Genomic DNA, 115,343 nt, shown 5'->3' with positions numbered 1-115,343 from the left:
GAAGAACACCACCACCAAGACCTTCATCACCACCCACTCCGCCTTCGGCTACCTCGCCGAGCGGTACGGCCTGGACCAGGAGGGCATCTCCGGCATGGACCCCGAGTCCGAGCCGAGCCCCGCCCGGATCAAGGAACTCCAGGACATCGCGAAGAAGGACAAGGTCACCACCGTCTTCTTCGAGACCCTCGCCAGCGACAAGACCGCCAGGACCCTCGCCAAGGACACCGGCCTCAAGACCGACGTCCTGGACCCGCTGGAGGGAATCACCAAGCAGTCCAAGGGCGCTGACTACATCGAGGTCATGGAGTCCAACCTCGCCGCGCTGAAGAAGGCCCTCGGCGCCAAGTGAACGACCCTCACGCAACGGAGGCAGCGACGTGAGCAGCACCGAGCCCGCCATATCGGCCAGGTCCGAACCGGTCATATCCGTCCGCTCGGCCACCGCCTCGCTCGGCTCGCGCCCCGTGCTGCGTGGCATCGACCTCACCGTGCACCACGGTGAGGTCGTCGCGCTGCTCGGCGCCAACGGCTCCGGCAAGTCCACCGCCGTCCGGTCCGTGATCGGCCAGGTCCCGCTCAGCGGCGGGACCGTCTCCCTGTTCGGTACGGAGCTGAGGCGGTTCCGCGACTGGGCGCGCGTCGGCTACGTACCGCAGCGCACCACCGCCGCCAGCGGCGTGCCCGCCACGGTCCGCGAGGTCGTCTCCTCCGGCCGCCTGTCCCGTACGAGGCTGAGGTGGCCCTCCAGGGCCGACAAGGCGGCCGTGGAGCGGGCCATCGAGCTCGTCGGGCTCGCCGACCGCGCCAAGGACTCCGTGAGCGCCCTCTCCGGCGGCCAGCACCAGCGGGTGCTGATCGCCCGGGCGCTCGCCGCCGACCCCGAGCTGCTGATCATGGACGAGCCGATGGCGGGCGTCGACCTGACCAGCCAGGAGATCCTCGCCGCCACCCTCCGCGCAAAGGTCGCCGACGGGGCGACCGTACTGCTGGTCCTGCACGAGCTGGGCCCGCTGGAGCCGCTGATCGACCGCGCGGTCGTGCTGCGCGACGGCTGCGTCGTCCACGACGGGCCGCCGCCCGAGGCCGTCGGCCAGCACGCGCTGCCCGGCCACGACCACGTACATCCGCACGCGGCCGACGAGCCGCTCCGCACGGGACTGCTGACCTGACATGGAAATCCTCCAGCTCGCCTTCATGCAGCGCGCGCTGCTCGCGGCCGTCCTCGTCGGCATCACCGCACCCGCCGTCGGCATCTACCTGGTCCAGCGCCGGCAGGCCCTGATGGGCGACGGCATCGGCCACGTCGCGATGACCGGCGTCGGCCTGGGCTTCCTGATGTCCACCAACCCCGTGTGGATGGCCGCGGTCGTCTCCATCGCCGGCGCGATCACCATGGAGCTGATCCGCGCGTACGGCCGCACCCGCGGCGACATCGCGCTCGCGCTGCTCTTCTACGGCGGTATGGCGGGCGGCGTCATGCTGATCAACCTGTCGCCGACCGGCTCGAACGCCAACCTCAACTCGTACCTCTTCGGCTCCCTGTCCACGGTGTCGGAAGAGGACGTCACCGCCATCTGCATCCTGGCCGCGTTCGTGATCCTCGTCACGCTCGGGCTGCGGCGGCAGCTGTTCGCCGTCAGCCAGGACGAGGAGTTCGCAGGGGTCACCGGCCTGCCCGTACGGGCGCTGAACCTGCTGATCGCGGTCACCGCCGCCGTGACCGTCACGGTCGCCATGCGGGTCGTCGGGCTGCTGCTGGTCAGCGCCCTGATGGTGGTGCCCGTCGCGGCGGCGCAGCAGCTGGCGCGGAGCTTCCGCATGACGTTCGCCCTGGCCGTGCTGATCGGTACGGGCGTGACGCTGGCCGGGACGGCGACCTCCTACTACCAGGATGTGCCGCCCGGCGCGACGATTGTCCTGCTGGCCATCGCGGTGTTCGTACTGCTGACCGCCCTGGCCACACCCCTGGCCCGGCGCCGCGCCAGGGCCACCGAGCCGGCGGCCGTGGACGGCTGCGACGTGGACGTCACGGTCACCCCGCGTGGCCCGGCGGACGACGTCACGGCCGGAAAGCTCTGACGGGCCCGCTGCGGCGGCCTGGCAGAATGGCCCGACGTATGTGTGAGCGGGCCGAGTGTTGAGGAGGCACCTGTGGCGATGGCTGGAACCCCCGGCGTGCGCGGCCGGTCGACCCGGCAGCGAGCTGCCGTGTCGGCGGCGCTGAACGAGGTGGACGAGTTCCGCAGCGCGCAGGAGCTGCACGACATGCTCAAGCACCGCGGCGACTCGGTGGGCCTGACGACGGTCTACCGCACCCTGCAGTCCCTCGCCGACGCCGGCGAGGTCGACGTGCTGCGCACCAGCGACGGCGAGGCGGTCTACCGCCGCTGCTCCACGGGCGAGCACCACCACCACCTGGTGTGCCGCATGTGCGGCAAGGCGGTGGAGGTCGAGGGCCCGGCGGTGGAGCAGTGGGCCGAGACGATCGCGGGCGAGCACGGCTTCGTGAACGTGGCGCACACGGTGGAGATCTTCGGTACGTGCGCGGAGTGCGCCGCCAAGTAGGACGGCGGAGGGGCCCGCACCGGACGTTCGTCCGGTGCGGGCCCCTTCACGTGCGCGCCGTCACATACGGGTGATGTTGCGGTCCAGGATCGCCCGCAGCCGGTCGACGCCGTCCGGATCGGCGATGCCCCGCTTGGGGAGGATGACCACGCCCACGCCGTGCCGGTCGCCCGTGAGCAGGACGAACAGCTCGCCAGTCTCCGTGTACCGGGGCAGCGCGCCCCAGCGGTAGGTCATGTCCAGGTCCCGCGAGAACTGCCGTACGCCGTCGTCGCCCACGACGGCACGGAACTCGGGCTGCGTGGCGTACATCCGGTGCACCTGCCGTCCCATGAGCCTGGGCACCAGCACGTACAGCCCGATGATGAAGGCCAGGAACACGCCGTAGACCACCACCGACCCGAGGGTGTGCCCCTTCGGGCCGAAGAAGCCCATACCGAAGGAGCCGGTGACGAGGAGCCCGCTCGCCAGCAGGATCCCGTTCTGCAACCGTCCCGAAGGGGTGGCCCGCGACCGTGCGCGGATCGCCCCCACCGCGTCGGCAACGACGGGCTGATACGTCAGCTCCACGGCGTCCAACGTCGTAGCGGACTGCTCTTCGGCCACGGCCCCTCCCCAGGTATCGGTGACGAGCCGTGATCGTAGCGGCCGGGTCAGACAACCGGATGATCGCCCTCCGGCCGGCCCTGCATGGCCAGCAGTTCCTCGTTCGGGATCGCCCCGCCGAAGCGCCGGTCGCGCTGCGCGAACTCCAGGCACGCCCGCCACAGGTCACGGCGGTCGAAGTCGGGCCACAGCACGTCCTGGAAGACCATCTCGGCGTACGCGCTCTGCCAGATCAGGTAGTTGGACGTGCGCTGCTCACCGCTGGGCCGCAGGAACAGGTCCACATCCGGCATGTCCGGGTAGTACAGGTACTTCTGGATCGTCTTCTCGCTGACCTTCGACGGGTCGAGCTTGCCCGCCCTCACGTCCTCGGCGATGGCCTGCATCGCGTCCGCCAGCTCCGCACGCCCGCCGTAGTTCATGCAGAAGTACAGCGTCAGCCGGTCGTTGCCCTTGGTCTGCTCCTGGGCGATCTGGAGCTCCTTGGCCACCGACTTCCACAGCTTGGGCATCCGGCCCACCCAGCGCACCCGGATGCCGAGCTCGTCGAGCTGGTCGCGGGTCTTGCGGATGAAGTCGCGGTTGAAGTTCATCAGGAAGCGCACCTCGTCGGGCGAACGCTTCCAGTTCTCGGTGGAGAAGGCGTACAGGGAGATGGCCCCGACGCCCATCTCGATGCCGCCCTGCAACACGTCCAGGACGCGCTCGGCACCGACCTTGTGCCCCTCGGTACGCGGCAGGCCCCGGTCCTTCGCCCAGCGGCCGTTGCCGTCCATGACGATCGCCACATGGTTCGGCACCAGCTCGCCCGGGATCTTCGGCGGTCGCGCGCCGGACGGGTGCGGCTCGACGTCCTTGTAGTCGCGGCGGGACCGGCCCAGGAATCCGCGTCGTGCCATGCGGCTCACACTCTCCTCAATCTGCTTCAGCTTCTACAGCTTCTACTTCTCGACGTACCGAAGGGAGCGCAGCCCTCGCTCCAGATGCCAGTGCAGATACGCGGACACCAGTCCGCTCCCCTCCCTGACGTGGCGCGGCTCGCACGCGTCCGCCGTCTCCCAGTCGCCGGTCAGCAGCGCGCTGAGCAGACCGACGGCCTCCGCAGAGGGTACGACGCTCCCCGGCACCCGGCAGTCGCCGCAGACGACCCCGCCCGCCGCCACGGAGAAGAACCGGTTCGGCCCGTGGATCCCGCACCGCGCGCAGTCCTCGAACGACGGCGCGTAGCCGTTCACGGCCAGGGAGCGGAGCAGGAACGCGTCCAGGATCAGGTTCGGGGCGTGCTCCCCCCGCGACAGGGTCCGAAGCGCCCCGATGAGCAGCAGGTACTGCTGCACGGCCGGCTCGCCCTCGTGGTCCGTGAACCGCTCGGCGGTCTCCAGCATGGCCGTCCCGGCGGTGTACCGCGCGTAGTCGGTGACGATCCCGCTCCCGTACGGGGCGATCGTCTCGCTCTGCGTACACAGCGGCAGCCCTCGGCCGATGAGCTCGCTGCCCCGCGCGAAGAACTGCACGTCCATGTGGGAGAACGGCTCCAGCCGGGCTCCGAACTTCGACTTGGTGCGCCTGACGCCCCGCGCGACGGCCCGCACGCGCCCGTGCCCGCGCGTGAGGATCGTGATGATGCGGTCCGCCTCACCCAGCTTCTGGGTGCGCAGCACGATGCCGTCGTCGCGGAACAGGGTCATGGGGCCATTGTCCCGTACGGGGGAGGCGGTGCGGGGCCGGGGCGCAGGGGCAGGGGCCGATCACTCGTGCCGGTGACGTGGCAGGGCTTGCCCCTGCGACAGGGGTGGGGCCGGCAACGCTGTGCGCATGAGTCTCGATGTGCGAGCGGCGAAGATCGCGGAGGGCGTGGCAGCGGCCGATGAGGTGCTGGCGGTCCTCGGCACGCCAACGGCGGAGGCACAGGCTTGGGTCGACGTCGACTCCGTCATGGCCCTGGTCGTCACACCGCCGTTCCTGAAGGCCGATGGGCCGGTAGCGTACGAACCCTCGGACACACCCGTACCGGAGGCCCCTGTGAGTGCCCAGCCCGACGGCCCTTACGGCCCGCTGATCCCCATGCCCGAACTGACTCCCGATGGTCTGCGGGCGGCGGTCGCCCGTATCGCCCCCAGCCGGATCCCCGCGCTCACCCGACACCTGTTCGAGGCGACCACCAACGCCCAGCAGGCGGGGAGCCTCGCACCCCTGCGTGCGTTTGTCCATTCGTGGGCGGTGTTTGTCGCCATCGAGCGCTATCCCGAGCGAGCCGCCCGCCTGCGTGAACTGGAGCGGATCGTCGACGCGGGCGATCAGGATCCCACCGAAGCCATCTCAGAGATCCGCAGCATTCACGAAGCGGCGGCCGCAGAGGCCGGGCTGTGACCGATTGGACCTGGGACTACAACCCGAGCCAGGAATACCTCACCGACGGCCTGCCGCCCGGCGTGGTGGCGGAGGTGGAGCGCCTCGCCACGGAACTCGCCGCGCTCGGGGACGAGGCGACCAGGGTCGGTCGCCCGATCGATCGCGAGGGTGGCCTGCGAGAATTCGACATCCTCAGTGGACGGGGATTCATCAGTTTTCTCGCCGTCCCCCGGCACGCGTGTGTCTACCTATGCAACATCACCTGGTACGGGTGACATCACGGCACCTCGCCCCGGCTCCGCGCGTTCACGTACGCCGTCGCCGCGCTGATCCGCTCCGCGTCCGTCGCCGGCCGCAGCCCCTCCGGCGGGCAGTCCCACTCCCGCCCCCCGCCGATGGGTCTCAGCTGTACGTACGGCCCCACGTGCCCCATCACGCGGCCCACGCGCCCGTTACGGACATCGACGACGTACGACCCGACCGGCAGGCTCATCCTCGTCCACCTTCCCCCGGCAGAGCGGCGGCCAGCCGGCGCGCCGTCTCCACCGTGCAACGTCCCAGTTCGACGAGCGGCCGAGGGGGCTCGGCGGCCCACGTGACGGGGTCCAGCCCCAGCGAGGGCAGCCTGATTCCCGCCCTTTCCAGCGCCGCACGCAATTCCGCCACGGCCTCCTTCGCGTCCTCTACGGTCCCCATCTGCTGTCGCTCGGTTTCTTCCTTCACCAACGCCGCCCTTTCCGAATCCATTTCCCGCTTACTGCCCCCAGGATGGACCCGCACCCCTAGCATTGGCAGGTGCGACAGCGCTACAACTGCGCGGCAGGACAGGGGTGTTAAGCCATGGCCAACGCATGCTCGTCGAGGCAGGCCGCCTGGGAGTTCTTCGGCACGGAGCTCAAGAACCGGCGCGAGGCCGCGAATATGACGCAGCAGGAACTGGGGCGGAGGGTCTTCGTATCGGGCGGGTACATCGGCCAATTCGAACAGGCGATTAGGAAGCCGCAGTTGGACGTGGCGGCGAGGATCGACGAGGTGCTGCAAACCGGCGGTATTTTCGAGCGGATGTGCCGTACGCTCATCAACACGTCGCCGTATGCGGAGTATTTCGCGGCAGCAGCGGAGCTGGAGGCGCTGGCCATCAAGCTGTGCGACTTCGCCCCGACTCTGGTACCCGGCCTGCTGCAGACAGCTCCGTACGCCCGTGCGGTCACGTTGGCGATGAACCCGTTTGCCTCGGAAGAGGACGTCGAGGGCAAGGTCGCCGCCCGAATGGACCGAGCCCGCATCCTCAAGAAGCCTATCTCGCCGGTGTATTGGGCGATCTTGCACGAGAACGTGCTGCGCACACCCGTGGGAGGCCCGGCCACCATGGCTGAGCAGTTGGACCACATCGCGGTCCTGGCACGCGAGCGGACCGTTCTGCCATTGGTGATCCCGTACGAGGCCGGCGCATACGCCCTCCTGACCGGCATGGTCACGCTCATGGAGTTCGATGACGCGCCACCAACGGCCTATACAGAGGCCGTGTATGCGGGGAACTTGCTGGACGATCCGGCCCTGGTGAAGCAGGTACAGGCGGCCTACGATCTACTCAGGGCCAGCGCACTCCCCCCGGAGCCGTCTCTGACCCTGCTCGAATCAGCGGCGGAGGACCACAGACGATGCGCGCGTACGACCTGAGTACCGCCCGATGGCGTAAGAGCACCTACAGCGACGGCAACGGCGGAAGCTGCGTGGAAGTCGCGTACGACTTCCCCGGCGCCGCCCGGTGGCGCAAGAGCACGTACAGCGACGGCCACGGCGGCGACTGCGTCGAGGTCCTCGACGACGCCCCCGGCGGCGTCGTCCCCGTCCGGGACAGCAAGAACCCCGCCGGTCCCGTCCTGGTGGTCACCGCCCCGGCCTGGCGGGCCTTTGTGGCGGGCCTGGCTCGATAGGGCGCCGTTCCGGGCCGCCCTCCCTTCCGAGAGTCGCGGGCTCCGGCGCCCTGTCAAGGGCGCTTCGCGTCGGCTTCGCCGATGGGCTTCGCCCACCCTTGACAGGCCGCCTCCGCCCGCGCGTTTTCTCTCGGAGGGCGGCCCCGGGGAGCAGGCATCCGGGGGGCCAGCCGCAAGAGTCGGGCTCGTGGCCGAAGCCGACCCAGCCCGGGCAGGCGCAGCAGAGGAATGGGGCGGTAGCGCTGGGCTAAGCGACTGCGGCCCGTCTCCCGGTTGCGGCACAAGACCTCGCTCCGGTCGGTGGTGGGTGCGCCCCAGTGCAATGGGGCATCCGGGGACGGCTCGGCGACTGCGGACCGGCGTGGTGCTGGGGTACAGGCACGTGGCTGGGTTGGGTGCGGGGCTGGGGCGGGGCGAAGCCCTGCTCGGCCGGGAGCCGGGAGGGAACGCCCCTCCAGCCACACCCGTATCGGCTCACCGGAGTTGTGGGCGGGATGGGACACCTCCCTGCCATGGTCACCGGGCCCCTGGGTGTCCCACACCGCCCACAACTCGCCTGCCCAGGTGCCGGTGTGGCGAAGGGGGCAGGTGGGGCATCCCCGTGAGGCGGGCGGTGCGGGTGAGGACAGGCGGGAGCAGCAGGGGGCAGCGGGCGGCGGCGCAGCTCACCGGACCAGCACGACGCCCGACCGCATGCCCGGCCCAGACCCGGCCCCGCCCCCGATCAGTGCGCGGCCCCGGGCGCGGGGGCCGGGCGGGAGTCAGCCCCCGCCCGCAGCAGCCAGCCCGACGCCCCGCCCTTCCCAGCCTGGCTCCCCGCTCAGTGGCCCCACACGCCCCACCGGCCAGCCTCTTCGCCCCCTCCAGCCACACCCGTACCGCCGCACCGGAGTTGTGGGCGGTGTGGGACACCCAGAGCCCGGACACCACGGCGGGGAGGTGTCCCATCCCGCCCACAACTCCCCGATCCCGGTGCTGGTGGGACCAAGGAGACGGGTGGGGCCTCCCCTGTGGGGCAGGCGGGGCCGGTGAGGTGCCCGGGCGCAGCCACGGACGGCAGGGGCCCCGCCCGGACCCGGGAGCCAGCCGCCCACCCACACCCACGCCTCCACCCCGGCCGCCGGGCAGGGCAACACCCCGGCCCAACCACCACCCCACACCAGCCACCTGCCTGAACCCCAACCCGCTGCCGGACCGCAGCCGCCGGGCCGACCCCGGATGCCCCATCGCACTGCCGCGCACCCACCACCCACCGAAGCGAGGTCCTGTACCGCAGCCCACAGACGGCCGCCCGCCGCCGAGCCGACAGTGAGCACCCCATTCCACTGCCGCGCCTCCTGCGGCGCCCGCCTCCCGGCCACGAACGGCACGGGACAGGAGCGCCCCCCGTGGACCCGTTCCCCCGGGCCGCCCTCCGAGTGGGAAAAGGCGGGCGGAGGCGGCCGGTCAAGGGTGGGCGAAGCCCATCGGCGAAGCCGACGCGACCGAAGGGAGCGCCCTTGAGGGGACGCCGCAGCCCGCCACACTCGGAGAGAGGGCGGCCGCACGGTGACCGTGACCGGCGCGCTCACCCCCGGGGCGCCAGTCGGCCACCCGGCGCGGCCCCACCCGGCATCGCGGCTCGCCCCGCGCGGCCCTCGCCCCGCGCGGCCCTCGCCCGGCGCGGGGGTCGGCGCGTCACTTCAGGTCCCGGCCGCCTTCCTGTTCCTCGATCACCACGTCCTTGCGCAGTGCCCGCGCGAGGACCACACCCACGACCATCAGGCCGACCGCGAACCAGCGGGGCGCGGCGTCGAGGAGGAGGACGAGCACGCCCATGGGGATGAGCAGGCCGACGAACGGCATCAACAGGCTCCGTACCGGGGGCCTGGGGACGGCCGGGTACCACTCGGTGAAGCGCATGGCGGTGATGAGCGCCGAGACCTGGATCAGCCAGGCCGTCCAGAGGTTGTCCGGGTTGTGCAGCACGAGGTCGCCGACACCGCCTGCCAGGGCGGCCGCCAGGAAGGCCAGTCCCCAGGCGTGGGTGACGACCACGTTGGCCCGGAGGAATTCGGGCGTGTGCCAGAACTCGTGCGGGACCTTCTTTCGGGCGTACGGGGTCGTCAGCGGTGCCCGTGCCGCGACGGACGCGGCCGCGAGGGCGGCGATCGTCAGGTTGGAGAGCTCGTTGGTGTACGTCTCCAGCCACCGCAGCGTGTCCGTGAAGGCGATCATGCCGATGACGGTGAGGACGGCGAAGAAGACGAGCCCGGCGACTTCGAGGAAGACCGGCCGGTGCCGTACGACCACGAGGACGACCGCGACCGCGAGGGCGAGCGCGGCGGCGAGTTCGTAGCGGCCGGGGCCGACCAGCAGGGAGAAGATGATCCACGGGGACATCCCGGTGATCGAGCTGTTCATCAGCCTGGCGCCCCAGCCGGCAGCGCCGTTCATACCTCAAGCGTGGCGCGGTTCATGCGTGGAGGCGAGAGGTGCCATAAGTTCGGCTTATGGGGTCATAGGTGGGGGGCGGGTACCGAGGTGAGGTGAGCCTTACTTAGGGTGCGTGTGAGCACTCAAGTGACCGCTCACTCCTCGCTCGAAGGGAATTCGTCATGCCCCGCCCCCTGCGGGTCGCGATCGTCGGTGCCGGCCCCGCCGGAATCTACGCCGCCGACGCGCTGCTGAAGTCCGAGGCCGCCGCCGACCCCGGCGTATCGATCGACCTCTTCGAGCGGATGCCCGCGCCGTTCGGCCTGATCCGGTACGGCGTGGCCCCCGACCACCCGCGTATCAAGGGCATCATCACCGCGCTGCACCAGGTGCTCGACAAGCCGCAGATTCGGTTGTTCGGCAACGTGGACTACGGGACCGACATCGTCCTGGACGACCTGCGGGCGTTCTACGACGCGGTGATCTTCTCCACGGGCGCGATGGCGGACCGGGCGCTGGACATACCCGGCATCGACCTGGACGGTTCGTACGGTGCCGCCGACTTCGTCTCCTGGTACGACGGTCACCCGGACGTGCCGCGCACCTGGCCGCTGGAGGCCGAGAAGGTCGCGGTGCTGGGCGTGGGCAATGTGGCGCTGGACGTGGCACGCATCCTCGCCAAGACGGCCGACGAGCTGCTGCCGACCGAGATCCCGCCGAACGTGTACGAGGGTCTGAAGGCGAACAAGGCGCTGGAGATCCACGTCTTCGGGCGGCGCGGCCCGGCGCAGGCGAAGTTCAGCCCGATGGAGCTTCGGGAGCTGGACCACTCGCCGAACATCGAGGTCATCGTCAACCCGGAGGACATCGACTACGACGCCGGGTCGATCGAACAGCGCCGCTCCAACAAGCAGGTCGACATGGTCGCCAAGACCCTGGAGAACTGGGCGATCCGTGATGTCGGCGACCGGCCGCACAAGCTGTTCCTGCACTTCTTCGAGTCGCCCGCCGAGGTCGTCGGCGAGGACGGCAAGGTCGTCGGGCTGCGTACCGAGCGGACCGAGCTGGACGGCACGGGCAATGTGAAGGGCACGGGCGAGTTCACGACCTGGGACGTCCAGGCCGTGTACCGCGCGGTGGGCTACCTCTCCGACGAGCTGCCCAAGCTGCCGTTCGACCTCGGCAGCGGCACCGTCCCGGACGAGGGCGGCCGGGTGATCGAGGGCGGCGAGCACATGGCGTCGACGTACGTCACGGGGTGGATCCGGCGTGGTCCGGTCGGCCTGATCGGGCACACCAAGGGCGACGCCAACGAGACGGTGGCCAACCTGCTGGAGGACCACCGCGAGGGCCGGCTGCTGACGCCCAGCGCGCCGGAGGAGGGTGCCGTCGTCGACTTCCTGCGCGGCAGGGACGTGGAGTACACCACCTGGGAGGGCTGGTACCGGCTGGACGCCGCCGAGCGGGCGCTGGGCGAGGCCGAGGGCCGCGAACGCGTCAAGATCGTCGAGCGTGAGGGCATGCTGCGGGCGAGCGCCGAGCAGTAGCCGTACGGTGGGCACGGCGGTGGGGCGCCCCTGGGTTTCCGGGGGCGCCCCGTCGCCGTATCAGGCGTCGAGCAGCGGGATGAGCTGCTCCTCCTCGTACACGAGGTGGGCTTCCAGCTCGTCCGTGAGCCGTTCGACCTCCGTGAGCACGTGCGGGGGATCCGCTTCCGCGTCGGACACCACCTTCTTCAGGGCGGCGAGGAGGGCGGCGATCTGCTCGTGCTCCTGCTTCAGCCGGTCCATCACCGGTGCCAGCTCGGGGTGGCGGTCGGCGAGCATCGGGAAGAGCATCGTGTCCTCCCCGGTGTGGTGGTTGTGCAGTCCCTGGCAGACGGTCAGGCAGTTGACGCGCAGCTGGGTACCGAGGCCGCCCGCTGTCCCGGACTCGGCGATCTCCTTGCGGATGAGGGCGAGTTCGCGGCGGAAGGCGTCGTGGACGACCTTGAGGTACTCGCCCATGGACTTGGCGTTGACGTTGGGCGGACCGGCGGGAACCTCGGTGAGGGCGACCACGGGGATGACGCGGCTGGTCTTCGCCTGGTAGTCGGCCCACCCGGAGTCGGCCTCCACCGCGCGAGCGAAGGCGCGGTCGCGTTCGTCGCCCTTCAGGACGGTGGCGTCGGCCTCGTACGTGAAGACGCCGTCCTCGACCGTCACACGGGGGTGGGCGCACAGGTTGTGGTACCAGGCGGGGTGCTTGGGGGCGCCGGCGGCGGACGCGATGACGAGGATCCGGCCGTCACCGTCGGGGTAGTAGCCGACGGGGGTGGTGTGGGGTTTGCCGGACCGGGCGCCGGTGGTGGTCAGCAGGACGAGCCGGGCTCCCTCGAACCATCCGCCGACGCGGCCGTGGTTGGCGCGGAACTCTTCGATGATCGGCTGATTGAAATCGTTGGGCAATTCTCTGCTTTCTGCTCCAGGGTGAAGGACTGCTGTGTGCACGAAGGTGCGTGGAGAGAAAACAGAGGAAGGCGGGGCTCTGGCCCGCCCCGGCGTCACGCCGAGGCCGGGTGCCCTACTCGTGTGTGGCCCATGGCCGACCCGGCAGTCACGCCGTCAACGTACCGATGACAGTTGATCACGCACAACGGTGAAAACCGGCCACCAGTCCGGCCATCGGTCCGGCCATCAGTCCAGTCGGATCTCGTCACCGATGCCCTGCTCGCGCGCGGCGTTGATGACGAGCGCGGCGGCCGCCGCGTCCTGGACGGCGACGCCGACCGACTTGTAGAGGGTGATCTGGTCCGGGGAGCGGCGGCCCGGTTTGCTGCCGTTGATCAGTTCGCCGAGTTCGGCGTGGATGTGGTCGGCGGTGATCACGCCGTCGCGGATGGGGAACAGCAGGTCGTTGCTGCCGGCGGGGAAGGGCGCGAGGGCGGCCCGCCGCGATTCGACGCACACCAGGGCGTCGGCGACGGTGGCGTCGTCGACCTCACGGCCGCCCCGGTTGAACCCGACGGAGGCGATGTGCGCGCCGGGCGTCACCCATGCGCGCCGTACGACCGGGTCGACGGCGTGGGTGGCGGCGGCGACGATGTCGGCCCCGTCGAGTGCCTCGGCGTACGTCGGTACGGCGTCCACCTCGGTGTTCAGCGCGGCCTGCAGTTCGTCGGCGAGGACGCCCGCCCGGACGGGGTCGCGGCCGGCGACGCGGATGTGCCGGATGGGGCGGACGCGGCACATGGCGTGGGCGTGTGTGCGGGCCTGGACGCCGGTGCCGAGGACGGCGAGGACGGTGGCGTCGTCGCGGGCGAGGAGCCGCGCGGACAGGGCGGAGGCGGCGGCGGTGCGGGCGGCGGTGATGGCGGTCCCGTCGAGCAGGGCCTGGGGCATGCCGGTCTCGGGGTCGAAGACGGCGATGAGCGCCTGGTGGGTGGGCAGCGGGGTGCCGGCGTTGTGCGGGAAGAGGGAGACCAGCTTGGTCATGAGTACCCCGGCGGACGGCACGAACCCCGGCATGGCGGCCAGGAACCCGTCCTGCTCGGGCACCATGGCGGCGACCCGGTCGGGCACGGAGGCCCGGCCCTCGCTGAGGTCCACCATCGCCGAGGCCAGGCCGTCGATCAACGAGTCCATGTCGAGCAGCGCCTCGACCTGCGTACGCCCGAGTACCAGCATCCGTCCAGCCTCTGCCACGGTCCGCGCGGCCGCCACGGCGACACGCCCGGACGGGGGCCTAGAAGGGCGCCCGCGCCGCTTCCATCAGGCGGGCGGTGTCGTCGGCGCGGAGGTGCAGGGCGTTGCCGACGGTGAGGAGCACGTCCCGTTCGGCGGTGGTGTACGCCCCGTCGGCGAGGGCGATGCGGGCGCCTTGCAGCAGGATCGATTCGCGGCCGGCGGGCGCGAGGTGCGGGGTGAGCGGTTCGAGTGCCTCGTGCAGTTCGATGGCGAGGGCGGCGCCGCACGGGGTGCCGGTGTCGGCGACGAAGCGGCCGGTGTCGGCCTCCAGGGCCTCGATGAGCGCGGTGAGGCTGTCGGCGGTGCAGTCCTCGTACCCGGCGGCGCGGACGGCGGAGACGGCGGTCTGGAGGACGGGGCGCGAGGAGACTCCGCCCGCCGCGAGGACTGCGAGGGCGACGGTGTGCACGGCGTCGCGGAGCATGGCGGAGAAGCGGGCGGTGGTGGGGTGGTCCAGGGTGTCGGTGCCGAAGTGGGTGTGGCAGGCGGCGCATTCGACGACCGGTCCTGCCAGGCCGCGCGGCAGCAGCGGAACGCCGAAGAGCGTGAGGCGTCGGCGGCCGGTGCGGCGCCGGTAGTTGCGGTCTCCGCCGCACCCGGGGCAGAAGAACTGGCCGTCGCCGACGGTGTTCCACGAGGTGGAAATGGAGCAGATACGCACTCTTCGCCCGCGTGATCCTCGTGCTGGCAGCACGTCGCACCTCCAGAACGCCTCGGCCACCTTGCCGCGTTGGCGTGATGTTAGCCACATCGGTGATGTCGCGTCAGTACCCCGGCGTGAGATCGCCACGGACATGGCTGAACCCCGCCCTCCGGAAGGCTCCGGAAAGTTTCCGGGAAGGGCGGGGTTCAGCGGGAGCCGGGTCAGCGCGCCGCGCGGTTCACGGCGGAGATGACGGCCTTCAGCGAGGCGCGGGTGGTGTTGGCGTCGATGCCGATGCCCCACAGCACCTTGCCGTCGATGGCGCATTCGATGTACGAGGCGGCCTGCGCGGACGCGCCCTCGCTCATCGTGTGCTCCTGGTAGTCCAGCAGGCGGGCGTCGATGCCGATGGCCTGCAGGGCGGCGAAGAAGGCCGAGATCGGACCGTTGCCGGTGCCGGTCAGGAGGGTGTCGGCGCCGTCGACGACGGCCTCGACGGTCAGCGTGTCCGTGCCGTCCTTGTCGGTGGTGGTCTGCCCGGAACGCAGCTGGATGCGGCCCCACGGGTTGTCCGGGTTCGGCAGGTACTCGTCCTGGAAGACCGACCAGATGTCCTTCGGCGTGACCTCGCCGCCCTCGGCGTCGGTCTTGGCCTGGATGATCTTCGAGAACTCGATCTGCATGCGGCGCGGCAGGTCCAGCTTGTGGTCGTTCTTCAGGACGTACGCGATGCCGCCCTTGCCGGACTGCGAGTTGACGCGGATGACCGCCTCGTAGGACCGGCCGACGTCCTTGGGGTCGATCGGCAGGTACGGCACGGCCCACTCGATGTCGTCGACCGTCTTGCCGGCGGCGGCCGCGGTGGCCTCCATGGCGTCGAAGCCCTTCTTGATGGCGTCCTGGTGGGAGCCGGAGAAGGCGGTGTAGACCAGGTCGCCCGCGTAGGGGTGGCGCGGGTGGACCTCCATCTGGTTGCAGTACTCGCTCGTACGCCTGATCTCGTCGATCTGCGAGAAGTCGATCTGCGGGTCCACGCCCTGCGAGAACAGGTTCATGCCCAGCGTCACCAGGTCGACGTTGCCGGTCCGCTCGCCCTGCCCGAACAGGCAGCCCTCGATGCGGTCCGCGCCGGCCATGATGGCCAGCTCGGCCGCCGCCACCGCCGTACCGCGGTCGTTGTGGGGGTGGACGGACAGGCAGACGTGCTCGCGGCGGGACAGGTTGCGGGACATCCACTCGAACCGGTCCGCGTGGGTGGAGGGCGTCGAGCGCTCCACGGTGGCGGGCAGGTTCAGGATGATCTCGCGGCCCTCCTCGGGCTGCCAGACGTCCATGACGCCCTCGCAGACCTCCAGGGCGAAGTCCAGCTCGGTGTCGGTGAAGATCTCCGGGCTGTACTGGTAGCCGAAGGTCGTCTCGTCGCCCAGCAGCTTGTCGGCGTACTCCATCACCAGCCGCGTGCCGTCGACGGCGATCTGCTTGACCTGCTCCTTGGAGCCGCGGAAGACGACCCGGCGGAAGACGGGCGCGGTGGCGTTGTACAGGTGGACGGTGGCCCGGTGGGCGCCGCGCAGCGACTCGACGGTGCGCTCGATCAGCTCCTCGCGCGCCTGCGTCAGGACGGAGATCGTCACGTCCTCGGGGATGGCGCCCTCTTCGATGATGGAGCGTACGAAGTTGAAGTCGGTCTCGCCGGAGGACGGGAAGCCGACCTCGATCTCCTTGTAGCCCATGCGTACCAGCAGGTCGAACATCTCGCGCTTGCGGGCGGGGCTCATGGGGTCGATCAGCGCCTGGTTGCCGTCCCGCAGGTCGGTGGACAGCCAGCGCGGCGCCTTGGTGATGCGCTTGTCCGGCCAGGTGCGGTCGGGGATGTCGACGGCGTCGTACTGGCCGTACTTGTGGATCGGCATCCCGGACGGCTTCTGGGTGTGCGTCGCGTTGGTGATGGGCGTGGGGCGGCCAACGGGCTGGGACATGCGTAGGGCTCCTCGGTTGTCCTTGAACGGGACGGCCGACTGGGTCGAAGCAGCACCAGACTCCGCGGGGAGGGGGTCGGCCTACGACTACAGGCCCTCGCCGCGGCAGCTAAGAAGAAGCAGCCCGAAACGCATGATGCGAAGAAGCCTAGCCGAGCAACACCGTGAGTGGAGGTGCCGTTCCAGTATGCGGGATTCGGCGCGGCAACCGTCATACAGTGACCTATCACTCCTTTTCAGGAATCCTCGTCGCAGCTGGTGACAGGTCAGTGACAGGCTGCCACATTGCGGAATATGACTGCCACACCTTCCGTGTTCTGCACGATCGTCCCCCCACACCTGCTCGACCAGCTGTCCCGTGCCGCGGACCCGGTCATCGCCGCGGCCGCCCGCCGCACCCTCGTCCAGGACGCCGCCAACCGCACCGCCCGCCGCCTGACCACGGTCGTCGGCGCCGCCCCCGTGCCCCGGGCGGCGGACGCGCCCGCCGACAAGCCCAAGCGCACCATCCACGACTCCCAGCACAAGACCACGCTGCCGGGCACGAAGGTGCGTGGCGAGGGCGAGAAGCCGACGAAGGACGCGACCGTCAACCGCGCGTACGCCGGCCTGGGGCGCGACGTTCGAGCTGTTCCGCGACGCGTACCGGCGCAACTCGATCGACGGGTCCGGGCTGCCGCTGGACGCGACCGTCCACTACGACCGGGACTACAACAACGCCTTCTGGAACGGCGACCAGATGGTGTTCGGCGACGGGGACGGCAAGATCTTCCTCGACTTCACCATCGCGGTGGACGTCATCGGCCACGAGCTGGCCCACGGGGTCACGCAGTACACGGCGAACCTGGCGTACTTCGGCCAGCCCGGCGCGCTCAACGAGTCGATGTCGGACGTCTTCGGCTCGCTGGTCAAGCAGAAGGCGCTGGGGCAGAGCGCGGACCAGGCCGACTGGCTGATCGGCGCCGGGCTGCTGGCGCCGGAGGTGCAGGGCGTGGCGCTGCGGTCGATGAAGGCCCCGGGGACGGCGTACGACGACGACGTCCTCGGCAAGGACCCGCAGCCCGCGAAGATGGCGGACTACGTGCACACGGGCGCCGACAACGGCGGCGTGCACATCAACTCCGGCATCCCGAACCACGCCTTCTACCTGTTCGCCAAGGAGCTGGGCGGCAACGCCTGGGAGCGGGCCGGCCAGGTCTGGTACGACGTGCTGACGGGCGGGCGCCTGGCGGTGGACGCGGAGTTCGCCGACTTCTCGCGGCTGACGGTGGCGGCGGTGCGCGAGCGGTTCGGGGCGGGCGGCGCGGAGGACGACGCGGTGGTGAAGGCCTGGTCGACGGTGGGGCTGCCGACGGAGTAGACAGGGCCCATGCGTATTCGGGTCATCCGTACGGGCGGGTTCGCGGGCATCGAGCGGCGGGCCGAGGTGGACACCTCGGGGCTGCTCGACGCCCACGACTGGCACGCCCTGGCCGAGTCGGCACTGAAGGACGGGCACGAGCAACGGCCGGTGGGCGTGCCGGACGGGTTCGGTTACGAGATCACGGCCGACGACCGGACGGTGTACTGCGCCGACCCCGGGCTGACGGACGCGCAGCGGGAGCTGGTCGCGCGGGTGCTCAGGGAAGGCGCGTAGCCACCGGGACGGGCTAGAAGCCGAGCTTCCGCAGCTGCTTGGGGTCGCGCTGCCAGTCCTTGGCGACCTTCACATGCAGGTCCAGGAAGACCGGCGTACCGAGCAGCGCCTCGATGTGCTTGCGCGACTTGGTGCCGACTTCCTTCAGGCGCTGGCCCTTGGGGCCGATGATGATGCCCTTCTGGCTGGGGCGCTCGATGTAGACGTTGGCGTGGATGTCCAGCAGCGGCTTGTCCGCCGGGCGGTTCTCGCGCGGGATCATCTCCTCGACGACCACCGCGATCGAGTGCGGCAGCTCGTCCCGTACGCCTTCCAGCGCGGCCTCGCGGATCAGCTCGGCGACCATCACCTGCTCCGGCTCGTCGGTGAGGTCGCCCTCCGGGTAGAGCGGCGGGCTCTCGGGGAGGAGCGGGATCAGCAGGTCGGCCACGAGCTGGACCTGCTTGTCGCCGACCGCCGAGACGGGGACGATCTCCTGCCACTCCATGCCCAGCTCCCTGCCGAGCTGGTCGATGGCGATGAGCTGCTCGGCGAGGGTCTTGGAGTCGACCAGGTCGGTCTTGGTGACGATCGCGACCTTCGGCGTCTTCTTGATCTCGGCCAGTTCCTTGGCGATGAACCGGTCGCCGGGGCCGAGCTTCTCGTTGGCGGGCAGGCAGAAGCCGATCACGTCGACCTCGGCCCACGTGGTGCGCACGACGTCGTTGAGCCGCTCGCCCAGCAGGGTGCGCGGCTTGTGCAGGCCCGGGGTGTCGACCAGGATCAGCTGCGCGTCCGGGCGGTGCACGATGCCGCGCACGGTGTGCCGGGTGGTCTGGGGCCGGTTGGAGGTGATCGCCACCTTCTGGCCGACCAGAGCGTTCGTGAGGGTGGACTTGCCCGCGTTGGGGCGGCCGACGAAGCAGGCGAAACCGGCCCGGTGGGCGGTTTCGGTTTCTGGGTTACGAGCGCTCATGGGGGCCATTCTCCCCGATGCGCGCACCGCTCACGTACCGCGGCCCTTTCCGCCGGCCTTTCCGTACGGCCAGGGCGATCACCGCGACGACGGCGTAGAGGACGACGAGGACGCCCAGGACGAGGTCCAGCCAGTCGACCGCCTCGCCGCGTACGAGCGCCGTGGCGGCCGGGACACCCACGGCGAGCCCGGCCGCGACCAGCAGCACGCAGGCCGCGGCCCGCACCGCCCCGCGCGGCGGCCGGGCGAGATGTCTTCAGCAGGTCGGCCGCCACCCACAGCACGAGCAGCAGCGGGGCCGCGCGGTACGGCCGCGGGCGGCCCTCGACGACCCAGTCGACGGCGTTGACGGCGACGCCGATGGCGCCGACCGCCAGCACGAGCCGGGCGTGGGTCAGCGCCCGGCCTCCCCCGTACCGAGCATCAGCCTGCGCTGACCGTGGCGCGCAGCTCGCCGTCGGGGCCGGCCACCAGCACGGGGGTGGCCGGTCCGCCCAGGTCGCGGACGGCGGCGCGGTCCGAGTCCGAGGCGGCCTCGGACTCGGTGACGACGGCCGCCGCCTCCAGCGACTTCGCGCCGCTGGCCACGGCCATCGCCACCGCCGTCTGCAGCGCGCTGAGGTTCAGCGACTCCAGGGCGACGGTCCCGGCGACGTACGTACGCCCGGTCTCGTCCCGTACCGCCGCGCCCTCGGGCACACCGTTACGGGCACGGGCGCTGCGCGCCAGGGTGATGATCTTGCGGTCCTCGGGGCCGAGGTCGGCTGTCGTCTGCGTCATGCCCCGAGGATAAGTCCGCGATCAGCGTCAGCTCTGGGCGGCCTTGACGAACTTGTCGCCGCCGCGCTTGGCGAGGTCGGCGAATGCCTTGTGGCCCTCACCGTTCATCGGGACGTAGGCGAGCCGCATGACGCCGGTGCCCTGCTGGGCGATGAGGACGTCGGACTCGATCTTCATCTTGAGCTCGGCGATCTCCATGGTCAGGCGGACGCCCGTGGACGACTCGCCGGCCTTGGCGGTGGGAAGGACGGCGGCCTTGACCGGAACCTTCTGGCCGTCCTGCACGAGGGTGAAGGTGGCGCAGGCACCGACGGCGGTCTCGACGCTCTTGACGAAGTCGGCGGCGCCGGAGCCCGGCATGCTGAAGATCTGCTGCGCGAGCAGGCTGGTGCCGTCGGCGCTGCCGAACTCCTGGTTGCCACCCATGGTCGCGCCGTCGATCTTGTCGGACATGACCTGGGCGAGCGGCGCGCACTCGGGCTTCTCGGCCTTGGACTGGTCGCTCGTGCTGGGGGCGCTCTCCGCCTTCCAGCCGGCCGGCAGGTCCTTGGCCTCCAGGATGCCCGCCTTCATCTGGGCGGCGGTCAGCGGTGCGGCCGCCGGCTTCTCGGCGGTCTTGTCCTTGCCCTTGGCGTCGTCGCCGCCCTTGTCGGACGAGCCTCCGCACGCGGCGGTGAAGGTGAGCGCGGAAACGGTGAGCGCGACGGCGACGCCGCGACGTATGCGAGTACGCATGAAGGTGTTTCTCCCCTTGGGATGTGGATGTTCCCGGGGAGTGCTGTGGTTCCCCCCTCCCCGCCATGATCGGCCGCGCTGAGGATACACACAGTGGACGCACAGGCTCCTCCCGATTACCGGGCTGAGCCCGCCGGCGGGGCCAGGGCTAGGGGCGGTCCAGGCGGAGGCGGGTCGCTTTGGGGAGGCCCGCGACTACCAAGTCGTAGGAGTCCTCGATCAGTTCGCGGACCAGGCGGTCGGGGAGGCCGGAGACCGTGACCGTGTTCCAGTGGCGTTTGTTCATGTGCCAGCAGGGCGCGATCGACGGGTGCTCCGCACGCAGCCGGAGGGCGATCTCGGGGTCGCACTTGAGGTTGACCCGCAGCGGGCGGGCGTCCAGGGACGCGAGGGCGAACATCTTGCCCGCGACCTTGAAGACCGAGGCCTCCGGGCCGAACGGGAAGTCCTCCACCGCGTCGTTGAAGGCGAGGCAGAACGTCCGCAGCTGGTCAGGGGTCATGCCACCGGCTCCGCCACCACGGTGACGATCTTGTTGCGGCGGCCCGCCGGGGACTCGGCCGTCAGGCGCAGGGACCGGCCGTCCGGCAGGTCGACCACCGCCGACGCGCCGGCGATCGGGACCCGGCCGAGGGCTTTGGCGAGGAGTCCGCCGACCGTCTCGACGTCCTCGTCGTCGTACTCGTCGAGGCCGAACAGCTCGCCCAGGTCGCCGATGTCGAGGCGGGCCGTGACCCGGTAGCGGCCCTCGCCCAGCTCCTCGACGGGCGGCAGTTCCCGGTCGTACTCGTCGGTGATCTCGCCGACGATCTCCTCCAGGATGTCCTCGATCGTGACGATGCCGGCCGTGCCGCCGTACTCGTCGATGACGACGGCGCAGTGGTTGCGTTCCTTCTGCATCTCGCGCAGCAGGTCGCCGGCGTTCTTGGTGTCGGGGACGAACGTCGCGGGCCGCATGACCGTGGAGACCAGGTCGTTCTCCGCGTCGCGGTTGATGTGGGTGCGGCGCACCAGGTCCTTGAGGTAGACGATGCCGACGACGTCGTCCTCGTTGTCCCCGGTCACCGGGATGCGGGAGAAGCCGGAGCGCAGCGCCAGGGTCAGGGCCTGGCGGATGGTCTTGTACCGCTCGATGGAGACGAGGTCGGTGCGCGGGACCATCACCTCGCGTACGAGCGTGTCGCCGAGCTCGAAGACGGAGTGGACCATGCGCCGCTCGTCGTCCTCGATGAGGGACTCCTGCTCGGCGAGGTCGACCATGGCGCGCAGCTCTGCCTCGGAGGCGAAGGGGCCCTTGCGGAAGCCCTTGCCGGGCGTGAGCGCGTTGCCGATGAGGATCAGCAGCTGCGGCACCGGGCCCATGACGCGGGCCAGCGGCAGCAGGGCGTACGCGGCGGCGGTGGCGGTGTTCAGCGGGTGCTGGCGGCCGATGGTGCGGGGCGAGACGCCGACGGCGACGTACGACACCAGCACCATCACGCCTATCGCGACCAGCAGGGCCGCCCATGTGTCGTCGAACTCGTTCAGGCAGGCGTACGTGACCATGACGCCGGCCGCCATCTCGCAGGCCACCCGGACCAGCAGCGCCACATTCAGGTACCGCGTCGGGTCGGAGGCGACCTGGACCAGCTTGACGGCGCCACGCCGCCCCACCCGTACCGCCTCGGCGGCGCGGAAGGCGGAGACGCGCGCGAGGCCCGCTTCCGCGCACGCCGCCAGCCACGCGACCACGACCAGCGCGACCGCGCCGAGGATCAGTTGGGCGGTCATGAGACGGTCGGCGCCGGGGAGGGGCCGGTGAGGCCCTTCTCCGCCCGCCAGCCGTCGACGATCGCCGCCTGGAGCCCGAACATCTCGGCCTTCTCGTCCGGCTCCTCATGGTCGTACCCGAGCAGGTGCAGCACTCCGTGGACGGTGAGGAGCTGGAGCTCCTCGTCCATGGAGTGCTGCGTCGGGGCCTCCTGGCCCTGCTTGGCGGCGACCTCCGGGCAGAGCACGATGTCGCCGAGGAGGCCCTGTGGGGGCTCCTCGTCGTCCTTGGACGGCGGGCGCAGCTCGTCCATGGGGAAGGACATGACGTCCGTGGGGCCCGGCAGGTCCATCCACTGGATGTGCAGCTGCTCCATCGCCTCGGCGTCCACCACGATCACCGACAGCTCGGAGAGGGGGTGGATGCGCATCCGCGTGAGCGCGTACCGGGCGACGTCGAGGATCGCCTGCTCGTCGACCTCGGTGCCGGACTCGTTGTTGACGTCGATCGACATGGTGCTAGTGAGCTACTTCCCGTTTTGGTTGTCGTACTTCTCGTACGCGTCGACGATACGGCCGACGAGCTTGTGCCGTACGACGTCGTTCGACGTGAGCATCGAGAAGTGGACGTCGTCGACGCCGTCCAGGATCTCCCGGACCTGGCGCAGACCGCTCTTGGTGCCGCCCGGCAGGTCGATCTGGGTGATGTCGCCGGTGATGACGATCTTCGAGTCGAAGCCGAGCCGGGTGAGGAACATCTTCATCTGCTCGGGGTTCGTGTTCTGCGCCTCGTCGAGGATGATGAAGGCGTCGTTGAGTGTCCGGCCGCGCATGTACGCCAGCGGCGCGACCTCGATGGTGCCCGCCGCCATCAGTCGGGGGATCGAGTCGGGGTCGAGCATGTCGTGCAGCGCGTCGTACAGCGGCCGCAGGTACGGGTCGATCTTCTCGTAGAGCGTGCCGGGCAGGAAGCCGAGCCGCTCGCCCGCCTCGACGGCCGGCCGGGTCAGGATGATCCGGGTGACCTGCTTGGACTGCAGGGCCTGGACCGCCTTGGCCATGGCCAGGTACGTCTTGCCGGTGCCGGCGGGGCCGATGCCGAATACGACCGTGTGCTTGTCGATCGCGTCGACGTACCGCTTCTGGTTGAGCGTCTTGGGGCGGATGGTGCGGCCGCGGCTGGAGAGGATGTTCTGGGTGAGCACTTCCGACGGTGTCTCGACGGCCTTGCCCCCCGTCTCCTCCTTGAGCATCGCGATGGACCGCTCCACTGCGTCCTCCGTCATCGGCTGCCCGGTGCGGAGCACCAGCATCATCTCGTCGAACAGGCGCTGGATCAGCGCGACTTCCGCCGCGTCGCCGACCGCGCTGATCTCATTGCCGCGGACGTGGATGTCCGCGGCCGGGAACGCCTCTTCGATCACACGCAGCAGTGCGTCGCCCGAGCCGAGCACGGTCACCATGGGATGCTTCGCGGGGACCGTGAAATGGGCTCGTACCTGGTCTGTGGGTGTCTGCGTCATGGGCCGGCTCTCAGGCCTGCACATACCTCCGTTGCAGGGTTCTCGCTGCTCGACAACCTCTGGACATCCAGCCTACGTCGTGGCACTGACAACCCCGAAGGCTTTTCCCGCCGCTGGGGTCACGCGGACCGGCGGAAGCCGATCGTGGGCACGGCCCGCCGCAGCGGCCAGGGCCTGATGGGGGCGGGCAGCAGCGACTCCAGGAACGCGTACCGGCGCAAGGCCGCCGGGTCCTGGTCCGAGCAGCCCTGGACGTAGTCCCACCAGGCGGCGACCTCCACCCACCCCGGCGCGGACAGCGATCCGCCGAACTCCTGCACCGACAGGGCGGCGGTCAGCCCGGCGAAGGCGAGCCGGTCGGCGAGCGGCCACCCGGCGAGCGTGCCGGTGACGAATCCGGCGACGAACACGTCCCCGGCGCCGGTCGGGTCGAGGGCGGCGACCTCGATGGCCGGGACCTCGGCGGTCTCGCCGGTCGCGCCGTCCACGGCGTACGCGCCGTCCGAGCCGAGCGTGACGACGGCGACCGGCACCTTGTCGGCGAGCGCGCGGGCCGCGGCGCGCGGGCAGGAGGTGCGGGTGTAGCGCATCGCCTCTTCGGCGTTGGGCAGGAACGCCTCGCAGTGGTCCAGGTCCGGCAGGGCGGCCAGGTCCCAGCGGCCGGTCTCGTCCCAGCCGACGTCGGCGAAGATCCGGGTGGACTGGCGGGCGGCGTCGGTGACCCACTCCTCGGGGCGGCCGGGGGCGAGCGAGGCGACGGCGGCACGCGCGCGTGGCGGGCACGCGGGCAGGGAGCCGTCCAGGGGCGGGGCTTCGTGGCCGTGCGACACCATGGTGCGCTCGCCCTCGTACGCCATGGAGACGGTCACCGGCGAGTGCCAGCCGGGGACGGTACGCGACCGGGACAGGTCGATGCCCTCGCCCTGCTCCAGGGCGTCCCAGCAGTACTCGCCGTAGTGGTCGTCGCCGAAGGCGGCCGCCAGGGAGGTACGCAGCCCGAGCCGGGCGAGGGCGGTGGCCATATTGGCGACGCCGCCGGGGCTGGAGCCCATGCCGCGCGCCCAGGTCTCGGTGCCGCGCACGGGGGCGCTGTCCAGGCCGGTGAAGATGATGTCGAGGAAGACCGTGCCGGTGAGGAAGACGTCGTACTCGGGGTCGGCGGGCGTGCGCAGCGCGTCCAACGGGTCGATGCCGGCCGTGTGTTGCCGCTGCTGCTGCTCTCCCCTGGATGTGGTCACGGCGGGCTCCCCGGTCGCGGTACGGATCAGGACAGTGTGCCTGATTCTCGTCGTTCACGAAGGGCGTCGGCACGCTGTGGAGCAGCCGGAAAACAAGCTCTGCTACCCGCCCCCACGCCCCACAAACACCTTGTGACTCAGATCACACACTCTCGCCTTCTCGTGCGACCGGCTCGCTTGATACAAATTGGCCCGCGTTCCCGTGCACGTTCCCGTACGACACCGGGCGCCCCACCCCTTCCCCCTCTCCCTGTTCGGGAACGCCCATGCCCTCGCGCCCGCGCGCCCTGTGGCCGCTCGTCGCTGTCTTCACGGCCGGTTACCTCGCCGCGTACCTCCTGCCGACCGTCGTCGGCCGTCTCTCCGCCGGTCTCGGACTGACCCCCGCCCAGGCCGGTCTGGTCGGCTCCGGCCTCCTCCTCGGCTCCGCCGCCGCGGGCTTCACGCTCGCCTCGCGCGTCGAGCGGTACGGGCCGCGCCGACTGGCCCGCGCGGGCCTGCTGGTGGCCGTCACCGGCTACGGCTGCGCGGCGCTCACCTCGGCGGTCCCGCTGGTCGTGGCGGGCGCGGTGGCCGGCGGCTTCGGCTCCGGTACGGCGACGGCGGTCGCCGCGGCCGGGATCGCCGGGCAGCGCGATCCGCACCGCGCCTCGACGCTGGGCCTGCTGTCGGTGTCGGCCACGGCCGGCGCCCTGTACCTGACGCTTCCGCACCTGGGCGGCGGGCACGCCCTGCCGTTCGCGTCGCTCGCCCTGGTCGCGGCGGCCGTGTGGCCGGCGACGGGGCGGCTGGAGACCGGCCACGACACGGGCGAGGCCCGGGAAACGGGGGCGCCGCTGCCCCGGCTGCGGGCCGGCCTGGTGCTGGCGGGCGCGATGGTGTGCTGGTCCCTGGCGCAGAACGCCCTGTGGGGCGTCAGCGGCCGGATCGGGCTCACCCAGGCGGGCCTGAGCGAGGTGACCGTCGGCGCGGTGTTCGCGGCGGCGCTCGGCGCGGGACTGCTGGGCGTCACGGCGGCCGGCGCGCTGGGCGCCCGGCTCGGGCGGGCCGTCCCGATCGGCCTCGGTACGGTCATGATCGCCGGCTGCATCGTGCTGAGCTCCGCCGCCGAGAACCTGGCGTCCTTCGCGGTCGGCGAGATCCTGTGGAACGCCTGCTACCCGGTCGTCCTGTCGTACCTGATCGGCCTGGCCGCCTCCCTGGACCCGCGCGGCCGCTGGGCCGTCCTCGCCGGCTCGGCGTCCTCCCTGGGCGTGGCCTGCGGGCCCGTCACCGGCAGCGTGCTGTCGGAACGGGCGGGCTACCCCGGCATGGGCCTGCTGCTCGGCGCCCTCCTGGTGCTGCTCGCCGTCCCGCTGACCGCCGTGGCCCTGCACACCTCGGGCCGCCCGCTCGTCCCGGGCGCCATCCGCCGCCGCGGCGGCGCCCCCGCGGCGGTCGTCGCGGCGACCACGGGCGCGGCGGCGGGCCTGTCCGCCCCGCAGATCGGCGCCCCGGAACAGCCGGTCACCGAGTTCCCCGTCCGCGCCTTGGCCCCCCTCCTGGTCCGCCGCCGCGCCTACCGCCAGGCGGGCCCATCGGGCCACCGCTGACGAGCCCGGGCAGCTTCGCGCCGCACGGTGGTCGAGCGCCGGGGGCTTCGTCCCCGCGCCCCTTCCCGAAACCGGGGCTTCGCCCCTGACCTCAAGGGTTGTGCGCGGGGGCTGACGCCCCCCACACCCCGGGGACGCGGCGGCTTCGCGCCGCGCAGGTGCACGGGGCCTCGGCTCGGCCCCGAAGGGGGACGCGCAGTGGGTCGTGTTGGGGGCGTGAAACGACTGAGCTTACGAAGGAGAGCCCAGGACACGGCCCACGGAGCGGACCCCAACGGCACGCGTACGCGCACGGGTGACCCCGCAGGGCGCACCCCGCCGGGACGGCGACCGGCCCCGATGGTGACCGCGCCGGGCGGCGACCCCGACAGGCGCCGCCCGGCAGGGGTGACCCGCCCGGGACGGGGCGACCCCGACAGGCGCCGCCCCGGGAGGACCCGCCCGGCAGGGCGCCGCGGGCTGGGCTAGTCGAAGTCGTAGGCCTCGACCTCCGCGAGGTACCGCGACCGCCGCTCCTCGTCGTGGTCCAGGAAGGAGGCCAGGAACGAGTTGCGGGCCAGCTCGCGCAGTTGTTCCTCGCCCAGCCCCAGCGCCTCGTGCACCGCGTGGAAGGTGTCGCCGACGTAGCCGCCGAAGTACGCCGGGTCGTCGGAGTTCACGGTGACCAGCAGCCCCGCCGCCATCATCGACGGCAGCGGGTGGTCCTCCAGGACGTCGACGGCGCGCAGCCGTACGTTCGACAGCGGGCACAGCGTCAGCGGCACCCGCTCCCGTACCAGCCGCGCCACCAGCTCCTGGTCCTCCACCGCCCGCAGCCCGTGGTCGATCCGCTCGACGCCCAGGACGTCCAGGGCCTCGCGAATGTACGCGGGCGGGCCCTCCTCACCCGCGTGGGCGACCTTCCGCAGGCCGAGCGCCCCGGCCGCCGCGTACACCTCGGCGAACTTCGACGGCGGGTGGCCCACCTCCGCCGAGTCCAGGCCGACGCCCACGATGTGGTGCAGGTACGGCTTCGCGGCGTCCAGCGTCTCCATGGCCGACTCGGCCGACCGGTCACGCAGGAAGCACATGATCAGCTGCGTGGAGATGCCGTGCCGCTCCTCGCTGCGGTCCAGCGCCCGCGCCAGACCCTCGACGACCGTGCCGATGGGCACGCCCCGCTCGGTGTGCGCCTGCGGGTCGAAGAAGATCTCGGCGTGCCGTACGCCCTGCCGCGCGGCCCGCGCCAGGTACGCGTCGGCGAGGTCGGCGAAGTCGTCGGCCGTGTGCAGCACGGCCATCAGCCCGTAGTACAGGTCGAGGAACGACTGCAGGTCGCTGAAGAGGTACGCCTTGCGCAGCTCCTCGGTGTCGGCGTACGGCAGCTCGACTCCGTTGCGCGCGGCGAGCGCGAAGGCGAGCTCCGGTTCGAGGGTGCCCTCGATGTGGAGGTGCAGTTCCGCTTTGGGGAGTGCTTCGGGGAGGTGCATGGTGCGAAGCCTTACTGGGGGGCCTTACCGGCGTTTGGGGAGCGGGACGCGGACCAGGTCGTGGGCGACGGTCAGCTCACCGTCGAAGCCGGCCGCCCGCGCCTGCTGTTCGAAGAGGTCGGGGTCGCTGTAGCGCTGCGAGAAGTGGGTGAGGACGAGGTGGCGTACGCCCGCCTCGGCGGCCACCACGGCCGCCTGCCCTGCCGTCAGGTGCCCGTGGTCCTCGGCGAGCAGGGCGTCCTCGTCGAGGAACGTCGACTCGATGACCAGCATGTCGCAGCCTTCGGCGAGCGCGTACACACCGTCGCACAGCCGGGTGTCCATGACGAACGCGAACCGCTGCCCGCGCCGTACCTCGCTGACGTCCTCCAGCCGCACCCCGCCCAGCGCGCCCTCGCGCTGGAGGCGGCCCACGTCCGGGCCCTTGATGCCGTGCGCGGCGAGCCGCTCGGGCAGCATGCGGACCCCGTCGGGCTCGGTCAGCCGGTAGCCGAACGACTCGACGGGGTGCGAGAGGCGACGGGCCTCCAGCCGGTACGCGGGGGTCGTGGCGAGCACGCCGTCGGCGGCGACCGGCGCCTCGACCAGCTTCACCGTCTCGCGGTAGGCGGTGGCGTACCGCAGCCGGTCGAAGAAGCGCTGCCCGCTGGCCGGGTAGTGCGCGGTGACCGGGTGGGGGACCTGGTCGAGGTTGATGCGCTGGATCACCCCGGCGAGGCCCAGGGAGTGGTCGCCGTGGAAGTGGGTGACGCAGATGCGGTCGATGTCGTGCGCGGCGACCCCGGCGCGCAGCATCTGGCGCTGGGTGCCCTCGCCCGGGTCGAAGAGGAGGCCCTGGCCGTCCCAGCGCAGCAGGTAGCCGTTGTGGTTGCGGTGTCGGGTGGGCACCTGACTGGCGGTGCCCAGCACGACGAGTTCCCGTACGGACATGACCGGGTGACTATCCGGGAGGCCAGTTCAGGCCGCGGCCGCCCAGTACATGGGCGTGCGCGTGCCACACGGTCTGCCCGGCGCCGGTGCCGGTGTTGAAGACGATGCGGTAGCCGGTGCCGTCGACCTTCTCGTCCTCGGCGACGTGTCCGGCCTCGCACAGCACGTCCGCCGCGAGCTGCGGCGCGGCGGCGGCGAGCGCGGCGGCATCCCGGTAGTGCGCCTTGGGGATGACCAGGACGTGCGTGGGCGCCTGCGGGTTGATGTCGCGGAAGGCGACGGTCGTCTCCGACTCACGGACGATGGTGGCCGGGACCTCCCCCGCCACGATCTTGCAGAACAGACAGTCGCTCTGCGGCTCTCCGGCCATGTCCTGGTCCTTTCCTGTCACCGCTCTGTCAACGATCTACGTACGAGGGCACTCTATCGGCGGTCGGGCGCCCGTCTGTTGAGCGCCGACCGGCTGACCCAGTACGTGATGACCACGCCCCAGAACAGCGGCGCGCCGAACCCGGCGACGACCCCGGCGCCCACCGTGGGCAGCGCCAGGGTGACGAGCGAGTGCAGGCCCAGCAGTCCGACCGCCCCGGCCATCCACAGCACGGGAGGGCACCTGCGGGAGATCAGCAGCAGGGGGCGCCGCAGGCGTGGCGCCACACGCCGCCGCATCCACAGGAACCACGCGGTCCACAGCACCAGGACCACGCCGATGCCGATCAGCTCACTGGTGATCGCGCCGGATCCGCTGCCCCCGCTCCGCAGCGGGGCGGAGCCGATGCTCGCGGCCATGAACCCGCCCAGGGCGACCCAGCGGGCGCCCGCGGCGGTGCCCCAGGCCATGGCCTCCAGGTTGAAGCGGGCCTCGCGGTCGTCCAGGTCGAGCGCGGCGGAGTCGACGAACCCCTCGGCGGCCCTGGTCCACGCGCCGCGCCGGTACCAGCGGCGGCGCAGGTGCAGCAGGGACAGGTTGTTGTGCGCCTCGCTGCTCTCGGGGTTGAGGCGCAGCGCGTTCTCGTAGGCCTTCTCGGCGGTGCGGTAGTCCTTGAGCTGGTACGCGGTCAGGCCGAGCAGGAAGTGGGTGGCGTCCTCCTCGGGGCCCAGCTCGACCGAGCGGAGGGCGAGGGCGTACGCCTCGCGGCGCCGTGCCGGGTTCTCGGAGCGGGCGAGGATCGTGCCGAGCACGTGGTAGCCGCTCCAGTGGTGCGGTACGAGGGCGAGGCCGCGCCGGGCGGCGTCCTCCGCGGCCGCCCACTGCGGCCCGCCGGCCGGCCCGTGGGCCAGCAGGTCGGCGCGGAGGAACCACGCCGACGGCAGCTCGGGGTCGGCGCGCAGTGCCTCGTCGGCCAGGCGCAGTGCCTCCGCCCGGTCGCCGAGGTGGCGGCGGCAGCGGGCCAGCAGGGCGAGCGCCGGGGCGTCGTCCGGCTGCTGGGCGAGGTGCTGCGCGGTGAGGGCGGCGGCCTGCTCGTACCGGGCCAGGTCGTAGAGCGCCTCGGCCCGGTCCAGCGTCAGCGACGGGGGCTGCGGGGTGGGCGGGGTGGTCACAGCTTGCGCTTCCTCTTCAGGTACGCGAGGAGGTCGTCGTACATGCCGCCGTCGTTGGCGAACGTCGCCACATTGCGGGCGGCCGAGAACCAGGGCTCGGTGGACGGCCGTATCTGCTTGGCCGCGCCCATCAGGTCCTTCGTGTTGATCATCCGTACGGTGCCGGTGCGGGCCGAGTCCAGCAGCGCGGACTCGGCGGCGCTCTCGCAGACGTGGGCGAGGTCGGCGCCGGAGAAGTCCTCGGTGGCCTTGACGAGTTTGCCGAGGTCGACCGCTTCGATGGGCCGGTCGCGCAGGTGGTAGCGGAGGATCGCGTCCCGCGCGGCGGCGTCGGGCGGCAGGACCAGCAGTGTGCGGTCGAGGCGGCCGGGGCGGCGCAGCGCGATGTCCACGTCCCAGGGGACGTTGGTGGCGGCGAGGACGAAGACGCCGTCGTTGCTGTCGGCGGCGATGCCGTCCAGTTCGGTGAGGAGCTGGTTGACGACGTTGCGCAGCCCGCTGTGGTGGCTGCGGCTGCGCTTGGCGCCCAGGGCGTCGAGCTCGTCGAGGAAGACCACGCAGGGGGCTTGGCGGCGGGCGGTCTCGAAGATGTCGTGGACGTTCTTCTCGGAGGCGCCGATGTACATGTCGAGGATGTCGCTGAGCGAGATCGACAGGAAGTTCGCGCCGAGCTCGCCGGCGACCGCGCGGGCGATGAACGTCTTGCCGCAGCCGGGCGGCCCGTACAGCAGCAGGCCGCCGCGGAGGCTCTTGCCGTACAGCTTGCGCAGCTCGGGGTTGCGCATGGGCGCGAGGAACGCGGCCTCCAGGCGGTCCTTGACCTCCTGCATCCCGCCGACGTCCGCGAGCCGTACGCCGCCGGGCGCGTCGACGTCCCAGGCGTCGGCGTCGCCCGGGTCGTCGCCGTGGCCGTCGGCGGTGAGAGGCGCCTCGGTGCCCTCGACGAACCGGGGCGGGACGATGTCGCCGACTTCCTGCTCGGCGGCGGCCCAGTCGAAGTCCGTTGGGTTGTGCGGGGCTTGGGGGGTCGGGGCCTCCGGGGCCGGGGGCGGCGCGGGCGGCATGCCCATGGCGCGGCCCATCAAGGCGCGGGCGTCCGCGTCACCGGGTGCGTGCTGGAGGGCGACGGCCGCCTCGGTCACGGCTTCGTCGTTCCGGCCCGCCTGGAGGAGGAGTTCGGCGAGGTGCAGCCGCAGGGGGACGTCGTCGGGTGCGGCGGCGACGGCGGCGCGCAGGCTGCGGAGGAGAGGAGACTCGTCGGACATGCCGCCACCTTACGGAGCGGGTACGACAACAGGTCGGGTGGCCCCTACCGTTGGGCGGATGAGACGGAACCGCGTTTCGCGCCGGCTGGTCGTGGACGGCACGACCTGGCTGTGGTCGGTGGGACATCTGCACCCCGGGTGCCGCGAGTTGCTGACCCTGCGCCGCGCCGACGCCCCGCATGCCCAGCTGCGGCCGGCCTTCCGGGCCGGGCCCGGCCGGCTGATCCGTGACGCCTGCATGCCGTCAGGGGCGCCGGCCGACACCCACGACCATTACCTCAACCCGCACGAGCCGGGCGTCGTACGCCGGTTCCTGGGCGAGGCCTCGGCGCGTGGCCTGCTGCCCGCCGCGCACGGCGTCCACGAGGTGGACGGCTGGCCGCTGTTCGACGCCCTCGTCACCTGAGGCCGCCGCGGGTTCTACGACCAGCGGCCGGTGCGCCCCAGCAGCAGGGCGGTGGCGGCCGTCCCGGCGGTCGAGGTGCGCAGCACGCTGCGCCCGAGCCGGTACGGCTTGGCGCCCGCCTCGGCGAACGCCGCCAGCTCGTCGGGCGACACGCCGCCTTCGGGGCCCACGACGAGCACGATGTGTCCCGTGGCGGGCAGTTCGGCGGTCGCCAGCGGTTCGGCGCCCTCCTCGTGGAGGACGGCCGCGAAGTCGGCGTCGGCGAGGAGCTGGGCGACCTGCTTGGTCGACGCCAGGTCCGCCACGTCCGGGAAACGGAGCCGGCGCGACTGCTTGCCCGCCTCCCGCGCGGTGGCCCGCCATTTGCCGAGCGCCTTGAGGCCCCGGTCGCCCTTCCACTGCGTGATGCAGCGGGACGCCGCCCACGGCACGATCCCGTCGACGCCCGTCTCGGTCATGGTCTCCACGGCCAGCTCGCCCCGGTCGCCCTTGGGCAGGGCCTGGACCACGGTGATACGGGGGGTGGGTTCGGGTTCCGTACGTACCTCGGTGACCGTCACGTCGAGGCGGTCCTTGCCCTCGACGGCCGCGACGGTGCCGTACGCGCCGGTGCCGGCGCCGTCCGTCAGGACGATCTCCTCGCCGACGCGCAGCCGCCGTACGGACACGGCGTGCCGCCCCTCGGGCCCGTCGAGCGTGACGGTGCCGGCCGTGCCGGGCAGGTGGTCGACCAGGAAGACGGGGGCGGTCATGACGCGACGCCCCGCAGTGCGAGGGAGGCCACCGCGGCGTCCAGTTCGGCGTTGAGGACCTCCACCAGGCGCCCGGCGGGCAGCTCGCGCGCCATCCGGTGGCCCTGCCCGGCCCACAGCGCCATGCCCTGCGGGTCGCCCGCCTTGGCGGCCGCCTTGCGCAGCCCGCTCGTCAGGTGGTGCACCTCGGGGTACGCGGCCGGGGCGTACGGGCCGTGCTCGTGCATGAACCGGTTGACCAGGCCTCGCGCTGGGCGCCCCGAGAACGCCCGGGTCAGCTCCGTACGGACGAACAGCGGGTTGGTCATGGCCTGCTTGTGCAGGGTGTGCGCGCCCGACTCGGGGCACACCAGGAACGCCGTGCCGAGCTGTGCGGCGTCGGCGCCCGCCGCGAGGACCGCGGCGATCTGGCTGCCGCGCATCAGGCCGCCGGCGGCGACGATCGGCAGCGGCACGGCCTCCTTCACCAGCGCGATGAGCGACAGCAGCCCCGTGCCGGTCCCGCCGGTCTCAGGGTCGTCGCGGTGCGTGCCCTGGTGCCCGCCGGCCTCGACGCCCTGGACGCACACGGCGTGTGCGCCCACCCGCTGCGCGGCCTGGGCCTCCTCGGGCGAGGTGACCGTCACGATCGTGTACGTCCCGGCCCGCGTGAACGCGGCCACCGTGTCGCGGGTGGGGCACCCGAACGTGAACGACACCACCGGGACCGGGTCGTCCAGCAGGATGGCCAGCTTGGCCTCGTACCCGTCGTCCCGCCCGGCGTCGGGGTCGCCGAGCGGCGTGTCGTACCAGCTGGCCTCACCGGCGAGCTGGTGCCGGTAGACGTCGACGGCGGCGGGGTCGGCGTGCCCGGGCTGCGGCATGAACAGGTTGACGCCGAAGGGCCGCGAGGTCAGCCCGCGTACCTGCTTGATCTCCTGGTACATGCCGTCGGCGGTCTTGTACCCGGCGGCCAGGAACCCCAGGCCGCCGGCCTCGGACACGGCCGCCACGAGCTGCGGACAGGAGGCGCCACCCGCCATGGGGGCCTGCACGATCGGGTACCGGCAGAGATCGGTCAGTGCGGAGGACATGCACGCATGGTGTCACGCCCCCACGGCACACCCACACGGGCCCGCCCCGGTCATCGCCCCCTGGTCCGGTCACCGCCCCGGCGGTCCGCGCCCTTCGGGGTTGCCCGTGCGCCGTACGGGTGCCGTGGAGACCGCCCCGGGCCTATGCGCCGGTCGCCGCTCCGGCGGGTCGCGCCCTCGGGGAGAGCCCGGCGCGGGAGCGTGCCGTTGGGGCCGCTCCGGGGACCGTGTCCTGGGCTCTCCTTCGCAAGCTCAGTCGTTTACGCCCAGAACCCGACCCACTGCCCCCCTTCGAGGCGGCCCAAGGCCGCACCGACGCGAGCGCGAAGCCGCTGCGCTGGGGGGCCGGTCCGGCGGCCGTGCACGCCCTCGCGGCGCGGAGCTGCCGCGCCCCGAGGTGTGGGGGCGTCAGCCCCCACGTACAACCAACGTGCCCCCGTCAGGGGGTCCGGGGCCCCCACCACCACGACCCCGCCCCGTCAGGGGCACCGGGGGCACCGCCCCGGTCAGCGGCCGTTGAACGCGTCCTTCAGGCGGGAGAACAGGCCCTGCTGCCCCGGCTGGAACTGCCCCGTGGGCCGCTCCTCGCCCCGCAGCTTGGCCAGCTCCCGCAGCAGCCGCTCCTGCTCCGGGTCCAGCTTCGACGGCGTCTGGACCTCGACGTGCACGATGAGGTCTCCGCGTCCGCCGCCCCGCAGGTGCGTGACACCGCGCCCGTGCAGCGGGATGGACTGGCCCGACTGCGTGCCGGGGCGGACGTCGACCTCCTCCAGCCCGTCCAGCGTCTCCAGCGGGCACTTCGTGCCCAGCGCGGCCGCCGTCATCGGGATGGTCACCGTGCAGTGCAGGTCGTCGCCGCGCCGCTGGAACACGGCGTGCGGCAGCTCGTGGATCTCGACGTACAGGTCGCCCGCCGGGCCACCGCCCGGGCCGACCTCGCCCTCGCCGGCGAGCTGGATGCGGGTGCCGTTGTCCACACCGGCCGGGATCTTGACCGTGAGCGTACGACGGGACCTGACCCGGCCGTCACCCGCGCACTCCGGGCACGGCGTGGGGACCACGGTGCCGAAGCCCTGGCACTGGGGGCAGGGGCGGGACGTCATGACCTGGCCCAGGAAGGACCGGGTGACCTGGGAGACCTCGCCACGGCCGCGGCACATGTCACACGTCTGGGCCGACGTACCGGGCGCCGCGCCCTCGCCGGAGCAGGTGGTGCAGACGACGGCCGTGTCGACCTGGATGTCCTTGGTGGTGCCGAAGGCCGCCTCGTTGAGGTCGATCTCCAGGCGGATCATCGCGTCCTGGCCGCGCCGTGTGCGCGACCGGGGGCCGCGCTGGGACGCCGTACCGAAGAAGGCGTCCATGATGTCGGAGAAGTTGCCGAAGCCGCCCGCCCCGAAGCCACCCGCGCCCGCGCCGGCGCCGGAGGCGGACAGCGGGTCACCGCCGAGGTCGTAGACCTGCTTCTTCTGCGGGTCCGACAGCACCTCGTAGGCGGCGTTGATCTCCTTGAACCGCTCCTGCGTCTTCGGATCGGGGTTGACGTCCGGGTGCAGCTCGCGGGCGAGCCTCCGGAACGCCTTCTTGATCTCGTCCTGGGACGCGTCGCGGCGCACGCCGAGTACGGCGTAGTAGTCCGTGGCCACTTACGACTCCGCCAGGATCTGTCCGACGTAACGTGCCACTGCGCGTACCGCTCCCATCGTTCCGGGGTAGTCCATGCGGGTCGGTCCGACCACGCCGAGTTTGGCGACTGCCTCGTCGCCCGAACCGTAGCCGACCGCGACGACGGACGTGGAGTTGAGGCCCTCGTGGGCGTTCTCGTGCCCGATACGTACGGTCATGGCCGAGTCCTTGGCCTCGCCGAGCAGCTTCAGGAGCACCACCTGCTCCTCCAGCGCCTCCAGCACCGGCCGGATCGTCAGCGGGAAGTCGTGCCCGAAGCGGGTGAGATTGGCGGTGCCGCCGATCATCAGCCGTTCCTCGGTCTCTTCCACCAGTGTCTCCAGCAGCGTGGCCAGCACCGTGGAGACCGTCCCCCGGTCCTCCGCCTCGAAGGACTCGGGAAGGTCCTGCACCAGGTTGGGGACGTCCGTGAAGCGGCGTCCCACGACGCGGCTGTTCAGCCGCGCCCGCAGGTCGGCCACGGACGTCTCGCCGAACGGCGCCGGGCAGTCGACCATGCGCTGCTCCACGCGCCCCGTGTCGGTGATCAGGACGAGCATCAGCCGGGCGGGGGCCAGCGACAGCAGCTCCACATGACGCACGGTGGAGCGCGTCAGGGACGGGTACTGCACGACCGCGACCTGCCGGGTCAGCTGCGCGAGCAGCCGCACCGTACGGCCGACGACGTCGTCGAGGTCGACGGCACCGTCCAGGAAGTTCTGGATGGCGCGCCGCTCCGGCGTCGACAGCGGCTTGACGCCGGCGAGCTTGTCGACGAAGAGGCGGTAGCCCTTGTCGGTGGGAATGCGGCCCGCGCTGGTGTGGGGCTGGGCGATGAAGCCCTCCTCCTCCAGCACCGCCATGTCGTTGCGCACGGTGGCGGGTGAGACGCCGAGCTTGTGGCGCTCCGTGAGCGCCTTGGAGCCGACGGGCTCCTCGGTGCCGACATAGTCCTGGACGATGGCGCGCAGCACCTCGAGTCTGCGTTCGCTCAGCATCGCGCGCACCTCCAGCCGGCCGTGGTTCCTTCTGTTTCGCTGGCACTCGCGATGCCCGAGTGCCAGTTGTCCCCGGCCAGTGTACGGCGCCGGGGTACGCCCCCGGCAAGGGCAGCGGGACACGCTACCGCGCGACGCGGCTGGTCGTTGCCGATAGCGTCGCCGGTATGGACGTCACTTGGGAAGACTTCGGGTGGGAACGTCTGGCCGACGGAGTGGGCCGCAGAAGGCTGCCGGTGTGGGACGCGACCACGGCCCTGGTCGTCGGCGAGGACGGTGCCCTGCTGTACGACACGGGCGCCACGCTCCGTGAGGGCGCCGAGATCCGGACACAGGCGCAGGGGCTCATGGGCGGCCGGAGAGTGACGCATATCGCACTGAGCCACCCTCATTTCGATCATGTGCTCGGGACGGCGGCGTTCTCCGGGGCGGAGGTGTACGGGGCGGTCGGCATCGACACCGTACTGACCAGGGACCGGGACGGGCTGCGCGGCGACGCCGTGCGTCACGGGGTCGCCGAGGCGGACGCCGTGGAAGCGACGGACGTCCTGGTGGCACCGCACCACCTGGTGTGCGGCGAGTGGACGCTGGAGCTGGGCGGGCGGCAGGTGCTGCTGGCCAACGTGGGGCCGGGCCACAGCGGCCACGACCTGGCCGTACTCGTGCCGGGTCCCCGGGAGGTCGTCCTGTGCGGGGACCTCGTGGAGGAGTCGGGCGACCCGCAAGCCGGGCCGGACGCCATCCCCTCACGCTGGCCGGCCGCCCTGGACCGGCTGCTGGAGCTGGGCGGCGAGGACGCCCTGTACGTCCCGGGGCACGGGGCCGCCGTCGACGCCGCCTTCGTACGCGCCCAACGCGATGAACTGGCCCGGCGGTTCGGGGTGTCGTAGCGTCTGGCGAATGCGCGCTTACGACCCTGACCTGACGCCCTCCTGGAAGCGTTCGGCCCCGGTGCCGGAGGTACCCGCCGAGCCGGATCTGGTGGTCGAGGAGGTGAGCACCGGCTTCTGCGGGGCGGTGATCGGCTGCGAGGCGGGCACGGTCACCCTTGAGGACCGGTTCGGCAAGCACCGGGTGTTCCCGCTGACGCCCCGGGGGTTCCTCCTGGAGGGCCGTACGGTGACGCTGGTCCGCCCGTCGGCCGGTCCCTCGCGCCCGTCGCGCACGGCATCCGGCTCGATCGCCGTTCCGGGTGCACGCGCGCGCGTGGCCCGTGCGGGGCGCATCTACGTGGAGGGCCGCCACGACGCGGAACTGGTGGAGCGGGTCTGGGGCGACGACCTGCGCATCGAGGGCGTCGTCGTCGAGTACCTGGAGGGCGTCGACGACCTCCCCGCCATCGTCCGGGACTTCGGCCCTGGCCCCGACGCGCGCCTCGGGGTCCTGGTGGACCACCTGGTCCCCGGCTCCAAGGAGTCCCGCATCGCGGCCTCCGTCACGGACGCCCACACCCTGGTGGTGGGGCACCCGTACATCGACATCTGGGAGGCGGTGAAGCCCTCGTCGGTGGGCATCCGGGCGTGGCCCTCGGTCCCGCACGGCCAGGACTGGAAGACGGGCGTGTGCCGCGCGCTCGGCTGGCCCGACAACACGGGCGCGGCCTGGCAGCACATCCTCTCGAAGGTCACCTCGTACAAGGACCTGGAGCCGGAGTTGCTGGGGAGAGTGGAGGAGCTGATCGACTTCGTAACCGGGTAGCGGGTTGTGGGCATACGTTGGGCGGAACGGGTGGCGCAACCCCCCGGCGGGGCGCCGACTCCGGACACGCCCACGCCGGGAACCCGCGCCTAGTCCACCAGGTCCCGCACCACCGCGTCGGCCAGCAGCCGCCCTCGCAGCGTCAGCACGGCCCGCCCCTGGGCGTAAGGACCCGGGTCCAGGAGCCCGTCCCTTAGCGCGCGCTCGGCAGCGGCCAGCCCCGCCTCCCGCAGCAACGACAAAGCGCACCCCTCCCGCAGCCGCAGCTCCAGCAGCACCCGCTCCACCCGCCGGTTCTCCTCCGTCAGGATTTCGCGCCCCGCCCCCGGCGACCGCCCGGCCGCGAGGGCGGCGGCGTACGCGCCCGGGTGCTTCACGTTCCACCACCGCACGCCGCCCACATGGCTGTGCGCCCCCGGTCCCGCGCCCCACCAGTCGGCGCCGCGCCAGTACAGCTCGTTGTGCAGGCACCGCCCCGCCTCCGACGTGGCCCAGTTGGACACCTCGTACCAGGAGAAGCCCGCCCCGGACAGCACGTCCTCGGCGATCAGGTACCGGTCGGCGTGGACGTCGTCGTCCGTCATCGGGACCTCGCCGCGCCGGATGCGCCGCGCCAGCTGCGTGCCCTCCTCGACGATCAGGGCGTACGCCGAGACGTGGTCGGGCCCCGCGCCGATCGCCGCGTCGAGCGAGGCGCGCCAGTCGTCGTCGCTCTCCCCCGGGGTGCCGTAGATCAGGTCGAGGTTGACGTGCTCGAACCCGGCCACGCGGGCCTCCTCGACGCAACGCTCCGGCCGACCGGGGGTGTGCGTACGGTCCAGCACCTTGAGGACGTGCTGCCGGGCGCTCTGCATGCCGAAGGAGATCCGGTTGAAGCCGCCCTCCCGCAGCTCGGCCAGGTACGCGGGGTCGACGGACTCCGGGTTCGCCTCGGTCGTGATCTCGGCGTCGTCCGCGAGCCCGAACTCCTCCCGGATGGCGCCCAGCATGGTCACGAGGTCGGCGGCGGCGAGCAGCGTGGGCGTACCGCCGCCGACGAAGACGGTGCGTACCGGGCGCGGGTCGTCACCGAGCACCTTCCGTGCGAGGCGCACCTCGTCCGTCAGCGTCGCGGCGTAGTTGTCGCGGGAGGCGAGGACGCCGCCGGAGCCGCGCAGCTCGGTGGCGGTGTAGGTGTTGAAGTCGCAGTAGCCGCAGCGGGTGGCGCAGTACGGCACGTGCAGATAGAACCCGAGCGGCCGCTCACCGGCCCCGAGCAGGGCGGACGCGGGCAGCGCGCCGTCCTCGGGCATGGGCTCACCATCGGGCAGTACGGAAGGCATACGTCCCATTGTCCGTCACCCGGGCCGGTCACCTGGCCTGGAGCACCAGCAGGGCGAGGTCGTCGCGTACGGGCGTCTCGCCGTAGGTGTGGACCGCCTGCCGGATCCGGTCGGCGACCTCCCGCGCGGGCAGCCCGGCGCAGCCCGCGAGGGCCTCGGCCAGCCCGTCGCCGTCGTCGAACATCCGGCCCGTACGGGAGCGGCGTTCGGTGACGCCGTCGGTGACGCACAGGAGCGTGTCGCCGGGTGCGAGGTGGAAGGTGTGGCTCTCGTACCCGACGTCGTCGACGACGCCGAGCAGCACCTGGGGTGCCGCGGCGGGCGTCACGGAGCCGTCGGGGCGCAGCAGGAGCGGCAGGGGGTGGCCGGCGCAGGCGAGGGTGCAGCGGGCGCCGCCGCCGTCCTCGGGGGCGAGCGGTACGAGCTCGCCGTACAGGAGGGACAGGAACCGTGCCTGGGGCTGGGACGGGGGCTGTGGCCCGCCGGGCAGGTCGCCGGCCGCGGCGACCATGGACGCGGCGGCTTCGGCGGCCTCGGTGGCGTCGTCGAGGAGGAGCCGGTTGAGCCGGTCGAGGACCTGGCCGACCTGGTGGTCCTCGCGGGCGAGCAGCCGCAGCCAGGGGCGGGCGAGGCCGGTGACGACGGCGGCCTCGGGGCCGCTGCCCTGGACGTCGCCGAGCATGAAGCACCAGCGCCGCGCCGCGGGGCCGGCCTGGAACACGTCGTAGAAGTCGCCGCCGGCGAGCCCGTCGTCGCTGGGCTCGTACACGACGCGGCTGTCGACGCCCGGGATCTGGGCCAGCTGGCTGGGCAGCAGCCCGCGCTGGAGGATCCGGCTGATGGTGACCTGGCGGGTGTAGCGGCGGGCGGCGCCGATGGCGAGGGCGACGCGGCGCGCGAAGTCCTCGACGAGGGCGGTGACGGCGTCGGGGATGCGGGCTCGCCCGCGCCGTCCCAGCATCAGCGTGCCGAGCCCGTGCCCGCCCACGACCAGCCGGTACGCGAGTGCCGTGCCACCCGCCGCGCTCCCCTGCGGCCCCGACGACGACGGCGACGGCGACGGGGGCCAGGGGATCGGCACCGGGCCGGTGCGGGCCGGCTCGGGCATGTGCGGCGGTTCCTTCTCCAGCGCCGTACGCAGCGCCTCCAGCGCCGATTCGTCGGCGTGCCATACGCGGGCGAGCCGCGGTCCGCCGCCCTCCGTGCCGTCGCCCTCCAGCCAGAACGCGCACCAGTCGGCCAGGCGTGGCACCAGGAGCTGGCCGGCGAGGGCGGCGACGAGGTCCTCGTCCAGTTGGCCGGCGAGGAGGTCGGAGGCCTCGGCGAGGAACGACAGCGCGCCGCGGCCGGCCCACTCGTGGTCGTCGCGCACCACGCGGCGCGGTGCCGGGGCGAGGATCTCGGCGGCGCGCAGCCCGCGCTGGATCGCCGGTTCGGCGCCGGGCACGGGGCAGGTGTCCCAGCCGTCGAGGGGGAGCCGGGCCCAGACGGTCTTGAGGCCGGGGCGGTAGGTGATGCCCCAGCATTCGGCGAGGGCGGCGACGAGCTGGAGCCCGCGACCGTACTCGTCGAGGCCGTCCTCGTCGTCCTGGTGGTGCTGGTGCTCGTGGCGGACGGTCCTGGTGGGGTGGTGGTCGGACACTTCGAGGACGAGGGCGGCGGGCAGGCCGCCGGCGGGGTCCTCGAGCCGGCAGAGGAGTTCGACGGTGGTGCCGGCGTGGACGACGGCGTTGGTGACGAGTTCGCCGACGACCAGGACGGCGTCGTCGGCGACCCGGTCGGTGATCGTCGCGGCGGCGGGCAGGGCGAGGCCGGTCCAGTCGGCGAGCGCGGCGCGTACGAAGCGGCGGGCGGCGGAGGGGGCGAGGGGATTGCCGGGCAGGCTGGTGCGTGCGACGGACTGAGTCGGGGGCGGATGGTGGGGTGGCAGCGGCAACTCGCCGGTGGTCGCGCGCTGTGTCGGAAAGGACCCCACGTGCGGCTCCTCGTCGGCTCCTGGTCGGCTCGTGGTTCGGACACCGACAGGGTGACAGATGGAGCACGCTCATAAGCGCCGAGTCATCGAAGTCGTTGAAGTCGTCGCCGGCCGCCCACGCGAAAGGGGCCGCGCACCCGTGCGCGGCCCCTTTGTCGGCGTACGGCTCAGGCCTCCCTGGATCCGGTGTACATCTCGTCGATCAGGTGCTTGTACTCCCGCTCCACGACGGGGCGCTTCAGCTTGAGGCTGGGCGTCAGCTCGCCGTGCTCGATGTCGAGGTCGCGCGGCAGGAGGCGGAACTTCTTGATGCTCTGCCAGCGCTGGAGTCCCTGGTTGAGCCGGTCCACATAGCCCTGGACGAGCCGGGTGACCTCCGGGGTGGCCACGACTTCGGCGTACGTCTTGCCGCCGAGGCCGTGCTCCTCCGCCCAGCCGATGATGGCGGGCTCGTCGAGCGCGATGAGCGCGGTGCAGAAGTTCCGGTCGGCGCCGTGGACGAGGATGTTGGAGACGTACGGGCAGACCGCCTTGAACTGTCCCTCGACCTCGGCGGGTGCGATGTACTTGCCGCCGGACGTCTTGATCAGGTCCTTCTTGCGGTCGGTGATACGGAGGTAGCCGTCGACGGACAGTTCGCCGATGTCGCCGGTGTGGAACCAGCCGTCCGGCTCCAGGACCTCGGCGGTCTTCTCGGGCAGCCCGTGGTAGCCCTCCATGATGCCGGGGCCGCGCAGCAGGATCTCGCCGTCGTCGGCGATCCGCACCTCGGTGCCGGGCAGCGGCTTGCCGACGGTGCCGGTGCGGTAGGCCTCGCCCGGGTTGACGAAGGAGGCTGCGCTGGATTCGGTGAGGCCGTACCCCTCCAGGATGTGGATGCCTGCGCCGGAGAAGAAGTAGCCGATGTCGGGCGCGAGGGCGGCCGATCCGGAGACGGCGGCGCGCAGCCGGCCGCCGAAGGCCTCGCGGAGCTTGGAGTAGACGAGGGCGTCGGCGATCTTGTGCTTGGCGTTCAGGCCGAAGGGCACGCTCGCGTTGCCGGTGCGGCGGAAGTTGTCCTGGCTGGTCCTGGCGTACTCGCGGGCGACCTCGGCGGCCCACTTGAAGATCTTGTACTTGGCGCCGCCTCCGGCCCGTGCCTTTGCCGCGACTCCGTTGTAAACCTTTTCGAAGATACGGGGGACGGCGGCCATGTACGTCGGCTGGACGACCGGCAGGTTCTCGATGATCTTGTCGACGCGGCCGTCGACGGCGGTGACGTGCCCGACCTCGATCTGGCCGGAGGTCAGCACCTTGCCGAAGACGTGCGCGAGCGGCAGCCACAGGTACTGCACGTCGTCCGCCGTGACCAGGCCGGTCGCGGCGATGGCCTTGGCCATGTACGACCAGTTGTCGTGCGGCAGCCGTACGCCCTTGGGGCGGCCGGTGGTGCCGGAGGTGTAGATGAGGGTGGCGAGCTGGGTGGGGGTGATGGCGGCGACCCGGTCCTTGACGGCGTCCGGGTGCTTCTCCAGGTACGCGCGGCCGCGCTCCTCCAGCTCGGCGAGGGACAGGACCCAGCCCTCGGGGTCGCCGGGTTCCGCTTCGACGCCGGTCGGGTCGATGACGACGACATGGGTGAGGTGCGGCAGGTCGGCGCGGCGCTCGCGGGCCTTGGCGAGCTGGGTGGCGTCCTCGGCGATCAGGACGCGGCTGTCGGAGTCGGCGAGGATGTACGCGGACTCCTCGGCGTTGGTCTGGGGGTAGACGGTGGTGGTCGCGGCGCCGGCGCACATCACGCCGAGGTCGGCGAGGATCCACTCGACGCGGGTGGCGGAGGCGAGGGCGACCCGCTCCTCGGGCTGTACGCCGAGGTCGATGAGCCCGGCGGCGATGGCGTAGACGCGGTCGGCGGCCTGCCCCCAGCTGAGGGACTTCCAGTCGTCGGGGCCCTGGCCGGTGGGGGCCGGCACCGGGTAGCGGTAGGCCTCCGCATCAGGGGTTTTGGCCACGCGCTCCAGGAAGAGGGCCGCCACGGAGGGCGGGCGGTTCTCGATCAGGGTCTGTGTGTCGCTCACGACGTCCTCCGGGCGGCTTGCGGCAGGGCTGCACGACGGGATGATTGTTTAACTGGCGAGTAACCCTCGGGCGGCATCAGGTTAGAGCGCCGTGGTCCGCCATGTAAGGGGCTGTTCATAACGACTGTGCCCTGCCCGAGGGGTGTCACGGCACGCAAAAGCGCCCGTCCGTGAACCGAACGGGCGCTGTGCGGCCGGGCTCTACTTCTTGGTCTTGCCGCCGGCGGAGTCGTCGCTGGACAGCACCGCGATGAAGGCCTCTTGCGGAACCTCCACGGAACCGACCATCTTCATCCGCTTCTTGCCTTCCTTCTGCTTCTCCAGCAGCTTCCGCTTACGGGAGATGTCACCGCCGTAGCACTTGGCGAGGACGTCCTTGCGGATGGCGCGGATGGTCTCGCGGGCGATGACGCGCGAGCCGATGGCCGCCTGGATGGGCACCTCGAACGCCTGCCGGGGGATGAGCTCGCGCAGCTTGGCGACGAGCCGTACTCCGTACGCGTACGCCGCGTCCTTGTGGGTGATGGCGGAGAAGGCGTCGACCTTGTCGCCGTGGAGCAGGATGTCGACCTTGACGAGGCTGGAGGCCTGCTCGCCGGTGGGCTCGTAGTCGAGGGAGGCGTAGCCGCGGGTCTTGGACTTCAGCTGGTCGAAGAAGTCGAAGACGATCTCCGCGAGGGGGAGGGTGTAGCGGATCTCGACCCGGTCCTCGGAGAGGTAGTCCATGCCGAGGAGGGTGCCGCGGCGGGTCTGGCACAGCTCCATGATCGAGCCGATGAACTCGCTGGGGGCGAGGATCGTGGCGCGGACGACCGGCTCGTACACCTCGCTGATCTTGCCCTCGGGGAACTCGCTCGGGTTGGTGACGGTGTGCTCGGTGCCGTCCTCCATGAGTACGCGGTAGACCACGTTCGGGGCGGTGGCGATCAGGTCGAGCCCGAACTCGCGCTCCAGCCGCTCGCGGATCACGTCGAGGTGCAGCAGGCCCAGGAAGCCGACGCGGAAGCCGAAGCCGAGGGCGGCGGAGGTCTCCGGCTCGTAGACGAGCGCGGCGTCGTTGAGCTGGAGCTTGTCGAGGGCGTCGCGCAGCTCGGGGTAGTCGGAGCCGTCCAGCGGGTAGAGGCCGGAGAACACCATCGGCTTGGGGTCCTTGTAGCCGCCCAGGGCCTCGGTGGCGCCCTTGTGCAGGGTGGTGATGGTGTCACCGACCTTGGACTGCCGGACGTCCTTCACACCCGTGATCAGGTACCCGACCTCGCCGACGCCCAGCCCGTCGGCCGGGAGCATCTCGGGCGAGTTCGTCCCGATCTCCAGCAGCTCGTGCGTGGCGCCGGTGGACATCATGCGGATGCGCTCGCGCTTGTTGAGCTGGCCGTCGATGACACGGACGTAGGTGACGACACCGCGGTACGAGTCGTAGACCGAGTCGAAGATCATCGCGCGGGCGGGGGCGTCCTTGACGCCGACCGGGGCAGGGACCTCCCGGACGACGCGGTCCAGCAGCGCCTCGACCCCGAGACCGGTCTTGGCGGACACCCGCAGCACGTCGTCGGGGTCGCAGCCGACCAGGTTCGCCAGCTCCTCGGCGAACTTCTCCGGCTGGGCGGCCGGCAGGTCGATCTTGTTGAGCACGGGGACGATGGCGAGGTCGTTCTCCATCGCCAGGTAGAGGTTGGCGAGGGTCTGCGCCTCGATGCCCTGGGCGGCGTCGACGAGCAGGACGGTGCCCTCGCAGGCGGCCAGGGATCGCGACACCTCGTAGGTGAAGTCGACGTGACCGGGGGTGTCGATCATGTTGAGGATGTGAGTGCTGCCCTGGCCGGGCCCCTCGGTGGGGGCCCACGGCAGACGCACCGCCTGGGACTTGATCGTGATGCCGCGCTCGCGCTCGATGTCCATGCGGTCGAGGTACTGAGCGCGCATCTGCCGCTGCTCGACCACACCGGTCAGCTGGAGCATCCGGTCGGCAAGGGTGGACTTGCCGTGGTCGATGTGCGCGATGATGCAGAAATTGCGGATCAGTGCCGGGTCGGTACGGCTCGGCTCGGGCACGTGGATAGGGGTCGCGGGCACGCAGGGTCCTGATTCTCGAGACGCCGGGCGTCTCTGCTCGGGTCGACGGCGGATCGATACGTAGGTTCCATGGTCCCACGGACGGGGACGGGCGCTCGGTTTGGGCCGCTCGGAGGGCGACTGGTAGCCTGGGCAGCTGTGTCTCGTGGCCCTCTCTGCGACGTGGCACACATCAGAGAAATCCTTACGAACCTGAAAAGGCTCTTTCGTGGCGAACATCAAGTCCCAGATCAAGCGGAACAAGACCAACGAGAAGGCGCGCCTGCGTAACAAGGCCGTCAAGTCGTCGCTCAAGACCGCGATCCGCAAGGCCCGTGAGGCTGCTGCCGCGGGTGACGTCGAGAAGGCCACCGTTGCCGCTCGCGCCGCCTCCCGTGCGCTCGACAAGGCTGTCTCGAAGGGTGTCATCCACAAGAACGCCGCCGCCAACAAGAAGTCGGCGCTGGCCACCAAGGTTGGCTCCCTGCAGGGCTGAGCTTTCTTGATTTGATCGCCGGAACGGACCAAGCGGGCCCTCTCATCCGCTCCTGACCGGCACCCCGAGCTCGTACGCGGCCTGCGTTCGCCACGCGGGTACGAGCTCACCGACGCACCACCCGAAGGCCCCGTCGCCGTCCTTCCCCAGGACGCCCCGCCGGGGCCTTCGTCATGCCGCGCCATTGCGACCCGTGACGCCCGGCGTCGTACGGCGCCCACCACGGCGAGCGGATCCCGGGACGCCCCGCACCCGGCCCAACGGCCTGTCGCCCGCCGACGGCGAAGAGGCCCCGCGCGGGGGTGGTGCGGACGGGAACCGCGATCTCCCGGGCCTGCGGCCTACGACGACGGAAAGGCCCACCGGAGGCTCCGCACGACAGCCCCCGCCGCCCGGCCCCGCGCCCGCCGACAACGCAAGCCCCACCGGAAGACCCACACCCACAGTCCCCCACCGCACGGCCCTCGGCCGCCGACGGCGGAGAGGTCCCACGGGAACCCGCACTCGCCCCCGTCCCGCACGGGTGGTGCGGGTGGGAACCCGAGCCCGGCCGTCAGGCCGGGCGCACCCACCGGCCGGCGGCCGACCACGCACCGCCACCGCCCCGCTGCAGCCCTACCGCCCCCACCACCCGGCGATGCGCGGCGATGCGCGCCGCCCCGCGGGGGTCAGCGGCGGGAGCGGGCCGCGCGGGCGATGGTGACGACCGCCTTCTCCAGCGCGTACTCCGGGTCGTCGCCCCCGCCCTTGACCCCCGCGTCCGCCTCGGCGATCGCGCGCAGCGCGACGGCGACACCGTCCGGCGTCCAGCCGCGCATCTGCTGACGCACCCGGTCGATCTTCCACGGCGGCATGCCGAGCTCGCGCGCGAGATCCGCAGGCCGCCCGCCCCGCGCCGCCGACAGCTTGCCGATCGCCCGCACACCCTGCGCCAACGCGCTGGTGATCAGCACGGGCGCGACACCCGTCGACAGCGACCACCGCAGCGCCTCCAGGGCCTCCGCCGCACGCCCTTCCACCGCCCGGTCGGCGACGTTGAAGCTGGAGGCCTCCGCGCGGCCCGTGTAGTACCGCCCGACGACCGCCTCGTCGATGGTGCCCTCGACGTCCGCGGCGAGCTGCGACACCGCGGACGCGAGCTCCCGCAGATCGCTGCCGACCGCGTCGACGAGCGCCTGGCACGCCTCCGGCGTCGCCGACCGGCCCAGCGCCCGGAACTCGCCGCGGACGAACGTCAGGCGCTCCGCCGGCTTGGTGGTCTTCGGGCACGCGACCTCCCGGGCGCCCGCCTTGCGCGCCGCGTCCAGCAGGCCCTTGCCCTTGGCGCCGCCCGCGTGGAGCAGGACGAGGCTGATGTCCTCGACGGGCGAGCCCAGGTACGCCTTGATGTCTTTGATCGTCTCGGCGGAGAGGTCCTGCGCGTTCCGCACGACCAGCACCTTGCGCTCGGCGAAGAGCGAGGGGCTCGTCAGCTCGGCGAGGGCGCCGGGCTGGAGCTGGTCGGGCGTCAGGTCGCGGACGTCCGTGTCGGCGTCGGCCGCGCGGGCGGCCGCCACCACCTGCTGCACCGCGCGGTCGAGGAACAGGTCCTCCTGCCCCACGGCGAGGGTGACGGGCGCGAGGACGTCGTCGGTCTGGTTCTTTCTGGTGGCCATCGCGAACCAGCATCGCACGGCCCACCGACAACGCCGGTACGCCCGGACCGCCCCTCTCTACGGCTCCTCGCGCCAGCCGTCCCACTGGGCCGCGAACTCGTCCAGATCGCGGGCCGCGAGCCGCCCGTCCGGGTCCTCGACGACCACCAGCCACTGAGCGTCCTCGGCGTCGTCCTCACCAGCCAGGGCGTCCCGTACCAGCTGCGGCTCCTCCGTGATCCCGAAACGCTCCCCGAGCTCCTCCGCCACCTCCTCGGCCGCGTCCCGGTCGGGCAGCACCAGCACATGTCTCACATCGCTCACGCAGGACATTGTTCCTGCGTGCCGCTACGGCTCCGGCCCCGGCCCCTGGGCCGTGGCGGCACGCAGCTCCTTCCCCCTTCCCGTCACGGCGATCGCGCCGTGCCTGTCGGTGCTCAGGACCACCGCTCCCCCGGCCCGCAGCGCGCCGACCGTACGCGGCGACGGATGGCCGTACGGGTTGTCACGGCCGGCCGAGACCAGGGCCAGCCGTGGCCGGGCCCTGCTCAGCAGACGTGGGTCCTGATGGGCCGAGCCGTGGTGGGCGACCTTCAGGACGTCGACCTGCGGCAGGTCCGGGTGGGCCCGAAGCAGACCCCGCTGGGCGGGCGGCTCCAGGTCGCCGAGGAGCAGCAGGGTCGTACCGCCGCCGACGCGAACGAGCAGCGTGACGCTGGCGTCGTTCGGCCCCTCCGGCCCGAGGCCGGTCATGGCGGTGCCCGGCCACAGCACCGTCCAGTCGAGCGACCCGATCCGCCGGCGCTCACCGGCACCCGCCGGGATGACGGGCACCCCGGCCGCGGCGGCCGTCCTCCGCACGAACGCCGCCTGGTCCTCGGGGTCCTGGAGGCTCGTGGTCTGGATCGCCCCGACGGCCCGGCCGCGCATGACACCCGGCAGGCCCGCGACATGGTCGGCGTGGAAGTGCGTGAGCACCACGAGCGGCACCCGCGTGACGCCCAGCGCGTGCAGGCACCGGTCCACGGGCTCAGGATCGGGCCCCGCGTCCACCACCACGGCCGTGTCACCGCCCGCCGAGAGGACCGTCGCATCGCCCTGGCCGACGTCGCACATCGCGAACACCCAGCCCGGCGGCGGCCACCCGGTGATCAGCCTGACGAGCGGCGGCGGCCGCACCACCGCGAGCAGCAACAGCACGGTGCACGCGCCGGCCAGCCACACCCGGTGCCGCATCCGCCGCACGCACACCACCGACGCCCCCGTGACGGCGGCGAGCAGCAGTCCACCGCGCCAGCCGCCCGGCCACTGGGCCTCCGCCCCGGGCAGCGCGGCTCCCGCGCGGGCGACGGAGGCTAGCCAGCCGGCCGGCCAACCCGCACATTCGGCGAGCACCACGGCCACCGGCATCGCGACCGGTGCCGTGGCGAGCGCGGCGAACCCGAGCACGGTCGCGGGGGCCACCGCGAGTTCGGCGAGCAGGTTGCACGGGATCGCCACCAGGCTGACCCGGGCGGCGAAGACGGCCACCACCGGGGCGCACACTGCCTGGGCCGCGGCTGTCGCGGCCAGCGCCTCCGCGATCCGCGGCGGCACCCGGCGCCTTCGCAGCGCGGCGCTCCAGCGCGGGGCGACGGTCAGGAGCGCCCCGGTGGCCAGCACGGACAGCAGGAAGCCGTAGCTGCGCGCCAGCCACGGGTCGTACAGCACCAGCAGCAGTACGGCGGCGGCGAGCGCGGGAATCAGCGACCTGCGGCGCCCGGTGCCGATGGCGAGCAGGGTGATCAGCCCACAGGCGGCGGCGCGCAGCACGCTCGGGTCGGGTCGGCAGACCAGGACGAAGGCGAGGGTCAGCGCCCCGCCGAGCAGCGCCGTCGCCCGGAGTGGGATTCCCAACCTGGGCGCCAGCCCTCCGCGTTCGGCCTTCAGTGCTCTTCCGGGTGGGCCGATGAGCAGCAACAGCACAATGGTGAGGTTGCTTCCGGAAACGGCCAAGAGGTGCGTGAGGTCGGTGGCCCGGAAGGCGTCGTGCAGGTCGGGTGGGATACGGGAGGTGTCCCCGACGACCAGCCCCGGCAGCAGGGCGCGGGCATCCGGTGCGAGCCCGTCGGTCGCGGCGCGCAGTCCCGCCCGCAGTTCCCCCGCCGTGCGCTGGAGCGCGGTCGGCGGCCCGGTGACCCGTGGCGGGCCCGCGTCCGCCCGCAGGACGGCGGCGAACGGCTCGCCGTGGCGATGCGGCGGTGCGAGCCGCCCTGTCAGGCGCAGCCGGGTGGACGGCAGCAGCCGCTGCCACTCCGCTCCGCCGGGCGACACGACGACCAGCACGGGCGTACGGACCCTGGTGACCGCCCCGTCGGGCGCCGTCACTCGCGTCACGTGGGCGTCCAGGACGACGGCGGCGGGCGCGGCCCGGGGACCGCGGACCCTCACGCGCGTGAGCCGTGGATCGGAGGTGACCGTTGCCTCGACGCCGACCCGTGCGTGCTGCTCCGCGAGCCCCGGCAACGGACCCCGTCTCAGATCGGCGCCGTGCAGTCCCGCGGACGCCGCACCGGCCGCGGCGCAGAGCAACACGGCCGTACACGCCGTCCCGTTGCCCCGCCACCGCCTGAGCGCCAGGGGCACGGCCCGCCCGCCGGCACACACCAGCAACAGCACCACACCGCCTACGGCGCAGAGCGCCGCGCCCACCACCGTCCACCGGCCCGGTGCGCCGATCGCGAGCGCCGCCGCTGCCCACGCCGCCAGGGCGGGACCCATGAGCCGCACGTCGGCCGGGCCCTCCTGCCCAGGATCGGCGGCCCCCAGGGGGCTGCCTGACGCTGCGTGAACCGCCGCGCGGCTCATGGCCGTACGAGTGACTGGAGGTCCGCGAACCGGCGCTCGCCGATCCCGTTGACCTCGCGGAGTTCGTCGACCGACCGGAAACCCCCGTGTCGGGTGCGGTAGTCGACGATGTGCTGGGCCAGCACGGGGCCGACGCCGGGCAGCGTGTCCAGCTGTTCCACGGTGGCGGTGTTGAGGCTGACCGGCCCCTCGCCACCACCGGGACCGGACGGCGCCCCGGGCATGGGAGCCGCCGGTCCAGGTGCGGCTCCCACCACGACGTGCTCGCCGTCCATGAGTACACGTGCCCGGTTCAGCCCCGTGAGGTCGGTACCGGGCCTGGCACCGCCTGCCGCGCGCAGGGCGTCGCCGACCCGTGATCCTGCGGGCAGCCGCAGCACACCCGGCCGTTGTACCTTCCCGCTGACGTCGACGACGACGGGTGGCGCCCCCGCCGGGGGCCGGCGAGTCGCGGCGCCCGCCGCCGGTGGCGCCGCCGCCCTGACCAGGTCGGGAGCCCGGACCGGCTCCGGGCGGCCCGCCCAGAAGTACCGCCCGGCAAGGGCAGCGGCCACGACCAGGACGACCGCGAGTGCGACGACCGTCCGGGGCTCCATTCCGCACCGCGCCTGCAGCCACAGCGGCAGCCGCTCCCGCAACCCGAGACGCCACCGCTCCCGCCGCCCCAGTGCCTCCTCCTCGGGGACCGGAGCAGCCACGCCGGCACCCGCCGCGGACTCGCCGGCCACCCCCGCCACCGGCCCCGTCGCCGCCACCGGTGACCGCACCGGCACCTGCCCACCGGCCGAAAGCCGGCCACTGTCCGAGCGCGGACCCCCGACCGACAACTGACCACTGACCGACCGCGAACCACCGTCCGAAGGCAGACAGCCGTCCGGGCACGCGCCACCGTCCGATGGCCGACCAGCATCCGGCGGAGGCCCACCGTCCGGGCACGGCCCACCGTCCGGGCACGGGCGGCCCGCCCGTGGCGTGCCGTCGTCCGGCGGCGGATGCGTCGCGTACGCGCCCGGCCCTGCGAAGAGGGCGTCCGCGCGGCGGCGTGCTGTCGCCGTCGCGCGCACGGCTGCTCGCCTTCCGCGCACGCGGTGTCGTGCGGGGCCGCGGCTGCGCGTGCGGCCGTCGGAGCCGGGTGCCCGGCCGGGGCCGCTCGCTGCGCGTACGACGGGCGATGAGGACGTCACGGAGTGTGTTCGCGTTGCCATGCCGAGCACGCTAGACGCATTCGCCCGAACCCGCCGAGCAGCGTCAAATTCCGTGGATAAACCGCCAGTTGTGGAAAACCTGGTCACCCGCGAGCATGAGCCGGGCGGTCACCGCGACGAGACGACGACCCCCAGCAGCCCCGGCCCGGTGTGCGCGCCGATGACCGCGCCGACCTCGCTGACGTGCAGCTCGGCCAGGCCGGGGACACGGCTGCGCAGCCTGTCCGCGAGCGCGGCGGCCCGATCGGGTGCCGCGAGGTGGTGCACCGCGATGTCCACCGGGCTCGCGCCGGCCCGCTCGGCGGCGATCACCTCCAGTCGGGCGATCGCCTTCGACGCGGTGCGCACCTTCTCCCGCAGCTCGATCCGCCCGCCCTCCAGTTCCAGCAGCGGCTTCACGGCGAGCGCGGAGCCCAACAGCGCCTGGGCCGCGCCGATGCGGCCGCCCCGGCGCAGGTACTCGAGCGTGTCGACGTAGAAGTACGCGGAGGTCCCGGCGGCCCGCTTCTCCGCGGCGGCGACCACCTCGTCCGGCGTGCCGCCCGCCTCCGCCGCCTCGGCCGCCGCCAGCGCGCAGAAGCCCAGCGCCATGGCGACCATCCCGGTGTCGACGACCCGCACGGGCACCGCCGCGTCCTTGGCGGCCAGCAGAGCGGCGTCGTACGTCCCCGAGAACTCGGCCGACAGGTGCAGCGACACGATCGCGGCGGCGCCCTTCTCGGCGGCGGCCCGGTAGGCCGCGGCGAACACCTCGGGGCTGGGCCGGGACGTGGTCACCGAGCGCCGCTTCTGGAGCGCGAGGGCGAGGGAGCGGGCCGAGATCTCGGTGCCCTCCTCAAGGGCCTGGTCGCCGAGGACGACGGTCAGCGGCACCGCGGTGATACCGTGCCGCTCCATCGTCTGCGGCGGCAGGTAGGCCGTTGAATCGGTGACGATCGCGACATGGCGGGACATGACCGGGAGGGTACCCCGGAGGGGGCTCCGTACGGCAGCCCGCCCCCGGCCCGTGATCGGTTCGGGTCAGTTCGTGGTCTCGGGTCGCGTCGACTTCTGCCAGGAGTAGAACGTCTGCTGCCGAGGATCCTGCGCCGTGATCGCCTTGGGTGCGTCCGCGTCCGAGGCACCGCCGCCACTCTCCGGCGCTCCCGTGCCCGGCTGTGCCTCCGCGTCCGCCGCCGGCCAGACCTGTTCCGATGCCTGCCCCGCTGCCGCCTCCGGCCAGGAAAGGTCGTCCTGCTCGCGCCCGGCCCAGTGCCGCAGCGCCCCGGCCTCCACGTCGATCTGCGCGCTCAGCGACGCCAGGTCGTCGTCCGCGAACTTCCGCGCCCGGTCCCGGGCCGCCCACCGCAACGACTCCGCCGAGTGGGTGATCCGTTCCGTACGCTCGCGCAGCTCACCGAGTTGCGCGGCCACCCCGGCCCGGTCGGGGTCGCGCTCCAGCCGCTTGAGGTCCTCGTCCAGTTCGTGCCCGTGCGCGCTGAGCCGCCGGAACAGCTCCAGGGACTCCTTGAGCGAGGCGTCCTCCGCAACGCCCGCCTCCAGCGCGTCCTGGGTGGCCCGCATCGACGTCCGCAGCGACAGCCGCAGTTGCGCCAGCTCAGCGGTCACGCCGCCCGGCCCGTAGCTCTTGGCCCGCAGCGTGGTGTCCTCGACCGTTCGCCGCGCCTGGGTGATGGTGCGGTCCACCCCGCGCTTCGCGGCCTTGACGACCTTCACGGTCACGTACACCCCCAGAGCGACGAAGGCGACGAAGAGCAGCGCCAGGATCGCGATCGCCTCTGCCATGAAGTCCCCTCGATGTCGCTCGGTACGGCGCGGGCGCGCCAGTACGTCGTTCCTCCACGGTAAACGGAACGGGCAGGCCGAGGGTTCCATCCGAACCCCCAACCTGCCCGTAGGGGAAAACACCCAGGTGTCACGCCGGGACGATGTTCACCAGCTTCGGCGCCCGCACGATCACCTTGCGGATGCCCGCGCCGCCCAGCGCCGCGACGACAGCCTCGTCGGCCATGGCCAGTGCCTCCAGGTCCGCGTCCGTGATCGACGGGGAGACCTCCAGGCGCGCCTTGACCTTGCCCTTGATCTGGACGACACAGGTCACCGTCTCGTCGACGACGTACGCCGGGTCGGCGACCGGGAAGTCCTGGTGGACGACGGAGTCGGTGTGGCCCAGCCTGCGCCACAGCTCCTCGGCGATGTGCGGGGCCAGCGGGGCGACCAGCAGTACCAGCCGCTCGGCGACCGACCGCGACACCGGGCCGCCGGTCTTGGTCAGGTGGTTGTTCAGCTCGGTGACCTTGGCGATCGCCGTGTTGAACCGCATGGCGGCCATGTCCTGCCCGACACCGTCGATGGCCTTGTGCAAGGCGCGCAGCGTGTCCTCGTCGGGCTCGCTGTCGACGACGGTGACCTCACCGGTCGCCTCGTCGACGATGTTGCGCCACAGCCGCTGCAGCAGCCGGTACTGGCCCACCACCGCGCGCGTGTCCCACGGCCGGGAGACGTCCAGCGGGCCCATGGCCATCTCGTACAGGCGCAGCGTGTCCGCCCCGTACTCGGCGCAGATCTCGTCCGGGGTGACGGCGTTCTTCAGGGACTTGCCCATCTTGCCCAGGACACGGCTGACCTTCTCGCCCTGGTACCAGAAGGCTCCGTCGCGCTCCTCGACCTCGGCGGCCGGTACGGCGATGCCGCGCGCGTCGCGGTAGACGAACGCCTGGATCATGCCCTGGTTGTACAGCTTGTGGAACGGCTCGGCCGAGGAGACGTGTCCCAGGTCGTACAGGACCTTGGACCAGAACCGCGCGTACAGCAGGTGCAGTACGGCGTGTTCGGCGCCACCCACGTACAGGTCGACGCCGCCGTGCGGCTGTCCTTCGCGCGGGCCCATCCAGTACTGCTCGATCGCCGGGTCGACCAGCCGGTCGCTGTTGTGCGGGTCCAGGTAGCGCAGCTCGTACCAGCAGGAACCGGCCCAGTTGGGCATGGTGTTGGTCTCACGCCGGTACTTCTTGGGGCCGTCGCCCAGGTCCAGGGTGACGTTGACCCAGTCCTCGTTGCGCGACAGCGGCGTCTCGGGCTGGGTGTCGGCGTCGTCCGGGTCGAAGGTGCGCGGCGAGTAGTCGTCGACCTCGGGCAGCTCCAGCGGCAGCATCGACTCGGGCAGCGCGTGGGCGATGCCGTCCTCGTCGTAGACGATGGGGAAGGGCTCGCCCCAGTAGCGCTGGCGGCTGAACAGCCAGTCACGCAGCCTGAAGTTGACGGTGCCTTCGCCGATGCCCCGCCCGGTCAGCCACTCGGTGATCTTCGCCTTGGCCTCGACGACGCCCAGGCCGTCCAGCGAGATGGCGTCGCCCGACGAGTTGACGATCTTCGCGTCGTACGAGTCGAAGGCGTCGTCCCACGTCGAGGGGTCGGTGCCGCGGCCGTCCGACGGCTCGACGACGCAGCGCATGGGCAGCTCGAAGGCGCGCGCGAAGGCGAAGTCACGGGTGTCGTGCGCGGGCACGGCCATGATCGCGCCGGTGCCGTAGCCCATCAGGACGTAGTCGGCGATGAAGACCGGGACGCGGTCGCCGCTGACCGGGTTGATGGCGTACGCGCCGGTGAAGACGCCGGTCTTGTCCTTGGCCTCGGCCTGGCGCTCGACGTCGGACTTGGACGCGGCCTGCTTGCGGTAGGCGTCGACGGCCTCGGCCGGGGTGGCGTGGCCGCCCGTCCAGACGTCGTGGGTGCCCTCGGGCCAGGCCGCCGGGACGATCTTCTCGACCAGCTCGTGCTCGGGCGCCAGCACCATGTAGGTGGCGCCGAACAGGGTGTCCTGGCGGGTGGTGAAGACGGTGATCGCGTCGTCGCCGACGGCGAAGTCGACGCGGGCGCCCTCGGAGCGGCCGATCCAGTTGCGCTGCTGCAGCTTGATGGCCTCGGGCCAGTCCAGCGCGTCCAGGTCGTCCAGCAGCCGGTCCGCGTAGGCGGTGATGCGCATGTTCCACTGGCGCAGCTTGGCCTTGAAGACGGGGAAGTTGCCGCGCTCGGAGCGGCCGTCGGCGGTGACCTCCTCGTTGGCCAGGACGGTGCCCAGGCCGGGGCACCAGTTGACGGGCGCGTCCGAGGCGTACGCCAGGCGGTACTCGCCCAGGACGTCGGCGCGCTCGGCGGCGGTCAGCTCGCTCCACGCGCGCGTGGAGCCGGGTACGGAGCGCTCACCGCTCTCGAACTGGGCGATCAGGTCGGCGATGGGGCGGGCCTTCTTCGCCTCCTCGTCGTACCAGGAGTTGAAGATCTGCAGGAAGATCCACTGGGTCCACTTGTAGTAGTCCGGGTCGATCGTGGCGAACGACCGGCGCTTGTCGTGGCCCAGGCCCAGCCGGCGCAGCTGGACCTTCATGTTCTCGATGTTCGCCTCGGTCGACACGCGCGGGTGGGTGCCGGTCTGGACGGCGTACTGCTCGGCGGGCAGGCCGAAGGCGTCGAAGCCCAGCGTGTGCAGGACGTTGTGCCCGGTCATGCGCTGGTGGCGGGCGAAGACGTCGGTGGCGATGTAGCCCAGGGGGTGGCCGACGTGCAGGCCGGCACCCGAGGGGTAGGGGAACATGTCCATGATGAACTTCTTGGGGCGGGCGACCACGGCCGGGTCGCCGGCCAGGTCACCGCTCGGGTTGGGCGCCTCGTAGGTGCCCTCGGCGTCCCAGAAGTCCTGCCAGCGTGCCTCGATGTCGGCGGCCATGGCCGCCGTGTAACGATGCGGGGCTGCTGCCTCGACAGCAGCCGAATTCATCTCGCTCATGATCCTTAAAGCTCCATCGATCGTCTCTGCCAGCTGCCGCTCTGTAGCGCGGCGAAATGAAAAAACCCCTCGCACAGGAGGGGACGCCGCGCCGATTCCGGCCGGATCTTTCATCCGCCGGTACTGATCAGCGCGGCTCGCTAAGCAGAAGGCGTACGGCACGCATGGCGTCAGGGTACCGCAGGGCTTGTACGAGCCGCATCGAGGTTCCACGGGCTGGTCACGCCGCCGGACCTCACCGCGGGACCTCAGGGTTACTCCGCGTATCGCCCCTATCCAGGGCAACCCCAGAGTCAGTTGTCGGCCGTTCCGAACCTTAAACGCTCAAATCTCGTACCGGTTGGTATGCCTCGACTTAGCATGCGGCCACGGGACCTCTTTTCCGCACCACTGGAGTCGCCCCCCATGAACCCTCATCGCAAGACCCGCTCATCGCCCGCCTTGCAGGCCGGTTTGAGCAAGCCGGTACAGGGCGGGCTTTCCGCGGCCGCACTGGTACTCATACCCGTGCTCGCGATCGGCGGTAGCGACAGCTTCCGGGCCGCCCTGGACTTCACCACCGGCGTCCTCTCCCTCGTGTCACTGACCGCTTCCGTGGCCTGGGGCCTGATCGCGACGGACCGGCTCCTCCTCTCCACCCGCCACCGTCTGCTCGCCCAGGCCATCCACCGCACCACCGCGGTGGCCTCGCTCGGCTTCCTCCTCCTGCATGCCACCGTCAAGGTCTCCCTCGGGCACGTGGCGCTCATCGGGGCCCTCATCCCCTTCGGACTCGGAGTCACCGGCACGTCCGGCCTGATCGGCTTCGGGTCGCTCGCCGGCCTGCTGATGGTGATCGCCGCGTCCACCGGCGCCGCCCGCAGCGCCCTGGCCGGCCGCGGCAGCATCGCGGCCCGCTGGCGGCCCCTGCACATGCTGGCCTATCCGGCGTGGTGCTCCGCGCTCGTCCACGGGCTCTACGCGGGTCGCCCCGCGGCCACCTGGGTGACCACCATGTACTGCCTCGCGCTCGCCGGGGTCGCCGCGGCCGTCTCGCTACGGCTGCTGCCCCGCCCCGTCCAGCAGCGCCTCGCGGAGCGTGTCCTGGCCTTGATCGGGCCGGGCACCGACAAGCCGGTGCGCGGCCGGGGCCGGCGGCGCGACCCGTCGGTGTCGCCGCTGCCGGGCGCCTCCGGCATCGCCCCGCCCCGCCCCTACGACCCCCCGTTCGACCCCCCGTTCGAGCAGGATCTGCGGCGGGAGCCGGTCACCCGCCCCGAGCGCCCGGCCGCGTCCCCCGACCTCTCCCTCGGCCGCCCTCGCGAACAGCCCCGGACCCTCACCCCGCCCTCCCCACCGCTGTACGAGCCCCGCTTCCCCTCGCCCTCCACCAGCGGCACCACAGGGGCGGGCATCTCCGCCGCCTACCGGGCCGTCTCTCTGGGCAACGCCGCCGCCGGCAGCCCCGCCGGCAGTCCCACCCAGGAGATCCCGTACGCCGAGCGCGTCCCCATGACGGAGGAGCTGCCGGTCGTGACCGACGAACCAGCGACCCGTCCCGGCTACTGGCCGACCCCCTCGCCGCCGCCACCCGCCCCGTCCCCCACCCCGGCGTCGTACAGCCACGACACCACCCCTCCCTCGTACAGCTCCACCAGCCCCACTGAGCCCGCACAGGGCCCCTTCCAGCAGCCGTCGGCCGGCGAGCCCTGGACCGCACCCGCAGGAGACCGCCCGTGAACGACCCGCTCCCCGACGTCCCCGAAGTCCGCGTCGTCGGCCTCCCCCAGCTCACCCAGGGCTTCGACCTCGTCGAGCGGCTCGACCTGCAGATGCACCTGAAGGTGCACGGCCCGCTCGAACCCATGGGCGGCGAACGGCTGGCCCAGCTCGCCGAGGACATATCGCTGACCGGTCGCGGCGGCGCCGGCTTCCCGTTCGGCAAGAAGCTGCGCGCGGTCGCCAAGGCGACGATCCGGCGCGGGGTGCGCCCCGTCGTGGTGGTCAACGGCAGCGAGGGCGAGCCCGCCTGCCGCAAGGACACGGTCCTGCTGAACCGCGCCCCGCACCTCATCCTGGACGGCGCCCTGCTGGCCGCCGAGGCCCTCGGCGCCCGGACCCTGATCGTCGCCGTCACCCGCAACTCCACGGAGATCTCCATCCGGGCCGCCCTCGCCGAGCGGGGCCTGTCCGACCGGCGCGGACAGCGGCTGCGCGCGCGTGTCGTGCGTACTCCGGAGCGCATGGTCTCCGGTGAGGCGTCCTCCGTGATCCGCGCGGCGAACGGCGGTCCCGCGATCCCGCCGGGCCGCCGTGAGCGCGCCGCCGAGTCGGGAGTGGGCAACGCGCCGACGCTGCTGTCCAACGCCGAGACGTACGCGCAGCTCGCCATCGCGGCCCGGATCGGCGCCGGCCGCTACGGCCAGCACGGCCTGGACAGCGAGCCCGGCACGGTGATGCTGACGATCTCGGGACAGGTCGCCCGCCCCATGGTGGTGGAGGTGCCGACGGGCGTCCCCATGCGGTACGTCCTTCAGCTGGCCGGCGCCCCGCCGGTCCCCCAGGGCGTACTGACCGGTGGTTACCACGGCAACTGGATCGACTCCATGGCCGTGGACAACTGCGTCATCTCCAAGCAGTCCATGGCGGCCGTGGGGGGCGCCCTGGGAGCCGGCGCGATCCTGCCGATCGGGCCCGAGACCTGCCCCCTGGGCGAGGCGCAGCGCGTGGCGAACTGGCTGGCGGCCGAGACGGCCGGTCAGTGCGGCCCCTGCCGCCTGGGCCTGCCGGCCGCCGCGGGCGGCCTGTCGGACGTACTGAACGGTGGCGGCCCCGCCGCCCTGGAGGCGCTGCGCGAGGTCACCCAGGCGGTGAAGGGCCGGGGCGTGTGCAAGCACCCCGACGGGTCGGCCCGCTTCTTCAGCTCGACGCTGTCCGCCTTCACCGACGACCTGGCCGCGCACGTCCTGCACGGCGGCTGCGGGCGGCCGACGATCGGCGTGCTGCCGCTGCCCGAACCGGGCTACGAGGAGGCCGTGGAGTCCATCCCGAGCGGCGAGAAGCTGGCAGTGGACTGGACGCTGTGCAAGGGCCACGGGCTGTGCGCGGACATCGTCCCGGAGCTGATCCGCATGGGCCGCGACGGCTATCCGGTGCTCGCGGACGCGTCCGTGCCGGTCCACCTGCGGGACCGCGCGCAGCTGGCGGTACGGCGCTGCCCCGAGCTGGCGCTCCGTCTTGAGCGGGGGCCCCAGGAGCGGCCCACCCGTCCCGCGTTGCCGAGCGCCGACCGCAAGGCGCTGGGCAGCGGCAGAGGTTGAGGTTGACGGACCCCGGCGGCTTCGGCCGCCGGGGTACACAACCGGGAACGCAGAAACACATGGAAGGCGGGCCATCCGATCGGATGGCCCGCCTTCCACATTCTGTGGAGCTAAGGAGAATTGAACTCCTGACCTCCTGCATGCCATGCAGGCGCTCTACCAACTGAGCTATAGCCCCTCGCTGTGCACCGCTCCCCCGGAGTTTCCTCCTGGCCGGGTCTCCCTTGCGGGCTTCCCTCGCGGCGACACGGAGAACATTACACGGTCCCCCTGGTGGTTCACCAAATCGTTTACGGTCGGTAGGGCTCTGGCCGGTAGCGTCGCCCTTCGTGACCGTGACCATGACCTTCAGGACCCGCCTCCGGGACCTGCCCTTCGCCGCCGCCGCAACGGCCTGCCTGCTGTCCTTCGTGGCCTTCTGGATGGCGCAGCGCGCCGCCAACGTCACCATGCTGGACCTCTCCGTCTACCGCGCGGAGGGCGAGACCGTCCTGGCCGGGGGCGACCTGTATGCGATGCGCGCCACCTCGGCGAACCTGCCGACGACGTACCCGCCGTTCGCCGCGCTGCTGTTCACGCCGCTGACGCTGCTCGGCGTCCCGGAGATGCGCACCCTGGCCACCGCCGGGAACCTGCTCCTGCTGCTGGCGCTGGTGCATCTGTCGCTGCGCCTGGTGGGCCGTGACCGGCCGGGCGCGGCGCTGTGGGTGGCGGCGGTCCTCGTCTGGTGCGAGCCGGTGTGGACGACGCTGCGGTACGGGCAGATCAACCTGCTGATCGCGGTGGCGGTGCTGTGGGACCTGACACGGCGGGAGAACAACCGGTGGGCCGGGGTGGGGATCGGTCTGGCCACGGCGGTGAAGCTGACGCCGGGGCTGTTCGTCGTCCTGTTGCTGGTCGTGGGGGTGGCACGCGCGCGTGCGCGGGGGTGGCAGCAGGGCTGGAACCCGTGGCTGCGGCAGGCGGCGACGGCCACTGGTGTGTTCGTCGGTGTGACCGTGGCGTCGGCCGTCGTCCTTCCGTACGACTCGCGCCGCTTCTGGACCGAGATGATCTTCGAGACCAGTCGGGTCGGCCGCAAGGAGGAGACCGCCAACCAGTCGCTGAGCGGCGTGCTGGCCCGCCTGCTGCACACCACCGACCCGGGGGTGTGGTGGCTGGTCGCGGCCGCTGTCGTGGGTGTGGCGGGAATCACCGTCGCGGTGCTGGCGGCGCTGCGCGACGACCGGCCGGTGGCCGTGGTGGCGTGCGCCACGACGGCGCTGCTGGTGAGCCCGATCTCCTGGTCGCACCACTGGGTGTGGTGCGTGCCGATGCTGATACTGCTGGCGACCCGGGTGCGGCCGGCCTGGACCGTCGGTACGGCTCTGGTGTTCGCGTCGTTCGCCCTGTGGTGGGTGCCGCACGCCCCCGCGCCGGTCCGACTCGAACTCGACCAGAACGGCTGGCAGATGCTGCTGTCCGCGCTCTACACCCTGGTCGGTATGGGCGTGTTGGCCGGGTTCGGGATGAGGCAGTGGCGGACGAGTCAGGCAGTGGCGAAGGAGTAGAACCGCTTGAGGGTGCAGTGCTCGTCGAGCAGGCGCCCGTAGATGGGCTCCCCTTCGAGTTCCCGGTAGGTCTCGATGGGGTCGCCTTTTATGATCAGCGCCCGCGCGCATTCCTCGCACCAGTACTGGTACTCGGGGTTGACCGGGTCCATGTCGCGGACGATCGGCGTACCGCTGCCGCACCAGTCGCATTTCCGCCTGTGTGCACCCATCAATCAGCTCCAGGTGTGGCCGCAGGACGTGCACACATAGGACACTCCGCCATTGTCACCGAGCACTTGGGCGACGTGGGACGAACCGCACGAGGGGCAGCTGAGTCCGGAGCGCGCCTGCGCCGCGGTGAGCGGGTCGGAAGCCTCCTCGGATCTCCTGGCCGCCATCGCGCACTCCCTCCCGTCCGGACCGTCGTCCCCCTCCGGCCGTCCGATTCTGCCATGGCGCGGCACGAGGGTCAGCGGGGTCGGCGCACCAGCCCCGCCGTCGCGCCCACGATCGACGCGGCGGCCAGTGCCAGGGCACATACCCACAGCGCATCGGCCGATGCATACGCCCCTGGCGCGTTCAGACTGCTGAGGAAGAGTGTGCCAAAGGTCGCGACGCCGATCAGCTGACCGAGCTGAGTGACGGTCGCCAGCAGACCGCTGGCGTCGGCGGCGTCCTCCTGGCGTACGGTCGCCAGGGCGCGGGTCAGGACGGGACTGAACGCGAGCGAGAGCCCGGCGCCCAGGGCGGCGAACGCCACGTACATCACCGGGCCGCCGCTCTGCCCGGCGCGCAGCACCCAGCCGGCCACGGCGATGGAGGCGGCGCTGAGGAGGAACCCGCCCGGCACGAGCGAGCGTTGCCAGGTCGCCGGCCAGCGCCGCCAGGTCAGGCCGACGGCGCCGAAGACGACGGCGTTCGGGGCGAAGGTCAGTCCGGCGCGCAGCGCGCTGTGGCCGAGACCGCCCTGGAAGTGCAGGGTCATGGCGAAGAGGAAGCCCGCGTTGACGCTCATCACCACGGTGATCCGCGCCACCGCCAGGCCCATCCCGGGGCTGCGCAGCACCCGCGGCGCGACGAGCGGGGCACCCCCGCGCCGCGCGAGCCGCGACTCGTACGCGCAGAACGCCGCGAACAGGGCCGCCGAGGCGGCCAGCGACGCCCAGGACCAGGCGGGCCAGTCCTGCTCCTGGCCGAGCACCAGCGGGACGGTGAACAGCGAGACGGCGGCGGCCAGAAGCACCAGGCCGGGCAGGTCGAGGCCTCGGGTGCGCCCGGGGGCACCGTGCCGGTCGTGCGGCAGCACGCGTACGCCCAGCAACAGCAGCGCCAGCCCGATCGGCACGTTCACCAGGAAGACGGGGCGCCAGCTCGCGCCGAAGAGGTCCGCGCTGACCACGACGCCGCCGACGACCTGGCCGGCCGCCGCACCGGTGGCGAGCACGGCGGAGTAGGCGCCGAGCGCCCGTACCCGTCCCTCGCCGGTGAAGTGCCGCTGGATGAGGCTGAGGACCTGCGGGATCATCAGCGCCGCGCCGGCCCCCTGCGCCAGCCGGAACACGATCAGCTGTCCGGCACTTCCGGCCAGCCCGCAGGCGAGCGAGGAGGCGGTGAAGAGCGCGAGCCCGCCGAGGTACGTCCGGCGGTGCCCGAGGAGGTCTCCGAGACGGGCGCCGGTGATCAGCAGGATCGCGTACGCGATGGTGTAACCGGCGATGACCAGCTGCAACGCGGAGCCGGACGCGGCGAGTTCGGTACGGATGGTGGGGGCGGCGACGTTGACGATGAAGGTGTCGAGCAGCGCCATGAACTGAGCGGCGAGCACCACGCCGAGCAGCATCCGGGGCGGGTTGTCAGTGCCACCGTCTTTACTGATTACGGGACTTGTCGTGGTCGTCGTCATGGCGTCGAGCCTGCCGACGGTCCGGTACGGGTAACGAGAGCCCGCTGATGCTGGTATTGACAGCACCTGGCAAGGGTGGGGCGGGCCATCGACCATGGGGGTGTGACAGCGATGGCGGCACAGCAGGAGCAGGCGGACCGGGTGGGGCACCAGCGTCGGCGGCCGGAGCTGGCCGCCTTCCTGCGCAGCCGCCGGGCCCGGGTGACACCGGCGGACGTCGGGCTGCCGCCGGGGCTGCGTCGGCGCACGCCCGGGTTGCGCCGCGAGGAGGTCGCCCAGCTGTCGGGGGTCGGTGTGACCTGGTACACGTGGCTGGAGCAGGGCCGCCCGATCAACGCCTCAGGCCAGGTTCTGGACGCGGTGGCGCGCACCCTGCGGCTCGACCAGCCGGAGCGGGAGCACCTCTACCACCTGGCCGAGGTGGCGTACGCGCCGGACCGGTCGGCGCACGTCGAACGGATCAGCCCGGAGATCCAGGGCATCCTGGACGCCCTCGATCCGCACCCGGCCGTGGTCTACAACACGCGCTACGACATCCTCGCCACCAACCGCGCCTACCGGCTGCTGTTCGACCGCCCGAGCACCGCGAAGAGCGGAATGCGCAACGTGCTGTGGACGCTGTTCACCGTCCCGGAGCCGGCCTGCCCGGTGGTCAACAAGAAGGCCGAGCTCCCGCTGATGGTGGCGCAGCTGCGCGGGGCGTACGGACGGCACGTCGGCGAGCCGGCGTGGGAGTCGTTGATCGCCCGGCTGTCGGCGGCGAGCGCGTACTTCGCCGAGCTGTGGGAAAGCGGGGACGTCGTGCCGCCGGGACCGCGGGTGAAGACGTTCCGGCACTGCGCCGTGGGGGAGATACGGATGACGTCCGTGTCCCTGTCGATCAACGGGATGCCGGAGTGCCGGATCGTCGCCTACACGCCGAACGACGAGGAGAGCCGCCTGGCGGTCGAGAAACTGCGCGCCTGACCCGATCACGGGTGCCAGACCGGGGCGACAGAAGGAGCCGGGCCCGGGAGGGCCGCTTGGCCGTGGAGAAAAGCGCGGATCCCGCCCCCTGGTGGGGACGGGATCCGGTGATTGTGGAGCTAAGGAGAATTGAACTCCTGACCTCCTGCATGCCATGCAGGCGCTCTACCAACTGAGCTATAGCCCCTCGTGTTCTTCGCGCTCCGCGCTGCGAACAAGAAGAACTTTAGCCTGTGACCTGCCGGAAAGTGAAATCCGGGTCAGTCGTCGTCGCCGAGGACCGGTTCCGGGAGCGTTCCGGCGTTGTGTTCCAGCAGGCGCCAGCCGCGCGCACCCTCGCCCAGCACCGACCAGCAGCAGTTCGAGAGCCCGCCCAGGCCCTCCCAGTGGTGCGACTCCAGGCCGAGGAGCCGGCCGATGGTGGTGCGGATCGTGCCGCCGTGGCTGACCACGACGAGCGTGCCGTCGTCGGGCAGCTTCTCGGCGTGCTCCAGCACCACCGGGGCGGCCCGGTCGGCCACCTCCGTCTCCAGTTCGCCACCGCCGCGCCGCACCGGCTCACCGCGCTTCCACGCGGCGTACTGCTCGCCGTACCGCGCGAGGATCTCTTCGTGGGTCAGGCCCTGCCACTCGCCCGCGTACGTCTCGCGCAGCGCGGAGTCGTGGTTGACCTGATGACCGGTGATCGCGGCCAGCTCGGCGGCCGTGGCCGACGCGCGCTTCAGATCCGAGGCGATGATCGCGTCCGGCTTCAGCGCCGCGAGCAGCCGCGCGGCCCGGCGCGCCTGGGTGACGCCCGTCTCGGTCAGTTCGATGTCCGTGGAACCCTGGAACCGGCGCTCCAGGTTCCACGACGTCTGGCCGTGCCGCCAGAGGACGATCCGGCGGCCCCTGCCGCCCTTGGTGCCGTTCAGCTCAGCTCACCGTCCGAGCCGTCGGCGCCGCTGAGCCGGGCGTGCTCCTCCGCCTTGCCGCGGGTCTTCACGGCGTCCTCGGGCAGAGGCAGCTCGGGGCAGTCCTTCCACAGCCGCTCCAGGGCGTAGAAGACCCGCTCCTCGCTGTGCTGGACGTGGACGACGATGTCGACGTAGTCCAGCAGGATCCAGCGGGCGTCGCGGTCGCCCTCGCGGCGGACCGGCTTGGCGCCGAGGTCCTTGTTCAGCCGCTCCTCGATCTCGTCGACGATCGACTTGACCTGACGGTCGTTGGGCGCGGAGGCGAGCAGGAAGGCGTCGGTGATCGACAGCACGTCGCTGACGTCGTAGGCGATGATGTCGTGCGCGAGCCGGTCGGCAGCCGCCTGGGCGGCGGCGGTCACGAGCTCGATGGAGCGGTCAGTGGCGGTCACATGCAAGCTTTCGTCGGCGGTCCAGAACACTCCCAGGGTCTCACGTACCACCGACAGCCCGGCAAACCGTTACTCGACCTCCTTGCTCGACCGCCTTCTCGCCTTACTCGACCTCGTAATCCTGGCCCAGGACGACCGTGACGTCCGCGTTGGCCGCGGCCGTGCCCTTCTCGACCGCGCCGGCGGGCAGGCCCAGGGTCTTGGCGACCTCCTCGGCCTTCGCCTTCTGCGCCGCGTCACCATAGATGACCTGCGACGACGACTCCGTGTCGGCCCTGCCACCGTCCACGACGGCGTAGCCGCCGTTGACCAGCACGATCCGTGCCGCCTCGGTGGCGTCCTCGTTGCCGGAGGCGTTCCTGACACCGACCCGTACGGCCGCGCCCTGCTCGGGTGCGCTGACCGAGCCGCCCAGGATGTCCTTCACCACACTGCTCGTCGCCTGTTCACTGAGCGTGCCGTCCTCCTGTACGGGCAGCAGCGCCGTCTTGTAGTCGCCGACCTTGGCGTGTTCGGCGAGCTTGGCGAGGGAGGCGCCCAGGTCCTTGTCCGGCAGCGACGGGTCCAGGATCTGCGCCAGCGTCTGGACCGTGACCGTCGCCGACTGGGGGTCGTCCGACATCTTCCGCAGCACACCCTGGATGACCTGCCCGAACCGCTCCAGCTGCTTGGCCTCCGCCTCGCCGGAACCCCGGTGGGTGGCGTACGCGACGGCCATGCGCCCGTTCAGGGTCTGGTTCTCGCCCTTCGGGACCAGGGGCGCGTCGCCCTTCTTGGCGCCGGGCACCTCGGTGTCGGTGCTGATCTCGACGCCGCCGACCAGTTCGACCAGGTTCTCCAGGTAAGGGGTGTCCAGCCGCCACGTACCGGTGATCTTGGTGCCGAGCAGGGCCCCGATGGCCTCGCGGGTGCCGGTGGAGCCGTCGTCGTCGACGGACTTGGCGAGCGTGGTGGTGGTGCCGTCGTCGTTGGCGACGGAGAGGGAGTTGGGCAGCAGGATCGTGGTGCCCTGCTTGGTCGTGGCGTTGTTGACCAGCAGCGCCGTGGACGTCTCTTTGTTCTTGGTGTTGTGCAGGTGCAGGACGATCACGTCCCGCTTCTGCGGGCCGCTCGCGGTGCCGCCCTGCTCGGTCTCCTGGTCGGACAGCCCGGGGATCTTGCCGGCGGACCACAGGTAGCCGACGCCGCCGATGAGGGCCACGGCCAGGACGACGACGAGCGCGACGACCCGGTTGCGGCCGCGCCGCTTGGCCTCCTCGCGGCGCTCGGAGCGGCTCTCGGTGAACTTGAGCCAGTCGATGACGTCTTCGGAGTCCTCGTCCGGGTCCTCGACGAAGGAGAACTGCTCGGTGCGGTACTCACGCTCCGGTTCCGGCCGTTCCGGCCCGGGCACCGGGCGGCGCTGCTCGGGCACGGCGACGGCGGGCGCGGGCTCCGGGTGCGGCTGCGGCTCGGGTACGTCCGGCGGTGCCGGCTGCTGGGGGGCGGTGTCGTAACCGGGGGCGTAGCCCTCGTACCCGTACCCCTGCTGTGCGTACGACGTGTCGGCGTACTGGTCGTAGCCGTATGACTGCTGCGGCTGCGCGTACGGGTCGTACTGGTGCTGCTGCTCGTGCTGCTGAGCCTGCTGGTACACCGGCTGCCCGTACGCGTCGTAGCCGACGATCTGCGGCTGCGGCGGGTGGTACGGGTCGTACGGGTTCTGCTGGTCGTTCACCGGTGCCCCTCTCCGTGGCTCATTCGCCCCGGTACAACTGGCGCTTGTCGATGTAGCGCACCACGCCGTCCGGCACCAGGTACCAGACGGGATCGCCCGCGGCGACCCGCGCCCGGCAGTCCGAGGACGAGATGGCCAGCGCAGGAACCTCGACCAGGGAGACCCCGCCCTCGGGCAGCCCGTCGTCCGACAGGTCGTGACCCGGGCGGGTCACCCCGATGAAGTGGGCGAGCGAGAAGAGCTCCTCGGCGTTGCGCCAGCCCGGCATGATCTGGGACAGCGCGTCCGCTCCGGTGATGAAGAACAGATCCGTGTCCTCGTTGAGGTCACGCAGTTCCCGCAGGGTGTCGATGGTGTACGTCGGTCCGCCGCGGTCGATGTCGATGCGGCTGACCGAGAACTGCGGGTTGGACGCCGTGGCGATGACCGTCATCAGGTAGCGGTCCTCGGCCGGGGAGACATTCTTGTGGCTCTTCTGCCACGGCTGCCCGGTCGGTACGAACACCACCTCGTCCAGGTGGAACAGGGCGGCCACCTCACTGGCGGCCACCAGGTGTCCGTGGTGGATCGGGTCGAATGTCCCGCCCATCACGCCAAGTCGGCGTTTGCCGGAACTGGTAGGCACTTGCTGGTCTCCCATGCGTGCAGAGCCTAGTGGCACGGCGCCGCGGGTGGCCCCGGCGGTCGCGGGCTCAGCGGTCGCGGTTGAAGCGCGTGGTGATCCACAGCAGCAGGAGCAGCACGACGAGGGCGCCGCCACCGGTGATGTACGGGTTGAGGCTGGCGTGGTTGCCACCGTGCTCGCCGCCCTGGGCGAGCGTGACGAGGCTGGCGGCGGTGGTGGGGAGGCTCATCTTCGGCAGGACCTATCCATCGGAGTCGGAGCGGAGACTTCGCGCACATCGTATGCGGGCCGTCCGGGCACGCTCACGCCGACTCAGTCGTTGTCGTGATCGGTCGCGGTGTCCGCGGAGGAGGAACCCGGCGAGCCGGGCGGCTCCGACGATCGGGACGACGAGCACGATTCCGAGCGTATCGCCGGGTCTTCGCTGCTCGGAGGCGGCGGCCGACAGTATGACTCCAGGGTTATCCACAGGCCCGGTCGCACCGCGGCGCCAGCGCCTACGCTGGGGGCCGTCAGGGGGACGAGGCGAGGTCTCGTACGAAGAGGGGGCATTTCATGACCGACAGCAGTCACGAGAACGTGCCGAGCAGGCAGCGCAGGCGGTTCCCGGGCATTTCGTCCCGGGCGTACGAACATCCGGCGGACCGTTCCGCGCTCGTCGCCCTGCGCAAGCTCAGCGGCTTCGACACCGTCTTCAAGGCGCTGAGCGGGCTGCTGCCGGAGCGCAGCCTGCGGCTGCTCTTCCTGTCCGACTCGGTGCGGGTGAGCGACGCGCAGTTCGCCCACCTCAACGCCATGCTGCGGGACGCCTGTTACATCCTGGACCTGGAGAAGGTCCCGGCGATGTACGTCACGCAGGACCCCAAGCCCAACGCGATGTGCATCGGGCTGGACGAGCCGATCATCGTCGTCACCACGGGGCTGGTGGAGCTGCTGGACGAGGAGGAGATGCGGGCGGTCGTCGGGCACGAGGTCGGCCACGCCCTGTCGGGCCACGCCGTGTACCGCACGGTTCTGCTCTTCCTCACCAACCTGGCGCTGAAGATCGCCTGGATCCCGCTCGGCAATGTCGCGATCATGGCGATCGTGACGGCGCTGCGCGAGTGGTTCCGCAAGTCCGAGCTGTCGGCGGACCGGGCGGGGTTGCTGGTGGGTCAGGACCTCAAGGCGTCGATGCGCGGGCTGATGAAGATCGCGGGCGGCAACCACCTGCACGAGATGAACGTGGACGCCTTCCTGGAGCAGGCGGAGGAGTACGAGGCCGGGGGCGACCTGCGCGACTCGGTGCTCAAGATCCTGAACGTGCTGCCGCGCTCGCACCCGTTCACCACGGTGCGGGCCGCCGAGCTGAAGAAGTGGGCCGAGAGCCGCGACTACCAGCGGATCATGGACGGCCACTACCCGCGGCGCTCGGAGGACAAGGACACCTCGGTCACGGATTCCTTCCGCGAGTCGGCGTCCCACTACGCCGAGTCGGTGCGCACCAGCAAGGACCCGCTGATGAAGCTGGTCGGCGACATAGCAGGCGGCGCCGGCGACCTGGGCGGCAAGCTGCGCGACAGGTTCACGGGCAGCTCCGGCGGCCCCAACGGGGCCTCCGGCCCCACGGGCGGCAACGACCGGCCCACGGACTGAGCCCCACGCCGGGCCCCCCGGCCCGCCCGCCCTGGGGGTCCGCCCGCCGGGCCCGCCCACGCCGGCCGTGTCCGCCCCCGGGGGCCGGTGCGGCCGGGCACCGGGCGCCGGGACCGGCGTGGCGGTGCGCCGGGACCGGGGCGCAGGGCGCCGGAGCTGCGGCGGCAAGGGTGCCGCGACCGACACGGCCCGGGCGCCGGGCGTGAAAGACGGGTGCGGGCGCGCGACGGGGGCCGTCGCCGGGGCGCGGGCCTCACGGGCCTGGGGCGGGCGGAGGGGTCAGGTTTGCTGGGAGGGAGGGCTGGGCGCTGGGCGCCAGGGCGCCGCAGAGGGCGGTGGTGCCCCGGGTGCCGGTGGCGTACGGATCGGTGACCGCGGGGCCCGTCGGGGTGGCCCGGTGCCCGGCGAGCAGCGGGTGCAGCGCGCCCGACGGGTCGGCCGTGCAAGCCTGCGGGCCGGCCTGCACCCGGCTGGTGAACAACTCGACCCGGTGCATCCGCAGGTCCTCGCGGTCGAAGCGGAAGGCCAGCTCGCGGCGGACGGTGAACAGCGAGGCGTCGGCGGCTTCCGCCCCGGCCGGGCGCACCGCGTAGACGAACGTGTGGTCCGACGTGACCTCCAGCACGTCGGGCTCCATCTCGGTCACCCGCATCGTGCCCCGTACGCGCGCGGTGGTGTCCGTCGGCGCCACCTCGGCCGTGTCGAAGCGCACCAGCCAGCCGGTCGCGGCGTGCCTCCCGTCGTCGGCGGGGGACTCGACGCTCCGGTCGAACTGCTCCAGCTGGTCGGGATCGAGCAGCAGCCGCACCTGCCGGACGGCGCTTCCGGTCAGGACGTCCGGGTCGAGCGAGGACTGCACCAGGTAGTCCTTCACGGTGCTCAGCGCGGTCACCACCTGGCTCTCGGAGAAGTGCGCGGTGCGCTTCGCGGCGGGGAGGGCGATGCCGGCGGCGCCCGGGCGGAACTGGGCGGCGGGGCTGTGGGCGTACAGGGCGGCGGGCTCTCCACCCGGGACCATGCCCTGCGGGGCCAGCGGGATCACGGTGATCCGCAGCGGCTCGGCGCGCCGGTCGGTCAGCGGCTGGTAGGTGTTGCGGGCGCCCAGGTAGATGACCGCGGCGAAGGCGATCGCGAGTACCAGCACGAGCACCAGTGCGCCGTGCCGGGGACGGGAGCCCTCCGGGGCTCTGCCCCACGCGGGGCGGCTGCGCACCGCCTGGGAGTGCTCCGCCATGCGTTCCTGTGCGGAAAATTCCTGCAGCCGGGCAGCGCGGACGAACGACTCGTCGAAGACGACGGATCGGTACTCGTCCTCACCACCGCCGGGGAGCCCCTCCGGTGTCCCCTCAGGCGGGTCGCCACTCCCTGCCATACCTTCAGGGTAGGTCTGTCGGGGCCACGGTAAACGCGCTGGTACGCGCAACTTGCGGGTGGTCTCAGGGTGTTCGCGGCACCGCCGACACGGCTGGGGCGCTGTACTCGGCGGAGGCGGAGGGGGCGGTCGGGCCGGGCGTCGCGGGAGGCGTGTCGATGCCGCTGGTCGCCGGTGCGGGTACCTGCCCGCCGCGGCCGCCGGAGGTACCTCGGTAGACGGCCGTGAAGGCGAGGGCGATCATCCCGACGCCCATCACCACCGCGAGGATCCACGCCACCGGCCGGTGCCAGCGGGAGCTGGGCCGGTACGGGCGCAGGGCGCCGCCGTGCGCTCCGTAGGGGCCGCGCTCGTCGTCGGCGGGATCGTGCCCGTCGCCGAAGCCGTGGGCATGGCCGCCGGCCCCGTACCCGTCGTCGTACAGCTCGTCGTCGGCCGCGGCGCCGCCCGCCCCGGACCGTGCGGCCTCGGCGTCCGCGCGCGCCTGGGCGGCGGCCAGCAGCCGCTCGACGGCGGTGGGTTCATGGATCTCGGCGGCCCGTACGAAATCCTCGTCGAACACCACGGAGGCGAAGTCCTCGTCGGCGCCTCCGCGGTCGTCGTCGGGCTCCCAGCCGTCCGGAAACGGCTTGCCCCCCACGTCGTCCGGCACGCGTTCAGAGTAGACCGGGGAGGTGGTTTTGGGCAGGGAGAGTACGAACTCTCCCCCTGCCTTCGGAACCTCACAACCGGCAGTCCGCCCTCAGACTCACCCCGGGCCCGCCACGAGGACGGCGCCCCTCAGACCCACCCCCGGCCGGCTCCCCCGCAGGGCGGCACGCTTCAGGCCGCCCCCGCAAGGACCCACCACCGGGCAGCAACCACCGAGCCCCCGGCCCAGGGCCACCCCGCTGAAGGGCGCCTACCGGGTGTGACCGTCGCCCGTGACGATGTACTTCGTCGACGTCAGCTCCGGCAGCCCCATCGGGCCCCGGGCGTGCAGCTTCTGCGTCGAGATGCCGATCTCGGCGCCGAAGCCGAACTGACCGCCGTCGGTGAAGCGCGTGGAGGCGTTGACCGCGACCGTCGTGGAGTCGACCAGCTGGGTGAAGCGGCGGGCGGCCGCCTGGGAGGTGGTGACGATCGCCTCGGTGTGGCCGGAGGTCCACAGCCGGATGTGCGCGACGGCGGCGTCCAGCGAGTCGACGACGGCGGCGGCGATGTCGTACGAGAGGTACTCGGTCTCCCAGTCCTCGGCCGTGGCGGCCACCACGGTCGCCTTGGACCCGTCCGCGTACGAGGCGACCCGCTCGTCGCCGTGGACGGTGACGCCCGCCTCGGCGAGGGCGTCGAGGGCGCGCGGCAGGAAGGTGTCGGCGATGTCCTGGTGGACGAGGAGGGTCTCGGCGGCGTTGCAGACGCTGGGCCGCTGCGCCTTGGAGTTGATCAGGATGTCGACGGCCATGTCGATGTCGGCCTGGGCGTCGACGTACACGTGGCAGTTGCCGGTGCCGGTCTCGATCACCGGGACGGTGGACTCCTCGACGACCGTACGGATCAGGGAGGCGCCGCCGCGCGGGATCAGGACGTCGACCAGGCCGCGGGCGCGCATCAGCTCGCGCACCGAGTCGCGGGACTCGCCGGGCACCAGCTGGACCGCGTCGGCCGGCAGGCCGGCGCCGCCGACCGCGTCGCGCAGGACGCGTACGAGGGCGGTGTTGGAGGAGTACGCCGACGACGAGCCGCGCAGCAGCACCGCGTTGCCGGACTTCAGGCACAGGGCGGCGGCGTCGACCGTCACATTGGGCCGGGCCTCGTAGATGATGCCGACGACACCGAGCGGTACGCGGACCTGACGGAGGTCGATGCCGTTGGGGAGGGTGGAGCCGCGGACGACCTCGCCGACCGGGTCGGGCAGCGCGGCCACGTCGCGGACGTCGGCGGCGATGGCCCGGACCCGCTCGGGGGTGAGGGTCAGCCGGTCGATGATCGACTCGCTGGTGCCGGCCTCCCTGGCCCGGGCGACGTCCTCGGCGTTGGCCTCGACGATCTCGCTCGTCCGGACCTCGAGCGCGTCCGCGATCGCCAGCAGCGCGTCGTCCTTGGCCGCGCGCGGGAGTGGCGCGATTTCGGCGGCGGCGGCGCGGGCCCGGTAGGCGGCCCGGGCGACCGGGGTCATGTCGTCATACGGCGTGACGGACGGCGAGCCGGACTGCGAGCCGGAGGAAGCGGGGGAATGCGACGAGGTCATACTCGCAGCGTAATGCGCTCCCGACGGGCATCCATCACATATCCCGCTCTGCGAGACACCCCACAGCCGTTACGTCAGTACGGGTGTACGCCCACGGGGGCGGCGGGCGGCGGGCCGTACCCCTCCGCGATCCGCAGGTGGTACGTCTCGCGGTCGATGACCTCCAGGCCGACGATCTCCCACGGTGGCAGCCCGGCGCTCTGCCGGTGCTCGCCCCACAGCCGCAGCGCGACGGCGGCGGCGTCGTGCAGGTCGCGGGCCTCTTCCCAGTACCGGATCTCGGCGTGGTCGCTGGCATACCGGCTGGTCAGGAGGAACGGGTGGTCGTGGGCGAGCTGCTCCAGGGCCCGTCTGACGTCCTTCAGCGGGGCCTCCTGGCCCGAGACGCTGAGCGTGATGTGCCACAGCTTGGACACCGGGCGGTCCGGCGTGTGCCGGTCCGGCTGGCTTCCCGCCTGCCGGGCCGCGGCGCCGTCGTCCGAGACGGTTTCGTCGAAGTCGGCCCCGGCCTCGACACTCGTCAAGGCGCGTTCGGCCGTCCCGCGGGGCAGAGCCCCTGGGCGCGCTCGTCTCACCGGCGGCCTCCTGTTTGTGCGTCTTGTGCGTCGTGGTGCTGTCACCCCACCTACCCCTGAGACAAAGTTGACCAGTCCTGCGCGGAACATGGGGCGGTTTTGGTGAAGGTCTCTGGCGGATGGCGGGACTTTCAGCCGTTCTGGGGCCGGGCCACGGCCGTTCTAGGGCTGGAGGACGACAAGATCGTCCCTGTGCACGACCTCCCTCTCGTACGCCGGGCCCAGTTCCTTCGCCAGCTCCCTGGTGGACCGGCCCAGGAGCTGGGGGATCTCCTTGGCGTCGAAGTTGACCAGTCCCCGCGCGACGGCCCGGCCGGCGGCGTCGCGCAGCTCGACCGGGTCCCCGGCGCCGAAATCGCCCTCGACGGCCGCGATGCCCGCCGGGAGCAGCGACTTCTTGCCCTCGACGACCGCGCGCACCGCGCCGTCGTCGAGGATCAGGGCACCCTGCGGGGTGGAGGCGTGGGCCAGCCACAGCAGCCGGTCGGCGGAGCGGCGGCCGGTGCGGCGGAAGTACGTGCCGGTGTCGCGGCCCGCGAGGGCGTCGGCGGCGCGGCTGGCCGAGGTCAGGACGACGGGTACGCCGGCGGCCGCGGCGATCCGGGCCGCCTCGACCTTGGTGACCATGCCGCCGGTGCCGACACCGGCCTTGCCGGCCGAGCCGATCTCGACGCCCTCCAGGTCGGCCGGTCCGCGCACCTCCGCGATGCGCGAGGTGCCGGGCTTCGACGGGTCGCCGTCGTACAGCCCGTCCACGTCGGAGAGCAGCACCAGCAGGTCGGCCCTCACCAGGTGGGCCACCAGGGCGGCGAGCCGGTCGTTGTCGCCGAACCGGATCTCGTCGGTGGCGACCGTGTCGTTCTCGTTGACGACCGGCACGGCGCCCATGGCGAGCAGCTGGTCGAGCGTCCGGTAGGCGTTGCGGTAGTGGGCGCGGCGGCTGGTGTCGTCGGAGGTGAGCAGGACCTGGCCGACACGTACGCCGTAGCGGGCGAAGGAGGCGGTGTAGCGGGCGACGAGCAGGCCCTGGCCGACGCTGGCGGCGGCCTGCTGGCGGGCCAGATCCTTGGGGCGGCGGGCCAGGCCGAGTGGTGCGAGGCCGGCGGCGATGGCGCCGGAGGAGACCAGGACGATCTCCTTCTCACCTCCGCTGCGGACCTTGGCGAGTACGTCGACGAGCGCGTCGACGCGGTCCGCGTCGAGGCCGCCGGAGGCGGTGGTCAGGGACGACGAACCGACCTTGACGACGATCCTGCGGGCTTCCGTTACGTGCTGCCTTGCCACTGTCACGTGGGAAATCTATGCCAGGCGCGGCGTTCTTCGCGCGCGTATTCCAGCCGCTGGACAGCGCCCTGGACAGGCCGGCCCGACCGGAACCAGGCCCCCGCCCGCACCGCCGGTCACGCCCCCGCCCGCACCGCCGGTCACGCCCCTGCCCGCGCCTCCCGCATCCGCCTCACCCGCCGCAGCACCCGCCCCGCCACCCGCCCCGCGAGCCGCCGGGCCCGGCGCCGCGCGACGGTCAGGGGCCGGGCCGCGCCGCGCAATTCGTACGCGGTGTCCGGGATGCCCACCGCCGGGTCGCGGAAGTGCGGGTACGCCAGGTACTCGCGGCCCCACCCGCGTACCCGTTGCGGCTGCTTGCCCTCGTGCAGGAAGGTGACGACGTCCACGAGCGCGTCGGGCTTGTCCATCGCCACGCACGTCAGGCGCAGCCGGTCCTCGGTCTTGAGGCGGCCCGCCACACCGGGCGTCCAGTACGCGGCCATCAGCGGCGCGGCCAGCTCCATCTTGGCGAGCAGGATGTCGCGGGGCTGCCGGAGCACCACGGGCCCGAACTGGGGCAGCAGCGTCACCGTGAACGGTCTCAGCATGAGCAGGTCGCGGCGCTCCCCCGCCGGTACGTGCGCGGCGATGAGCTCCATCAGGGCCTTGGCCGAGTCGAAGCGGGGCACGTAACCGCCGGTCTTCGTCAGGTGTTTGCCGTCCTCGCGGCCCACCAGGTAGTAGCAGGTGTAGTCGGAGACCACCGATACGCCGCTGCCGCGCAGGTACGCCTCCAGCGTGAACAGCGCGTCCTCACCGGTCCTCAGCGACTCGTCGAACCGCATGCCGTGCTTGACGAGCAGCTCGCGCCGGAAGAGTTTCTGGGCGCTGAGCGTGTACTTGACGTTGGAGCGGTAGATGTCGGCGCGTTCGACGGTCTGCTTCCACATCGACTTGGCGGCGTTGCGGTTGACGCCGACGGTCTTGCCGAGCACCACGTCCGTACCGGCCTTGTCGGCCATGGCGACGAGCCGTTCCAGCGCCTCCTCGCCGAAGTAGTCGTCGGCGTCGAGGAAGAAGACGTAACGGCCGCGGGCGAGGGCGAGTCCGGTGTTGCGCGGGCCGCTCGGGCCACCGGAGTTGGCCTGCCGGACGACCCGCGTGCGGACCTTGGAGCGGGCGGCGAACTCCTCCAGGTACTCCCCCGTGCCGTCGGTCGAGCCGTCATCGACGGCGACGATCTCGATCCGGTCGGCGCCGAGCGTCTGGGCCTCCACCGATTCCAGGCACTTCACCAGGTACGGCATCGCCTCATAGGCCCCGATGATCACGCTGACATCGGGAGTGTTCTCAGTCATCGGCACCCACTGCATTCCCTACCCGGCGGAAAACGGACGAAGGTCGTCCGCCATGGTGCCCTCCACGCGTTTCGCGGGTGTCACGGCGCGCACAGCGGCCCGTAAGTGCTCCTCGGACGAGGGACTTACGGGCCGCGGGGTGTACGTCCTGCTTTACGCCGGCGGGCGGGGCCGGGCGCTCAGCCCGCCACCGTGGCCTCCTCGGCGCCCTTCTCCGCCACCGTGTCGAGCGCGGCGCCGACCGGTTCGGCGCCCGCGCCGTCGGCCTCCTGGTCGAGCTCGCCGATCCGCTGCCCGGCCAGCCGCTGCGCGACGCCGCTGTTGCGGGCCTCCGCCTTGGCGGTAAGCGCGCGCACGGCGGCGTTGAACTGCTCCATCGACGTGGGCTCGTCGGGGCCCAGCAGGTACTGCTTGAGCAGCTTCCGCTCCTCCGCGAGCAGGTCGGCGGCCGGGTCGGCCACGGCGGCCAGCAACTCGTCCAGTTCGGCGGCGCTGTTGGAGAGGACGACCGCGGCCCGGACGGCCGTGTTCTGGCGCTTGAACTCGTCGACGCCCAGCTCGGCGGAGTCCGTCACGGCGTACGGCTTACCGCTGGCGATGAAGTCCGACACGACGCTGGAGATGTCCGAGACCATGCCGTCGGCCTCGTTGAAGCAGTCGTACAACTTCGGCTCGGCGCCGGTGACGACCTTGTGCTCCCACCAGCCGAAGGAGCGCCAGTACGCGTCGTTCCACTCGGCCCGCAGCCGCTTGATCTCGGCGAGGCGCTGCGGGTCGGCGAGCGAGACGCGCGACTCCTCGGCCTCGTCGCCGCCCTTGCGGCCGGGGGCGGCGAGCTGCGCGATGCGCGCCTCGATACGGGACAGTTCGGCGCGGGCCGCGGCCTGGGTGCCCTGCGCGGCGGCGTTCTCCTCGGCCCAGCGCGGCTCGGCGGCGCGCGCCGCGTTCGCCGCGGCGACCATCTTCTGCAGCCGCTCGTCGACGGCCTTGGCCTTCTTGTTGACGAGTCCGGTGAAGGGGTGCGGCTTGTAGATCACGCGGACCGGCTGCGGGGCGTTCAGCAGCCGCTTCATGATGTTCTCGCCGGCCAGCAGCAGCGAGGTGTTGCCGGGGTTGTTGTCCCAGCCCTCCCAGGTGGGGGCGTACAGGACGGTCGGGACCGGGTTCTTGGGCGTGCCCGTCCAGGTCTTGATCGGGGCGAGCTGCGGGCGGCCCACCTCGACGATGTCCTCGTCGCGGACGCCGACGTCGGCGAGCGCGTACCGGTCGCGGCCGGCCCGGCCGGCGGTCCAGACCTCGTCGTACACCTTGGAGAACGGGTTGACGCTGGCGAGCTTGTCGCTGTCGCCGTGCCCGATGAAGACGTGCTTCATGGTCGGTACGCGCAGCATGTGGATGTTCTTGCCGACGTTGGCGGGGTACAGCGTGACGCGGATCGACGACAGGTCCATGGCCATCAGGTGCTGACCGCCGGGCACGCACAGGATCGGCACGGACGTCGGGTTGAGCTTCTTGACCAGGTTCCGCTCGCGCATGATGACCAGCGGCCGGCCGTCGGCCTGTTCCATCGTCTCCAGCCACATGTTGACCTGGTACGCGGAGTCGTCGGAGCCGGAGAAGTACAGCGCGACCGTCGGCTGGTACTCGCGCAGCCAGGTGCCGACGGCCTTGAGGACGGCGCCCGTGGCGGGCACACGGCGCTTGCGGCGCAGGTGGGGGACGAGGGCCGCGGTGTAGAGCAGGCCCAGCGTGAGGGTGGCGGCGACACCCGCGTACCCGATGAGGTTCACGCCGGTGGCGACCGCGACGATCACACCCGCCATGGCGGGGACGTCGAGGTGCAGCATCTTCTCGGCGGAGCGGCTGAGCAGCGCCTGCGGCGGGGCGTCGGGGATGCGTACGGCGTTGAGGTCGATGTTGCGGGTGACGACCGGCATGGTGCGGCGCAGCCGGATGAGGGTGGCGAGGGCGCCCTGGGGGGCCTGGAGGCCGTAGAAGAGCAGGAAGCAGGCGACCGCCGCGTAGAACACGGGCTGTTCGGCGAGGCCTTCGCGGGCGAGCAGCAGGATCAGCAGCAGCTGGCGCAGCAGGAAGCGGATCGGCAGGCCTGCCCGGACCTTGCTCAGCCGGTTGATCAGGTAACTGTTCTTCTGGTGCAGATACCAGTCGGCGACATAGGTCACGGCACCGGCGGCCGCGAAGAACCAGAGGTTCGGGAGGAGGGCGGCGAGCATGACGCACGGATAACCCAGTCCCATGAGGAATGCCGCGGCGAGCTCTGACCTACTGCCCACACGTGCCAGGCGAATGGCGGTCGAAATCACGAAGAACCTGCTCCAGAAGGGGGTGCCGGTTTTTTCACATGGACGATTCTCGTAAAGGCGTAAAGGGATTGAGCCTTACGAACTCGGGCCTCTGCATTCGCGTGGTGCGACACAGAGGCCCGAAAAGCACATCTGGTGAGTATTACACATCTTCCTGTCGGTCCAGCACCGAGGCCAGGGCCTGCTCGAAGCCGGACGCCTCGCTCGCCCCACGGGTGGGGTCCTGCTGCCGTACGTCGATGACATGGCCGGTGAGCTCGGAGAGCAGCACGTCCAACGACGTCCGGGCCACGGCCTCGGAGGACAGCAGCGATCCGGCGGGCTCCTGGCCGAACGCCTTCGTACGCATCGGTGTGGCGGTGCGCTCGGGGTTGACGCAATTCACCCGGATTCCCTCGCCGGCCCATTCGTCGGCAAGGGCCTGGGTGAGATTCACCATGGCTGCCTTGGTGGACGAGTAAAGGCTGTACTCGGCGCGGCCGCGGGTGTAGCTGGAGGAGGTGTAGAGCAGGAGCTGCCCCTTGGTCTCGACCAGGTATTTGTACGCGGCGCGCGCGATCTGCACGGGCGCCAGGTAATTGACGTTCAGCGCTTCCTGAATGGTCGCGTTGTCGGTCTCGGCGAGCTTGCCGATGCGCAGCACGCCGGCCGTGTTGATGACGTAGTCGATACGGCCGCTCTCCGCGTACGCCGTGGAGAGCGCCTCCTCGACGTGCTCGGGGTTCTCGACGTGAGTGCCGGTGGTGGAGCGGCCCAGCGCGTACACCGTGGCGCCGTACCGCTCGGCGAGTGCGGCGATGTCGGCGCCGATGCCGTACGAACCGCCGAAGACGACGAGCGTCTTGCCGGACAGCAGCTCGCGGTAGGCGGCCTCGTCGGCCTGGCGCGGGGCGGCGGTGGAGGCCAGCTGGAACAGTTTGTCGGCGATGAAGACGTCGACGGGCTGGGTGACCTTCATGTTGTACTCGTCGCCCGCGACGACGTGGATCGGCACGTCCGGCAGGTACTTCAGGACGACGCTGCAGTCGTCCGTCGCCTGGAAGTTGGGGTCACCGGCGGCGATCTCGTACGCCCGCCTGATCGTGGACAGCTTGAACGCCTGCGGGGTCTGGCCGCGGCGCAGCCGGGAGCGGTCGGGTACGTCGGTGATGAACTCGCCGTCCTCGCCGTGGGTGCGGGTCACGATGATGGTGTCCGCGGACGGGATGGCGACGTCGACGGCCTGGTAGCGGTCCAGGGCGTCGACACAGTCCTTGATGACGCGCTGTGACAAAAGCGGACGCACCGCGTCATGGAAGAGGACGTTGAGGTCCTCGCCCTCCCCGAGGCCCTCGCCGAGGGCCTCGATGGCGCGCTCGGTGGTCTCGTTGCGGGTGGCGCCGCCCTCGATGACACGGGTGACCTTGGTGAGCCCCGCCTTGGCGATGATCTTCTCGACGTCGGGCACGAACCCCGGCGCCATCAGCACGATCACGTCGTCGACGCACTCGGCCTGTTCGAAGATCGTCAGCGTGTGCTCGATGACCGCCTTGCCCGCGATCTTCAGCAGCTGCTTCGGGATCGCGAGACCCACGCGCTGGCCGGTACCGCCGGCGAGCACGACAGCTGTGGTGCGGGTCTTGGCTTCATGCGGCGCTGACACAGAACGACCTACCTTGCGACGACTGGGGGACGGGCTGATGGTCGCACTCTCCGTGACCGTCTCGCAAGGCGGACGGAGGGCACCCCACACCCGCGCGACACCCGGTGTTCACGCTGTGGCCAGGGAGAGCGGGCGGGCACCGCGAGGGTGCTCCGGTGACCGACATCACGCGGCCGGCTTGTCGACCACGTTGAGGACGAGATCGTTGGCGGCGCTGTAGAAGACCTTGATCACGACCCGGTCCCGAGGCGTGCCCGCCAGCCTCCCGACCAGGGCACGCACCGGCCCCAGCGGCTGCTTCTTGCGCAGTTCGGCCGGGGGGTACGGGAAGAGGGAGCCCTTCTCCACGACGTCGTCGAGGATGCGCGCCAGCCGGACCGGCCCGGCGTCCGGGGCGGGCCGCAGCCACAGGTCCCACACATCGTGAGAGTCCTGCTGGACGGCGACGGGGGTCGTGCAGGAGAAGGTGAACCGGAAACCGCCACCGCCCTCCCGGGCGCCGGGGAAGGCCAGCTCCAGCGGGGCCTTGCCGCGCCGCCGCAGCAGCAGAACCGGTGCGCCACCGGTCTCGGCCGCGCCGTACAGCCGCGCGGACAGCGTGACCGTCCCGCCCTGGATGCGGACGTCGCCGACCTCGGCATGACGGGGGCGCACCCAGGAGCGGAGGTGCAGAGCACCGCTCCTCGTATACGGAACGAGCTGCCGTACCGGTTCGCCGGCGCCCTGGCGGGCGGCCGCCCGCATCGCGCCGCGCTGGTCGACGGCGCGGGTGGCGAGCGGTACGCGTTCGCCCGTACCCGGCAGCTCGAGGTGGGCGGGATGGAGGCCCTCGGCGAACGGCGTGCCGGCCGGGACGGTCGCGGTGCCGTGCTCGTCGAAGGGGAAGCCCTGGTTTTCGACCACCAGGCGGGCGCCCTTACGGGGGGTGAGCAGCGTCACGGTGAGGGTGCCGTCGTCGTCCGCCACGCAGTCGGCGACGGTTCCGGGCGCGGGGACAGCCTCCTCCGGGTGGCGGCCGGACCGGTGGGAGGCGGCCGCGCCGAGCTCGGCGAACAGCTCCTCGTACTGCTTGGCCACCGGGCCCGGGTCGAAACGGCGGCCGTTGACCAGAGCGGCGGCGCCCATACGGCGGCGGAGCGCGGGGTCGTCGATGAGCCGGAGCAGCGCGCCGGCGATGGCACCGACGTCGCCGACGGGTACGAGCAGGCCGTCCTCGCCGTCCTTGATGATCTCGCGGGGGCCGTAGTCGCAGTCGGTGGACACCACGGGCAGGCCGCAGCGCATCGCCTCGACGAGCGTCATGCCGAAGGACTCGTGGCGGGAGGTGGACACGGCGATGGCGCCCTTGACCCACTCGGGCTCGATGGGGGAACGCGGGCCCATGAGGTGGACGCTGTTGTAGAGGCCCAGGTCGTCGATCCTCCTGCGCAGCCGGTCCTTCTGGTTGCCCCAGCCGCAGATGCGCAGGGTCCACTCGGGGCGCTGGGCGACCACCTTGGCGAACGCCTCGATCAGCACGTGGTACTGCTTCTCGGACGCCAGCCGCCCGGCCGCCACGATGGTGGTGCCCGAGGTGTCGGACGGCGTGACGACCGGCTCCGGCACGCTGTTGGGGATCGCGAGCACCCGGGTGCCGGGCAGCGGCATCTGCGCGCGCCACGAAGCCGCGTCGCCTTCGGAGACGGTGACGAACGCGTCGAGCTTCGCCAGGAACGCGGCCATCTCGGCCCGCAGGGCGGGCTTGTGGTGGTTGTGCGTCATGTGCTCCTGGCCGATGAGCACGGCGCTCTCGGGCGCGAACGCGGCGACGTACGCGACGAGTCCGGGCCGGGTGCCTATGACGACGTCGGCGTCGGAGCCGGCGTAGTGGTCGCGTACGCGCTCGTCGGTGAGGCGGCTGTACTCCGTGTACCGCGCCTCGTTCCTCGGGAAGTGCTCGGCGGGCAGCAGGTGCCGCTCGTGCTTGTTCTCGTTGGTGGGCGAGGAGGGGCGGGTGTCGACGAGCGGTACGACGGTGATGCGCGGGTCGATCGCGAAGAGCGGCTCGTCCCGGTGCCGGAACACGGAGACGATCTCCACCTCATGCCGTCCGGCGAGCTCCTCGGCGAGGTTCAGCGTGGTGCGGATGGTGCCGCCGATGCCGTAGATGGTGTGGATGAGGAAGGAGACCTTCATCAACGCTCCGTTCAAGTCAGCCGGGGCGCCTGCGGCCCCACCCCCACGGACAAGACGGTGATCCTCGACCACAGGTTGTCCGGCTGGAGCGACGTAAACGGGATTTCTTACGCTTTTTCGACGCGCGCCCGGCGTCGGGAGCGGGCTGACGCCCCCGGGACGCGGCGGCTTCGCGCCGCGGGGCGTCTGCTGCCGGTGCTTAGTCCCCCACCCCGCCCCTTCCCGAAACCGGGGGCCAGCCCCCGGGCCCCCTGGCGGGGGCTGGCGCCCCCCACACCCCCGGGCGCGCCCGCTTCGCGCCGCGCGGTGGTCGAGCGCGGGGGCTTCGTCCCGCCCCCGTCCGGAAACCGGGGCTCCGCCCCGGACCTCTGGCGGGGGAACCGGGTTGTTCGCGGGGACTGACGCCCCCACACCCCCGGGACGCGGCAGCTTCGCGCCGCGCAGGTGCCCGGGGCCTCGGCTCGGCCCCGAAGGGGGACGCGCAGTGGGGCGTGTCCTGGGCGTAAAACGACTGAGCTTGCGAAGGAGAGCCCAGGACACGACCCACGGAGCGGGACCCCAACGGCACACCCCCGCGCACGGCCCACCCCAAAGGGCACGCCTCGCCGGGACGGCGACCGCACCCGGAAGCGGCGAGCCGCGCGGAACACGGGCCCCGCCCCCACAGGCCCCGCGCCGGACACACCCGAAGGGGGCCACGCCCAGTCGACGCCAATCCCACGCCGGTCCCGGCCGCCCGCACGCACACCCCGCGCCCTCACCACCGCACGGGCCCGCCCCGAGGGCGACGCCCCACCGGAGCGGCAATCGCCCAGGAGGCGCACCGCGCCGCGCCGGGGCCCACCCCAAAGGGCACGCCCCTTGGGGCAAACCCCACGCCACCCCGCCGGACGGCAACCGGCAGAAGACACACCGGGGCGCGCCGGAGAAGCCCCGGGGCGCACGCAGCCGAGCACGGGTGCGCCGACAGGCGGGGGCGGGGGATCAGAAGGGCTCGAAGCCCTCGAACTCGCGCTGGGCCTCGTCCCGCTCCGCCTCGCGGTCCTTGCGGCGCTGTGCCGCAGGACGCGGGGCCTCCATGCGGTGGTCCTCGCCCCGGCGGCCGAGCATCTCCGCGCCCGCCATCATCGTGGGCTCCCAGTCGAAGACGACCGCGTCCTCCTCGGGGCCGATGGCCACGCCGTCGCCCGCGCGGGCTCCGGCCTTCATCAGCGCGTCCTCGACGCCGAGGCGGTTGAGGCGGTCCGCCAGGTAGCCGACGGCCTCGTCGTTGTTGAAGTCCGTCTGGCGCACCCAGCGCTCCGGCTTCTCGCCGCGCACGCGGAAGAGGCCGTCCTCCTCCTGCGTGACCGTGAAGCCCGCGTCGTCGACCGCCTTCGGGCGGATGACGATCCGGGTCGCCTCCTCCTTCGGCTTGGCGGCCCGCGCCTTGGCGACGATCTCGGCCAGCGCGAAGGACAGCTCCTTCAGGCCCAGGTGGGCGACGGCCGAGACCTCGAAGACGCGGTAGCCGCGCGCCTCCAGGTCCGGACGGATCATCTCCGCGAGGTCCTTGCCGTCCGGGATGTCGATCTTGTTGAGGACGACGATCCGGGGACGGTCGTCGAGGCCGCCGTACTGCTTGAGCTCCTCCTCGATGACGTCCAGGTCGGTGACCGGGTCACGGTCGGACTCCAGCGTCGCCGTGTCCAGGACGTGCACGAGGACCGAGCAGCGCTCCACGTGCCGCAGGAACTCCAGGCCCAGCCCACGCCCCTGGCTGGCGCCCGGGATGAGCCCCGGCACGTCCGCGATCGTGTAGACGGTCGAGCCGGCCGTGACCACACCGAGGTTCGGCACCAGCGTCGTGAACGGATAGTCCGCGATCTTCGGCTTGGCGGCGGACAGTACGGAGATCAGCGAGGACTTGCCGGCGCTGGGGTAGCCCACCAGGGCCACGTCCGCGACCGTCTTCAGCTCCAGGACGATGTCGCCGGACCGTCCCGGCTCGCCCAGCAGCGCGAAGCCCGGCGCCTTGCGGCGGGCCGAGGCCAGCGCCGCGTTGCCGAGCCCGCCGCGGCCGCCCTCGGCGGCGACGTACGACGTGCCGTGCCCGACCATGTCGGCCAGCACGTCGCCGTTCTTGTCGAGGACGACCGTGCCGTCCGGCACCGGCAGGACCAGGTCCTGGCCGTCCTTGCCGGAGCGGTTGCCGCCCTCGCCGGGCTTGCCGTTGGTGGCCTTGCGGTGCGGGGAGTGGTGGTAGTCCAGCAGGGTGGTGATCGACTGGTCCACGACCAGGATCACATCGCCGCCACGGCCGCCGTTGCCCCCGTCGGGGCCGCCGAGCGGCTTGAACTTCTCCCGGTGAACGGAGGCACAGCCGTGGCCTCCGTTACCCGCGGCGACATGCAGCTCGACGCGGTCCACGAAGGTGGTCATGTCCTGTGCCTCCAGTTACGTAGGAAATGTCTTCGGTGCAACAAGCGAAAGGCGGACCCGCTTCCCGTACGGGAAGTGAGGTCCGCCTCCGCGAAAGTGGCTTAGGCAGCCGGAACGATGTTCACGACCTTGCGGCCACGGAAGGTGCCGAACTGCACCGCACCGGCCTGCAGCGCGAACAGCGTGTCGTCGCCGCCACGGCCGACGCCCGAGCCGGGGTGGAAGTGGGTGCCACGCTGGCGGACCAGGATCTCACCGGCGTTGACGACCTGACCGCCGAAGCGCTTCACGCCGAGCCGCTGAGCGTTGGAGTCGCGACCGTTCCGGGTGGACGATGCGCCCTTCTTGTGTGCCATGTCTCCTCAGTCCCTTACTTCGCAGCCGTGGGGATCGCCGTGACCTTGATCGCCGTGTACTGCTGGCGGTGGCCCTGGCGACGGCGGTAGCCGGTCTTGTTCTTGTAGCGCAGGATGTCGATCTTGGCGCCCTTGTGGTGGTCCACGACCTCGGCCTGGACCTTGATGCCGGCCAGCACCCACGGGTCGCTGGTCACAGCGTCGCCGTCGACAACGAGCAGGGTCGAGAGCTCGACCGTGTCGCCAACCTTGGCAGTGGAAATCTTGTCAACCTCAACGATGTCGCCGACAGCAACCTTGTGCTGGCGACCACCGCTGCGCACGATGGCGTACACGCGGATCTCTCTCTCGCTCGGAACGGAAACCCCTGATGCCAGCCGCTCGCACGGGCCGACGGGCCCGTGACTGTTCCGGAAGGATGAGCGGCCTCTCCCGACCAGGCGGGAGGGAGGTGCTCAGGAGCTGGCGCGCATGGAAACACGCCGACGGTCAAGGTTACGGTCCCCGCTTCCGGGGGTCAAACCAGCCCGTCCGGACCGCGCCGGGGCCACCGCCCGTATGCTCACCGGGCAAGCCGCACACCGGAAGGCAGAGCACAGTGAACTACAGGGTCCAGCCCACCGCGCAGGTCGCCGACACCGCCGAGATCGGCGCCGGGAGCAGCGTCTGGGAGCTCGCGCAGATCCGCGAGGACGCGAAGCTCGGCGAGGGCTGCGTGATCGGCCGCGGTGCGTACGTCGGCACGGGCGTGCGCATGGGCGACAACTGCAAGCTGCAAAACTACTCCCTGGTCTACGAGCCGGCCGAGCTCGGCGACGGTGTCTTCATCGGCCCCGCCGTCGTCCTCACCAACGACCACAACCCGCGCTCCGTCGACCCCGACTTCAAGCAGAAGCGCGGCGGCGACTGGGAAGCCGTGGGCGTGAAGATCGCCGACGGCGCCTCGATCGGCGCGCGCTCGGTGTGCGTGGCACCGCTGGAGATCGGCCGCTGGGCGATGGTGGCCGCGGGCGCGGTCGTCACCAAGGACGTCCCCGACTTCGCGCTGGTCGTGGGCGTTCCGGCACGGCAGATCGGCTGGGTCGGCCGGGCCGGCGTACGGCTGGTGGAGCGGGCCGGCGAGCCGGGCGTGTGGGAGTGCCCGAAGACCGGCGCGCTGTTCGACGAGAAGGACGGCACGCTCACCGAGCGCGCGGCCTGACGTACGGGCCGGCCGCCCATTGCCACGGCCCGCACCCGGCAGACGGCCGGGTGGGGCCCGTGCAGGGTCGCCCCCGCAGAGGTTGGCGGCGACGAAACGGCTCCCGGAAAAGGCACCTAAGGCCGCCGGCCTCGAGGAGGCGAGCCCGGAGGGGCCCCGCCCCCACGCACGCACCGCCCCCGTGGCCACGCACCGCCCCCGTGGGCACCCAGGCAAGGGCACCGCCCCAGTCCCGTTGTGCCCAGCGGAACGGGTGGGCACAACAAAACGGGTGGCCACCACGAGGAGGGACCCGCCGCCGGAGGCGACCGGCGCCGCCCCGGCCCCCTACACCCGCGCCCACGCCTCCAGGGCCAGCCCCGGTTCCGGCTTCTGGCGGGCGACGCGCAGGGTGCCGTCCGTGCCGAAGGCGGCCATGACGACCCGGCCGCGGCCGTCGAGTGCGAGCGCGGGTGCGCCCGCGCACGGTTCGCCGGTGAGCGTCCAGGTGGCGCCGAGCGCCTCGTCCTCCGTCGGGTAGGCGGCCAGCGCGGGGCGGCCGGTGGCGGCGTCCCGGCGGGCCATGACCGTGCAGTCGTGGCCGTCCACGGCGGTACGGAGGGTGGCGACCGGGCCGGTGCCCGCGCCGGAGCCGAGGACGGACGGGGCCTTGTCGGAGGGGCGCCAGGCCCGGACCGTACCGTCGTCGGCGTCGTGCCAGAAGTGGGTGAGGCGGCCCGCGCCGGTGCGCTCCGAGGAGAGGGAGCCCGCCTCGGCCCTGGCCGGGATGTCCTCGGCGCGCTGGAACTTCACGCCCTTGGTCTCCTGCGTCCAGCGCAGGATGTGTCCGGCCGTCGGCGCGACGAGTTCCATCAGCCCGTCGGTGGTGATCGACGCCGTGATGGTGTGATCGCCGACGATCCCGCTGCCCTTGAGGTCGGCCCACTTGTTCCACTTGCCCGACGGCACCGAGGAGCGCCCGCAGATCCCGCCGCCCACATTGCGTACGAAGACGTGCAGCGAGCCGTCGGAGTCGATGACGGCCGCCGGCAGACCGATCTGCGCGGCGAGCGCCGGGTCGTTCGGGTACGGGTTGCCCACAACGGCCCAGTCGCGTACCGCCAGGCCCGACTGGTACTGGAGCGCGAAGACCACGTCGGTGGCGGGGGTGCCGTCCGCGAGGCGCGTGCGGCGCAGCGCCACGAGGTGGACGTAGCCGTCGGCGCCCTGGGCTATGGAGAGGTGCGGCACGATGCCGGGCGCCGGGAGCTTCTCGGGGCCGGTCCACTCGGGGCCGCCCGGGTGCTTCTCGGTCCAGCGCAGCACGGCGCCCTCGACCGGGGCGTACGCCGTGAGGCGGCCGTCCTTGCCGCGCACCAGCCAGTCGGTGGTGGCCGGGAGGGAGGAGGCGTCGGGGAGCGGGGCACCGCCCGTGGCGGCGCTACGGCGCGGAGGGGCGTCCGCAGGACGCTTGGACTTCCGCGCGGACCACACCGCCATGGCTCACCGCCGACCTTCCCCTGAACAGTTCAAACAGTTCACGCACAGTTCCCCCAAGCTTGCGCGACGATAGCATTTTGACGCGTGTTCCCCAGTCCCCCGAAAGGCCCACCCGGCCGCCCGTGCATGGGACCCTCGTAGCGTGCTCACTCTCCTCGTCGTCGATGCCGCGAACGTCGTCGGATCGGTGCCCGACGGCTGGTGGCGGGACCGCCGCGGAGCCGCCGAGCGACTGCGTGACCGGCTCGTCCCGTACGCCTCCGGCGGGGTCGCCGGGCATCCGGGCCCGCTGGACGTCGTGCTCGTCGTCGAGGGGCAGGCCCGGGGCGTGGAGCCGGTGCCGGGGGTGCGGGTCGACGCGGCGCCCGGCAGCGGCGACGACCGGATCGTGGAGCTGGCGGGCGAGGCGGCCGCGGCGGGGCGTACGTGCCTCGTGGTGACGGCCGACCGGGAACTGCGCCGGCGCGTGGCCGCGCACGGTGCCGAAAGCCTCGGCCCCCGCTCCGTACGGCCCTGAGACCCCGTCCGCACCGCCGCGAAACCTCGCCGTCAACTGTTCACGGAATCGTTATCCCGGCCGTTCAGCGGTGCGCACGCACCTTCTGACCATGTCTGACCACGGCCGTCGGACCGTGCCGTTCCACCCCGTGCTCCGGCCGCGGGCCTGGTCATCCCGGCCATTGCCTACGATGGCACGGCACGCCTCCCTCATTGACCTGTCCCAGTAGAAGAAGAGTGCTCAGTGAAAGTCATCAGCATCGTCGGCGCACGTCCCCAATTGGTGAAGCTCGCCCCCATCGCGGCCGCGTTCGCCGAGACGGAGCACGAGCACTTCATCGTGCACACCGGGCAGCACTACGACGCCGACCTCTCCGACGTCTTCTTCGACGGCCTCGGCATCCCTGACCCGGACGTCCACCTGGGCGTCGGATCCGGCAGCCACGGCGTCCAGACCGGTGCCGTGCTCTCCGCGCTGGACCCGGTCCTGGAGCGCGAGAAGCCGGACTGGGTGCTGGTCTACGGCGACACCAACTCGACCATCGCCGGTGCGCTTTCGGCCGTGAAGATGCACCTGCCGGTCGCCCACCTGGAGGCGGGTCTGCGCTCGTTCAACCGGCGTATGCCGGAGGAGCACAACCGCGTCCTGACCGACCACTGCGCCGACGTCCTGCTCGCCCCGACCGAGGAGGCCATGCGCCACCTCGCCGACGAGGGCCTGAAGGACCGTGCCGTACTGGCCGGTGACGTGATGGTCGACATCTGCCTGAAGATCCGGGACGACGTGCTGGCGGGCAAGCACCCCGCGCCGGCGCTGCCCGAGGGCATCGACCCGTCGAAGCCGTTCCTGCTGGCCACGCTGCACCGGCCGGACAACACCGACGACCCGGAGCGCCTCCGCGCGATCATCGACTCGCTGGCCGGCCTGCCGGTCCCCGTCGCGCTGCTCGCCCACCCGCGTCTGGTCTCGCGTGCCCAGGCGCACAACATCGAGCTGAACACCGGCTCCGTGCACGTCGGCCGTCCGCTGCCGTACGCCGGTCTGGTCGCCGCCGTGCTGGCCTCGGCCGGTGTGGTGACCGACTCGGGCGGTCTGCAGAAGGAAGCGTTCCTGCTGGAGCGCATCACCACCACCATCCGTCCCGAGACGGAGTGGGTGGAAACCGTCGACACGGGCTGGAACGTCCTTGTTCCCGACCCGCACACGCTGCCGGCCGACGAGTGGGCCGCCACCGTGACCCGTGCGGTGCCCACGGCCGACCCGGGCACCCCGTACGGCGACGGACGGGCCGCCCGCAACGTTGTCCGGATCATGGAAGAGTGGAAGGGAGGCAGCCGGCACGCGTGACCGGACAGGTCCTCTCACGAGGCACTTTTCCGTACATGTCACCGTGCTAGCGTCACCGGTTATGTCAGCGTCTCCCAGGTCCGGGCTGCCCGCGGCAGGCAAGCGGCCCCATGTGATCTACCTCGCCATCGGTTTCCCGCCCGCGGCCAAGAGCTGCGCGTACCGCATGCGCGAGACCGCGAACCAGTTCATCAACCAGGGCTGGGACGTCACCGTCGTCACCATCGCGCAGGAGTCGTGGGAAAGGGACTCCGGCGTCGACCTCACCCTTCTGGAGCAGGTCGACCCGAAGATCAAGATCGTCGAACTGCCGTTGGTGCGCGAGGACCTGGAGACGGACATCCGTCTGTACAGCGAGGAGCGCGCACTCAACCCGAACGGGTGGGTGACGCGGCTGCGCCGTCGCCAGATGGAGCCCTTCCCCGAGCCCAACTTCGGTGAGTGGCGCGAGGATCTGGAGCAGGCCGTGCTCCGCATCCACGGCGAGCACCCGGCCGACCTGCTGCTCGCCAGCTGCGTCCCCTACGTCAACCTCGCCGCGGCGTGGAAGCTGTGGGAGGAGGCGAAGGTCCCGTACGCGGTGGACTTCCGCGACGGCTGGTCCATCGACGTCATCGACGGCGTCGAGGCGTTCGCCCGCGACTCCGCCGAGGGTCGCTGGGAGCAGAAGATCCTCGACAACGCGCTGTCCCTGTGGGTCGTCAACGACCCGATCGCGGAGCACTACCGCACCCGCTACCCCGACTTCGCCGACCGCGTCCACGTCGTGCGCAACGGCTACGACGCCGACAGCTCGCCGGGCAAGGCGCACCGCGCCAACCCCGAGGCGGGCCTGGCCTTCGGCTACCTCGGCACCGTCAACTTCACGGTCCCGCACCTGGAGACCGTGCTCAACGCCTGGCGCGCCGCCCGCGAGAAGGAGCCGCTGCTGGCCAACGCCACCTTCGAGGTGCGCGGTCACATCGGCAACGGCTCCGGCCGCGAGGCCAACCGGCACGCCGAGGTCCTCAAGCAGGCCGAGGTCGACGGCGTACGCTTCGGCGGCCCCGCCGCCAAGGCCGAGGTGGCGTCCATCTACGCCCGCTGGGACGCGATGGTCCTCATCCTCATCGGCGGCCGTTACGTCACCTCCGGCAAGGTGTACGAGTACATGGCGACCGGCCTGCCGATCGTCTCGGCGCACGTCGTCGAGCACGACGCGTCCAACGTGCTGCGCGGGCACCCGCTGTGGACGGGCGCCGTCGGCATCGACGAGGAGGGGCTGACCGAGTCCTTCATCACGGCCGCGCACATGGCGGTGGAGACGAGCGACGAGGTACACGCCGAAGCCATGGCGCACGCCGACCAGTTCACCCGCGAGGCGCTGATGACCTCCGCCGTGAAGCAGCTGATCGACGACTACGCCGCGCTCAGGCCGGAAAGCACGGACGCGGCTTCCCTCGCCGAGAACCAGATCGTCGCCGGAGGACCGTCCCTGTGACCACCGTCCTGTTCATCGCCAGCGTCCGGCCCCAGCTGGGCGTGTTCGCCGACTCGGTGCGCAAGTTCCGCGCCGCGGGCGCGAAGACGTTCCTCGCCGGTACGTTCCACCTCGAGCCGGTCGCCGAGGAACTCGCCGCCATGGAGCTGGACGGCACGCACCAGCTCCCGCGCAACCTCAACGTCCGCAGCGCGGCGCTGCGCCGCAAGGCCCGTATGGCGCCGGGCGGCATGAAGGTGTGGATGCAGGCGCAGCGGGACAGCCGGCTGCGCCGGCAGGCCCGCACGGCGGACGTCCTGGTGGCGCTCGACGCGGGCGCCGTCTACACGGTGTGGCGCCTCGCGCAGTACTACCGGATCGAGGAGGCCCACTTCGGCCTGGCGCCGGCCCTGAAGGCCGTCGACCGGGTCAAGGAGAAGGGCTCCACCGCCGGCCGGGGCGTCCTGCCGCCGCTGGACGTCGTCAAGCAGAACGTGCGCCGCTCCGTGGACGGCCTGCCGGCCGCCGTCATGCGGCGCGCCACCGCCCGCCCGGTGATGCGCTCCACGGTGGGTGCCCGGATGTGGCGTACGGCCGTCACGGCGCCCGGCGTGCCGCCCAAGGTGCGCATCGCGACTTCCCGCTATGTGGCCGAGGGCATGCAGTGGGCGGGCCGCACCAGTGGCGCCGCCCTGGCGCTCGCCGCCGCCGCGTCGAAGATCTCCGACCTGGGGCTCAAGGCGCAGCTGCTGGACGAGGCCGTGATGAAGGAGCTCGGCAAGGGGCTGAACCCGCGCGACCTCGACAAGGCGGTCGCCGCGCAGCTCGCGCACGCCGACGCCCAGTTCGCGGACGGCAACCACGAGAAGGCGTCCTTCGCGCTGGACCGTGCGCTGTTCCTGGGCTTCCACCGGGTGCTGCACATCGACCAGCTGTCGTCGCCGCTGGCCAAGGACGCGGAGGGCTTCGTCAAGCCGCTGTACCGCTCCAAGGTGATGGGCGTCATGCAGCGCCCGCAGGGCCGCAGGACCCCGGCCGCGCCGGCGCCCAAGGACCGTCCGCTGCGGCTGCTGGTCACCACCAGCGCCAACGACAACTTCCTGCACCACATCCTGGACCGGTACGGCAACCACGAGGGCGTGGAGCTGCGGTACCTGGACCTGGCGGCGCAGAAGGCGCTCAAGCGGATCGCGTGGGCGGGCCGCCGGGTGCTGGAGGACCGTCTGGCCGGCGGTACGAGCACGTACCAGGAGGAAGTCGAGCGGCTGATGCGGCCGTACCTGGACTGGGCGGACACCGTCTTCCTGGACTGGTCGGTGGGCCCGGCGGCGATGCTGACGACGATCGACCCGGGCGACACCCGGATCGTCGTCCGCCTGCACAGCTACGAGGCGTTCACGCGCTGGCCGCACATGACGGACTTCTCGCGGATCGACGACCTGATCTACGTCGCCCCCCATGTGAAGGACCTCGTCGAGTCGCTGGTGCCGATGCTGCGCGGTGACAGCGCGCCGCGCGCTCACCTCATCGACAACGCCATGGACCTGTCGGGCTTCGCCCGCCCGAAGTCCGAGGACGCCCGCTTCAACCTGGGCCTGGTGGGCATCAGCCAGGTCGCCAAGGACCCGATGTGGGCCGTGGACGTCCTGCGGCGGGTGCGGGAGCAGGACGAGCGCTACCGGCTGCTGCTGGTGGGCGGCGACATGAACCCGAAGACCAGCCGGGCGACCCGCGACTACCGGCGCCAGTTCGAGAAGGAGATCGCCCCGCTCGTCGAGGAAGGTGTCGTGCTGCGGCTCGGCCCGACCGACGACGTGCCGTCGGCGCTCACCGACATCGGCGTCATCCTGTCCTCGTCGGTACGTGAGGGCTGCCACGTGGGCCTGATGGAGGGCGCGGCGAGCGCCGCCGTCCCCGTCGCCCGCGACTGGCCGTTCTACGCGGGCAAGCCCAACAGCGCCCGCACGCTGTACCCGGAGGGCTGGGTCGTCGGCTCCACGGAGGAGGCCGCGCAGCGGATCCTGGAGACGACGGCGACCGAGGAGGCGTGGCAGAACGCCGGGAAGCTGGCGTCGGAGTACGCGCTGTCGACGTGGGACTGGCCTGTCGTGAGCAAGGCCTTCGACAAGCTGTTCCTCGGAGACCGCTAGGCGGTACGAGAGAAGGGCCCCGGGAGCGATCCCGGGGCCCTTCTCGTATGTGCGGTGCTTACGGGTGGCGCAGCTGCCAGCCCGCCCACGCGGACTCGACCATCTCGCGCACGCCGTACCGCGCGGTCCAGCCCAGCTCATCGGCGATGCGGTCGGCGGAGGCCACCACGCGGGCCGGGTCGCCGGGGCGGCGGTCGGTGACGAGCGGCTCGATGTCGGTGCGGCCGGTGACGTCCTGGATGATGTCGACCATCTCCGTGACGGAGACGCCCTCGCCGCGGCCGATGTTCAGGACCAGCGAGGCGTCCGGGTCGGCCGCGAGCCGGCGGGCGGCGGCGACGTGCGCGGAGGCGATGTCCTCGACGTGGATGTAGTCGCGGATGCAGGTGCCGTCGGGCGTCGGGTAGTCGTCGCCGAAGATCCGCGGCTGCTCGTCGGCCGTGAGGCGTTCGAACACCATCGGTACGAGGTTGAAGACGCCGTCGTCGCCCAGCTCGGGCGTGGCGGCGCCCGCCACGTTGAAGTACCGCAGCGACGCGGTCGCCATCTTGTACGTCCGGCCCGTCGCCGTGACCAGCCACTCGCCGGCCAACTTGGTCTCGCCGTACGGGTTGATGGGCGCGCACGGGGTGGCCTCGGTGACCAGGTCCACGTCGGGCATGCCGTACACGGCGGCCGACGACGAGAACAGGAACCGGCTCACCCCGGCCTCGACGGCACCCTCCAGGAGCGTACGGAGGCCCTCGACGTTCTCGCGGTAGTAGTGCAACGGCTTGGCGACCGACTCGGCGACCTGCTTCTTGCCCGCGATGTGCACGATGCCGGTGACGGCGTGCTCACGGAGGACGCGGTCGACGACGTCACGGTCCAGGACGGTGCCGACCTCCAGGGGGACGCCGGCGGGGAGCCGCTCGGCGCGGCCCGTGCTCAGGTCGTCCAGGACGACGATCCGCTCGCCGCCCTCGGCCATCGCCTTCACCACGTGGGAGCCGATGAATCCGGCGCCGCCAGTAATCAACCAGGTCATGGGGAAACCTCTGCAAACCGGCCCTGCCCCACACGTGCGCGGGGCAGGGCCACTGTTCGTTGTGTACGGGACCGACTGCCGGGTCAGCCGCCGATGACGACGCGGCGGACACCCTCCCAGCGGGCCGGGTCCGTGGTGCGGCGGCCGTCGACCAGGACGGTGACGTCCGGCAGGTCGGAGGCGGCCAGCTCACGGTACTCGGCGTGGTCGGCCTGGAGGATCGCGGCGGTGACCTTCTCGCCCTGGTGGGGGGTGAGGCCGTGCGCGGCGAGCTCCTCGGCCGTGTACATCGGGTCGGAGACGTACGGGACGGCGCCACGGGCCTTGAGAGCCTGGACGGTGCCGAAGACGCCGGAGAACGCGGTCTCCTTGACGCCACCGCGGTAGGCGGCGCCCAGCACCAGCACGTTCACGTCCTTCAGGTCGCCGTAGGCGGCGGCCAGCAGGTCGACGGCGTACTCGGGCATCGCGGCGTTGGCCTCGCGGGCCGAGCGCACGACGGTCGCCTCCGGGTCGTTCCACAGGTACATCCGCGGGTAGATCGGGATGCAGTGACCGCCGACGGCGATGCCGGGCTGGTGGATGTGGCTGTAGGGCTGGCTGTTGCAGGCCTCGATGACCTTAAGGACGTCGATGTTCTGCTTGTCGGCGAACCGGGCGAACTGGTTGGCCAGACCGATGTTGACGTCGCGGTACGTGGTCTCGGCGAGCTTGGCGAGCTCGGAGGCCTCGGCGGTGCCCAGGTCCCACACGCCGTTGGCGCGCGGCAGGTCGTCGCGCTCGTCGAAGTCGAGGACCTGCTCGTAGAACTCGACGCCGTGCTTGGCCGACGCCTCGTCGATGCCGCCGACGAGCTTGGGGTAGCGGCGCAGGTCGGCGAAGACCCGGCCGGTGAGGACGCGCTCCGGGGAGAAGACCAGGTGGAAGTCCTCGCCCGCCGTCAGGCCGGAGCCCTCCTCCAGCATCGGCGCCCAGCGGGTGCGGGTGGTGCCGACCGGCAGGGTGGTCTCGTAGGAGACGAGGGTGCCCGGCTTGAGGCCCTTGGCGATGGCCTTGGTGGCGGAGTCCATCCAGCCGAAGTCGGGGGTGCCCTCGGCGTCCACGAACAGCGGGACGACGACCACGACGGCCTCGGACTGGGCGACGGCGGCCGCGGTGTCGGTGGTCGCGGACAGCAGACCGGCGTCGACGGTCTGCTTCAGCAGCCGGTCGAGGTCGTGCTCGCCGGGGAAGGGCTCGGTGCCGGCGTTGACCAGCTCGACGACCTTCTCGTTGACGTCGGCGCCGATGACCTTGTGGCCCTTGGCGGCGAACTGCACGGCGAGCGGCAGGCCGATCTTGCCGAGCGCGACTACACAGATATTCATCGGGTCAGTTTCCTCTTCACACGGGACATCAGTTGACGCAGTCGCTTGCCCACGCCGCGCGAGGGCTCCCAGAGCGGAGCCGTGGTGATCACCAGCCGCCCCTTGGGGTTGGCGTTGGCGGAGATCCGGTACGGGATCACCTCGCGCCAGCGCCGCGCCAGGGGCAGTGGCACGCCACGGACCGGCACGGGAATCTCGTACGTCGAGCCTGCCACGTCGGCGTACACGCGCACACCGAGCTTGGCGCTCTTGGGTTTGACCGGGATACGGGCGGTGAGCAGGGTACCCTCGCCGTCCTCGGTCGGCTTGCGGGTGAACTCCCCGACCGGCGCGGGCAGTTCGTGTCCTACGGGGAGCCTGCGGGCGCCGGGCTTGTCGGCGCTCTTGGGCATGGCCTTGGTGGCGAGCCTCACGACGGCCGAGCCGGTCTCGCCGGTCAGCCCGAGCCGTACCGTCAGGCCGACGGCCATGTCGTCGCCGTTCTGGTCCCACTCGGCCGCGGCCAGCGACGTGACCTCGGCCAGCCGGCCGGGGACGGCCTCGCCGATCACCTCGTACACCCGGTCGGGCAGCCCGACGGCCGGGTCGCGGAAGCCGGGGTAGCGGACGAACGCCCGCCCATCCTCCAGGAGCAGCGGCGGGGATCCGTGCGCGGCCTCGTCCTCGATGGCCCGTACGAGCTCCTCGACGGCGCCGCGCCGGGCCAGGCAGATCCGCACCCGCCGCTTGACGTCCATCGCGTCGCGCAGCGCGTCGGTGAAGTACTCGTCCGCCAGCTTCGCGATGCCCGCGCACACCTCGGTCCGGGTGGCCGCGTCGAGCGAGGGGAAGTCGTCCTGGATGAGCTTGGCGAGCTCCCAGGTGAAGTGGCGGTTGAGGACCGCGTCACGCTGCGGGCCCGCCTCGATCAGCGAGGCCGCGAAGTGCATGATCCGCTCGGTGCAGCGCAGCCGGGACAGGTGGTTCGCCCGGTAGGTGATGTTGCTGGCGTCGCCGCGCTTGACCGCGTAGTAGTACGTGTAGTCCGCGAGGACCGAGATTTTCGCGGCCCGTACGCACGCCTCCAGGGTGAACGGCTGGTCGGAGCCGACCGGCAGGTCCTCGGGGAAGCGCAGCTCGTACTTCTCCACCAGCTCGCGGCGGAAGAGCTTGGTATTGGCCAGGGTGAACGGCAGGGCCGAGTCGTACAGCGAGATGTCCGGGTCGCTCTTCTTGAAGAGCGCCTGGTGGACGTAACGGCCGTTGGTGCCCACCATCTTGCCGACGACGACGTCGGAGCCGTGCTTGTCGGCACAGGCCACCATGCGCTCCAGGGCTTCCTTGCCCAGGTAGTCGTCGGAGCCGATGAAGTACACATAACGACCGGTGGCCAGCTCCAGGGCCCGGTTGCTGGGAGCAGCCGGGCCACCGGAGTTGGCCTGATGGATCACCTTGACAGTGTTCGGGTACTTCTCCGCGAAGCGGTCCAGTTCCCGGCCACTGTCGTCGGTCGAGCCGTCGTCGACGGCCACGACCTCGAGCCGGTCCAGCCCGATGCTCTGCCCCACCAGCGAGTTCAGGCACTCGGTGAGGTACGGCATCGTGTTGTACACGGCTACCACGACGGTGACATCGGGTGTGGTCAACTGGCCACGTCCTCCGGGGTGAGCCGCACGGTGACACCGCGGTCGGCGGAGTCGATGACGGCCGCGGCCACCTCCACCGTACGCAGACCCTGGCGCAGCGTGCAGATGTCGTCACCCTTGCCGAGGACCGCGTCCCGGAACAGCTCGTGCTCGACGAGGAGCGGCTCGCGCTTCGGGATGGCGTAGCGGATCATGTCACCCTCGGAGACACCGCGGAACGCGCGCAGCGCCTCCCACTCGGTGGCGACGGCGGCGTTGGAGTAGAACGTGAGGTCGGCGGTAAGGGTGTCCGCGATGAAGCAGCCCTTCTCGCCGGTGACCGACGTGAAGCGTTCCTTCAGCGGGCTCAGCCAGTTGACCAGGTGGTTGACCATCGTGCCGTCGGAGAGCTGGCCGACGGCGGAGACCATGTCCTCGTGCGGGCGGCCCGACTTCGACACCGTGTGCGCGGCGATCGACGTGTACTGCTGGCCGGTGACCCAGCCCGTCAGGTCGATGTCGTGGGTGGCGAGGTCCTTGACCACGCCGACGTCCGCGATGCGGTGCGGGAAGGGGCCCTGGCGGCGGGTGACGACCTGGTACACGTCGCCCAGCTCACCGGCCTCCAGGCGGGAGCGGAGGCTGCGCAGCGCCGGGTTGCACCGCTCGATGTGGCCGACGCCGGCCACCAGGCCGCGCGTCTCGAACGCCTCGACGAGGCGGCGGGCGCCGTCGACGGTGTCGGCGACCGGCTTCTCGATCAGCGCGTGGACGCCGGCGTCGGCGAGCTTCAGGCCGACTTCCTCGTGCAGCGCGGTCGGGCAGGCGACGACGGCGTAGTCGATGCCCAGCGAGATCAGTTCCTCGACGGTGGACAGGACGGGAGCGCCCTGCGCCCAGCCGTTCTTGTCGCCCATCGGGTCGACGACGCCGACGAGGCTCACGCCGTCCAGTCCGGCCAGTACGCGGGCGTGGTGGCGTCCCATCGAGCCGAGGCCGATCAGGCCGGCCCGCAGTCCAGCAGCAGTCACAGGTTCTCTCCCAGCGCGTTCACGGCGGTGACGATGCGCTCAAGGTCGTTCTGGGTCAGCGAGGGGTGCACGGGCAGCGAGACGACCTCAGCGGCGGCCTTCTCCGTCTCGGGCAGGTCCCAGTTGCGGCCCGCCTTCTGGTCCGGCTCCCAGTACGGCTTCAGCCGGTGGATCGGGGTCGGGTAGTAGACGGCGTTGCCGACACCCGCCTCGGTGAGCTTCGCCATGGCGGCGTCACGGTCACCGCCCTGCACCCGGATCGTGTACTGGTGGTAGATGTGGCGCGCGCCCTCGGCCACGATCGGCGTCACGATGCCCGGCGCGGTGATGTGCTCGCTCAGGTACGCGGCGTTGGCGATGCGCGTCTCGGTCCAGCCGTGCAGCTTGGACAGCTGTACGCGGCCGACGGCGGCGGCGACATCGGTCATGCGCATGTTGGCGCCGACGATCTCGTTGGCGTACCGCTGCTCCATGCCCTGGTTGCGCAGCAGGCGCAGGGTGCGGGCGGTCTCGGCGTCCGCGGTGGAGATCATGCCGCCCTCGAGGGAGTGCATGTTCTTCGTCGGGTAGAAGCTGAACGTGCCGCCGGAGCCGAAGGCGCCGACCGGGGTGCCGTTCAGGGCCGCGGCGTGCGCCTGGCAGGCGTCCTCGACGACCGCGAGCTTGTGCTTCTCGGCGATGGCCATGATCTTGTCCATGGCGGCCGGGTTGCCGTAGATGTGCACCGGCATGATCGCGGCGGTGCGCGGGGTGATGGCGGCCTCGACCGCGGCCGGGTCGATGTTGAAGCTGTCGGCCTCGATGTCGACGAAGACGACGTCGGCGCCGACCAGGCGGACCGCGTTCGCCGAGGCGGCGAACGAGAAGGACGGGACGATCACCTCGTCACCCGGGCCGATGTTCAGAGCCATCAGAAGGAGGTGCAGCGCCGAGGTACCGGAGTTGACGGCGACGCAGTGGCGGCCGTCGACCAGCTCGGAGAATCCCTCCTCGAAGGCGGCCACTTCGGGGCCCTGTACGACGCGGCCGGTGCGCAGTACGCGTACCGCGGCCTCGATCTCTTCTTCACCGATGACCGGGCGGGCAGCGGGGATGGGCTGCTCGTTGATGCTCGGCATGGACGTCCTCCTTGAACACCGCAAGAGCTCTTTGTGGCAGAGGTCTGAAGGGTGTTGCGGAGGCTAACAAGGCCGCGCTTACCCCTCCGGCGCGATGCCGACGCCCTACCGAGGAATGCTGGGACCGGTCTGTCCCGGAACCGGGTCGGTCACCGACCGTAGTTTTCGGGCGGGGCCCGCCCACGGCAGCGACCGGCGTCACATTATCAGGAATTTCCTGGTCAATTTCGGGGCCGTTAACCGTTGGAGGCATCGATTCCGAAACGAAATCCCGGGTTCCGCCCCGGCTAATCCGGGACGGAACGGGGAACGTTCAATCGGCGCTCACCAACTGTTCAGCAGTCAGCTTGCCATCGGCCGGCCCGGTCGCCGTGACCGCTGTCACGGCGACCGGGCCGGCCGGCTGCCTACTGCTCGGCCGCGGCGGTCTTCTTCGACGCCGACTTGGCGGTCTTCGCCGCCTTTGTCGTCTTTGCCGCCGAGGTGGTGGCCGCCGCCTTCTTGGCGGTCGTCTTCTTCGCCGCGGTCGTCTTCTTGGCGGCCGTCTTCTTGGTGGCCGCCTTCTTCGCCGTGGCCTTCTTGGCCGTCTTGCGAGCCGCGGCCTTCTTGGCCGGGGCCTCCTCGGTCCCGGCGGCCTCCGCCTCCGGGGTCTCGGTCGCCGGGGCCTCGGTCGCCGGGGCCTCTTCGGGCTTGGGCTCCACCGGGGAGCCGCTGCTCACGACGATGACCGCGGCTTCGGCGGCGCCCGCGGGGGAGGCAGCGGGAGCGGTGACCTTGCGGACCACCCGGCGGCGCGGACGCGGCGGGGCGGCCACGGGGGCCTCCTCGGCGACCGGCTGGACCGGCTCGGGCTGGACGGGCTCGGGCTGGACGGCCTCGGGCTGCGGCTCCGGTTCCTTGACGGGCTCCGGCTGGACCGGCTCCGGCTCGGCCGGAACGGTCACGGGCGCGGGCGCCTCCTCGGCCTCCACCGGCTTGGGCGGACCCGCCGGGGCGGTCGCCTTGCGGGTGGCACGACGCCGGGTGCGGCCCTTCGGGGCCTCGGGAGCGGTCGTCTCCTCGACCGGGGCGGCGAGCGCCGGAACGGCCTGCACCTCGATGGCCTCGGGGGCCACCTCGGCGACCCCGAGCCGCGGCTCGGGCTCCACGGCCGCCTTCGGCGCACCGGCCGGAGCCGTCGCCTTGCGGGACGCCCGGCGGCGAGAACGGCCACGGCCCGCGGCCGCCTCGGCCTCCGCGACGCTGGAGTACAGCTCCTCGTCCGGACGGAACGGCTCCTCCACTGCCACCGGGGCGGCGACCTCCGCCGCCACCTCGGCCTCGGTCTCGGTCTCGACCTCTTCCTCGGTGCCGACCGTCTCCAGCTCCGCCTCGGCCTCGGCGGCGCGGGCGCGCTTCTTGGCGCGCTTGCCGCCGTTGCCGCCGCCACCCGCGGTGGTCGGCTGCTCCATGTGCACGATCACGCCACGGCCGTTGCAGTGGACGCAGGTCTCGGAGAATGACTCCAGCAGCCCCTGGCCCACCCGCTTGCGGGTCATCTGGACCAGACCCAGCGAGGTGACCTCGGCGACCTGGTGCTTCGTACGGTCCCGGCCCAGGCACTCCAGCAGGCGCCGCAGCACCAGGTCCCGGTTGGACTCCAGCACCATGTCGATGAAGTCGATGACGACGATGCCGCCCAGGTCGCGCAGCCGCAGCTGGCGCACGATCTCCTCGGCCGCCTCCAGGTTGTTCCTGGTGACGGTCTCCTCCAGGTTGCCGCCCTGGCCGGTGAACTTGCCGGTGTTGACGTCGACCACGATCATCGCCTCGGTCTTGTCGATCACCAGCGAACCGCCGGACGGCAGCCAGACCTTGCGGTCCAGCGCCTTCATCAGCTGCTCGTCGATCCGGTACGTCGCGAAGACGTCGACCTCCGACGTCCAGCGCTGGAGCCGGTCCGACAGGTCGGGCGCGACGTGCGACACGTACCCGTGGATGGTCTTCCACGCCTCGTCGCCGCTGACGATCACCTTCGAGAAGTCCTCGTTGAAGATGTCACGGACGACCCGGACGGTCATGTCGGGCTCACCGTAGAGAAGGGTCGGAGCGTTGCCGTTCTTCGCCTTCTTCTGGATCTCCTCCCACTGCGCCTGCAGACGCTCGACGTCACGGCGCAGCTCGTCCTCGCTCGCGCCCTCGGCGGCGGTGCGCACGATGACGCCCGCGTCCTCGGGGACGATCTTCTTGAGGATGGTCTTCAGCCGGGCGCGCTCGGTGTCGGGCAGCTTGCGGCTGATACCGGTCATCGAGCCCTCGGGCACGTACACCAGGTAGCGGCCGGGCAGGGACACCTGGCTGGTGAGGCGGGCGCCCTTGTGGCCGATCGGGTCCTTCGTCACCTGGACGAGGACGGACTGGCCGGACTTGAGCGCGGTCTCGATACGGCGCGGCCCGTTGGCCATGCCGAGCGCCTCGAAGTTGACCTCACCGGCGTACAGGACGGCGTTGCGGCCCTTGCCGATGTCGACGAACGCGGCCTCCATGGACGGCAGCACGTTCTGGACCTTGCCCAGGTAGACGTTGCCGACGTAGCTGGTGGCCTGCTCCTTGTTGACGTAGTGCTCGACGAGCACGTTGTCCTCGAGGACGCCGATCTGGGTGCGCTCGCCGCTCTGGCGGACGACCATCACGCGCTCGACGGCCTCGCGGCGGGCAAGGAACTCGGCCTCGGTGATGATCGGCACCCGGCGGCGGCCCTGCTCGCGGCCCTCGCGGCGGCGCTGCTTCTTCGCCTCCAGACGGGTCGAGCCCTTGATGGACTGCACCTCGTCGGACGGCTCGGCCTTCTCCCGCGCGGGGCGCGGCTCGCGGACCTTGACGACCGTACGGACGCCGTCCTCCTCGGCGGCGGTCTCCGTCTCGACGCCCGCGTCACCGCTGCGGCGGCGACGGCGACGGCGACGGCGCGAGCTGCTGGTACCGGCGGCGGACGGGGTGCCGGCCTCGTGGTCCTCGGCCTCCTCGTCCTCCTCCTCGGCCTCGGCCTCCTGCTCGGCGGCCTCGGCCTCGGCGCGGGCGGCCTCCTCCTCGGCCTCCTCGGCCTCGGTGGCCTCACCACGGCGGCGACGACGGCCACCGCGACGGCGGCGGCGCGACGGACGGTCACCGAACTCGTCGGTCTCCTCGCCCTCGGCGGCCTCCGCCTCGGCCTCGGGCTCCTCCTCGACCTCGGGCTCCGGCTCCGGGGCGGCGCGCACCGGCTCCGCCTCGACGACCGGCTCGGCCTGCTCGCCACGGCGACGGCGACGGCGGCGGCCACCGGTCTCGGGCTGCTCGGCGACCGGGGCGGGGGTCTGCGCGGCGGTCTCGGTGACCTCCTCGACCTCTTCGGCCTCTTCCTGTACGGCGGCCTCGGCGGCGGCCGCGGCGGCGGCGGTCTCCGGGGTCTGGAACATCGGCTCGGTGAAGACCGGCGCCTGGAAGACCGGCACGGCGGGCCGCGCGGCACGGCGGCCACGGGACTGCTCGGGCTTCTTGACCGGCTCGGCGGTGAACTGCGGGGCGGTGGCGCGGCGCCGCGTGCGGCCCCTCGAGGCGGCCTCCTCGGCGGCGGCGACCTCGGCCCCGGCCTCGTCGGAGGAGATCCGCGCGACGGTATCGGCCGGCAGGCTCTCGCCCGCCTCGGCGACGTCCGCCTCGTCCGCGGCCTGGGCCTGCGGCTGCGGCGCGCCGGCGGGCGCGGTCGCCTTGCGGGTGGCGCGGCGGCGGGTACGGCGCGGGGCGCCCTCGGGCTCTTCGGCGACCGGGGCCTCGGGCTCCTCGACGGGAGCCTCCACGGCCTGCGGCTCCTCGGCGACCTGCGGGGCACCGGCCGGAGCGGTGGCCTTACGGGTGGCACGGCGGCGCGGACGGGCCGGAGCGGCCTCGGGCTCCTCGGCGACCGGCGCCTCGGCGGCCGGGGCCTCCACGGCCTGCGGCTCCTCGGCGACCTGCGGGGCGCCCGCCGGAGCGGTGGCCTTACGGGTGGCACGGCGGCGCGGACGGGCCGGAGCGGCCTCGGGCTCCTCGGCGACCGGCGCCTCGGCGGCCTGCGGCTCCTCGGTGACCGGGGCCTCGGCGGTGGCCTTACGGGTGGCGCGGCGGCGCGCGGGGGCGGCCGGGGCTTCGGCGGCCCCGGGCTCCTCGACAGTGGCTTCGGCGGCCTCGGGCGCGCCCGAGGGAGCGGTCGCCTTACGGGTCGCGCGGCGGCGCTGGCGCGCCGGGGCGGGCTCGGGGGCGTCCGCCGGCGCCTCGGCGAGGGAGGCGACGTCGGCCACCTCTGCGGCGGGCGTCTCCACGACGACCTCGGCGGCCTCGCCGGCAGCGGCGGTGACCGGCGGACCCGCCGGGCGCGACGCGGCCCGGCGACGGCGGCGCGGCGGCAGCGTGTCGCTGGGTGAGTTGTTCTCTTCGTTGTGGTTACCGGCGGTGGTGCCGGTTTCGTTCGGCTCGAGCATGCGGGCGGTTCTCCCGTCACGCTCCCGGGCGCCGCGTCTGGCGCGGCGCCGCACGGGAGCTGTTATGTCTGGCTCGCCGGTTCCGTACGCGATGTACGTACGGCCTGGCGAAAGTCTCCTGTGGGTGTACGCGGCCCGACCCAGGTGGCTCCCGAGTGCCAGGGCTGCGCTACAACGACCGCCCTACGCGGAACCTGCACCTGTCGGCTCCGGGGCGGCGGCGAGTCCGGCGGCCCTTTGTGGGGCGGCCGTGACTGCCTCGCGGTCGGGCGCGAGCGGGTCGGTCACCGTGCCGGACTCCTCGTCGAAGAGCCCCTGCGCCAGCCTGGTCACCGCTGCGGGGACCGGCGGCGCCAGGTCGGCCACAGCTCGGAGACCGGACAGGACATCGTCGGGTCGTACGGCAGGTGTCACGTGCCGAACAACCAGCCGCAGTATCGCACAGGGGCCCTGTCCAGGCCTATCAGCCGGGGCAGGACCGGCCTCCAGGCCCGCCACGGCGGCCCGTGCGTCGAAGGTGCGCATCCCGCTCTTCGTCTTGCGCTGCACCTCGACGGCGTCGGCGGCGAGGAAGGCGGCGACGGCGCGCTCGGCGTCCGCCACCTCCACGCCCTCCAGCCGCAGCTCCCAGACGGAGGCGGTCAGCCGGTCGGCGAGACCCGGCGTACGGGCCTCGACGGCGTCGGTGATGTCGAGCCCGTCCGGCAGCGACTCGTCGAGCAGCTCGCGCAGCTCCTGCGGGTCGCGTGGCTCGGTGAGCGCGATCTCCAGGTACTCGGCCTCGGAGCCCGTGCCGGTGGGTGCGGCATTGGCGTACGAGACCTTGGGGTGCGGCGTGAAGCCCGCCGAGTACGCCATGGGCACCTCGGCGCGCCGCAGCGCACGCTCGAAGGCACGCTGGAAGTCACGGTGGCTGGTGAACCGGAGGCGGCCGCGCTTGGTGTAGCGCAGGCGGATGCGCTGCACTGCCGGTGCGGGCGGCGGGCCTTCGGGCTGTCGCTTGCCCAGTGGTTCTTCTCCTCGGTGCGGGGCGGGCGCGGTGGCGCTCCGCCCACGAAAATTCGGGCGGCTCCCGGGGGGCCCGCCCGGCTCACCCCCGCTTTCGCAGGGAGATCTCGGGTGCGGGCGCCACGCCAGGTGTGGTCGTTGTACTACCCAGACTACGCGCCGGAGCTCCGGCAGGTTCCCCAGGCCGCCCCACCGGGGGTCCGCCGACCAGCGCCCGCCACGCCTCCCGGCGGGCCCGGCGCACCGTTTCCCTCGCGGACGCGAGCGCCGCGCGGGTGGCGCGGCCCGCCTCGACGGCGGCCTTGCGGACCGGGCGCCACAGGTGGTCGCGCAGGGCGTGACCGACCGGTGCGCACACGTTCCGGTAGCACCACGCCACCGGCCGCCCCACCAGGTTCCATGCCAGCCACTTCAGGGCGCGCCCCACGGCCCGCGAGACGTACCCGGCGACGCGCCACGCCACCACGAGCGCGTCGCGGATCTCCCGCCCGACGACGACGAGCGCCCGCCCGAGCGGCGTGAGCAGCCACCGGTACAGCCACAGCGCCGGCGGGACGAGCACCCAGCGGTACAGCCACACCAGCGGGACGACGATCCCGTACCGCACGACGGGCACGACGACGTACCGCCACAGCGCCACCCACGGCCACACGAACAGCGCCTTCCCCAACCAGGCCGCGCCGCGCCCGAGCGGCATGAGCACCCACCGGTGCAGCCACCGCACCGGGGCCACGACCAGCGTCCGCACCAGCCACACGAGCGCGTGCCCGAGCGGTGCGAGCACCCAGCGGTACAGCCACCCGGCCAGCCATGCCAGTGCCCTGCCGAACGGCGCCAGGACGTGCTCGTACAGCCAGATCACCGAGGTGACGAACAGCACGTACAGCACCCGGCCGAGCGGCCGCAGCACCACCCGTTCGAGCGCCCGGCCACATACGGCCAGGGCGTCCCACACCATGCGTACGGGGACGACGACGAGCAGCACCACGATCCGCACCGGAATCCTGATCGCCGCCGTCAGGCACCCCTCGGGCTCGCGCTTCTCCACGTCCATGCTGTCCATGCCCGACATGACGCAACGGCCCGGCCTGGGGTTTCTCCCCCGGCCGGGCCGTTGCGCGGACGTTACAGGACCGCTCGACCGGATCGACGGGGTACTCTCCCCTGCTGAGTAGCCGACCTCAGGCGCCGCGCCACGTCCTGCTCGTACGCTCCCGACATGTGTCCCCACCCTTCCGCCGCCCGGCTTCGACGCGTACGCGCGGCTCGCCTCCCGACGAGGCGGACCGGCACCTGCTCGCTGCTCCTGGGCGCCACGTCCGTGGCCATGTTCGGTTGCCCCTGGCTGCCACCCGCCACGCCCAACTGGCTCCAGTACTTCCCCATTTACTTGATCGTTCCCGTCGCGATCTGCGCGGTCGTGTCCGGTGTGGGCGCGCTGCGCGACATGAGGGGGCAGGAGGCGGCCGACCGCCGTCGGGCGCGGGCGGGTGTCGCTCTCGGCTCGGCCGCCATCACCGGCGCGCTCGCCTTCGTCGTGTGGATCTTCTGGGCGCTCGACAGCGCCCACGGATGACCCGGGAACGCCGAGAGGCGCCCGGACCGGACAGTCCGAACGCCTCTCGTCTCCTGCACCACTCGACCGCCCGCGCCGGGCGGTCGAAGGGCTCGGTTACTTCTTGACCGTGAGGGGCAGCAGCTTCTGGCCTGTCGGGCCGATCTGGATGCGGGTGTCCATCTGCGGCCATAGGAAGACAGCTCCACATCTACCCTGTACGCTCCGCGACCATGAAGACGTACGACATCGAGAGCGAGTGGACCGCCTCGGACCTGGCCCTCCTGGAGGACCTGAAGCGGGCGGAGGCTCTGCTCCCCGAGGACGCTCCGCGCGCGCTCCTCTCCGTCCGGCTGTCCGTACTTACGGAAGACACGACATCGCCGGTGCGGCAGGAACTCGACCTACGTCTCCTGGCCAGAGAGAAGGGGTACCGGGTCGTAGGCGTCGCATCCGACCTCAACGTCTCGGCGACGAAGGTTCCGCCGTGGAAGCGGAAGGAGCTCGGCGAGTGGCTCAACAACCGGGCCCCGGAGTTCGACGCTCTGCTCTTCTGGAAGCTCGACCGCTTCATCCGGCGCATGACGGACCTGTCCACGATGATCGAGTGGTGCGAGCGGTACGGGAAGAACCTCGTATCGAAGAACGATGCCATCGACCTCAGTACGACCGTGGGCCGGATCATGGTCACGCTGATCGGCGGTATCGCCGAGATCGAGGCGGCGAACACGTCGACCCGCGTCACGTCACTGTGGGACTACGCGCGCACGCAGGACTCATGGCTCGTGGGCAAACCGACGTACGGCTACGTCACGACGAAGGCGGACGGCAAGCCGGCGCTCGCCATCGAGCCGAGCGCACACAGGGCGCTGCACTGGGCCCGGCGCATGGCGCTCAGGGGCGTCTCCGCCCGACGCATGGCCCTCTGTCTCGTCCGCTCCGGGCTCATGTCGACGGGGCTCACCACGTCGACTCTCCTCCGACGCCTTCGTAACCCCGCGCTCATGGGCTACCGGGTCGAGGAGAACAAGCAGGGCGGGAAGCGGCGGAGCAGGCTCGTCCTGGGTAACGATGGCAAGCCGATGCGAGTCGGCCCCCCGATCTTCACCGAGGAGGAGTTCGAGACCCTTCAAGCGGCACTCGACCGACGGGGTAAGAGCCAGCCCACCCGGCAGGCGGGCGGAGCGACCCAGTTCCTCGGCGTACTCATCTGCGTCGACTGCTCGACCAACATGACCGTGCAGAAGAACATGAGCAACGGCCGGAGCTACACCTACCTGCGCTGCGGCAAGTGCAAGGGCGGCGGCCTCGGCGCGCCCAACCCTCAGGACGTCTACGACGTCCTCGTGGGCGACGTGCTCCGTGTCCTCGGCGACTTCCCCGTCCAGGTCCGGGAGTACGCGAAGGGAGCCGAGGCACGCGCCGAAGTAAAGCGGCTCGAAGATGCCATCTCCTATTACATGGCGGAGCTTGAACCAGAGGGCCGCTTCTCGAAGACGCGGTTCACGCGCGAGCGAGCAGAGAAGACGCTCGACAAGCTCACGGAAGAGTTGAACGCCATCGATCCCGAGACCACGCAAGACCGTTGGGTCCTCGTGCACAACGGCAAGACCTTCCGGGAGATGTGGGAAGCCGGCGGTATGGAGGCCATGGCTGAGGACCTGCGCCGCGTTGGCGTCACGTGCGATGTGACCCGTACGAAGGTGAAGGGGGTGCGAGCCCCGTCCGTACACCTGCGGCTCAAGATCCCGCGCGACGTACGCGAACGCCTGGTCATCAAGGGCGACGACTTCGCCGCAAGGCTCTGACGAGGGAGCAGAGACAGACATCTCCGGGCGGCCCGGTCAGCCATGCCCGGAGGTGTTCCGGCTTGACGGGCTGCCCGGGCTCCGGATAGGAAGACTCTCCCGCTCCTTCTGGAGCGGACACCGTAGCTCCCGCCGTTCAGCGGCGGTAGAGCTGGCCACTCCGTGAGGGGCCGCGATCCCGAGGGGCTCGCAGGGACGTCGAGGACATCCCGAAGCGCAGGACGGTGCTGCGCGACTTCCACCCGATGCTGAGGCGCGGCTCCGTGCTGCCCTCGGCCAGCGCCAGGAGTCGCCAGCCCTTGAACATCACGATCGAAGTCGTCTGGACCTGTGAGGTCTGCGCGTCGCCTCTTGTCGACTACGAAGCGCACGAGTGCAGCCGCTCCCCGCAGGAAGGGGGCAGCCGGTGACGATCAGCTTCGGCCACAACCGTCCGTGGGGTGGTGTCTCCCAGCACGAGTACCGGCGCATGGCACAGCACCCCGGGCACCCTCTCCCCTACCGTGTCCACTTCACCGCCATCGGTTGGGCAGACCGGCAAGGACACGCGGCCTTCGAACCCGGCCGGCTGGCCGTGCTGCTGGGCAAGGAGGGCAAACCACTGTCCGACCAGAGCACCCGCAACGCGGTGGCCCGCGCCAAGGAACTGGACCTTGTATCGCCCCGTTCCGGGGCCGCCTGCCTCGTCCTTCAAGGGTGCACCAGTCCCCTGCCGCCTCCATCAGGACCGGTGAGCACACGCGCTACGTGTAGTCAGAGCACGTCTGGCGTATACCGGCATGGCACCGGACCTGCGGAAACGTTCGCGTGCTCTCTTATCTATTTGGCTCCAGTGCAGCGCCGCCCCTGTCGGGGCCGACTGAGGAAGGCCACGAGGACCAGCGGCAAGAGAAGCAGGGGGCGCGGCAGCGCCCCACAGGGGCAGGGCAACGGCGAAGAGAGAAGCGGCAGGGGGCGGCCTACCGGCTGCCACAGTCGCAGCGCTCAACAACAGTGCGGCCCCGGAAGGGGCCGACAGGAGCAAGCCAGCAAGACCCGTGGGGGCGCTCCCGCGCCCCACTGTCTCAGCCGTAAGGCCCTGTTCCTTGCGGGCTTCCGCCGTCGTGAGCGAGTCACGGCAAGGCTGTGACCAGGTCGTACGCTCCCGCCGTTGCAGTCTGCGGGCAGAACAGACGGACCCCGAAACCGTGGCGGGATCTTGGCTGCTATGACACGGCGGTCAGGCTTGCCCCCTGCAGGAAGTCATACCCCCACCCCCGGGGGCTTCGCCCTGCACCCCTGCCTGCCATCCACAGGCGGACGGCTGCGCGCTGAGCGCCCGGCGGGGCGCACGCCCGGTCCTTGTCGGCCGAACGCCGAGGCGGGTCGCGAGACGGGCGCGAAGCGCCTTGTTGTGGACGAAGGGGCAAGTGTCCGTACGCACTTCTTCAGCCCCGCCGTACCAGGGTCATCTGGTCCCACGGAAATACAGGTTGTTTCAGCCCCACCCTGGGTGCTCCAGTTAGCACCGCACGAAAGGTAGGACACACCCGTATGACAAACCCACCACCTGAACGCACCCTCACATACGCCGTCGATCTGACGCCCGAGGACGTCCGCTCCCTGGAGGCGTTCCTCAACGCGCAGCTGGGGCGAGTGTCCGAGGAAGTGGGTGAGACCGGCGAGACCTCTTTCGCGATGCGGTCCCTGCTCATCCTGGTCTGTGACTCAGCGGGCTTCCTGCACCAACTCCTCACGGCGGAGCGGCCCAAGCCGTGGCAGCGGGCTGCGATCGTGCGTGAGTGGCAGCGACTCCGCAGCACCGCTTTCGACTTCAACCACTGCGACGGCTACGACTACGAGCGCTGGTGGAAGCAGATACGGCACTACGACGCCACCGACGAAGCCGCCGAGCAGGAGCGAATCCGTCACCTCGCCACCCTGTATCCCTGGACGGACGATGAAGCTGACCAAGGCAAGGAGGATTAGCGAGACGCTTTGCCTCTTGACGGGTGGAGTCACCCGATCAAGGTGGGGTCGGTAGAACTTGGAGCCTGGCCCCAAGAGAAGTGCGTGCAGACGGCAAGCGGCCCGAGGGGGTGACAGCCGCCCCACACAGGCCAGCGCGGACCGTCTCGAAAACCAAGGTTTGTGAGACGACAGGCAGAGCGCCCTTCACGTGGGCGCAGCCCTGTTCAAAACCCGTCTCGAAACCTCCGTCTCGGACTTGATATTTTGAGACGAGTTCTGAGACAGTCCATGCCATGACGACAAACACGATCACTGGCCAGCTCATCGGCTACGCCCGCGTCTCCACCGACGACCAGGAGGCGCAGCTTCAGCGCGACGCGCTGACGGCCGCAGGGTGCGTCCGCATCTTCGAGGACAAGGCCAGCGGGAAGAACACCGACCGGCCGGAACTGACGGCCGTACTGGACTACGCCCGACCGGGCGACGTCCTGTGCGTGTGGAAGCTTGACCGGCTCGGCCGGTCGCTCATCGACCTCGTGTCCATCGTCGACGGCCTGCGCGAGCGCGGCATCGGGTTCCGCGTGCTCGACGGTGCGCTCTCCTCTGTCGACACCACGTCGGCCGACGGCCGCCTGTTCTTCCAGATCATCGCGGCCATGGCGGAGTTCGAACGGTCGCTCATCAAGGACCGCACGAGGGCCGGACTGGAAGCGGCCAAGGCACAGGGCCGGACCGGCGGCCGGCCGTCTGTGGTGGACGAGGATGTACTGACCGTGGCCCGCGCCAGGAAGGCGAAGGGCGAGAGCGTCAGCGCCATCGCTAAGGCCCTCGGGGTCTCCCGGGCCACGCTGTACCGGCACCTGGGAGAGAGCGCCTGAGACAGGCGCACAGCAGTTCAGACAGGCCCTCGGTTCTACACCGGGGGCCGTTGTCGTACGTGGATGTACAACGCTGGTGGACGGCTGCAAGCCCCTGCCGACCACGGGGGAAGTCGGCAGGGCCAGCACAGGGCGCGTGTCGCTCACGCTGCGCCCCTTCCAGCGCACCTCTGGTTGTGTTGCTCGCCGTCCCTCAGTACGCCGGGGGTCTCTCCGGCTCGGCCCGCACCACCATGGCGAACGACGTACACATCCGCCGGAAGCCGCGATGGTTGCTCAGGCCGGTGTGACTCATGCACTCAACATCGACCGTCGCGCTGTCCGTCGACGGCTCCGCCTTCCACTTGCAGTGCAGGCACTCCGCCTCATAGGTCACGTCCGTGTCCGGGTGCTGCGTGATCCGGTGTGTCACGAACCGCAGGACCGTGCGAGCCATCAGCGCCGCCCGTGCTTGTTCCGGAGGTGGGCCCGGAGGGACACGTTCACATCCGAAGCCTTCGAGTAGTCGCCCACAGAGGTGGCGTTCGCTCTGCTCACCGCAAAGCCGAGGCACTCACGACAGCCCGACACGGGGTCCGGACGTGGAGACGGAAGGGACAGGTGTACGGGTCCCGACATGGTGGTCTGCTCGCTGCTCATCTCGTACGCCTCCCGTGCGCTCTCCGATGGCACGGCATCCTTGCCCGCTGACCGGGAGCGATTCGAGGTTCAGTCGCGTACTGGACTAAAGATCAGGAACGGAACGCCGTCGCCCACTCGGCCAGACGTTCCCGCGCGGCTTCGCCGAAGAGGGCGTGCTCTTCGTAACCGGCGAATTCATCGAGGTACATCCGGACGTCTCTCGGGTCGCGGAACACCATGACCCCAGCCGTCGTCTCCACCGTGGCCAGCCGCTCGACGTACACGGTGAACGTGTTCAGCGGACACCCCGGCAGGCGCGTCTCGATCGGGAGCACGCCAAGGCGCACGTTCGGCAGGTGGGTCAGCGAAGCCAGCCGGTCGAGCTGTACCGCCATGGCATCCGGGGAGACGAACGGGGAGCGGGCCGCCTGCTCGGTGATGATGAAGGTGAACTTCTTCCGGCGGTCGTACAGGACCTCCTGTCGCTCCAGCTTCCTCGCCACAGCCTTGCTGTGGTCTCCGGGGATGTGGGCGAGGCTGGCCCTGATGTACTCCGGAGTGGAGAGCAGGGCCGTGAGCATCGAGAGCAGGAAGAACCGGAACTCTGTCGAAGACGCTTCGAGCCCGGCCAGCTCAAGCTGCTTCTTGTCCAGACCCTTCCGCCGCATCGACCGTGCGTCCTGCCACTCCATAGCGGCGATGCGGGCCAGCGCGGACACCTCCGCGACCAAGGCCGGCGGGGCGTCCAAGGCCCTGAGGATGCGCTCTATGTCCACCAGGGACGGGCGCACCTTCCCGCTCTCGATCCGGCTCACCTTCGACTGCGACATGTTGCAGCGCGCGGCAAGCCGGTCCCCGGAGAGACCGGCCTGCTTCCGCAGCTTGCGCAGTGTCGCGGCGAGTTCCTGGGAGGACTGGCCGAGCTGCTCGGGCTCGAACGTCACTCGGTCACGTACTCCAGGAACGGGACCGATTCCGCAATGGCGATGCGCTGGTATTCGAGGAACGGGGCAGGGTCGCCCTCGTACAGCTCCCGCTCGATCTGCGTACCGTCAGCCTCGTACTTCATGAGGACAACCGTCGAGCGGTCGAACATCCAGAAGTCCTGGACGTTGGGGAGCGGGTTCGGCCGGTCGGTGATGTCGAGGATGCGGATGTCTTCCCCCGCCGGGGCCTGGTGCTGGTAGTACCGCTCGAACTCGAATCGCAGGTAGTCCGTGAGGGGCCGGGTGACGATGTGGACGCGGCCCACGCTGCGGGTCCGGACCATGGCCATCCACGCGTCCTCGTACGGTCCGGGGAAGCGTGCCCCCGCCTTGAAGGCGGCGAACTCTTCCGCTTCCTGTGGCACGAGGTACTGCGGCAAGGTCTCAAGCCGCCAGGCTTCGGTCTGGAACGTCTTGAACTTGTCCGCCCAGGCTTCACCATCCAAGAGCACGGACGGCCTCCCTCAGGACTTCCTCGGGGATCTCCACGAGCCCTTCCCCGGTGGGCGGGGTGAAGGCAGTGGACACGTCGCCCTGGACGACGAACGAGCCGGAGGCGGTCCGGTAGACGTTCGGGCAGTCACCCTGTCCGCAGTTGCCGCCGTTGGTGTTGCCGGTGAGCCGTGTGAGTTCTTCGCGCGCCATGCTGAACCCCCCTCTTGCGAGCCCTCTGCTGGCTGGTCGTCACGACCGTAGGAGCGGGGCGGATACGCCGTCTATGCGGAAACGCGACTATGCGCGTTGTCGCATAAACACGGCCCGGGAACGCCGAGAGGCGCCCGGACACGATCGTCCGAACGCCTCTCTACGCCCTACACCCACTCGACCGCCGAGACGATGCCCGGATCCCGCCGAGGGGCGGGGAGCGGCGTGCGCCGCGTGGGGCGGGGAGCCTGCTCGCGCTCCTTCACGCCGAGCCCTCGGAGGGCTTCGATGCGGTCCGCCTCGGGTACGTCGGCAAGCGCCTCAGCCATCCGCTGGATGGCATCGCCGCTGGTCACGGCTACTTCTTGACCGTGAGCGGGAGCAGCTTCTTGCCGGTGGGGCCGATTTGTATGGCCGTGTCCATCTGCGGGCAGACACCGCAGTCGAAGCACGGCGTCCAGCGGCAGTCCTCGACCTCGGTCTCGTCGAGCGCGTCCTGCCAGTCCTCCCAGAGCCAGTCCTTGTCGAGACCGGAGTCCAGGTGGTCCCAGGGCAGGACCTCCTCGTACGTGCGCTCACGGGTGGTGTACCAGTCGACGTCCACGCCGAACTCGGGCAGCGTCTTCTCCGCGCACGCCATCCACCGGTCGTACGAGAAGTGCTCACGCCAGCCGTCGAAGCGGCCGCCGTCCTCGTAGACGGCGCGGATGACGGCGCCCACGCGGCGGTCGCCGCGGGAGAGCAGGCCCTCGACGATGCCGGGCTTGCCGTCGTGGTAGCGGAAGCCGATGGAGCGGCCGTACTTCTTGTCGCCACGGATCTTGTCGCGGAGCTTCTCCAGGCGGGCGTCGGTCTCCTCGGCGGAGAGCTGCGGGGCCCACTGGAAAGGGGTGTGCGGCTTGGGTACGAAGCCGCCGATGGAGACGGTGCAGCGGATGTCGTTCTGCCCGGACACCTTGCGGCCCTCGGCGATGACGTTCGCCGCCATGTCGGCGATCTGGAGGACGTCGTCGTCGGTCTCGGTGGGCAGGCCGCACATGAAGTACAGCTTCACCTGGCGCCAGCCGTTGCCGTACGCCGTGGAGACCGTACGGATCAGGTCCTCCTCCGAGACCATCTTGTTGATGACCTTGCGCATGCGCTCGGAGCCGCCCTCGGGGGCGAAGGTGAGGCCGGAGCGGCGGCCGTTCCTGGTCAGCTCGTTGGCGAGGTCGACGTTGAAGGCGTCCACCCGCGTGGAGGGCAGGGAGAGGCCGATCTTGTCGTCCTCGTACCGGTCGGCGAGGCCCTTGGCGATGTCGCCGATCTCGGAGTGGTCGGCGGAGGAGAGCGACAGCAGGCCGACCTCCTCGAAGCCGGTCGCCTTGAGGCCCTTCTCCACCATGTCGCCGATGCCGGTGATGCTTCGCTCCCGCACGGGACGCGTGATCATGCCGGCCTGGCAGAAACGGCAGCCCCGGGTGCAGCCGCGGAAGATCTCCACGCTCATCCGCTCGTGGACCGTCTCGGCGAGCGGGACGAGCGGCTGCTTGGGGTAGGGCCACTCGTCGAGGTCCATGACGGTGTGCTTGGACACGCGCCACGGGACACCGGAGCGGTTCGGTACGACACGGCCGATGCGGCCGTCCGGGAGGTACTCCACGTCGTAGAAGGCCGGGATGTAGATGGAGCCGGTCTTCGCGAGGCGGAGGAGGACCTCCTCGCGCCCGCCGGGGCGGCCCTCCGCCTTCCAGGCGCGGATGATCTCGGTCATGTCGAGCACGGCCTGCTCGCCGTCACCGAT

General features: G+C 71.5%; 102 protein-coding genes, 2 tRNA genes and 1 pseudogene (2 of these 105 only partly in view). 30 read left to right on the top strand and 75 right to left on the bottom strand.

The annotated features are described in order from the left end of the window. The 4 genes from BKD26_RS02335 to BKD26_RS02320 all read left to right on the top strand — a co-directional run. Positions 1-352, top strand: partial view of a metal ABC transporter substrate-binding protein gene (locus BKD26_RS02335; RefSeq protein WP_084895128.1) — the end only. 623 nt of this gene lie to the left of the window's left edge; 352 of the gene's 975 nt are visible here — the last part of the coding sequence; its start codon lies off the left edge, out of view; the stop codon is at positions 350-352. 28 nt (positions 353-380) lie between these two features. Further along, complete coding sequence (locus BKD26_RS02330) at positions 381-1,172, top strand: metal ABC transporter ATP-binding protein (RefSeq protein WP_084895126.1); 792 nt, start codon at positions 381-383, stop codon at positions 1,170-1,172. 1 nt (position 1,173) lies between these two features. After that, positions 1,174-2,082 carry a metal ABC transporter permease gene (locus tag BKD26_RS02325; protein WP_084895124.1) on the top strand — a complete coding sequence of 303 codons (909 nt, stop codon included), beginning with the start codon at positions 1,174-1,176 and terminating at the stop codon, positions 2,080-2,082. A gap of 78 nt (positions 2,083-2,160) precedes the next feature. Further along, complete coding sequence (locus BKD26_RS02320) at positions 2,161-2,568, top strand: Fur family transcriptional regulator (protein ID WP_179166373.1); 408 nt, start codon at positions 2,161-2,163, stop codon at positions 2,566-2,568. A gap of 60 nt (positions 2,569-2,628) precedes the next feature. Here the strand turns inward: BKD26_RS02320 and BKD26_RS02315 are convergent, their stop codons facing one another. Genes BKD26_RS02315 through recO form a run of 3 tightly spaced genes read right to left on the bottom strand, consistent with a single transcriptional unit; the run spans position 2,629 to position 4,862 of the window. Then, positions 2,629-3,174, bottom strand: coding sequence for a YcxB family protein (locus tag BKD26_RS02315; protein ID WP_084895121.1), 546 nt, complete (start codon positions 3,172-3,174; stop codon positions 2,629-2,631). A gap of 47 nt (positions 3,175-3,221) precedes the next feature. Then, positions 3,222-4,073 carry an isoprenyl transferase gene (locus tag BKD26_RS02310; protein WP_084895119.1) on the bottom strand — a complete coding sequence of 284 codons (852 nt, stop codon included), beginning with the start codon at positions 4,071-4,073 and terminating at the stop codon, positions 3,222-3,224. Positions 4,074-4,115: 42 nt separating this feature from the next. Continuing rightward, positions 4,116-4,862 (bottom strand): DNA repair protein RecO, encoded by a 747-nt coding sequence (gene recO, locus BKD26_RS02305; protein WP_084895117.1) that lies wholly within the window; start codon positions 4,860-4,862, stop codon positions 4,116-4,118. 334 nt (positions 4,863-5,196) lie between these two features. Here recO and BKD26_RS02300 point away from each other — a divergent pair, with 334 nt between their 5' ends. Together BKD26_RS02300 and BKD26_RS02295 are read left to right on the top strand one after the other, a co-directional pair. Beyond that, positions 5,197-5,544 (top strand): hypothetical protein, encoded by a 348-nt coding sequence (locus BKD26_RS02300; RefSeq protein ID WP_084895349.1) that lies wholly within the window; start codon positions 5,197-5,199, stop codon positions 5,542-5,544. After that, positions 5,541-5,801, top strand: coding sequence for a hypothetical protein (locus BKD26_RS02295; protein WP_084895115.1), 261 nt, complete (start codon positions 5,541-5,543; stop codon positions 5,799-5,801). Before BKD26_RS02300 ends, BKD26_RS02295 begins: the two co-directional genes overlap by 4 nt. A gap of 2 nt (positions 5,802-5,803) precedes the next feature. On the opposite strand, the gene BKD26_RS02290 is transcribed toward BKD26_RS02295, so the two are convergent. Together BKD26_RS02290 and BKD26_RS41005 are read right to left on the bottom strand one after the other, a co-directional pair. After that, positions 5,804-6,019, bottom strand: a complete 216-nt coding sequence (locus BKD26_RS02290; RefSeq protein WP_073751435.1) for a hypothetical protein — start codon at positions 6,017-6,019, stop codon at positions 5,804-5,806. After that, positions 6,016-6,222, bottom strand: coding sequence for a hypothetical protein (locus tag BKD26_RS41005; RefSeq protein WP_073752956.1), 207 nt, complete (start codon positions 6,220-6,222; stop codon positions 6,016-6,018). Before BKD26_RS41005 ends, BKD26_RS02290 begins: the two co-directional genes overlap by 4 nt. Before the next feature lie 144 nt (positions 6,223-6,366). Here BKD26_RS41005 and BKD26_RS02280 point away from each other — a divergent pair, with 144 nt between their 5' ends. Together BKD26_RS02280 and BKD26_RS02275 are read left to right on the top strand one after the other, a co-directional pair. After that, positions 6,367-7,206: a helix-turn-helix transcriptional regulator gene (locus BKD26_RS02280; RefSeq protein ID WP_084895113.1), complete on the top strand. Its 840-nt coding sequence runs from the start codon at positions 6,367-6,369 to the stop codon at positions 7,204-7,206. Further along, a complete protein-coding gene (locus BKD26_RS02275) occupies positions 7,188-7,463 on the top strand; it encodes a DUF397 domain-containing protein (RefSeq protein WP_084895111.1) in 276 nt (91 codons plus the stop codon). The genes BKD26_RS02280 and BKD26_RS02275 overlap by 19 nt, the downstream gene beginning before the upstream one ends. A gap of 1,677 nt (positions 7,464-9,140) precedes the next feature. On the opposite strand, the gene BKD26_RS02270 is transcribed toward BKD26_RS02275, so the two are convergent. Next, a complete protein-coding gene (locus BKD26_RS02270) occupies positions 9,141-9,899 on the bottom strand; it encodes a hypothetical protein (RefSeq protein WP_084895109.1) in 759 nt (252 codons plus the stop codon). Positions 9,900-10,060: 161 nt separating this feature from the next. Here BKD26_RS02270 and BKD26_RS02265 point away from each other — a divergent pair, with 161 nt between their 5' ends. Then, positions 10,061-11,425, top strand: a complete 1,365-nt coding sequence (locus tag BKD26_RS02265; RefSeq protein ID WP_084895106.1) for an FAD-dependent oxidoreductase — start codon at positions 10,061-10,063, stop codon at positions 11,423-11,425. Between the two features lie 60 nt (positions 11,426-11,485). Here BKD26_RS02265 and BKD26_RS02260 read toward each other — a convergent pair whose 3' ends face one another. The 4 genes from BKD26_RS02260 to leuA form a co-directional block, all read right to left on the bottom strand. Further along, on the bottom strand, positions 11,486-12,325 hold the full coding sequence (locus tag BKD26_RS02260) for a nitroreductase/quinone reductase family protein (RefSeq protein ID WP_084895104.1): 840 nt from the start codon (positions 12,323-12,325) through the stop codon (positions 11,486-11,488). Between the two features lie 228 nt (positions 12,326-12,553). Beyond that, on the bottom strand, positions 12,554-13,543 hold the full coding sequence (locus BKD26_RS02255) for an ornithine cyclodeaminase family protein (protein WP_084895102.1): 990 nt from the start codon (positions 13,541-13,543) through the stop codon (positions 12,554-12,556). Between the two features lie 58 nt (positions 13,544-13,601). Further along, complete coding sequence (locus BKD26_RS02250) at positions 13,602-14,297, bottom strand: TerB family tellurite resistance protein (RefSeq protein WP_084895100.1); 696 nt, start codon at positions 14,295-14,297, stop codon at positions 13,602-13,604. A 170-nt stretch (positions 14,298-14,467) separates the two neighbouring features. After that, positions 14,468-16,225, bottom strand: coding sequence for a 2-isopropylmalate synthase (gene leuA / locus BKD26_RS02245; protein ID WP_084895098.1), 1,758 nt, complete (start codon positions 16,223-16,225; stop codon positions 14,468-14,470). A 294-nt stretch (positions 16,226-16,519) separates the two neighbouring features. Between leuA and BKD26_RS02240 the strand changes: the two are divergent. Both BKD26_RS02240 and BKD26_RS02235 read left to right on the top strand, forming a co-directional pair. Then, a pseudogene (locus tag BKD26_RS02240) lies at positions 16,520-17,585 on the top strand (M4 family metallopeptidase). 9 nt (positions 17,586-17,594) lie between these two features. Continuing rightward, positions 17,595-17,861: a protealysin inhibitor emfourin gene (locus tag BKD26_RS02235; protein ID WP_084895096.1), complete on the top strand. Its 267-nt coding sequence runs from the start codon at positions 17,595-17,597 to the stop codon at positions 17,859-17,861. A gap of 13 nt (positions 17,862-17,874) precedes the next feature. Here BKD26_RS02235 and era read toward each other — a convergent pair whose 3' ends face one another. The 9 genes from era to BKD26_RS02190 all read right to left on the bottom strand — a co-directional run bounded on the left by era (position 17,875) and on the right by BKD26_RS02190 (position 24,841). Further along, positions 17,875-18,825, bottom strand: a complete 951-nt coding sequence (era, locus tag BKD26_RS02230; RefSeq protein ID WP_084895094.1) for a GTPase Era — start codon at positions 18,823-18,825, stop codon at positions 17,875-17,877. Continuing rightward, entirely contained in the window at positions 18,803-19,042 is a 240-nt protein-coding gene (locus BKD26_RS40055; protein ID WP_179166372.1) for a hypothetical protein, read from the bottom strand. Before BKD26_RS40055 ends, era begins: the two co-directional genes overlap by 23 nt. A gap of 197 nt (positions 19,043-19,239) precedes the next feature. Beyond that, positions 19,240-19,596, bottom strand: coding sequence for a hypothetical protein (locus tag BKD26_RS02220; protein WP_084895090.1), 357 nt, complete (start codon positions 19,594-19,596; stop codon positions 19,240-19,242). A 27-nt stretch (positions 19,597-19,623) separates the two neighbouring features. After that, complete coding sequence (locus tag BKD26_RS02215; RefSeq protein WP_084895088.1) at positions 19,624-20,331, bottom strand: hypothetical protein; 708 nt, start codon at positions 20,329-20,331, stop codon at positions 19,624-19,626. A 148-nt stretch (positions 20,332-20,479) separates the two neighbouring features. Next, positions 20,480-20,833 (bottom strand): MmcQ/YjbR family DNA-binding protein, encoded by a 354-nt coding sequence (locus BKD26_RS02210; protein ID WP_084895086.1) that lies wholly within the window; start codon positions 20,831-20,833, stop codon positions 20,480-20,482. After that, complete coding sequence (locus BKD26_RS02205) at positions 20,830-22,101, bottom strand: hemolysin family protein (protein WP_084895084.1); 1,272 nt, start codon at positions 22,099-22,101, stop codon at positions 20,830-20,832. Before BKD26_RS02205 ends, BKD26_RS02210 begins: the two co-directional genes overlap by 4 nt. Then, entirely contained in the window at positions 22,098-22,595 is a 498-nt protein-coding gene (gene ybeY / locus BKD26_RS02200) for an rRNA maturation RNase YbeY (protein WP_073751379.1), read from the bottom strand. The genes BKD26_RS02205 and ybeY overlap by 4 nt, the downstream gene beginning before the upstream one ends. Before the next feature lie 12 nt (positions 22,596-22,607). Then, positions 22,608-23,603 (bottom strand): PhoH family protein, encoded by a 996-nt coding sequence (locus BKD26_RS02195; protein ID WP_084895082.1) that lies wholly within the window; start codon positions 23,601-23,603, stop codon positions 22,608-22,610. A gap of 119 nt (positions 23,604-23,722) precedes the next feature. Further along, positions 23,723-24,841, bottom strand: a complete 1,119-nt coding sequence (locus BKD26_RS02190) for a PfkB family carbohydrate kinase (RefSeq protein WP_084895080.1) — start codon at positions 24,839-24,841, stop codon at positions 23,723-23,725. Positions 24,842-25,107: 266 nt separating this feature from the next. On the opposite strand from BKD26_RS02190, the gene BKD26_RS02185 reads away from it, so the two are divergent. After that, complete coding sequence (locus BKD26_RS02185; RefSeq protein WP_084895078.1) at positions 25,108-26,433, top strand: MFS transporter; 1,326 nt, start codon at positions 25,108-25,110, stop codon at positions 26,431-26,433. A 464-nt stretch (positions 26,434-26,897) separates the two neighbouring features. On the opposite strand, the gene BKD26_RS02180 is transcribed toward BKD26_RS02185, so the two are convergent. Genes BKD26_RS02180 through BKD26_RS02160 form a run of 5 tightly spaced genes read right to left on the bottom strand, consistent with a single transcriptional unit; the run spans position 26,898 to position 31,639 of the window. Next, positions 26,898-27,902, bottom strand: coding sequence for an adenosine deaminase (locus tag BKD26_RS02180; RefSeq protein ID WP_084895076.1), 1,005 nt, complete (start codon positions 27,900-27,902; stop codon positions 26,898-26,900). Positions 27,903-27,926: 24 nt separating this feature from the next. Then, positions 27,927-28,832, bottom strand: coding sequence for a ribonuclease Z (locus BKD26_RS02175; RefSeq protein WP_084895074.1), 906 nt, complete (start codon positions 28,830-28,832; stop codon positions 27,927-27,929). Positions 28,833-28,842: 10 nt separating this feature from the next. Next, a complete protein-coding gene (locus BKD26_RS02170) occupies positions 28,843-29,202 on the bottom strand; it encodes a histidine triad nucleotide-binding protein (RefSeq protein ID WP_084895072.1) in 360 nt (119 codons plus the stop codon). A 53-nt stretch (positions 29,203-29,255) separates the two neighbouring features. Then, a complete protein-coding gene (locus BKD26_RS02165) occupies positions 29,256-30,374 on the bottom strand; it encodes a tetratricopeptide repeat protein (RefSeq protein ID WP_241518498.1) in 1,119 nt (372 codons plus the stop codon). Next, the gene (locus BKD26_RS02160; RefSeq protein WP_084895070.1) at positions 30,371-31,639 is read right to left on the bottom strand and encodes an ATP-binding protein; all 1,269 of its coding nucleotides are present in this window, start codon (positions 31,637-31,639) and stop codon (positions 30,371-30,373) included. The genes BKD26_RS02165 and BKD26_RS02160 overlap by 4 nt, the downstream gene beginning before the upstream one ends. 58 nt (positions 31,640-31,697) lie before the next feature. Here BKD26_RS02160 and BKD26_RS02155 point away from each other — a divergent pair, with 58 nt between their 5' ends. Beyond that, positions 31,698-32,045, top strand: coding sequence for a hypothetical protein (locus BKD26_RS02155; protein WP_084895068.1), 348 nt, complete (start codon positions 31,698-31,700; stop codon positions 32,043-32,045). Between the two features lie 14 nt (positions 32,046-32,059). Here BKD26_RS02155 and BKD26_RS02150 read toward each other — a convergent pair whose 3' ends face one another. The 4 genes from BKD26_RS02150 to hrcA form a co-directional block, all read right to left on the bottom strand. Further along, a complete protein-coding gene (locus tag BKD26_RS02150) occupies positions 32,060-32,797 on the bottom strand; it encodes a 16S rRNA (uracil(1498)-N(3))-methyltransferase (protein WP_084895066.1) in 738 nt (245 codons plus the stop codon). Next, entirely contained in the window at positions 32,794-33,870 is a 1,077-nt protein-coding gene (locus tag BKD26_RS02145; RefSeq protein ID WP_084895064.1) for a nitronate monooxygenase, read from the bottom strand. Before BKD26_RS02145 ends, BKD26_RS02150 begins: the two co-directional genes overlap by 4 nt. Positions 33,871-34,376: 506 nt before the next feature. Further along, positions 34,377-35,516, bottom strand: coding sequence for a molecular chaperone DnaJ (dnaJ, locus tag BKD26_RS02140; RefSeq protein ID WP_084895062.1), 1,140 nt, complete (start codon positions 35,514-35,516; stop codon positions 34,377-34,379). Further along, positions 35,517-36,533, bottom strand: a complete 1,017-nt coding sequence (gene hrcA / locus BKD26_RS02135; protein WP_073751357.1) for a heat-inducible transcriptional repressor HrcA — start codon at positions 36,531-36,533, stop codon at positions 35,517-35,519. A gap of 167 nt (positions 36,534-36,700) precedes the next feature. Here hrcA and BKD26_RS02130 point away from each other — a divergent pair, with 167 nt between their 5' ends. Then, the gene (locus BKD26_RS02130) at positions 36,701-37,423 is read left to right on the top strand and encodes an MBL fold metallo-hydrolase (RefSeq protein WP_084895060.1); all 723 of its coding nucleotides are present in this window, start codon (positions 36,701-36,703) and stop codon (positions 37,421-37,423) included. A gap of 10 nt (positions 37,424-37,433) precedes the next feature. Then, entirely contained in the window at positions 37,434-38,231 is a 798-nt protein-coding gene (locus tag BKD26_RS02125) for a DUF3097 domain-containing protein (protein WP_084895058.1), read from the top strand. 89 nt (positions 38,232-38,320) lie between these two features. On the opposite strand, the gene hemW is transcribed toward BKD26_RS02125, so the two are convergent. From hemW to lepA, 4 genes are all read right to left on the bottom strand, one after another. Then, entirely contained in the window at positions 38,321-39,553 is a 1,233-nt protein-coding gene (hemW, locus tag BKD26_RS02120) for a radical SAM family heme chaperone HemW (protein WP_084895056.1), read from the bottom strand. Positions 39,554-39,581: 28 nt separating this feature from the next. After that, positions 39,582-41,489 (bottom strand): ATP-binding SpoIIE family protein phosphatase, encoded by a 1,908-nt coding sequence (locus BKD26_RS02115; protein WP_241518521.1) that lies wholly within the window; start codon positions 41,487-41,489, stop codon positions 39,582-39,584. Positions 41,490-41,695: 206 nt separating this feature from the next. Further along, positions 41,696-43,585: a long-chain fatty acid--CoA ligase gene (locus tag BKD26_RS02110; protein ID WP_084895052.1), complete on the bottom strand. Its 1,890-nt coding sequence runs from the start codon at positions 43,583-43,585 to the stop codon at positions 41,696-41,698. Between the two features lie 201 nt (positions 43,586-43,786). Then, entirely contained in the window at positions 43,787-45,658 is a 1,872-nt protein-coding gene (gene lepA, locus BKD26_RS02105; RefSeq protein ID WP_084895049.1) for a translation elongation factor 4, read from the bottom strand. Between the two features lie 208 nt (positions 45,659-45,866). Between lepA and rpsT the strand changes: the two genes are divergently transcribed. Beyond that, positions 45,867-46,133: a 30S ribosomal protein S20 gene (rpsT, locus tag BKD26_RS02100; RefSeq protein WP_084895047.1), complete on the top strand. Its 267-nt coding sequence runs from the start codon at positions 45,867-45,869 to the stop codon at positions 46,131-46,133. Between the two features lie 668 nt (positions 46,134-46,801). Here the strand turns inward: rpsT and holA are convergent. From holA to leuS, 7 genes are all read right to left on the bottom strand, one after another. Beyond that, positions 46,802-47,788: a DNA polymerase III subunit delta gene (gene holA / locus BKD26_RS02095; RefSeq protein ID WP_084895045.1), complete on the bottom strand. Its 987-nt coding sequence runs from the start codon at positions 47,786-47,788 to the stop codon at positions 46,802-46,804. Positions 47,789-47,845: 57 nt separating this feature from the next. Beyond that, positions 47,846-48,091 (bottom strand): hypothetical protein, encoded by a 246-nt coding sequence (locus BKD26_RS02090; protein WP_084895345.1) that lies wholly within the window; start codon positions 48,089-48,091, stop codon positions 47,846-47,848. A 24-nt stretch (positions 48,092-48,115) separates the two neighbouring features. After that, entirely contained in the window at positions 48,116-50,614 is a 2,499-nt protein-coding gene (locus BKD26_RS02085) for a ComEC/Rec2 family competence protein (protein ID WP_084895043.1), read from the bottom strand. Next, positions 50,611-51,819 (bottom strand): ComEA family DNA-binding protein, encoded by a 1,209-nt coding sequence (locus BKD26_RS02080; protein WP_084895343.1) that lies wholly within the window; start codon positions 51,817-51,819, stop codon positions 50,611-50,613. Before BKD26_RS02080 ends, BKD26_RS02085 begins: the two co-directional genes overlap by 4 nt. Positions 51,820-51,927: 108 nt before the next feature. Continuing rightward, a complete protein-coding gene (locus BKD26_RS02075; RefSeq protein ID WP_084895041.1) occupies positions 51,928-52,773 on the bottom strand; it encodes a DegV family protein in 846 nt (281 codons plus the stop codon). 66 nt (positions 52,774-52,839) lie between these two features. Next, positions 52,840-53,604 carry a hypothetical protein gene (locus tag BKD26_RS02070; protein WP_084895039.1) on the bottom strand — a complete coding sequence of 255 codons (765 nt, stop codon included), beginning with the start codon at positions 53,602-53,604 and terminating at the stop codon, positions 52,840-52,842. A gap of 130 nt (positions 53,605-53,734) precedes the next feature. Further along, positions 53,735-56,605, bottom strand: a complete 2,871-nt coding sequence (gene leuS / locus BKD26_RS02065) for a leucine--tRNA ligase (protein ID WP_084895037.1) — start codon at positions 56,603-56,605, stop codon at positions 53,735-53,737. A 405-nt stretch (positions 56,606-57,010) separates the two neighbouring features. Here leuS and BKD26_RS02060 point away from each other — a divergent pair, with 405 nt between their 5' ends. Together BKD26_RS02060 and BKD26_RS02055 are read left to right on the top strand one after the other, a co-directional pair. After that, entirely contained in the window at positions 57,011-58,324 is a 1,314-nt protein-coding gene (locus tag BKD26_RS02060) for a ferric reductase-like transmembrane domain-containing protein (RefSeq protein WP_241518496.1), read from the top strand. Beyond that, complete coding sequence (locus tag BKD26_RS02055) at positions 58,321-59,904, top strand: NADH-quinone oxidoreductase subunit NuoF family protein (protein ID WP_084895035.1); 1,584 nt, start codon at positions 58,321-58,323, stop codon at positions 59,902-59,904. The genes BKD26_RS02060 and BKD26_RS02055 overlap by 4 nt, the downstream gene beginning before the upstream one ends. 105 nt (positions 59,905-60,009) lie before the next feature. Here the strand turns inward: BKD26_RS02055 and BKD26_RS02050 are convergent. Further along, positions 60,010-60,082 (bottom strand) — tRNA-Ala (locus tag BKD26_RS02050). Between the two features lie 151 nt (positions 60,083-60,233). Here BKD26_RS02050 and BKD26_RS02045 point away from each other — a divergent pair. Continuing rightward, the gene (locus BKD26_RS02045) at positions 60,234-61,454 is read left to right on the top strand and encodes a glycosyltransferase 87 family protein (protein WP_084895033.1); all 1,221 of its coding nucleotides are present in this window, start codon (positions 60,234-60,236) and stop codon (positions 61,452-61,454) included. On the opposite strand, the gene BKD26_RS02040 is transcribed toward BKD26_RS02045, so the two are convergent. Together BKD26_RS02040 and BKD26_RS02035 are read right to left on the bottom strand one after the other, a co-directional pair. Then, on the bottom strand, positions 61,433-61,666 hold the full coding sequence (locus BKD26_RS02040) for a hypothetical protein (RefSeq protein WP_026277450.1): 234 nt from the start codon (positions 61,664-61,666) through the stop codon (positions 61,433-61,435). The genes BKD26_RS02045 and BKD26_RS02040 overlap by 22 nt on opposite strands. Before the next feature lie 239 nt (positions 61,667-61,905). After that, a complete protein-coding gene (locus tag BKD26_RS02035; protein ID WP_241518520.1) occupies positions 61,906-63,276 on the bottom strand; it encodes an MFS transporter in 1,371 nt (456 codons plus the stop codon). Positions 63,277-63,450: 174 nt separating this feature from the next. Here BKD26_RS02035 and BKD26_RS02030 point away from each other — a divergent pair, with 174 nt between their 5' ends. Continuing rightward, positions 63,451-64,305 (top strand): helix-turn-helix transcriptional regulator, encoded by an 855-nt coding sequence (locus tag BKD26_RS02030; protein ID WP_084895031.1) that lies wholly within the window; start codon positions 63,451-63,453, stop codon positions 64,303-64,305. A gap of 114 nt (positions 64,306-64,419) precedes the next feature. Here BKD26_RS02030 and BKD26_RS02025 read toward each other — a convergent pair. From BKD26_RS02025 to BKD26_RS40050, 6 genes are all read right to left on the bottom strand, one after another. Continuing rightward, a tRNA-Ala gene (locus BKD26_RS02025) sits at positions 64,420-64,492 on the bottom strand. Between the two features lie 73 nt (positions 64,493-64,565). Continuing rightward, the gene (locus BKD26_RS02020) at positions 64,566-65,219 is read right to left on the bottom strand and encodes a histidine phosphatase family protein (protein WP_084895029.1); all 654 of its coding nucleotides are present in this window, start codon (positions 65,217-65,219) and stop codon (positions 64,566-64,568) included. Next, positions 65,216-65,653 carry a ribosome silencing factor gene (gene rsfS / locus BKD26_RS02015; RefSeq protein ID WP_084895338.1) on the bottom strand — a complete coding sequence of 146 codons (438 nt, stop codon included), beginning with the start codon at positions 65,651-65,653 and terminating at the stop codon, positions 65,216-65,218. The genes BKD26_RS02020 and rsfS overlap by 4 nt, the downstream gene beginning before the upstream one ends. A 103-nt stretch (positions 65,654-65,756) precedes the next feature. Beyond that, a complete protein-coding gene (locus tag BKD26_RS02010) occupies positions 65,757-67,370 on the bottom strand; it encodes a LytR C-terminal domain-containing protein (protein WP_084895027.1) in 1,614 nt (537 codons plus the stop codon). Positions 67,371-67,389: 19 nt separating this feature from the next. Next, entirely contained in the window at positions 67,390-68,010 is a 621-nt protein-coding gene (nadD, locus tag BKD26_RS02005; RefSeq protein ID WP_084895025.1) for a nicotinate-nucleotide adenylyltransferase, read from the bottom strand. Between the two features lie 52 nt (positions 68,011-68,062). Beyond that, a complete protein-coding gene (locus BKD26_RS40050) occupies positions 68,063-68,224 on the bottom strand; it encodes a hypothetical protein (protein ID WP_179166370.1) in 162 nt (53 codons plus the stop codon). Between the two features lie 326 nt (positions 68,225-68,550). Here BKD26_RS40050 and BKD26_RS01995 point away from each other — a divergent pair, with 326 nt between their 5' ends. Beyond that, positions 68,551-69,630 (top strand): M48 family metallopeptidase, encoded by a 1,080-nt coding sequence (locus BKD26_RS01995; RefSeq protein ID WP_084895021.1) that lies wholly within the window; start codon positions 68,551-68,553, stop codon positions 69,628-69,630. Between the two features lie 253 nt (positions 69,631-69,883). On the opposite strand, the gene BKD26_RS01990 is transcribed toward BKD26_RS01995, so the two are convergent. The 12 genes from BKD26_RS01990 to rplU form a co-directional block, all read right to left on the bottom strand. After that, positions 69,884-71,002, bottom strand: a complete 1,119-nt coding sequence (locus BKD26_RS01990) for a hypothetical protein (protein ID WP_084895019.1) — start codon at positions 71,000-71,002, stop codon at positions 69,884-69,886. A gap of 64 nt (positions 71,003-71,066) precedes the next feature. Next, positions 71,067-71,654 carry a hypothetical protein gene (locus tag BKD26_RS01985; RefSeq protein WP_084895017.1) on the bottom strand — a complete coding sequence of 196 codons (588 nt, stop codon included), beginning with the start codon at positions 71,652-71,654 and terminating at the stop codon, positions 71,067-71,069. A 249-nt stretch (positions 71,655-71,903) separates the two neighbouring features. Further along, positions 71,904-73,232, bottom strand: a complete 1,329-nt coding sequence (locus BKD26_RS01980) for a glutamate-5-semialdehyde dehydrogenase (RefSeq protein ID WP_084895015.1) — start codon at positions 73,230-73,232, stop codon at positions 71,904-71,906. A 74-nt stretch (positions 73,233-73,306) separates the two neighbouring features. Continuing rightward, a complete protein-coding gene (locus BKD26_RS01975) occupies positions 73,307-73,807 on the bottom strand; it encodes a hypothetical protein (protein ID WP_084895013.1) in 501 nt (166 codons plus the stop codon). Between the two features lie 162 nt (positions 73,808-73,969). Beyond that, positions 73,970-75,097 carry a glutamate 5-kinase gene (gene proB / locus BKD26_RS01970; protein ID WP_084895011.1) on the bottom strand — a complete coding sequence of 376 codons (1,128 nt, stop codon included), beginning with the start codon at positions 75,095-75,097 and terminating at the stop codon, positions 73,970-73,972. 134 nt (positions 75,098-75,231) lie between these two features. Further along, the gene (locus BKD26_RS01965) at positions 75,232-76,431 is read right to left on the bottom strand and encodes a glycosyltransferase family 2 protein (RefSeq protein WP_241518494.1); all 1,200 of its coding nucleotides are present in this window, start codon (positions 76,429-76,431) and stop codon (positions 75,232-75,234) included. Positions 76,432-76,610: 179 nt separating this feature from the next. Next, a complete protein-coding gene (locus BKD26_RS01960; RefSeq protein WP_084895007.1) occupies positions 76,611-78,755 on the bottom strand; it encodes a hypothetical protein in 2,145 nt (714 codons plus the stop codon). 142 nt (positions 78,756-78,897) lie between these two features. Further along, positions 78,898-80,397, bottom strand: coding sequence for a bifunctional cytidylyltransferase/SDR family oxidoreductase (locus BKD26_RS01955; protein WP_084895005.1), 1,500 nt, complete (start codon positions 80,395-80,397; stop codon positions 78,898-78,900). A gap of 165 nt (positions 80,398-80,562) precedes the next feature. Then, positions 80,563-82,572, bottom strand: coding sequence for a glycosyltransferase family 4 protein (locus tag BKD26_RS01950; RefSeq protein WP_084895003.1), 2,010 nt, complete (start codon positions 82,570-82,572; stop codon positions 80,563-80,565). A 984-nt stretch (positions 82,573-83,556) separates the two neighbouring features. Further along, a complete protein-coding gene (gene obgE / locus BKD26_RS01945) occupies positions 83,557-84,993 on the bottom strand; it encodes a GTPase ObgE (protein WP_073751259.1) in 1,437 nt (478 codons plus the stop codon). Positions 84,994-85,094: 101 nt separating this feature from the next. Continuing rightward, positions 85,095-85,349, bottom strand: coding sequence for a 50S ribosomal protein L27 (gene rpmA / locus BKD26_RS01940; RefSeq protein ID WP_073751257.1), 255 nt, complete (start codon positions 85,347-85,349; stop codon positions 85,095-85,097). 14 nt (positions 85,350-85,363) lie between these two features. Next, positions 85,364-85,684, bottom strand: a complete 321-nt coding sequence (rplU, locus tag BKD26_RS01935; RefSeq protein ID WP_017944922.1) for a 50S ribosomal protein L21 — start codon at positions 85,682-85,684, stop codon at positions 85,364-85,366. Positions 85,685-85,947: 263 nt separating this feature from the next. Between rplU and BKD26_RS01930 the strand changes: the two genes are divergently transcribed. Then, positions 85,948-86,550: an acyltransferase gene (locus tag BKD26_RS01930; protein WP_084895001.1), complete on the top strand. Its 603-nt coding sequence runs from the start codon at positions 85,948-85,950 to the stop codon at positions 86,548-86,550. 327 nt (positions 86,551-86,877) lie between these two features. Here BKD26_RS01930 and BKD26_RS01925 read toward each other — a convergent pair whose 3' ends face one another. Further along, the gene (locus tag BKD26_RS01925) at positions 86,878-88,029 is read right to left on the bottom strand and encodes a hypothetical protein (protein WP_084894999.1); all 1,152 of its coding nucleotides are present in this window, start codon (positions 88,027-88,029) and stop codon (positions 86,878-86,880) included. A 142-nt stretch (positions 88,030-88,171) separates the two neighbouring features. On the opposite strand from BKD26_RS01925, the gene BKD26_RS01920 reads away from it, so the two are divergent. The 4 genes from BKD26_RS01920 to BKD26_RS01905 all read left to right on the top strand — a co-directional run bounded on the left by BKD26_RS01920 (position 88,172) and on the right by BKD26_RS01905 (position 93,484). Beyond that, on the top strand, positions 88,172-88,546 hold the full coding sequence (locus BKD26_RS01920; RefSeq protein WP_084894997.1) for an NTP pyrophosphohydrolase: 375 nt from the start codon (positions 88,172-88,174) through the stop codon (positions 88,544-88,546). A gap of 225 nt (positions 88,547-88,771) precedes the next feature. Next, entirely contained in the window at positions 88,772-89,875 is a 1,104-nt protein-coding gene (wecB, locus tag BKD26_RS01915) for a UDP-N-acetylglucosamine 2-epimerase (non-hydrolyzing) (protein WP_084894995.1), read from the top strand. Positions 89,876-89,987: 112 nt separating this feature from the next. Further along, the gene (locus tag BKD26_RS01910) at positions 89,988-91,355 is read left to right on the top strand and encodes a glycosyltransferase (RefSeq protein ID WP_084894993.1); all 1,368 of its coding nucleotides are present in this window, start codon (positions 89,988-89,990) and stop codon (positions 91,353-91,355) included. Beyond that, a complete protein-coding gene (locus BKD26_RS01905) occupies positions 91,352-93,484 on the top strand; it encodes a glycosyltransferase family 1 protein (RefSeq protein ID WP_084894991.1) in 2,133 nt (710 codons plus the stop codon). Before BKD26_RS01910 ends, BKD26_RS01905 begins: the two co-directional genes overlap by 4 nt. 58 nt (positions 93,485-93,542) lie before the next feature. Here BKD26_RS01905 and galE read toward each other — a convergent pair whose 3' ends face one another. From galE to BKD26_RS01865, 8 genes are all read right to left on the bottom strand, one after another. Next, the gene (gene galE, locus BKD26_RS01900; RefSeq protein ID WP_084894989.1) at positions 93,543-94,511 is read right to left on the bottom strand and encodes a UDP-glucose 4-epimerase GalE; all 969 of its coding nucleotides are present in this window, start codon (positions 94,509-94,511) and stop codon (positions 93,543-93,545) included. 83 nt (positions 94,512-94,594) lie between these two features. Continuing rightward, positions 94,595-95,878, bottom strand: a complete 1,284-nt coding sequence (locus BKD26_RS01895; protein WP_084894986.1) for a nucleotide sugar dehydrogenase — start codon at positions 95,876-95,878, stop codon at positions 94,595-94,597. Beyond that, positions 95,875-97,503, bottom strand: coding sequence for a glycosyltransferase family 2 protein (locus BKD26_RS01890; RefSeq protein ID WP_084894985.1), 1,629 nt, complete (start codon positions 97,501-97,503; stop codon positions 95,875-95,877). Before BKD26_RS01890 ends, BKD26_RS01895 begins: the two co-directional genes overlap by 4 nt. Then, positions 97,500-98,513: a Gfo/Idh/MocA family oxidoreductase gene (locus BKD26_RS01885; protein WP_084894980.1), complete on the bottom strand. Its 1,014-nt coding sequence runs from the start codon at positions 98,511-98,513 to the stop codon at positions 97,500-97,502. Before BKD26_RS01885 ends, BKD26_RS01890 begins: the two co-directional genes overlap by 4 nt. Continuing rightward, positions 98,510-99,631 (bottom strand): DegT/DnrJ/EryC1/StrS family aminotransferase, encoded by a 1,122-nt coding sequence (locus BKD26_RS01880; protein ID WP_084894979.1) that lies wholly within the window; start codon positions 99,629-99,631, stop codon positions 98,510-98,512. Before BKD26_RS01880 ends, BKD26_RS01885 begins: the two co-directional genes overlap by 4 nt. 407 nt (positions 99,632-100,038) lie before the next feature. After that, positions 100,039-104,109: an Rne/Rng family ribonuclease gene (locus BKD26_RS01875; protein ID WP_084894977.1), complete on the bottom strand. Its 4,071-nt coding sequence runs from the start codon at positions 104,107-104,109 to the stop codon at positions 100,039-100,041. Between the two features lie 183 nt (positions 104,110-104,292). Further along, complete coding sequence (locus tag BKD26_RS01870) at positions 104,293-105,075, bottom strand: TIGR03936 family radical SAM-associated protein (protein ID WP_084894975.1); 783 nt, start codon at positions 105,073-105,075, stop codon at positions 104,293-104,295. Positions 105,076-105,199: 124 nt separating this feature from the next. Further along, the gene (locus BKD26_RS01865; RefSeq protein WP_241518492.1) at positions 105,200-106,180 is read right to left on the bottom strand and encodes a hypothetical protein; all 981 of its coding nucleotides are present in this window, start codon (positions 106,178-106,180) and stop codon (positions 105,200-105,202) included. Positions 106,181-106,336: 156 nt separating this feature from the next. Between BKD26_RS01865 and BKD26_RS01860 the strand changes: the two genes are divergently transcribed. The 4 genes from BKD26_RS01860 (at position 106,337) to BKD26_RS01840 (ending at position 111,308) form a co-directional block, all read left to right on the top strand. Next, positions 106,337-106,693 (top strand): hypothetical protein, encoded by a 357-nt coding sequence (locus BKD26_RS01860; RefSeq protein ID WP_241518489.1) that lies wholly within the window; start codon positions 106,337-106,339, stop codon positions 106,691-106,693. 212 nt (positions 106,694-106,905) lie between these two features. Next, positions 106,906-108,480 (top strand): recombinase family protein, encoded by a 1,575-nt coding sequence (locus BKD26_RS01855; protein WP_107417722.1) that lies wholly within the window; start codon positions 106,906-106,908, stop codon positions 108,478-108,480. Between the two features lie 1,533 nt (positions 108,481-110,013). Further along, positions 110,014-110,448 carry a hypothetical protein gene (locus BKD26_RS38885; RefSeq protein WP_107417720.1) on the top strand — a complete coding sequence of 145 codons (435 nt, stop codon included), beginning with the start codon at positions 110,014-110,016 and terminating at the stop codon, positions 110,446-110,448. Between the two features lie 275 nt (positions 110,449-110,723). Next, complete coding sequence (locus BKD26_RS01840) at positions 110,724-111,308, top strand: recombinase family protein (RefSeq protein ID WP_084894973.1); 585 nt, start codon at positions 110,724-110,726, stop codon at positions 111,306-111,308. Between the two features lie 193 nt (positions 111,309-111,501). Here BKD26_RS01840 and BKD26_RS01835 read toward each other — a convergent pair whose 3' ends face one another. From BKD26_RS01835 to BKD26_RS01805, 6 genes are all read right to left on the bottom strand, one after another. Further along, a complete protein-coding gene (locus tag BKD26_RS01835; RefSeq protein ID WP_084894971.1) occupies positions 111,502-111,744 on the bottom strand; it encodes a hypothetical protein in 243 nt (80 codons plus the stop codon). Between the two features lie 295 nt (positions 111,745-112,039). After that, a complete protein-coding gene (locus tag BKD26_RS01825) occupies positions 112,040-112,873 on the bottom strand; it encodes a helix-turn-helix transcriptional regulator (protein ID WP_084894969.1) in 834 nt (277 codons plus the stop codon). Further along, on the bottom strand, positions 112,870-113,367 hold the full coding sequence (locus tag BKD26_RS01820; RefSeq protein ID WP_084894967.1) for a DUF6879 family protein: 498 nt from the start codon (positions 113,365-113,367) through the stop codon (positions 112,870-112,872). The genes BKD26_RS01825 and BKD26_RS01820 overlap by 4 nt, the downstream gene beginning before the upstream one ends. Beyond that, positions 113,351-113,560 carry a hypothetical protein gene (locus tag BKD26_RS01815; RefSeq protein ID WP_084894965.1) on the bottom strand — a complete coding sequence of 70 codons (210 nt, stop codon included), beginning with the start codon at positions 113,558-113,560 and terminating at the stop codon, positions 113,351-113,353. The genes BKD26_RS01820 and BKD26_RS01815 overlap by 17 nt, the downstream gene beginning before the upstream one ends. Before the next feature lie 167 nt (positions 113,561-113,727). Further along, positions 113,728-113,916: a hypothetical protein gene (locus BKD26_RS01810; RefSeq protein WP_084894963.1), complete on the bottom strand. Its 189-nt coding sequence runs from the start codon at positions 113,914-113,916 to the stop codon at positions 113,728-113,730. 2 nt (positions 113,917-113,918) lie between these two features. Then, positions 113,919-115,343, bottom strand: partial view of a TIGR03960 family B12-binding radical SAM protein gene (locus BKD26_RS01805; protein ID WP_084894961.1) — the 3' portion only. It continues 498 nt past the right edge of the window; 1,425 of the gene's 1,923 nt are visible here — the last part of the coding sequence; the start codon falls outside the window, past its right edge — the gene reads right to left on this strand; the stop codon is at positions 113,919-113,921.

Source organism: Streptomyces sp. CB03238 (assembly GCF_002099185.1).
Taxonomy (GTDB): Bacteria; Actinomycetota; Actinomycetes; order Streptomycetales; family Streptomycetaceae; genus Streptomyces.
This window is presented reverse-complemented; position numbering and strand designations above follow the sequence as displayed.

Bases quoted from the DNA above. Each gene is read 5' to 3' on its own strand.
- BKD26_RS02325 (WP_084895124.1), top strand. From the start codon at position 1,174: ATGGAAATCCTCCAGCTCGCCTTCATGCAGCGCGCGCTGCTCGCGGCC.
- BKD26_RS02320 (WP_179166373.1), top strand. From the start codon at position 2,161: ATGGCTGGAACCCCCGGCGTGCGCGGCCGGTCGACCCGGCAGCGAGCT.
- BKD26_RS02310 (WP_084895119.1), bottom strand. From the start codon at position 4,073: ATGGCACGACGCGGATTCCTGGGCCGGTCCCGCCGCGACTACAAGGAC.
- recO (WP_084895117.1), bottom strand. From the start codon at position 4,862: ATGACCCTGTTCCGCGACGACGGCATCGTGCTGCGCACCCAGAAGCTG.
- BKD26_RS02290 (WP_073751435.1), bottom strand. From the start codon at position 6,019: ATGAGCCTGCCGGTCGGGTCGTACGTCGTCGATGTCCGTAACGGGCGC.
- BKD26_RS41005 (WP_073752956.1), bottom strand. From the start codon at position 6,222: ATGGGGACCGTAGAGGACGCGAAGGAGGCCGTGGCGGAATTGCGTGCG.
- BKD26_RS02280 (WP_084895113.1), top strand. From the start codon at position 6,367: ATGGCCAACGCATGCTCGTCGAGGCAGGCCGCCTGGGAGTTCTTCGGC.
- BKD26_RS02275 (WP_084895111.1), top strand. From the start codon at position 7,188: ATGCGCGCGTACGACCTGAGTACCGCCCGATGGCGTAAGAGCACCTAC.
- BKD26_RS02270 (WP_084895109.1), bottom strand. From the start codon at position 9,899: ATGAACGGCGCTGCCGGCTGGGGCGCCAGGCTGATGAACAGCTCGATC.
- BKD26_RS02265 (WP_084895106.1), top strand. From the start codon at position 10,061: ATGCCCCGCCCCCTGCGGGTCGCGATCGTCGGTGCCGGCCCCGCCGGA.
- BKD26_RS02255 (WP_084895102.1), bottom strand. From the start codon at position 13,543: ATGCTGGTACTCGGGCGTACGCAGGTCGAGGCGCTGCTCGACATGGAC.
- leuA (WP_084895098.1), bottom strand. From the start codon at position 16,225: ATGTCCCAGCCCGTTGGCCGCCCCACGCCCATCACCAACGCGACGCAC.
- BKD26_RS02235 (WP_084895096.1), top strand. From the start codon at position 17,595: ATGCGTATTCGGGTCATCCGTACGGGCGGGTTCGCGGGCATCGAGCGG.
- era (WP_084895094.1), bottom strand. From the start codon at position 18,825: ATGGCCCCCATGAGCGCTCGTAACCCAGAAACCGAAACCGCCCACCGG.
- BKD26_RS02220 (WP_084895090.1), bottom strand. From the start codon at position 19,596: ATGACGCAGACGACAGCCGACCTCGGCCCCGAGGACCGCAAGATCATC.
- BKD26_RS02215 (WP_084895088.1), bottom strand. From the start codon at position 20,331: ATGCGTACTCGCATACGTCGCGGCGTCGCCGTCGCGCTCACCGTTTCC.
- BKD26_RS02210 (WP_084895086.1), bottom strand. From the start codon at position 20,833: ATGACCCCTGACCAGCTGCGGACGTTCTGCCTCGCCTTCAACGACGCG.
- BKD26_RS02205 (WP_084895084.1), bottom strand. From the start codon at position 22,101: ATGACCGCCCAACTGATCCTCGGCGCGGTCGCGCTGGTCGTGGTCGCG.
- ybeY (WP_073751379.1), bottom strand. From the start codon at position 22,595: ATGTCGATCGACGTCAACAACGAGTCCGGCACCGAGGTCGACGAGCAG.
- BKD26_RS02195 (WP_084895082.1), bottom strand. From the start codon at position 23,603: ATGACGCAGACACCCACAGACCAGGTACGAGCCCATTTCACGGTCCCC.
- BKD26_RS02185 (WP_084895078.1), top strand. From the start codon at position 25,108: ATGCCCTCGCGCCCGCGCGCCCTGTGGCCGCTCGTCGCTGTCTTCACG.
- BKD26_RS02180 (WP_084895076.1), bottom strand. From the start codon at position 27,902: ATGCACCTCCCCGAAGCACTCCCCAAAGCGGAACTGCACCTCCACATC.
- BKD26_RS02175 (WP_084895074.1), bottom strand. From the start codon at position 28,832: ATGTCCGTACGGGAACTCGTCGTGCTGGGCACCGCCAGTCAGGTGCCC.
- BKD26_RS02170 (WP_084895072.1), bottom strand. From the start codon at position 29,202: ATGGCCGGAGAGCCGCAGAGCGACTGTCTGTTCTGCAAGATCGTGGCG.
- BKD26_RS02160 (WP_084895070.1), bottom strand. From the start codon at position 31,639: ATGTCCGACGAGTCTCCTCTCCTCCGCAGCCTGCGCGCCGCCGTCGCC.
- BKD26_RS02155 (WP_084895068.1), top strand. From the start codon at position 31,698: ATGAGACGGAACCGCGTTTCGCGCCGGCTGGTCGTGGACGGCACGACC.
- BKD26_RS02150 (WP_084895066.1), bottom strand. From the start codon at position 32,797: ATGACCGCCCCCGTCTTCCTGGTCGACCACCTGCCCGGCACGGCCGGC.
- BKD26_RS02145 (WP_084895064.1), bottom strand. From the start codon at position 33,870: ATGTCCTCCGCACTGACCGATCTCTGCCGGTACCCGATCGTGCAGGCC.
- hrcA (WP_073751357.1), bottom strand. From the start codon at position 36,533: ATGCTGAGCGAACGCAGACTCGAGGTGCTGCGCGCCATCGTCCAGGAC.
- BKD26_RS02130 (WP_084895060.1), top strand. From the start codon at position 36,701: ATGGACGTCACTTGGGAAGACTTCGGGTGGGAACGTCTGGCCGACGGA.
- BKD26_RS02125 (WP_084895058.1), top strand. From the start codon at position 37,434: ATGCGCGCTTACGACCCTGACCTGACGCCCTCCTGGAAGCGTTCGGCC.
- hemW (WP_084895056.1), bottom strand. From the start codon at position 39,553: ATGCCTTCCGTACTGCCCGATGGTGAGCCCATGCCCGAGGACGGCGCG.
- holA (WP_084895045.1), bottom strand. From the start codon at position 47,788: ATGGCCACCAGAAAGAACCAGACCGACGACGTCCTCGCGCCCGTCACC.
- BKD26_RS02085 (WP_084895043.1), bottom strand. From the start codon at position 50,614: ATGAGCCGCGCGGCGGTTCACGCAGCGTCAGGCAGCCCCCTGGGGGCC.
- BKD26_RS02080 (WP_084895343.1), bottom strand. From the start codon at position 51,819: ATGGCAACGCGAACACACTCCGTGACGTCCTCATCGCCCGTCGTACGC.
- BKD26_RS02075 (WP_084895041.1), bottom strand. From the start codon at position 52,773: ATGTCCCGCCATGTCGCGATCGTCACCGATTCAACGGCCTACCTGCCG.
- BKD26_RS02070 (WP_084895039.1), bottom strand. From the start codon at position 53,604: ATGGCAGAGGCGATCGCGATCCTGGCGCTGCTCTTCGTCGCCTTCGTC.
- leuS (WP_084895037.1), bottom strand. From the start codon at position 56,605: ATGAGCGAGATGAATTCGGCTGCTGTCGAGGCAGCAGCCCCGCATCGT.
- BKD26_RS02060 (WP_241518496.1), top strand. From the start codon at position 57,011: ATGAACCCTCATCGCAAGACCCGCTCATCGCCCGCCTTGCAGGCCGGT.
- BKD26_RS02040 (WP_026277450.1), bottom strand. From the start codon at position 61,666: ATGGGTGCACACAGGCGGAAATGCGACTGGTGCGGCAGCGGTACGCCG.
- BKD26_RS02035 (WP_241518520.1), bottom strand. From the start codon at position 63,276: ATGCTGCTCGGCGTGGTGCTCGCCGCTCAGTTCATGGCGCTGCTCGAC.
- BKD26_RS02030 (WP_084895031.1), top strand. From the start codon at position 63,451: ATGGCGGCACAGCAGGAGCAGGCGGACCGGGTGGGGCACCAGCGTCGG.
- nadD (WP_084895025.1), bottom strand. From the start codon at position 68,010: ATGGGAGACCAGCAAGTGCCTACCAGTTCCGGCAAACGCCGACTTGGC.
- BKD26_RS40050 (WP_179166370.1), bottom strand. From the start codon at position 68,224: ATGAGCCTCCCCACCACCGCCGCCAGCCTCGTCACGCTCGCCCAGGGC.
- BKD26_RS01995 (WP_084895021.1), top strand. From the start codon at position 68,551: ATGACCGACAGCAGTCACGAGAACGTGCCGAGCAGGCAGCGCAGGCGG.
- BKD26_RS01990 (WP_084895019.1), bottom strand. From the start codon at position 71,002: ATGGCAGGGAGTGGCGACCCGCCTGAGGGGACACCGGAGGGGCTCCCC.
- BKD26_RS01980 (WP_084895015.1), bottom strand. From the start codon at position 73,232: ATGACCTCGTCGCATTCCCCCGCTTCCTCCGGCTCGCAGTCCGGCTCG.
- BKD26_RS01965 (WP_241518494.1), bottom strand. From the start codon at position 76,431: ATGACTGAGAACACTCCCGATGTCAGCGTGATCATCGGGGCCTATGAG.
- BKD26_RS01950 (WP_084895003.1), bottom strand. From the start codon at position 82,572: ATGAAGGTCTCCTTCCTCATCCACACCATCTACGGCATCGGCGGCACC.
- obgE (WP_073751259.1), bottom strand. From the start codon at position 84,993: ATGACCACCTTCGTGGACCGCGTCGAGCTGCATGTCGCCGCGGGTAAC.
- rpmA (WP_073751257.1), bottom strand. From the start codon at position 85,349: ATGGCACACAAGAAGGGCGCATCGTCCACCCGGAACGGTCGCGACTCC.
- BKD26_RS01925 (WP_084894999.1), bottom strand. From the start codon at position 88,029: ATGGCGGTGTGGTCCGCGCGGAAGTCCAAGCGTCCTGCGGACGCCCCT.
- galE (WP_084894989.1), bottom strand. From the start codon at position 94,511: ATGACCTGGTTGATTACTGGCGGCGCCGGATTCATCGGCTCCCACGTG.
- BKD26_RS01895 (WP_084894986.1), bottom strand. From the start codon at position 95,878: ATGAATATCTGTGTAGTCGCGCTCGGCAAGATCGGCCTGCCGCTCGCC.
- BKD26_RS01880 (WP_084894979.1), bottom strand. From the start codon at position 99,631: ATGCCGAGCATCAACGAGCAGCCCATCCCCGCTGCCCGCCCGGTCATC.
- BKD26_RS01875 (WP_084894977.1), bottom strand. From the start codon at position 104,109: ATGCTCGAGCCGAACGAAACCGGCACCACCGCCGGTAACCACAACGAA.
- BKD26_RS01865 (WP_241518492.1), bottom strand. From the start codon at position 106,180: ATGGACAGCATGGACGTGGAGAAGCGCGAGCCCGAGGGGTGCCTGACG.
- BKD26_RS01860 (WP_241518489.1), top strand. From the start codon at position 106,337: ATGTGTCCCCACCCTTCCGCCGCCCGGCTTCGACGCGTACGCGCGGCT.
- BKD26_RS01855 (WP_107417722.1), top strand. From the start codon at position 106,906: ATGAAGACGTACGACATCGAGAGCGAGTGGACCGCCTCGGACCTGGCC.
- BKD26_RS38885 (WP_107417720.1), top strand. From the start codon at position 110,014: ATGACAAACCCACCACCTGAACGCACCCTCACATACGCCGTCGATCTG.
- BKD26_RS01840 (WP_084894973.1), top strand. From the start codon at position 110,724: ATGACGACAAACACGATCACTGGCCAGCTCATCGGCTACGCCCGCGTC.
- BKD26_RS01835 (WP_084894971.1), bottom strand. From the start codon at position 111,744: ATGGCTCGCACGGTCCTGCGGTTCGTGACACACCGGATCACGCAGCAC.
- BKD26_RS01815 (WP_084894965.1), bottom strand. From the start codon at position 113,560: ATGGCGCGCGAAGAACTCACACGGCTCACCGGCAACACCAACGGCGGC.